The 107,901-nt window shown below is 62.9% G+C and carries 131 protein-coding genes and 1 pseudogene (1 of these 132 only partly in view); 70 read left to right on the forward strand and 62 right to left on the reverse strand.

The window, feature by feature from the left end; genetic code table 11:
* The 3 genes from Q0844_RS18445 to Q0844_RS18455 all read right to left on the reverse strand — a co-directional run.
* A partial coding sequence (locus tag Q0844_RS18445; RefSeq protein WP_299047986.1) for a GTP-binding protein occupies window positions 1–686 on the reverse strand: 686 nt, incomplete at its 3' end.
* 93 nt (window positions 687–779) lie between these two features.
* Window positions 780–1,313: a hypothetical protein gene (locus Q0844_RS18450; protein WP_299047989.1), complete on the reverse strand. Its 534-nt coding sequence runs from the start codon at window positions 1,311–1,313 to the stop codon at window positions 780–782.
* A 31-nt stretch (window positions 1,314–1,344) separates the two neighbouring features.
* Window positions 1,345–1,974, reverse strand: coding sequence for a hypothetical protein (locus tag Q0844_RS18455; RefSeq protein WP_299047990.1), 630 nt, complete (start codon window positions 1,972–1,974; stop codon window positions 1,345–1,347).
* 112 nt (window positions 1,975–2,086) lie between these two features.
* On the opposite strand from Q0844_RS18455, the gene Q0844_RS18460 reads away from it, so the two are divergent.
* The gene (locus Q0844_RS18460) at window positions 2,087–3,451 is read left to right on the forward strand and encodes a cytochrome P450 (protein ID WP_299047991.1); all 1,365 of its coding nucleotides are present in this window, start codon (window positions 2,087–2,089) and stop codon (window positions 3,449–3,451) included.
* On the opposite strand, the gene Q0844_RS18465 is transcribed toward Q0844_RS18460, so the two are convergent.
* The 3 genes from Q0844_RS18465 to Q0844_RS18475 form a co-directional block, all read right to left on the reverse strand.
* Window positions 3,448–4,581 (reverse strand): M48 family metallopeptidase, encoded by a 1,134-nt coding sequence (locus tag Q0844_RS18465; RefSeq protein WP_299047993.1) that lies wholly within the window; start codon window positions 4,579–4,581, stop codon window positions 3,448–3,450. The two genes, Q0844_RS18460 and Q0844_RS18465, sit on opposite strands and share 4 nt — an antisense overlap.
* Complete coding sequence (locus tag Q0844_RS18470; protein WP_299047995.1) at window positions 4,578–5,777, reverse strand: DUF898 family protein; 1,200 nt, start codon at window positions 5,775–5,777, stop codon at window positions 4,578–4,580. Before Q0844_RS18470 ends, Q0844_RS18465 begins: the two co-directional genes overlap by 4 nt.
* Window positions 5,778–5,843: 66 nt before the next feature.
* Complete coding sequence (locus Q0844_RS18475) at window positions 5,844–8,138, reverse strand: DNA topoisomerase IV subunit A (protein ID WP_299047997.1); 2,295 nt, start codon at window positions 8,136–8,138, stop codon at window positions 5,844–5,846.
* A gap of 230 nt (window positions 8,139–8,368) precedes the next feature.
* On the opposite strand from Q0844_RS18475, the gene Q0844_RS18480 reads away from it, so the two are divergent.
* The 4 genes from Q0844_RS18480 to Q0844_RS18495 all read left to right on the forward strand — a co-directional run bounded on the left by Q0844_RS18480 (window position 8,369) and on the right by Q0844_RS18495 (window position 10,726).
* The gene (locus Q0844_RS18480; RefSeq protein ID WP_299048000.1) at window positions 8,369–8,983 is read left to right on the forward strand and encodes an SH3 domain-containing protein; all 615 of its coding nucleotides are present in this window, start codon (window positions 8,369–8,371) and stop codon (window positions 8,981–8,983) included.
* A gap of 55 nt (window positions 8,984–9,038) precedes the next feature.
* On the forward strand, window positions 9,039–9,869 hold the full coding sequence (locus Q0844_RS18485) for an SDR family NAD(P)-dependent oxidoreductase (RefSeq protein WP_299048003.1): 831 nt from the start codon (window positions 9,039–9,041) through the stop codon (window positions 9,867–9,869).
* A gap of 72 nt (window positions 9,870–9,941) precedes the next feature.
* A complete protein-coding gene (locus Q0844_RS18490) occupies window positions 9,942–10,148 on the forward strand; it encodes a twin transmembrane helix small protein (protein ID WP_299048051.1) in 207 nt (68 codons plus the stop codon).
* 2 nt (window positions 10,149–10,150) lie between these two features.
* Window positions 10,151–10,726, forward strand: a complete 576-nt coding sequence (locus tag Q0844_RS18495; protein ID WP_299048054.1) for a cob(I)yrinic acid a,c-diamide adenosyltransferase — start codon at window positions 10,151–10,153, stop codon at window positions 10,724–10,726.
* A 55-nt stretch (window positions 10,727–10,781) separates the two neighbouring features.
* Here the strand turns inward: Q0844_RS18495 and Q0844_RS18500 are convergent, their stop codons facing one another.
* Window positions 10,782–11,159, reverse strand: coding sequence for a VOC family protein (locus tag Q0844_RS18500; protein ID WP_299048056.1), 378 nt, complete (start codon window positions 11,157–11,159; stop codon window positions 10,782–10,784).
* Between the two features lie 187 nt (window positions 11,160–11,346).
* Here Q0844_RS18500 and Q0844_RS18505 point away from each other — a divergent pair, with 187 nt between their 5' ends.
* Together Q0844_RS18505 and Q0844_RS18510 are read left to right on the forward strand one after the other, a co-directional pair.
* A complete protein-coding gene (locus tag Q0844_RS18505) occupies window positions 11,347–12,105 on the forward strand; it encodes an electron transfer flavoprotein subunit beta/FixA family protein (RefSeq protein ID WP_299048059.1) in 759 nt (252 codons plus the stop codon).
* Complete coding sequence (locus tag Q0844_RS18510) at window positions 12,105–13,031, forward strand: electron transfer flavoprotein subunit alpha/FixB family protein (RefSeq protein ID WP_299048061.1); 927 nt, start codon at window positions 12,105–12,107, stop codon at window positions 13,029–13,031. Before Q0844_RS18505 ends, Q0844_RS18510 begins: the two co-directional genes overlap by 1 nt.
* A 56-nt stretch (window positions 13,032–13,087) precedes the next feature.
* On the opposite strand, the gene Q0844_RS18515 is transcribed toward Q0844_RS18510, so the two are convergent.
* A complete protein-coding gene (locus Q0844_RS18515) occupies window positions 13,088–13,900 on the reverse strand; it encodes a DUF6473 family protein (protein ID WP_299048064.1) in 813 nt (270 codons plus the stop codon).
* Window positions 13,901–14,049: 149 nt separating this feature from the next.
* Here Q0844_RS18515 and Q0844_RS18520 point away from each other — a divergent pair, with 149 nt between their 5' ends.
* Window positions 14,050–14,925 carry a 3-hydroxybutyryl-CoA dehydrogenase gene (locus Q0844_RS18520; protein ID WP_299048066.1) on the forward strand — a complete coding sequence of 292 codons (876 nt, stop codon included), beginning with the start codon at window positions 14,050–14,052 and terminating at the stop codon, window positions 14,923–14,925.
* A 52-nt stretch (window positions 14,926–14,977) separates the two neighbouring features.
* Here Q0844_RS18520 and Q0844_RS18525 read toward each other — a convergent pair whose 3' ends face one another.
* The 7 genes from Q0844_RS18525 to Q0844_RS18555 all read right to left on the reverse strand — a co-directional run bounded on the left by Q0844_RS18525 (window position 14,978) and on the right by Q0844_RS18555 (window position 20,345).
* Window positions 14,978–15,844, reverse strand: a complete 867-nt coding sequence (locus Q0844_RS18525) for a lysophospholipid acyltransferase family protein (protein ID WP_299048068.1) — start codon at window positions 15,842–15,844, stop codon at window positions 14,978–14,980.
* A gap of 66 nt (window positions 15,845–15,910) precedes the next feature.
* Window positions 15,911–16,180 (reverse strand): HPr family phosphocarrier protein, encoded by a 270-nt coding sequence (locus tag Q0844_RS18530; RefSeq protein WP_299048069.1) that lies wholly within the window; start codon window positions 16,178–16,180, stop codon window positions 15,911–15,913.
* 2 nt (window positions 16,181–16,182) lie between these two features.
* The gene (locus tag Q0844_RS18535) at window positions 16,183–16,578 is read right to left on the reverse strand and encodes a PTS fructose transporter subunit IIA (RefSeq protein WP_299048071.1); all 396 of its coding nucleotides are present in this window, start codon (window positions 16,576–16,578) and stop codon (window positions 16,183–16,185) included.
* On the reverse strand, window positions 16,575–17,471 hold the full coding sequence (gene rapZ, locus Q0844_RS18540; protein WP_299048072.1) for an RNase adapter RapZ: 897 nt from the start codon (window positions 17,469–17,471) through the stop codon (window positions 16,575–16,577). The genes Q0844_RS18535 and rapZ overlap by 4 nt, the downstream gene beginning before the upstream one ends.
* Window positions 17,468–17,893, reverse strand: a complete 426-nt coding sequence (locus Q0844_RS18545; RefSeq protein WP_299048074.1) for a serine kinase — start codon at window positions 17,891–17,893, stop codon at window positions 17,468–17,470. The genes rapZ and Q0844_RS18545 overlap by 4 nt, the downstream gene beginning before the upstream one ends.
* Window positions 17,894–17,898: 5 nt before the next feature.
* Complete coding sequence (locus Q0844_RS18550) at window positions 17,899–19,599, reverse strand: sensor histidine kinase (RefSeq protein WP_299048075.1); 1,701 nt, start codon at window positions 19,597–19,599, stop codon at window positions 17,899–17,901.
* A 44-nt stretch (window positions 19,600–19,643) separates the two neighbouring features.
* Window positions 19,644–20,345: a response regulator transcription factor gene (locus Q0844_RS18555; RefSeq protein WP_299048078.1), complete on the reverse strand. Its 702-nt coding sequence runs from the start codon at window positions 20,343–20,345 to the stop codon at window positions 19,644–19,646.
* Between the two features lie 347 nt (window positions 20,346–20,692).
* On the opposite strand from Q0844_RS18555, the gene Q0844_RS18560 reads away from it, so the two are divergent.
* Window positions 20,693–22,291: a phosphoenolpyruvate carboxykinase gene (locus Q0844_RS18560; RefSeq protein WP_299048080.1), complete on the forward strand. Its 1,599-nt coding sequence runs from the start codon at window positions 20,693–20,695 to the stop codon at window positions 22,289–22,291.
* Window positions 22,292–22,301: 10 nt separating this feature from the next.
* Here the strand turns inward: Q0844_RS18560 and Q0844_RS18565 are convergent, their stop codons facing one another.
* Both Q0844_RS18565 and Q0844_RS18570 read right to left on the reverse strand, forming a co-directional pair.
* Window positions 22,302–23,039 (reverse strand): hypothetical protein, encoded by a 738-nt coding sequence (locus tag Q0844_RS18565; RefSeq protein ID WP_299048082.1) that lies wholly within the window; start codon window positions 23,037–23,039, stop codon window positions 22,302–22,304.
* A gap of 67 nt (window positions 23,040–23,106) precedes the next feature.
* Window positions 23,107–24,024, reverse strand: coding sequence for a LysR family transcriptional regulator (locus Q0844_RS18570; RefSeq protein WP_299048085.1), 918 nt, complete (start codon window positions 24,022–24,024; stop codon window positions 23,107–23,109).
* Between the two features lie 127 nt (window positions 24,025–24,151).
* Between Q0844_RS18570 and Q0844_RS18575 the strand changes: the two genes are divergently transcribed.
* The 5 genes from Q0844_RS18575 to Q0844_RS18595 all read left to right on the forward strand — a co-directional run bounded on the left by Q0844_RS18575 (window position 24,152) and on the right by Q0844_RS18595 (window position 28,397).
* A complete protein-coding gene (locus tag Q0844_RS18575) occupies window positions 24,152–24,511 on the forward strand; it encodes a helix-turn-helix transcriptional regulator (RefSeq protein ID WP_299048087.1) in 360 nt (119 codons plus the stop codon).
* A gap of 258 nt (window positions 24,512–24,769) precedes the next feature.
* Entirely contained in the window at window positions 24,770–26,458 is a 1,689-nt protein-coding gene (locus tag Q0844_RS18580) for an acyl-CoA dehydrogenase family protein (RefSeq protein WP_299048090.1), read from the forward strand.
* A 315-nt stretch (window positions 26,459–26,773) separates the two neighbouring features.
* On the forward strand, window positions 26,774–27,364 hold the full coding sequence (locus Q0844_RS18585; RefSeq protein WP_299048092.1) for a LysE family transporter: 591 nt from the start codon (window positions 26,774–26,776) through the stop codon (window positions 27,362–27,364).
* A gap of 119 nt (window positions 27,365–27,483) precedes the next feature.
* Window positions 27,484–28,008, forward strand: coding sequence for a TetR family transcriptional regulator (locus Q0844_RS18590; RefSeq protein WP_299048095.1), 525 nt, complete (start codon window positions 27,484–27,486; stop codon window positions 28,006–28,008).
* Entirely contained in the window at window positions 28,005–28,397 is a 393-nt protein-coding gene (locus Q0844_RS18595; protein ID WP_299048097.1) for an META domain-containing protein, read from the forward strand. The genes Q0844_RS18590 and Q0844_RS18595 overlap by 4 nt, the downstream gene beginning before the upstream one ends.
* Here Q0844_RS18595 and recO read toward each other — a convergent pair.
* From recO to folK, 14 genes are all read right to left on the reverse strand, one after another.
* Entirely contained in the window at window positions 28,381–29,106 is a 726-nt protein-coding gene (recO, locus tag Q0844_RS18600; RefSeq protein WP_299048100.1) for a DNA repair protein RecO, read from the reverse strand. The two genes, Q0844_RS18595 and recO, sit on opposite strands and share 17 nt — an antisense overlap.
* Before the next feature lies 1 nt (window position 29,107).
* The gene (locus Q0844_RS18605) at window positions 29,108–29,440 is read right to left on the reverse strand and encodes a DUF1491 family protein (RefSeq protein WP_299048102.1); all 333 of its coding nucleotides are present in this window, start codon (window positions 29,438–29,440) and stop codon (window positions 29,108–29,110) included.
* Window positions 29,441–29,530: 90 nt separating this feature from the next.
* A complete protein-coding gene (gene era / locus Q0844_RS18610; protein WP_299048104.1) occupies window positions 29,531–30,439 on the reverse strand; it encodes a GTPase Era in 909 nt (302 codons plus the stop codon).
* Entirely contained in the window at window positions 30,436–31,122 is a 687-nt protein-coding gene (gene rnc / locus Q0844_RS18615; RefSeq protein ID WP_299048107.1) for a ribonuclease III, read from the reverse strand. The genes era and rnc overlap by 4 nt, the downstream gene beginning before the upstream one ends.
* A complete protein-coding gene (gene lepB, locus Q0844_RS18620) occupies window positions 31,119–31,943 on the reverse strand; it encodes a signal peptidase I (RefSeq protein ID WP_299048109.1) in 825 nt (274 codons plus the stop codon). The genes rnc and lepB overlap by 4 nt, the downstream gene beginning before the upstream one ends.
* A 57-nt stretch (window positions 31,944–32,000) precedes the next feature.
* Entirely contained in the window at window positions 32,001–32,417 is a 417-nt protein-coding gene (acpS, locus tag Q0844_RS18625) for a holo-ACP synthase (RefSeq protein ID WP_299048111.1), read from the reverse strand.
* An 8-nt stretch (window positions 32,418–32,425) separates the two neighbouring features.
* Window positions 32,426–33,856, reverse strand: coding sequence for an alpha/beta hydrolase (locus Q0844_RS18630; RefSeq protein WP_299048113.1), 1,431 nt, complete (start codon window positions 33,854–33,856; stop codon window positions 32,426–32,428).
* A gap of 22 nt (window positions 33,857–33,878) precedes the next feature.
* A complete protein-coding gene (locus Q0844_RS18635; RefSeq protein WP_299048116.1) occupies window positions 33,879–34,190 on the reverse strand; it encodes a Dabb family protein in 312 nt (103 codons plus the stop codon).
* A gap of 30 nt (window positions 34,191–34,220) precedes the next feature.
* Entirely contained in the window at window positions 34,221–34,667 is a 447-nt protein-coding gene (locus tag Q0844_RS18640; RefSeq protein ID WP_299048118.1) for a hypothetical protein, read from the reverse strand.
* A complete protein-coding gene (locus tag Q0844_RS18645; RefSeq protein WP_299048121.1) occupies window positions 34,664–35,416 on the reverse strand; it encodes a pyridoxine 5'-phosphate synthase in 753 nt (250 codons plus the stop codon). The genes Q0844_RS18640 and Q0844_RS18645 overlap by 4 nt, the downstream gene beginning before the upstream one ends.
* 97 nt (window positions 35,417–35,513) lie before the next feature.
* Window positions 35,514–36,170, reverse strand: coding sequence for a DUF2062 domain-containing protein (locus Q0844_RS18650; protein WP_299048124.1), 657 nt, complete (start codon window positions 36,168–36,170; stop codon window positions 35,514–35,516).
* 23 nt (window positions 36,171–36,193) lie between these two features.
* Window positions 36,194–38,335, reverse strand: a complete 2,142-nt coding sequence (locus tag Q0844_RS18655; protein WP_299048127.1) for a bifunctional (p)ppGpp synthetase/guanosine-3',5'-bis(diphosphate) 3'-pyrophosphohydrolase — start codon at window positions 38,333–38,335, stop codon at window positions 36,194–36,196.
* Window positions 38,336–38,357: 22 nt separating this feature from the next.
* Window positions 38,358–38,711: a DNA-directed RNA polymerase subunit omega gene (gene rpoZ, locus Q0844_RS18660; protein ID WP_039682236.1), complete on the reverse strand. Its 354-nt coding sequence runs from the start codon at window positions 38,709–38,711 to the stop codon at window positions 38,358–38,360.
* A gap of 73 nt (window positions 38,712–38,784) precedes the next feature.
* Window positions 38,785–39,396, reverse strand: a complete 612-nt coding sequence (gene folK, locus Q0844_RS18665) for a 2-amino-4-hydroxy-6-hydroxymethyldihydropteridine diphosphokinase (RefSeq protein ID WP_299048137.1) — start codon at window positions 39,394–39,396, stop codon at window positions 38,785–38,787.
* 99 nt (window positions 39,397–39,495) lie between these two features.
* On the opposite strand from folK, the gene Q0844_RS18670 reads away from it, so the two are divergent.
* Both Q0844_RS18670 and ispH read left to right on the forward strand, forming a co-directional pair.
* A complete protein-coding gene (locus Q0844_RS18670; protein ID WP_299048139.1) occupies window positions 39,496–40,068 on the forward strand; it encodes an NYN domain-containing protein in 573 nt (190 codons plus the stop codon).
* 75 nt (window positions 40,069–40,143) lie between these two features.
* Window positions 40,144–41,094: a 4-hydroxy-3-methylbut-2-enyl diphosphate reductase gene (ispH, locus tag Q0844_RS18675; RefSeq protein ID WP_299048141.1), complete on the forward strand. Its 951-nt coding sequence runs from the start codon at window positions 40,144–40,146 to the stop codon at window positions 41,092–41,094.
* A gap of 210 nt (window positions 41,095–41,304) precedes the next feature.
* Here ispH and Q0844_RS18680 read toward each other — a convergent pair whose 3' ends face one another.
* The gene (locus Q0844_RS18680) at window positions 41,305–42,138 is read right to left on the reverse strand and encodes a methyltransferase domain-containing protein (protein ID WP_299048145.1); all 834 of its coding nucleotides are present in this window, start codon (window positions 42,136–42,138) and stop codon (window positions 41,305–41,307) included.
* Between the two features lie 188 nt (window positions 42,139–42,326).
* Complete coding sequence (locus tag Q0844_RS18685; RefSeq protein WP_299048149.1) at window positions 42,327–44,369, reverse strand: ABC transporter substrate-binding protein; 2,043 nt, start codon at window positions 44,367–44,369, stop codon at window positions 42,327–42,329.
* A 431-nt stretch (window positions 44,370–44,800) separates the two neighbouring features.
* Between Q0844_RS18685 and Q0844_RS18690 the strand changes: the two genes are divergently transcribed.
* The 16 genes from Q0844_RS18690 to Q0844_RS18765 all read left to right on the forward strand — a co-directional run bounded on the left by Q0844_RS18690 (window position 44,801) and on the right by Q0844_RS18765 (window position 57,851).
* Window positions 44,801–45,814 carry an ABC transporter permease gene (locus Q0844_RS18690; RefSeq protein WP_299048151.1) on the forward strand — a complete coding sequence of 338 codons (1,014 nt, stop codon included), beginning with the start codon at window positions 44,801–44,803 and terminating at the stop codon, window positions 45,812–45,814.
* Window positions 45,811–46,932 carry an ABC transporter permease gene (locus Q0844_RS18695; RefSeq protein WP_299048154.1) on the forward strand — a complete coding sequence of 374 codons (1,122 nt, stop codon included), beginning with the start codon at window positions 45,811–45,813 and terminating at the stop codon, window positions 46,930–46,932. The genes Q0844_RS18690 and Q0844_RS18695 overlap by 4 nt, the downstream gene beginning before the upstream one ends.
* Complete coding sequence (locus tag Q0844_RS18700; protein WP_299048157.1) at window positions 46,929–47,915, forward strand: ABC transporter ATP-binding protein; 987 nt, start codon at window positions 46,929–46,931, stop codon at window positions 47,913–47,915. Before Q0844_RS18695 ends, Q0844_RS18700 begins: the two co-directional genes overlap by 4 nt.
* Window positions 47,912–48,766, forward strand: a complete 855-nt coding sequence (locus Q0844_RS18705) for an ATP-binding cassette domain-containing protein (RefSeq protein ID WP_299048160.1) — start codon at window positions 47,912–47,914, stop codon at window positions 48,764–48,766. Before Q0844_RS18700 ends, Q0844_RS18705 begins: the two co-directional genes overlap by 4 nt.
* A complete protein-coding gene (locus tag Q0844_RS18710; protein WP_299048162.1) occupies window positions 48,767–49,387 on the forward strand; it encodes a class I SAM-dependent methyltransferase in 621 nt (206 codons plus the stop codon).
* Window positions 49,381–49,827: a GNAT family N-acetyltransferase gene (locus Q0844_RS18715; protein ID WP_299048165.1), complete on the forward strand. Its 447-nt coding sequence runs from the start codon at window positions 49,381–49,383 to the stop codon at window positions 49,825–49,827. The genes Q0844_RS18710 and Q0844_RS18715 overlap by 7 nt, the downstream gene beginning before the upstream one ends.
* Window positions 49,828–49,835: 8 nt before the next feature.
* Window positions 49,836–50,762, forward strand: a complete 927-nt coding sequence (locus Q0844_RS18720; protein ID WP_299048167.1) for a CehA/McbA family metallohydrolase — start codon at window positions 49,836–49,838, stop codon at window positions 50,760–50,762.
* A gap of 400 nt (window positions 50,763–51,162) precedes the next feature.
* The gene (locus Q0844_RS18725) at window positions 51,163–52,932 is read left to right on the forward strand and encodes an AAA family ATPase (RefSeq protein ID WP_299048170.1); all 1,770 of its coding nucleotides are present in this window, start codon (window positions 51,163–51,165) and stop codon (window positions 52,930–52,932) included.
* A gap of 459 nt (window positions 52,933–53,391) precedes the next feature.
* Window positions 53,392–54,006, forward strand: a complete 615-nt coding sequence (locus Q0844_RS18730; protein ID WP_299048594.1) for a LysE family translocator — start codon at window positions 53,392–53,394, stop codon at window positions 54,004–54,006.
* Window positions 54,003–54,455, forward strand: a complete 453-nt coding sequence (locus tag Q0844_RS18735; protein ID WP_299048172.1) for a YdeI/OmpD-associated family protein — start codon at window positions 54,003–54,005, stop codon at window positions 54,453–54,455. The genes Q0844_RS18730 and Q0844_RS18735 overlap by 4 nt, the downstream gene beginning before the upstream one ends.
* Window positions 54,452–54,904 (forward strand): DUF3429 domain-containing protein, encoded by a 453-nt coding sequence (locus Q0844_RS18740; protein ID WP_299048174.1) that lies wholly within the window; start codon window positions 54,452–54,454, stop codon window positions 54,902–54,904. Before Q0844_RS18735 ends, Q0844_RS18740 begins: the two co-directional genes overlap by 4 nt.
* Complete coding sequence (locus Q0844_RS18745) at window positions 54,901–55,494, forward strand: class I SAM-dependent methyltransferase (RefSeq protein WP_299048177.1); 594 nt, start codon at window positions 54,901–54,903, stop codon at window positions 55,492–55,494. Before Q0844_RS18740 ends, Q0844_RS18745 begins: the two co-directional genes overlap by 4 nt.
* On the forward strand, window positions 55,487–55,942 hold the full coding sequence (gene rnhA, locus Q0844_RS18750) for a ribonuclease HI (RefSeq protein ID WP_299048180.1): 456 nt from the start codon (window positions 55,487–55,489) through the stop codon (window positions 55,940–55,942). Before Q0844_RS18745 ends, rnhA begins: the two co-directional genes overlap by 8 nt.
* A gap of 258 nt (window positions 55,943–56,200) precedes the next feature.
* Entirely contained in the window at window positions 56,201–56,458 is a 258-nt protein-coding gene (locus Q0844_RS18755; protein WP_299048182.1) for a hypothetical protein, read from the forward strand.
* 499 nt (window positions 56,459–56,957) lie between these two features.
* Window positions 56,958–57,233: a hypothetical protein gene (locus Q0844_RS18760; protein WP_299048185.1), complete on the forward strand. Its 276-nt coding sequence runs from the start codon at window positions 56,958–56,960 to the stop codon at window positions 57,231–57,233.
* A gap of 279 nt (window positions 57,234–57,512) precedes the next feature.
* Window positions 57,513–57,851, forward strand: coding sequence for a hypothetical protein (locus Q0844_RS18765; protein ID WP_299048188.1), 339 nt, complete (start codon window positions 57,513–57,515; stop codon window positions 57,849–57,851).
* A 5-nt stretch (window positions 57,852–57,856) separates the two neighbouring features.
* On the opposite strand, the gene Q0844_RS18770 is transcribed toward Q0844_RS18765, so the two are convergent.
* The 5 genes and pseudogenes from Q0844_RS18770 to def (Q0844_RS18790) form a co-directional block, all read right to left on the reverse strand.
* Window positions 57,857–58,093 (reverse strand): hypothetical protein, encoded by a 237-nt coding sequence (locus Q0844_RS18770; protein WP_299048191.1) that lies wholly within the window; start codon window positions 58,091–58,093, stop codon window positions 57,857–57,859.
* 10 nt (window positions 58,094–58,103) lie between these two features.
* Window positions 58,104–59,009, reverse strand: coding sequence for a methionyl-tRNA formyltransferase (gene fmt / locus Q0844_RS18775; protein WP_299048193.1), 906 nt, complete (start codon window positions 59,007–59,009; stop codon window positions 58,104–58,106).
* Window position 59,010: 1 nt separating this feature from the next.
* Window positions 59,011–59,509, reverse strand: a pseudogene (def, locus tag Q0844_RS18780) (peptide deformylase).
* Window positions 59,506–60,006 (reverse strand): peptide deformylase, encoded by a 501-nt coding sequence (gene def, locus Q0844_RS18785; RefSeq protein WP_299048199.1) that lies wholly within the window; start codon window positions 60,004–60,006, stop codon window positions 59,506–59,508. Before def (Q0844_RS18785) ends, def (Q0844_RS18780) begins: the two are co-directional and overlap by 4 nt.
* Window positions 60,003–60,521 carry a peptide deformylase gene (gene def / locus Q0844_RS18790; RefSeq protein ID WP_299048202.1) on the reverse strand — a complete coding sequence of 173 codons (519 nt, stop codon included), beginning with the start codon at window positions 60,519–60,521 and terminating at the stop codon, window positions 60,003–60,005. Before def (Q0844_RS18790) ends, def (Q0844_RS18785) begins: the two co-directional genes overlap by 4 nt.
* A 97-nt stretch (window positions 60,522–60,618) precedes the next feature.
* On the opposite strand from def (Q0844_RS18790), the gene Q0844_RS18795 reads away from it, so the two are divergent.
* Complete coding sequence (locus tag Q0844_RS18795) at window positions 60,619–61,788, forward strand: MalY/PatB family protein (RefSeq protein ID WP_299048204.1); 1,170 nt, start codon at window positions 60,619–60,621, stop codon at window positions 61,786–61,788.
* A gap of 18 nt (window positions 61,789–61,806) precedes the next feature.
* On the opposite strand, the gene Q0844_RS18800 is transcribed toward Q0844_RS18795, so the two are convergent.
* Window positions 61,807–62,796: a methyltransferase domain-containing protein gene (locus tag Q0844_RS18800; protein ID WP_299048206.1), complete on the reverse strand. Its 990-nt coding sequence runs from the start codon at window positions 62,794–62,796 to the stop codon at window positions 61,807–61,809.
* A gap of 41 nt (window positions 62,797–62,837) precedes the next feature.
* Window positions 62,838–63,200: a hypothetical protein gene (locus Q0844_RS18805; protein WP_299048208.1), complete on the reverse strand. Its 363-nt coding sequence runs from the start codon at window positions 63,198–63,200 to the stop codon at window positions 62,838–62,840.
* Window positions 63,201–63,418: 218 nt separating this feature from the next.
* On the opposite strand from Q0844_RS18805, the gene Q0844_RS18810 reads away from it, so the two are divergent.
* Entirely contained in the window at window positions 63,419–64,396 is a 978-nt protein-coding gene (locus Q0844_RS18810; protein ID WP_299048210.1) for a glutathione S-transferase family protein, read from the forward strand.
* Here the strand turns inward: Q0844_RS18810 and Q0844_RS18815 are convergent.
* The gene (locus tag Q0844_RS18815; protein ID WP_299048212.1) at window positions 64,393–64,752 is read right to left on the reverse strand and encodes a hypothetical protein; all 360 of its coding nucleotides are present in this window, start codon (window positions 64,750–64,752) and stop codon (window positions 64,393–64,395) included. The genes Q0844_RS18810 and Q0844_RS18815 overlap by 4 nt on opposite strands.
* A gap of 144 nt (window positions 64,753–64,896) precedes the next feature.
* Between Q0844_RS18815 and Q0844_RS18820 the strand changes: the two genes are divergently transcribed.
* Genes Q0844_RS18820 through Q0844_RS18830 form a run of 3 tightly spaced genes read left to right on the forward strand, consistent with a single transcriptional unit; the run spans window position 64,897 to window position 67,954 of the window.
* Complete coding sequence (locus tag Q0844_RS18820; RefSeq protein WP_299048214.1) at window positions 64,897–65,877, forward strand: threonine-phosphate decarboxylase; 981 nt, start codon at window positions 64,897–64,899, stop codon at window positions 65,875–65,877.
* Complete coding sequence (gene cbiB, locus Q0844_RS18825) at window positions 65,874–66,794, forward strand: adenosylcobinamide-phosphate synthase CbiB (RefSeq protein ID WP_299048216.1); 921 nt, start codon at window positions 65,874–65,876, stop codon at window positions 66,792–66,794. The genes Q0844_RS18820 and cbiB overlap by 4 nt, the downstream gene beginning before the upstream one ends.
* Window positions 66,791–67,954: a lytic murein transglycosylase gene (locus Q0844_RS18830; protein WP_299048596.1), complete on the forward strand. Its 1,164-nt coding sequence runs from the start codon at window positions 66,791–66,793 to the stop codon at window positions 67,952–67,954. Before cbiB ends, Q0844_RS18830 begins: the two co-directional genes overlap by 4 nt.
* Window positions 67,955–68,254: 300 nt before the next feature.
* On the opposite strand, the gene Q0844_RS18835 is transcribed toward Q0844_RS18830, so the two are convergent.
* The 3 genes from Q0844_RS18835 to Q0844_RS18845 all read right to left on the reverse strand — a co-directional run bounded on the left by Q0844_RS18835 (window position 68,255) and on the right by Q0844_RS18845 (window position 72,649).
* The gene (locus tag Q0844_RS18835) at window positions 68,255–68,605 is read right to left on the reverse strand and encodes a hypothetical protein (RefSeq protein WP_299048218.1); all 351 of its coding nucleotides are present in this window, start codon (window positions 68,603–68,605) and stop codon (window positions 68,255–68,257) included.
* A gap of 55 nt (window positions 68,606–68,660) precedes the next feature.
* A complete protein-coding gene (gene smc, locus Q0844_RS18840) occupies window positions 68,661–72,116 on the reverse strand; it encodes a chromosome segregation protein SMC (RefSeq protein WP_299048220.1) in 3,456 nt (1,151 codons plus the stop codon).
* 128 nt (window positions 72,117–72,244) lie between these two features.
* Entirely contained in the window at window positions 72,245–72,649 is a 405-nt protein-coding gene (locus Q0844_RS18845) for a hypothetical protein (RefSeq protein WP_299048222.1), read from the reverse strand.
* A 252-nt stretch (window positions 72,650–72,901) separates the two neighbouring features.
* Here Q0844_RS18845 and Q0844_RS18850 point away from each other — a divergent pair, with 252 nt between their 5' ends.
* On the forward strand, window positions 72,902–73,669 hold the full coding sequence (locus Q0844_RS18850) for an FCD domain-containing protein (protein WP_299048223.1): 768 nt from the start codon (window positions 72,902–72,904) through the stop codon (window positions 73,667–73,669).
* A 123-nt stretch (window positions 73,670–73,792) separates the two neighbouring features.
* Here Q0844_RS18850 and Q0844_RS18855 read toward each other — a convergent pair whose 3' ends face one another.
* From Q0844_RS18855 to Q0844_RS18880, 6 genes are all read right to left on the reverse strand, one after another.
* Window positions 73,793–74,368, reverse strand: coding sequence for a F0F1 ATP synthase subunit B (locus tag Q0844_RS18855; RefSeq protein WP_299048225.1), 576 nt, complete (start codon window positions 74,366–74,368; stop codon window positions 73,793–73,795).
* Window positions 74,369–74,371: 3 nt separating this feature from the next.
* On the reverse strand, window positions 74,372–74,908 hold the full coding sequence (locus tag Q0844_RS18860; protein WP_299048227.1) for a F0F1 ATP synthase subunit B': 537 nt from the start codon (window positions 74,906–74,908) through the stop codon (window positions 74,372–74,374).
* A gap of 112 nt (window positions 74,909–75,020) precedes the next feature.
* Window positions 75,021–75,245, reverse strand: coding sequence for a F0F1 ATP synthase subunit C (locus Q0844_RS18865; protein ID WP_299048228.1), 225 nt, complete (start codon window positions 75,243–75,245; stop codon window positions 75,021–75,023).
* A 59-nt stretch (window positions 75,246–75,304) separates the two neighbouring features.
* Window positions 75,305–76,054, reverse strand: coding sequence for a F0F1 ATP synthase subunit A (locus Q0844_RS18870; protein WP_299048230.1), 750 nt, complete (start codon window positions 76,052–76,054; stop codon window positions 75,305–75,307).
* 15 nt (window positions 76,055–76,069) lie between these two features.
* Window positions 76,070–76,405 carry an AtpZ/AtpI family protein gene (locus Q0844_RS18875; RefSeq protein WP_299048232.1) on the reverse strand — a complete coding sequence of 112 codons (336 nt, stop codon included), beginning with the start codon at window positions 76,403–76,405 and terminating at the stop codon, window positions 76,070–76,072.
* Window positions 76,406–76,610: 205 nt separating this feature from the next.
* Window positions 76,611–77,492: a LysR family transcriptional regulator gene (locus tag Q0844_RS18880; protein ID WP_299048234.1), complete on the reverse strand. Its 882-nt coding sequence runs from the start codon at window positions 77,490–77,492 to the stop codon at window positions 76,611–76,613.
* Between the two features lie 106 nt (window positions 77,493–77,598).
* On the opposite strand from Q0844_RS18880, the gene Q0844_RS18885 reads away from it, so the two are divergent.
* Together Q0844_RS18885 and Q0844_RS18890 are read left to right on the forward strand one after the other, a co-directional pair.
* Entirely contained in the window at window positions 77,599–77,808 is a 210-nt protein-coding gene (locus Q0844_RS18885; RefSeq protein ID WP_299048236.1) for a hypothetical protein, read from the forward strand.
* A 38-nt stretch (window positions 77,809–77,846) separates the two neighbouring features.
* A complete protein-coding gene (locus Q0844_RS18890) occupies window positions 77,847–78,179 on the forward strand; it encodes a metalloregulator ArsR/SmtB family transcription factor (protein WP_299048237.1) in 333 nt (110 codons plus the stop codon).
* Here the strand turns inward: Q0844_RS18890 and Q0844_RS18895 are convergent.
* The 3 genes from Q0844_RS18895 to Q0844_RS18905 are packed head-to-tail and all read right to left on the reverse strand — an operon-like array spanning window position 78,170 to window position 80,809.
* Entirely contained in the window at window positions 78,170–79,009 is an 840-nt protein-coding gene (locus Q0844_RS18895; RefSeq protein WP_299048239.1) for a transglutaminase domain-containing protein, read from the reverse strand. The genes Q0844_RS18890 and Q0844_RS18895 overlap by 10 nt on opposite strands.
* Before the next feature lie 31 nt (window positions 79,010–79,040).
* Window positions 79,041–79,931 (reverse strand): DMT family transporter, encoded by an 891-nt coding sequence (locus tag Q0844_RS18900; protein WP_299048241.1) that lies wholly within the window; start codon window positions 79,929–79,931, stop codon window positions 79,041–79,043.
* Window positions 79,928–80,809: a LysR family transcriptional regulator gene (locus tag Q0844_RS18905; RefSeq protein ID WP_299048598.1), complete on the reverse strand. Its 882-nt coding sequence runs from the start codon at window positions 80,807–80,809 to the stop codon at window positions 79,928–79,930. Before Q0844_RS18905 ends, Q0844_RS18900 begins: the two co-directional genes overlap by 4 nt.
* A gap of 125 nt (window positions 80,810–80,934) precedes the next feature.
* Here Q0844_RS18905 and Q0844_RS18910 point away from each other — a divergent pair, with 125 nt between their 5' ends.
* Entirely contained in the window at window positions 80,935–81,507 is a 573-nt protein-coding gene (locus Q0844_RS18910) for an NAD(P)H-dependent oxidoreductase (protein ID WP_299048243.1), read from the forward strand.
* Between the two features lie 357 nt (window positions 81,508–81,864).
* The gene (locus tag Q0844_RS18915; protein ID WP_299048246.1) at window positions 81,865–82,329 is read left to right on the forward strand and encodes a hypothetical protein; all 465 of its coding nucleotides are present in this window, start codon (window positions 81,865–81,867) and stop codon (window positions 82,327–82,329) included.
* Here the strand turns inward: Q0844_RS18915 and Q0844_RS18920 are convergent.
* Window positions 82,326–82,886, reverse strand: coding sequence for a DinB family protein (locus Q0844_RS18920; RefSeq protein WP_299048247.1), 561 nt, complete (start codon window positions 82,884–82,886; stop codon window positions 82,326–82,328). The genes Q0844_RS18915 and Q0844_RS18920 overlap by 4 nt on opposite strands.
* A 115-nt stretch (window positions 82,887–83,001) precedes the next feature.
* Between Q0844_RS18920 and Q0844_RS18925 the strand changes: the two genes are divergently transcribed.
* The 12 genes from Q0844_RS18925 (at window position 83,002) to bluB (ending at window position 90,425) form a co-directional block, all read left to right on the forward strand.
* Complete coding sequence (locus Q0844_RS18925; protein ID WP_299048249.1) at window positions 83,002–83,400, forward strand: cytochrome c; 399 nt, start codon at window positions 83,002–83,004, stop codon at window positions 83,398–83,400.
* A gap of 164 nt (window positions 83,401–83,564) precedes the next feature.
* A complete protein-coding gene (locus Q0844_RS18930) occupies window positions 83,565–84,158 on the forward strand; it encodes a hypothetical protein (protein WP_299048252.1) in 594 nt (197 codons plus the stop codon).
* 359 nt (window positions 84,159–84,517) lie between these two features.
* A complete protein-coding gene (gene ffh, locus Q0844_RS18935) occupies window positions 84,518–86,017 on the forward strand; it encodes a signal recognition particle protein (protein WP_299048255.1) in 1,500 nt (499 codons plus the stop codon).
* On the forward strand, window positions 86,014–86,346 hold the full coding sequence (locus Q0844_RS18940) for an NIPSNAP family protein (RefSeq protein WP_299048258.1): 333 nt from the start codon (window positions 86,014–86,016) through the stop codon (window positions 86,344–86,346). The genes ffh and Q0844_RS18940 overlap by 4 nt, the downstream gene beginning before the upstream one ends.
* Window positions 86,343–86,855: a GNAT family N-acetyltransferase gene (locus tag Q0844_RS18945; protein WP_299048261.1), complete on the forward strand. Its 513-nt coding sequence runs from the start codon at window positions 86,343–86,345 to the stop codon at window positions 86,853–86,855. The genes Q0844_RS18940 and Q0844_RS18945 overlap by 4 nt, the downstream gene beginning before the upstream one ends.
* Complete coding sequence (locus Q0844_RS18950) at window positions 86,852–87,364, forward strand: GNAT family N-acetyltransferase (protein WP_299048264.1); 513 nt, start codon at window positions 86,852–86,854, stop codon at window positions 87,362–87,364. Before Q0844_RS18945 ends, Q0844_RS18950 begins: the two co-directional genes overlap by 4 nt.
* Window positions 87,361–87,879: a GNAT family N-acetyltransferase gene (locus Q0844_RS18955; RefSeq protein WP_299048266.1), complete on the forward strand. Its 519-nt coding sequence runs from the start codon at window positions 87,361–87,363 to the stop codon at window positions 87,877–87,879. Before Q0844_RS18950 ends, Q0844_RS18955 begins: the two co-directional genes overlap by 4 nt.
* Window positions 87,876–88,439, forward strand: coding sequence for a GNAT family N-acetyltransferase (locus tag Q0844_RS18960; protein WP_299048268.1), 564 nt, complete (start codon window positions 87,876–87,878; stop codon window positions 88,437–88,439). Before Q0844_RS18955 ends, Q0844_RS18960 begins: the two co-directional genes overlap by 4 nt.
* Window positions 88,439–89,041 (forward strand): GNAT family N-acetyltransferase, encoded by a 603-nt coding sequence (locus Q0844_RS18965; RefSeq protein WP_299048269.1) that lies wholly within the window; start codon window positions 88,439–88,441, stop codon window positions 89,039–89,041. The genes Q0844_RS18960 and Q0844_RS18965 overlap by 1 nt, the downstream gene beginning before the upstream one ends.
* A complete protein-coding gene (locus tag Q0844_RS18970; protein WP_299048272.1) occupies window positions 89,034–89,330 on the forward strand; it encodes a chorismate mutase in 297 nt (98 codons plus the stop codon). The genes Q0844_RS18965 and Q0844_RS18970 overlap by 8 nt, the downstream gene beginning before the upstream one ends.
* Window positions 89,331–89,378: 48 nt before the next feature.
* Window positions 89,379–89,783: a 30S ribosomal protein S16 gene (gene rpsP / locus Q0844_RS18975; protein ID WP_299048276.1), complete on the forward strand. Its 405-nt coding sequence runs from the start codon at window positions 89,379–89,381 to the stop codon at window positions 89,781–89,783.
* 15 nt (window positions 89,784–89,798) lie between these two features.
* Window positions 89,799–90,425, forward strand: coding sequence for a 5,6-dimethylbenzimidazole synthase (bluB, locus tag Q0844_RS18980; protein WP_299048279.1), 627 nt, complete (start codon window positions 89,799–89,801; stop codon window positions 90,423–90,425).
* Here the strand turns inward: bluB and Q0844_RS18985 are convergent.
* Entirely contained in the window at window positions 90,422–90,739 is a 318-nt protein-coding gene (locus tag Q0844_RS18985; RefSeq protein WP_299048282.1) for a multidrug efflux SMR transporter, read from the reverse strand. The genes bluB and Q0844_RS18985 overlap by 4 nt on opposite strands.
* 111 nt (window positions 90,740–90,850) lie before the next feature.
* A complete protein-coding gene (locus Q0844_RS18990) occupies window positions 90,851–91,318 on the reverse strand; it encodes a GNAT family N-acetyltransferase (RefSeq protein WP_299048284.1) in 468 nt (155 codons plus the stop codon).
* Window positions 91,319–91,603: 285 nt separating this feature from the next.
* Between Q0844_RS18990 and Q0844_RS18995 the strand changes: the two genes are divergently transcribed.
* From Q0844_RS18995 to Q0844_RS19025, 7 genes are all read left to right on the forward strand, one after another.
* A complete protein-coding gene (locus tag Q0844_RS18995; RefSeq protein ID WP_299048287.1) occupies window positions 91,604–91,741 on the forward strand; it encodes a hypothetical protein in 138 nt (45 codons plus the stop codon).
* The gene (gene rimM, locus Q0844_RS19000; RefSeq protein ID WP_299048290.1) at window positions 91,734–92,240 is read left to right on the forward strand and encodes a ribosome maturation factor RimM; all 507 of its coding nucleotides are present in this window, start codon (window positions 91,734–91,736) and stop codon (window positions 92,238–92,240) included. The genes Q0844_RS18995 and rimM overlap by 8 nt, the downstream gene beginning before the upstream one ends.
* Before the next feature lie 44 nt (window positions 92,241–92,284).
* Complete coding sequence (gene trmD, locus Q0844_RS19005; protein ID WP_299048292.1) at window positions 92,285–93,079, forward strand: tRNA (guanosine(37)-N1)-methyltransferase TrmD; 795 nt, start codon at window positions 92,285–92,287, stop codon at window positions 93,077–93,079.
* Complete coding sequence (locus Q0844_RS19010; RefSeq protein ID WP_299048295.1) at window positions 93,076–93,693, forward strand: LysE family translocator; 618 nt, start codon at window positions 93,076–93,078, stop codon at window positions 93,691–93,693. The genes trmD and Q0844_RS19010 overlap by 4 nt, the downstream gene beginning before the upstream one ends.
* 262 nt (window positions 93,694–93,955) lie before the next feature.
* Window positions 93,956–94,345 carry a 50S ribosomal protein L19 gene (rplS, locus tag Q0844_RS19015; protein WP_299048297.1) on the forward strand — a complete coding sequence of 130 codons (390 nt, stop codon included), beginning with the start codon at window positions 93,956–93,958 and terminating at the stop codon, window positions 94,343–94,345.
* Window positions 94,342–94,563 carry a 50S ribosomal protein L31 gene (gene rpmE, locus Q0844_RS19020; RefSeq protein ID WP_189368161.1) on the forward strand — a complete coding sequence of 74 codons (222 nt, stop codon included), beginning with the start codon at window positions 94,342–94,344 and terminating at the stop codon, window positions 94,561–94,563. The genes rplS and rpmE overlap by 4 nt, the downstream gene beginning before the upstream one ends.
* Window positions 94,564–94,687: 124 nt before the next feature.
* Window positions 94,688–95,074, forward strand: a complete 387-nt coding sequence (locus tag Q0844_RS19025; protein ID WP_299048306.1) for a hypothetical protein — start codon at window positions 94,688–94,690, stop codon at window positions 95,072–95,074.
* Here the strand turns inward: Q0844_RS19025 and Q0844_RS19030 are convergent.
* The 4 genes from Q0844_RS19030 to edd form a co-directional block, all read right to left on the reverse strand.
* Window positions 95,071–96,363, reverse strand: a complete 1,293-nt coding sequence (locus Q0844_RS19030) for a PQQ-dependent sugar dehydrogenase (RefSeq protein WP_299048309.1) — start codon at window positions 96,361–96,363, stop codon at window positions 95,071–95,073. The genes Q0844_RS19025 and Q0844_RS19030 overlap by 4 nt on opposite strands.
* A gap of 163 nt (window positions 96,364–96,526) precedes the next feature.
* A complete protein-coding gene (locus tag Q0844_RS19035; RefSeq protein ID WP_299048312.1) occupies window positions 96,527–96,901 on the reverse strand; it encodes a c-type cytochrome in 375 nt (124 codons plus the stop codon).
* Between the two features lie 83 nt (window positions 96,902–96,984).
* Window positions 96,985–97,629 (reverse strand): bifunctional 4-hydroxy-2-oxoglutarate aldolase/2-dehydro-3-deoxy-phosphogluconate aldolase, encoded by a 645-nt coding sequence (gene eda / locus Q0844_RS19040; RefSeq protein ID WP_299048315.1) that lies wholly within the window; start codon window positions 97,627–97,629, stop codon window positions 96,985–96,987.
* Window positions 97,630–99,444: a phosphogluconate dehydratase gene (gene edd, locus Q0844_RS19045; RefSeq protein WP_299048318.1), complete on the reverse strand. Its 1,815-nt coding sequence runs from the start codon at window positions 99,442–99,444 to the stop codon at window positions 97,630–97,632.
* Window positions 99,445–99,636: 192 nt separating this feature from the next.
* Between edd and Q0844_RS19050 the strand changes: the two genes are divergently transcribed.
* Window positions 99,637–100,446 carry a division plane positioning ATPase MipZ gene (locus Q0844_RS19050; protein WP_299048321.1) on the forward strand — a complete coding sequence of 270 codons (810 nt, stop codon included), beginning with the start codon at window positions 99,637–99,639 and terminating at the stop codon, window positions 100,444–100,446.
* Window positions 100,447–100,489: 43 nt separating this feature from the next.
* Window positions 100,490–100,771: an antibiotic biosynthesis monooxygenase gene (locus Q0844_RS19055; protein WP_299048323.1), complete on the forward strand. Its 282-nt coding sequence runs from the start codon at window positions 100,490–100,492 to the stop codon at window positions 100,769–100,771.
* 29 nt (window positions 100,772–100,800) lie between these two features.
* On the opposite strand, the gene Q0844_RS19060 is transcribed toward Q0844_RS19055, so the two are convergent.
* Window positions 100,801–101,238: a MarR family winged helix-turn-helix transcriptional regulator gene (locus tag Q0844_RS19060; protein ID WP_299048325.1), complete on the reverse strand. Its 438-nt coding sequence runs from the start codon at window positions 101,236–101,238 to the stop codon at window positions 100,801–100,803.
* Window positions 101,239–101,376: 138 nt separating this feature from the next.
* Between Q0844_RS19060 and Q0844_RS19065 the strand changes: the two genes are divergently transcribed.
* The 3 genes from Q0844_RS19065 to Q0844_RS19075 all read left to right on the forward strand — a co-directional run bounded on the left by Q0844_RS19065 (window position 101,377) and on the right by Q0844_RS19075 (window position 103,439).
* The gene (locus tag Q0844_RS19065) at window positions 101,377–101,553 is read left to right on the forward strand and encodes a hypothetical protein (protein WP_299048327.1); all 177 of its coding nucleotides are present in this window, start codon (window positions 101,377–101,379) and stop codon (window positions 101,551–101,553) included.
* A 346-nt stretch (window positions 101,554–101,899) separates the two neighbouring features.
* Complete coding sequence (fahA, locus tag Q0844_RS19070; protein WP_299048330.1) at window positions 101,900–103,156, forward strand: fumarylacetoacetase; 1,257 nt, start codon at window positions 101,900–101,902, stop codon at window positions 103,154–103,156.
* Window positions 103,157–103,229: 73 nt separating this feature from the next.
* Complete coding sequence (locus tag Q0844_RS19075; RefSeq protein ID WP_299048332.1) at window positions 103,230–103,439, forward strand: hypothetical protein; 210 nt, start codon at window positions 103,230–103,232, stop codon at window positions 103,437–103,439.
* On the opposite strand, the gene Q0844_RS19080 is transcribed toward Q0844_RS19075, so the two are convergent.
* A complete protein-coding gene (locus tag Q0844_RS19080; RefSeq protein WP_299048335.1) occupies window positions 103,436–103,825 on the reverse strand; it encodes a RidA family protein in 390 nt (129 codons plus the stop codon). The genes Q0844_RS19075 and Q0844_RS19080 overlap by 4 nt on opposite strands.
* Window positions 103,826–103,935: 110 nt before the next feature.
* On the opposite strand from Q0844_RS19080, the gene Q0844_RS19085 reads away from it, so the two are divergent.
* The 4 genes in view from Q0844_RS19085 to Q0844_RS19100 are tightly spaced (each overlapping or abutting the next) and all read left to right on the forward strand, a layout consistent with a single transcriptional unit that may run on beyond the window.
* Window positions 103,936–104,640 carry a glutamine amidotransferase gene (locus tag Q0844_RS19085; RefSeq protein ID WP_299048338.1) on the forward strand — a complete coding sequence of 235 codons (705 nt, stop codon included), beginning with the start codon at window positions 103,936–103,938 and terminating at the stop codon, window positions 104,638–104,640.
* Complete coding sequence (locus Q0844_RS19090) at window positions 104,640–105,815, forward strand: amidohydrolase family protein (RefSeq protein WP_299048340.1); 1,176 nt, start codon at window positions 104,640–104,642, stop codon at window positions 105,813–105,815. Before Q0844_RS19085 ends, Q0844_RS19090 begins: the two co-directional genes overlap by 1 nt.
* On the forward strand, window positions 105,812–107,215 hold the full coding sequence (locus Q0844_RS19095; RefSeq protein WP_299048342.1) for an FAD-binding oxidoreductase: 1,404 nt from the start codon (window positions 105,812–105,814) through the stop codon (window positions 107,213–107,215). The genes Q0844_RS19090 and Q0844_RS19095 overlap by 4 nt, the downstream gene beginning before the upstream one ends.
* Window positions 107,212–107,901, forward strand: partial view of a TauD/TfdA family dioxygenase gene (locus tag Q0844_RS19100; RefSeq protein WP_299048344.1) — the 5' portion only. It continues 186 nt past the right edge of the window; only the first 690 of its 876 coding nucleotides appear in the window; the start codon lies at window positions 107,212–107,214; its stop codon lies off the right edge, out of view. The genes Q0844_RS19095 and Q0844_RS19100 overlap by 4 nt, the downstream gene beginning before the upstream one ends.

Here is a 107,901-nt window from a genome sequence, read left to right on the forward strand (position 1 = left end):
ATCCGGCCGGTCACAACGGTGCCGCGGCCCGAGATCGAGAACACGTCTTCCACAGGCATCAGGAAGGGCTGATCCACCGCGCGCTCGGGCGTCGGGATGTACTCGTCCACGGCCGCCATCAGTTCACGGATCTTGTCTTCGCCGATGTTGGCGTCACGGCCTTCCATCGCCGCCAGGGCAGAGCCTGCGATGATGGGCGTGTCGTCGCCGGGGTATTCATAGGTGTCCAGCAGTTCGCGGACTTCCATTTCCACCAGTTCCAGCAGTTCCTCGTCGTCGACCTGGTCGACCTTGTTCATGAACACGACGATCTTGGGGATGCCCACCTGGCGGCCCAGCAGGATGTGCTCGCGCGTTTGCGGCATGGGGCCGTCCGCGGCGTTCACAACCAGGATCGCGCCGTCCATCTGGGCGGCACCGGTGATCATGTTCTTGACGTAGTCGGCGTGGCCGGGGCAGTCGACGTGGGCGTAGTGACGTGCGTCCGTCTCGTATTCCACGTGCGCGGTCGAGATCGTGATCCCGCGGGCTTTTTCCTCGGGCGCGCCGTCAATCTGGTCATATGCCTGGAAATCACCGAAATACTTCGTGATCGCCGCCGTCAGCGTCGTCTTGCCGTGGTCAACGTGGCCAATCGTGCCAATGTTAACGTGCGGCTTCGTACGTTCAAACTTTTCCTTTGCCATCTTGTCAGACGCCCTTTGTTCAATTGTGGGGACGTGCCCCGTGGTTCACTCCGCGCGGCATGTATTGCGATTGAACAGGAAAATCAAGCGGCCTCAGACCTCGGGGGCGGGTCTGCGGATGGCAAGGGTCACGGCGGCGGCAAAGCCCTGTACCGTCTGGTCGTAATCGCGTTCGGGCGAGGGGCTGGTTGCCACGCCGATGACGCCGGGCAGACGCAGGAATTCAGATGTGCCGCGCACCTGTTCGGGTCCGAACAGGACCGCGCCGGTGCTGGCGTCCGTCACGACCACTTCGGCTTCGATCGCGCTGGGGCCACCAAAGGCGAAGGCCGAGGCCGGAGAGGTCAACCGGACCGTGCCGAGGCGCACATCGATATTGGCGTTGGACGGCCCGCCGCTGCCCATTCGGCGTCCCAGGGCGCGCCCGATGTCACTGGCGATCTGAGCGGCCGAGATGTCGAGGTTCCGCCCTTCGATCCCGGTGAAGGCGGACGTGTCCACACGAACGACATTGGCCACGATGTCGGCGGGGCTGACGCGCGACTGGCTTTGCGGGGTGCCGTCCATGCAGGCGGCAAGCGCCGCGCAGCAGATCAGCCAGAGCGCGATGCGAAGGGTCTGTGTCATTGCTGCGCTCCTCCCAGTGCCACCTGACCTGTTACCCTTGTGTCGGGCTGTCCGTATTCTCGATTTGTGCGCTTTGCCCGGGCACGGGCGCGGTGTCGGGGTCCGCCGGGGCCGCCGTGCTGTCGGGGGTGAACCAGCCCTGTTCGGATTGCTGCCGCACAAGGTAGCGTTCGACCGCCTTGGCCGCGTTCTGGCTGAGTTCCTTGAGCTGCTCTTCGGCTGTCATGGTGTAGCCGGTGCCGATGATCGGCGCGGTGCCAAAGGTTTCGAGCACGGTGATCTGTTCGGGTTCGTCATTGAGCTTGCCGCCCGCCGCATCATCCCAGACGGTGACATTCAGGATCAGCGCCGATTTGGGCGCCAGCACCAGGGGAATACCCGGCTGCGCCAGGACATAGCCTTCGACCGAGATGCCGAAATGGTAGCGGCTGTCGCCCGTGTAGCGCCCGAACCGTTCTGCCATGGCCGCCTTGACGGCATTGGACAGCTGTTCCTCGCTTGCGGGACGGCTGAGCGGTCCGCGCTGCGCCTTGTCGGCGATCACGATGTTATGTTCGAGCCGAAAGTCGCCCAGGGGCACAGGTGCCTCATCCAGGTCCCGGCTGGCGGCACAGGCCGACAGCCCAACCAGCATCAAAAGGCCAAACACCCAACGCATCATGCCCGCAGTCTCCCCGTTTATTGTGGGCTATCCGATAGCGCAGGTGCGACGATGGCGCAATTGCCCGCGACCACTGCCGCCATATAACGTTACGGTGTGATGGAGGGGAGACATGCCTGACACCGCACGACCTGCGCCCACACCTGTCCGCGTTCCGCTTGTGACCGAGACCATCGGCATGTGGCAGAGCCTGCGCACCATGCGGCGCAATGTGCTGGCCGTGATCCCGGAGGCGGCGACGCGCCTGCCCATCGTGTCCGGCAAGACGGGCAAGCGCTGGCACATGGTGATGGACCCCGGCGCCCTGCGGCAGATGCTGCTGGATCGGTTGGACGACTATCCCAAGTCGGTTGTGACCAAGGCGCTGTTGCGCCCTGCCGTGGGCGAGTCGATCTTTATTGCCGAAGGGGCGGACTGGCGCTGGCAGCGCCGCACCGCAGCCCCGGTGTTCACCCATCGCAACATGATGAACCTGTCCCCGATCATGACCCGGGCGGCGGAACGGTGCGCGGATCGGATCGGGGCGGCGGGGCCGCGGGCCGTGAACCTGCTGGACGAGATGGTGACCACCACATTCGACGTGATCACAGATGTCACCTTTTCCAGCGGCGATGCCTTTGACCGCAGCGCCGTGCACCGCGCCATTGACGACTATATCGCGGAAGCGGGCAAGATATCGCTGTTCGACATTCTTGGCGCCCCGGATTGGGTGCCGCGCCCCGGCCGGATGGTGTCGGGCAAGGCCATGCGCGACACCAAGGCGCTGGCCGACCGCGCGATCGAGGCCCGCGCCGCGCAGCCGCAGACAGACATGCCCGACCTGCTGGACCTTTTGATGGCGGGCGCAGACCCCGAATCCGGGCGCAAGATGACCACCGCCGAGCTGCGCGACAACCTGTTGACCTTTATCGTGGCGGGCCATGAAACCACCGCCCTTACCCTTGCCTGGTCCATGTATCTGGTGGCCTTTGATGCGGATGTGCAGGACCGCGCCCGGGCCGAGGCGCAATCCGTGCTGCAAGGGCGGGCCGCGACGGGTGATGACGTGGAACATCTGCCCTTTATCCGCCAGATCATTGACGAGGCCCTGCGCCTGTACCCCCCGGCGGGCATCGTGTCGCGCACGGCGATGGCCCACGACACGCTCTGCGGCACTGCCATCAGACCGGGCGACACCTGCATGATCCCGATCTATGCGCTGCACCGGTCCAAGCTGTTGTGGGACGATCCGGACAGCTTTGTTCCGGATCGGTTTGCGGACCGCAAATCCATTGACCGCTATGCCTATCTGCCCTTTGGCGACGGGCCGCGCATCTGCATCGGCGCGTCCTTTGCCCTGCAAGAGGCCGTCATCATCCTTGCCACTGTGCTGAGCCGCTTCCGGTTCGCGCCGGTGCCCGGGAAGGTGCCCGATCCGGTGATGATCCTGACCTTGCGGCCCGAAGGGGGCGTATGGCTGAACGCGACGCCCGCCTAGCCTGCGCAGATGGCCCGCAGATCGGCCCATTGATCCGCTGACAGGCTGGGCGTCGTCGGGCCCTGGCCCCTGGCAAAGTCGCGCGCCGCGTCCGCGCGCGCCTCGGTCTCGGGGTGACTGGACAGGTACACGGGCAGGTCGGGCATCCGGCGCTCGATCTCTTCGAGACTGTCAAAGAAGGTGCCCAACGCCCCGGCATCCACGCCCGCGCGGTCCAGCATCCGAAGCGCATACTGGTCGGCCTCGCCCTCGGCCTCGCGCGTGTAGGCGGCGTTCAGCGTGTATTCGGCCATGACGACCACCGCAGCCCCGCCTGCGAAATCCCCCAGCACAAGGGACAACAGACCGGCAGAGCCCGCGGCCCGCAGCGCGCCCCGCGTGGGATCGCGCGATTCGACATGCCCGATTTCATGGGCCAGCACGGCGGCCACCTCGTCCGGCGACTGCGCCTGGTCGATCAACCCGCGCATCAGCACGATCTGGCCGCCCATCGTGGCAAAGGCATTGACCATCTTGTGGTTGAAGACCGTCACCGTCAGATCGTATTCGACAGCCGTATGTGCCGTAAGTTGTGCCGTCATGGCGTCAAGCGCCGCCTGCCCTGCGGGTGCGTCACAGACCAGATCGCCGGACGCGTCGGCCCCCAGGAACCGTTCAATCTGGGCCACCATCCGCTCGCCCGCCGCGATTTCGCGGTCGATGGGGATCAATGCCGCCATGACATTGGCCAGCGCCGGCAGGATGACAAACACCATGAGGCCCACGGCAGCGACCGCGCCGCCCACCCACGTCATCACCTTGCGCCCGGTGCCCGCGGCCATGTCCCTGCGCCCGAGGTTCGGGCAGGCCACGCGCAGCGCGGCCACCATGTCCGGATCGTTGATGACAAGGCGTGCCGTCCGGATCAGGCGCCCGTCCAGCGACGCCTCTGCCGCCAGGCCCAGCGACATTTGCCCCCGGCGCGCGTGATCGTCCTGTGCCCGGATCGCGTCCAGCGGCCAATACTGGGCCCCCATCGGCAGGTCGGGATGCGTCAGGCGCAGCGTTTGCGCGGCCTTGTCCAATGACAGATCCACATACAGCCGCTGGCCCGTCTCTCCGTCAAAGAAGCGGCCGCGCGGTCCTGTCACAGCGCACCACCCACGTCGAGCGCATCGGCAAAGCCTTCGGCATCTGCCCCGGTATCTGCGGCGCGTTGACGGATGGCATCCAGGTGTTCGGCTTCGAAGACCGTGACATTCTCGACCGCGTGTTCAATGACGGGCTGGGTGATCAGGATCATGCTCAGCGCCCCGGCGACCAGGAATGCGCCGCCATACAGCAGCGCAATCGCGACAAACAGAAGCGGGCTGGCCGTGCCGGTCATAATCGCTTCGCCCGAGGCCGCAAAGAGGCCACCAATCACGCCAAAGACGGCCCCCATCACCAGACCGATGACGACGGACCCGATCAGAAAGATGCCGACGAGCGTCGGTGTGCGCAGCTGTGCGCGGAACCTGATCTGCCCATCCAGCACCTTCTGACCCGTCAGGTAGTTGAAGGCGAACACCCGGTAGGACAGCAAACCCACAAGGAACCAGATGTACCCCACGACGGCGAGGATGCCGCCCAGCACGGCAAAACCCGCCTGGTCCGTTGACGCCCCGAATACGAAGGCACCGATGGCAACGACAAAAAGTCCAAGCGATATGAAGACATGTTTCATCCCGGCATAGAGCGCCTGCCAGCGGCCATGCTGTTCGAACGGCGCGTCACCGAACCATGTGCGATCCGCCATGTACTTTTCGAGCCGGTATGTCCCGAGCGGCGCAAGCATGCCCACCGTGATGATGGTCAGCAGGTAGTAGCCCATGGCCCGGAACGCATAGCCCCAGGCCCCTTTATCCATCCCGAACCGGATGCCCCGCCAGCGGGTGCGCGCCAGCTTGTAACGCCGCGCGCGATACTGCGCGAACAGCATCAGGGGCACGATGGACAGCACGGACAGGTTGATGGCCACGCTTTGTGCCGCGAATGCAGCGGGCGAGTCGCTGTCCGGAACGATGCTGAGCCCCACGAAGGTCAGCAGGATCTGAACCAGGCCCAGATAGAGGGCAAGGATGACGATGGCGACAAGGAAGCCCAGGAACTTCTCCAGCCCGGTGCCGGTGTATTCAAAGCTGTCGTCATCCGCGCTGGCCGCCGACCACACATAGGTGCGCAACCGGGTCTTGGCCCAGAACCGGTAAATGCCCAGCGTCACCAATGTCAGAAGGGCCGTGACCATGTAGAGGCGGAAAAGCGGCCCGCCGGTGCCAAAATACTTGCCCTGGATCTGCTTACTCATTGCCGCACCGCCATGTCTTGTTCAGGCAGGATCACGCTGCCCACAGGTTGAAACCAATTCATACCGTCAGGTGAAGGTGTTGTCCCGCGGGAAACCGCGCGGTGCCATCCGCCCTGTCCCGGCCCGTTTGCCGCGCCATTCGTCCAGATCGGTCTCGGTCCGCGTGCGGCCCGCCGGGTCAAGCCAGCTGAGCCCTTCGGCCAGAGTGAAGGTGGTCGCATCGCTCAGGCCCCCGTCCTTGTACTTTTGCAGACGCACGCCCTTGCCCCGCGCCATCTCGGGCAGGTCGTCCAGCCCGAAGACCAGCACCTTGCGGTTCTCGCCCACGACGGCGACGCTGTCGCCGGTGGCCGGCTTGCAGACCGCAATCCTTACATCGCCGCGCACGTTCAGCACCTGTTTGCCGGTGCGGGTCTGGGCGATGACTTCGTCCTCGGGCACGATGAACCCGTCCCCTGCGCTGGAGGCGACCAGCAGCTTGCGCCCCGGTTTGTGGGTCATGAGGCTGTGTATCTGCACCTCGTTCGGCAGATCGATCATCAGGCGCAACGGTTCGCCCATGCCCCGCCCGCCAGGCAGGTTCGATGCGGAGACGGTGTAGAAGCGCCCGTTCGATCCCACCACGATCAACCGGTCGGTCGTTTCCGCATGGAAGATAAAGCGCGGCCCGTCGCCATCCTTGAACTTCAGCTCGCGGGTAAGGTCGATATGGCCGGTCATCGCCCTGATCCAGCCCATCTGGCTGCACACCACGGTGATCGGTTCGCGGTCGATCATCGCCTCAAGCGGCACCTCTTCGACCGCGCCCGCCACGGCAAAGGTGGTGCGCCGTGCGCCGCCGTCATAGTCCTTGCCGAACTTCTTTTTCGCCTCGCGCATCTGGTCGGCGATGGCCTGCCATTGCAGGTCTTCGCTTTCCAGCAGGTCTTCGAGGGACGCGCGTTCTTCCATCAGTTCGGATTGCTCGCGCAGCAGTTCCATCTCTTCCAGGCGGCGCAAGCTGCGCAGGCGCATGTTCAGGATGGCTTCGACCTGCACTTCGCTCAGTTCGCCCTCGCCCGGTGGGGGCGAGACATAATCCGCCTCGGTCATGGCGCGCGGATGATCCTTGCCCCAATCCTCGCGCATCAGCGCTGCCTTGGGGTCATCATCATAGCGGATAATGTCGATCACGCGGTCCAGGTTGAGGAAGGCGACAATCAGCCCCTCAAGCACCTCGAGCCGGTGGTCGATCTTTTCCATCCGGTGCTGGCTGCGTCGGATCAGCACCTCGCGCCGGAAATCAAGGAAGGCGCGCAGCACTTCCTTCATCGAACAGACCTTGGGCGTGACCCCGTCGATCAGCACGTTCATGTTCAGGCTGAACCGCACCTCAAGGTCCGAGTTGCGATAGAGCATGCCCATCAGCACGTCCGGGTCCACATTCTTGGAGCGCGGCTCAAGGATCAGGCGGATGTCGTCGGCGGATTCGTCCCGGACATCGCCAAGGATCGGCACCTTCTTGGTCTGGATGACCTCGGCCAGCTTTTCGATCAGCTTGGATTTCTGGACCTGATAGGGGATCTCGGTGACAACGATCTGCCACTGGCCCCGGCCCAGATCCTCGACCTCGTAACGGCAGCGCAGGCGGAAGCCGCCCTTGCCGGTGCGGTAGGCTGTCGCGATGGCCTCGGGCGGCTCGACAATAATGCCACCCGTGGGGAAATCGGGGCCGGGCACGTAATTCAGCAGCGTGTCATCGCGCGCATCGGGCGTTTTGATCAGATGCAGGCAGGCGTCGCACAGTTCCGATATGTTGTGCGGCGGGATGTTGGTGGCCATGCCCACCGCGATGCCGGAGGACCCGTTGGCCAGCAGGTTCGGGAACTGCGCGGGCAGCACAACCGGTTCGGTCAGCGTGCCGTCGTAGTTTTCGCGGAAATCGACGGCGTTTTCGTTCAGCCCCTCAAGCAGCGCCTCGGCCACGGCAGTCATCCGTGCCTCTGTATAGCGGCTTGCCGCCGGGTTATCGCCGTCGATATTGCCAAAGTTCCCCTGTCCGTCGACCAGCGGGTAGCGGACGTTGAAATCCTGCGCGAGACGGGCCATCGCATCGTAGATCGCAGCGTCGCCATGGGGGTGATAGTTGCCCATCACGTCGCCCGAAATCTTGGCCGACTTGCGGAATCCGCCCGTCGAGGACAGGCGCAATTCCCGCATTGCGAACAGAATCCGGCGGTGCACCGGCTTCAGACCGTCACGCGCATCCGGCAGCGCCCGGTGCATGATCGTGGACAGTGCATAGGTCAGATACCGTTCGCCCAAGGCACGGCGCAGCGGTTCGGACAGGTCCATATTGGGGGTGTCGGTCTGATCTGACATAGATGATGTGTAGCCGCCCCCATTGCCGGGAACAAGCGGTCAGGTGCCCGTTCTTCCGTTCGGGAACCCACAGCCCGGTCACCGCGTTGCTGTCACACCACAATCGAACGCCGTGGGGAAAACTGACCGGTTTTTACCAGTGCCGGGAATCGCTCGGTTTGTTAAGGATTGTGGTGTGTCATCAAGCTGCTGTTGTGACACGGGAATGTATGTTGGGGGGAACGCACGGTATGGCGCGGTTCATTATCGTCACTTTTGGTTTTTTGGCATTCGCATTTTACGAGATGAGCGGAGGCGCTGATTTCGATGCGGAAGCGACACGCCTGTCGCGCATAGATGCGCCTGCCGTGGTCGAGGAAGACACACTTGCGCCGGTGGCCGTGGCCGAGGTGGCGCCTGCGCTGCCCGAAAATGTCACCCGCGTGTCCCTGAACCTGAACAGTGTCAACGACGTGCTGCGTCCGCAGCGCAACGTACCGACGACAGCCGCCCGGTCCCGCCCGACACCCCCCGAGGCCACCGAGACGGCGCTGGCCGAAGAAGAGCCAACCGTGATCCTGCCCAGCCTGATTCTGGACGCGGCCGTGATCACACCGGTTGATTTCAACGCACCAGACACGCAAGACGCCGTGGCTGGCGAAACCGGGCGCGATGTGCGTGCCGTGTCTGCGCGCAGCGTGAACGTGCGGGGCGGTCCCGGCACAGACTATTCCGTGGTGAACCGCCTGACCCGTGGCGCCGAGGTCGAGGTGCTGCAAGACCCCGGCAACGGCTGGGTGAAGCTGCGGCCGCTGGACGGTGGCAGCATTGGCTGGATGGCCGATTACCTGCTGAGCGAAGGCTGATTGCGCGCACGCCTGAACCGGCTATTGTCCTGCGCACACACGGGCAGGACACGAAATGGCGCAAAAATCCGTACTGATTACAGGCTGTTCTTCGGGCATCGGCTATGCGGCGGCGCATGGATTGCGTGATGTGGGCTGGCGCGTCTTTGCGTCATGCCGCAGGGCCGACGATTGCGCGCGCCTGCGGGCCGAGGGGTTTGAAAGCCCACGCATCGACTATGCCGACAGCGCGACCATCAATGCCGGATTGACCGAGGTGCTTGACGCGACAGGCGGCACGTTGGACGCGCTTTTCAACAACGGGGCGTTCGGCACGCCCGGCGCGGTCGAAGACCTGCCGACTGACGCGTTGCGGGCCATTTTCGAAACCAACTTCTTTGGCTGGCACGAGCTGACACGCGCCGTCATCCCCGTGATGCGGGCCCAAGGGCATGGCCGGATCGTGCAGTGTTCGTCTGTCCTGGGTTTTGTCACCATGCCGTGGCGCGGCGCGTATAATTCGACCAAATACGCGCTTGAGGGGCTGACGCAGACCCTGCGGGTCGAGATGCGGGACACGCCCATCGACGTCATCCTGATCCAGCCCGGACCGATCACCAGCAAGATCCGCCAAAACTCGATCCCGCATTTCGAAAAGTGGATCGATTGGGAAGGGTCGGTTCGCGTCGAACAGTATCGCAGGAAACTGCGCAAACGGCTGTACGAGGATCGCGGACCGGACGCGTTTGAATTGCCGGCGGATGCGGTTGTGAAGAAACTGCGCCATGCGTTGGAAGCGCGCAAACCGCGCCTCACCTACATGGTGACGACCCCCACCTTCCTGATGGCGACCTTCCGTCGTCTGCTGCCCGTGCGCGCGCTGGACTGGGTATTGTCGCGCGGGTGACCGAAAGACGCGTTCGCTTTTCCCGGCAACCCCCCTACATCGTCGGAACGGAAGAAAAAGGGACGCAGAACCATGGGCTTTGACCCGCTATTCATCTTGATCGCGTTGGCCTGCCTGGCGGTCGTCGTCGTGCTGATGCTGGGCCTTGGCGGATTTGCCAAAGGGTCCGGTTGGGCCAAAAGCAATTCCAACCGCCTGATGCGGTACCGAATCGCCGCGCAATTCGTGGCTGTCCTTTTGATCCTTGCCTATGTGGCGCTGCGTGGAACGGGGAACTGAGCATGGTTGTTCTGAACAAGATTTACACAAAGACGGGTGACGCGGGTGAAACCGCCCTTGGCAACGGCGCACGCGTCGCCAAGCACGCGATGCGGGTGACAGCCTATGGCACCGCCGATGAATTGAATGCCTTTTTGGGCGTGGCCCGGCTGGAAGCAACGGGTGAGGTCGATGTGGCCCTGAGCCGTATTCAGAACGACCTGTTCGATCTGGGCGCCGACCTGTGCCGCCCCGACATGGAGCAGGACGCAGAGGCCGAATACCCGCCCCTGCGCATGGCCGATGCGCAGGTGTCGCGGCTTGAGGCGGAAATCGACGCGATGAATGCCGATCTTGAACCGCTGCGCAGCTTTATTCTGCCGGGTGGATCCACGTTGTCCGCCCACCTGCATGTGTGCCGCACCGTGGCGCGACGGGCCGAGCGTCTGGCGGTTGAGTTGGCAACCATGGAGGCGGTGAACCCGGCGGCGGTGAAATACCTGAACCGTCTGAGCGATTGGTTCTTTGTGGCGGCGCGCATTGCCAACAACGGCGGCAAGGATGATGTGCTGTGGGTTCCGGGGGCGAACCGCGACTAGCGGCAAGCGCTCCGGCGGAGCGATTGGCCCCCGGAAGGGCGGAGCCCTTGGGGTGTCATTCCTGGGGCTGGGGCGCGGCAGGCTCCCACAGCTCGATCGGGGTGCCTTCGGGATCGGTCAGATGCGCAAAACGCCCGATCCCGGGCATGTCCCCCACCATCTTGACCGCGACGCCCGCGTCTTCAAGCTGGGCCGCCATCGCATCCAGATTGGACACGCGAAAGTTCAGCATGAACGCCTTGTCCTGCGCGAAATAGTCGGTGTCGGCCGCAAAGGGCGCAAAGACCGTTGCACCACCTTCGGCCATCCACGGCACCTGGTCCACCGCCGTCGGCACCAGGTTGATGCCCAGCATGTCCCGGTACCACGCGGCAAGACCTTCGGGATCGCTGGATCGAAAGAAAAATCCGCCAAAGCCTTGGACGCGTTCCATGGGCAAATCTCCTTTCCCACAGTGTACCAAAGTTTCCGTTGCGCCGCATCACCTTGAAAACGCGGCGTTCAAACGATGTGACGTGACGATTTTGTCCTGTTTCCGTAACGGGGACTTGGGTAAACCAACCGGGACCTACTATCTCAGTTGCCAAAGCTGAGTCGTTATTTTGAGGAGAGGAACGCTCATGAAGGTGCTTGTGCCTGTCAAACGCGTGATCGACTACAACGTGAAGGTGCGCGTGAAAGCGGACGGATCGGGTGTGGATCTCGCCAATGTGAAAATGTCGATGAACCCGTTTGACGAGATTGCCGTCGAACAGGCCATCCGCCTGAAAGAAGCGGGCCAAGCCGAGGAAGTCATCGCTGTCTCCATCGGCGTCAAGCAAGCCCAGGAAACCCTGCGCACGGCGCTTGCCATGGGTGCGGATCGCGCGATCCTGGTGATTGCCGCGGATGACGTGCACACCGATATCGAACCGCTGACCGTGGCCAAGATCCTGGCCAAGGTGGTCGAGGAAGAACAGCCTGGTCTGGTTCTGTGCGGCAAGCAAGCCATCGACAATGACATGAACGCCACCGGCCAGATGCTGTCCGCCCTGATGGGGTGGAGCCAGGCCACGTTCGCCTCCGATGTCGAGATTGCGGGCGACAAGGCCAAGGTCACGCGCGAAGTGGACGGTGGTCTGCAAACCATCGAGGTGACCATGCCGACCGTGATCTCGGTCGACCTGCGCCTGAACGAGCCGCGCTATGCGTCGCTGCCCAACATCATGAAAGCCAAGAAAAAGCCGCTGGATGAAAAGACAGCTGCCGATTACGGCATCGATGCGGCACCACGTCTTGAGATCGTGAAGACGGCAGAGCCGGAAGCCCGTGCGGCTGGCATCAAGGTCGGCTCGGTCGATGAGCTTGTGACGAAACTCAAAGAAGCGGGGGCTGTGTAATGGCTGTTCTTCTTCTCGCAGAGATCAATGACGGTGAACTGGCGATGGACGCCACGGCCAAGGCCGTGACAGCCGCGCAGGCACTGGGTGAGGTGACTGTACTGGCGACCGGTGCAACCTGCGCCGATGCGGCCGCGACCGCCGCCACCATCGACGGTGTGGCACGCGTGCTGTGCGCCGAGGATGCGCTGTATGGCAAGCGTCTGGCTGAACCGGTCGCCGACCTGATCGTGTCGCTGGCCGGTGATTACGAACATATCGTGGCGCCCGCCACCACCGACGCCAAGAACATCATGCCCCGGGTCGCGGCCCTGCTGGATGCCATGGTGATCTCGGACGCGACGGCTGTGGTCGATGCCAACACGTTCGAACGCCCCATCTATGCGGGCAACGCGATCCAGACGGTCAAATCCGGCGACGGCAAGAAGGTCATCACCTTCCGCACGTCCACCTTTGACGCGGCTGGCACGGGCGGTTCTGCATCCGTCGAAAACATCGGTGCGGCGGCTGATCCTGCCCTGTCGTCCTGGGTCGAGGACAAGGTGGCCGCATCCGACCGCCCCGAACTGACATCCGCAGGTGTGGTTGTGTCCGGCGGTCGTGGCGTGGGGTCGGAAGACGACTTTGCCCTGATCGAAAAACTGGCTGACAAGCTGGGCGCCGCTGTTGGCGCATCCCGTGCTGCGGTCGATTCGGGCTATGCGCCAAACGACTGGCAGGTGGGCCAGACCGGCAAGGTGGTTGCGCCCGACCTTTACGTCGCGGTGGGCATCTCTGGCGCGATCCAGCACCTTGCGGGCATGAAGGACTCAAAGGTCATCGTCGCCATCAACAAGGACGAAGAGGCACCGATCTTCCAGGTTGCGGATTACGGTCTGGTGGCAGACCTGTTCGACGCCGTACCCGAGATGATCGAAAAGCTCTGAGCGCGATCAAATGCCAACGACAAGGCCCGCCGTGTGCAACGGCGGGCTTTTTCATGTCAGGTCAGAACAGGCACCAGCGCCTCCGCGATTTCGCGATGCGCAAAGGGCCCCAGCATGGTGCGCGCGGCGGGGGCGTCCATGTCGTTGAACACCATCCCTTCGGTTCCGGCCTGGACCGCATCGGGCGAAATGACCGCTTCGACATATTGCGTGGCCAGCTCGGACACCTTGTTGATCATGTCGCGTGACACGAGGCCCAGGTCGGCCTCCAGATCCTGCGCCGAGTCCTCGGGCGTCTCTCGTCCCGCCCACAACAAGACCGTGCGGCCCCTGATCTGGCTGAGGACAAGGCGCATCCGGGCGACCCAGGCGGTTTGCAATTCCTCAACCACAGTTTCGAACCGTTCCGGTGACACCAGTTGCAGGCGGCTGAGCATGTGGTTGGTAAAGTTGAACTCGGCAAAGTCGACTTCGCGGTAGATCGCGCGCAGCAGCGAGGACGCTTCGACAAACCGGTCGTTGCGGCGCGGATGCACGCGGTAGAACCGGTTGGACATGTTGCGCGGACTGGTGATCTGGATCACCGTGGTCTGTGCCATCCCCGACACGTCGCGCAGATAGGGATCGGTGGCGAACACGTCGACGCCGCCATTCAACGATCCGAAATTTACACATGTCGTGCCTATGGCCTGCTCAACCAGATCGGGAAACGGCGTTTGCACGAATTTCCCATATGTGATCGTGCCGCCGAAAAACGCGACAAACGGGCCGTCCAGGGACCGGCGCGGCCCGCGAAACAGCACTTTGGAATTGCCGTATCTGCACGGCAAATAGTCGAGTCCCCCCGGACCCAGTGATTCAATACTCATGAGACCCACTCTCATTGCTTACCCGTGCACACAGTCGCAGGTGCAGGTTGACGATCCCCTAACAAAGATGGGCGTTAATGTGGCATTTCACGCCCTTGCCCCCGGCAGGTGGCAGACCCTATGGTGCAGCGACGGGTAAGAGGGCGAAGATGGACATCAAAACGGTCGGGATTGTCGGTGCAGGCCAGATGGGCAACGGCATCGCGCATGTCATGTCACTTGCGGGCTACGACGTGATGCTCAACGACATCTCGGGCGACGTGCTGTCCGCCGCTGTGTCCACCATTGACCGCAACCTTGAACGGCAGGTCAGTCGCGACAAGATCAGCGCCGAGGACAAGGCCGCGGCCCTGGCCCGGATCAAGACAACACAGACCCTGACAGACCTGGGACAGACCGACCTGGTCATCGAGGCGGCCACCGAACGCGAGACCGTCAAACAGGCCATTTTCGAAGACCTTGTGCCGCATCTGCAGCCGCATACGATCCTGACGTCGAACACATCCTCCATCTCGATCACCCGGCTGGCCAGCCGCACGGACCGCCCGGAAAAGTTCATGGGCTTCCACTTCATGAACCCGGTGCCCGTCATGCAACTGGTCGAACTGATCCGGGGGATCGCAACAGACGCAGAGACGTTCGACGCCTGCAAGACGGTTGTCGACAATCTGGGCAAGACGGCCGCAACGGCCGAGGATTTTCCGGCCTTTATCGTCAACCGCATCCTGATGCCGATGATCAACGAGGCCGTCTATACCCTCTACGAAGGCGTGGGATCGGTGCAGTCGATCGATTCTTCGATGAAACTTGGGGCCAATCACCCGATGGGGCCGCTGGAGCTTGCCGACTTTATCGGGTTGGACACCTGCCTGGCCATCATGAACGTGCTGCATGACGGTCTGGCGGATACCAAGTATCGGCCCTGCCCTTTGCTGACCAAATATGTCGAGGCCGGTTGGCTGGGCCGCAAGTCAGAACGCGGGTTCTATGACTATCGTGGCGACACGCCCGTTCCCACGCGTTAAGGTTTTCCTTCAAAGGAAAACCCGGCCGAATTTTTAACAAATTCGCGCCCGCTCAGTCCTTGAGCGCCATGGTCCGCTCGCGCAGCCATGTCATGAAGCCACGGGGGTCATCCTTGAAACCCGCCACAACCTCCGGATCCAGGGGGTGCCCCACGATCGGGCCTTGCGGCTTGTTGCAGGACCGCACGATCTCGTGCAGTAGCAAGCCCTGGCGCAGCATGGGCGAAACCTTGTCCGCGATATGATAGGCGCGGCTGTTGGACCCCGGGAAGCGCATCGGCACAACGGTTGCACCGGACCGGCGGATCAACTGGGCGGTAAAGACGTTCCACTCCGCCTCTACGGCGGGCCCCCACCATGTTTCAGAGGTGGCAACGACGCCCGAGGGAAACAGGGCCACGACGCCCCCCTCTTTCAGATGGGCCAGGGCCTTGGCCCGCATCTCGACCCCTTTGCGCTGCGCATCCGGGTCATGCGGAAACGGCACCGGGATCATGAAACTGCCGGCCACCTCGTCGATGGCAGTCAGCAGCGACCGGGTCAGAATGCGGTAATCCGGGCGCACCCGGCCGATCAGGTCGGCAAAGATCATGCCATCCACCATCCCGTGCGGGTGGTTGGCCACGACGATCACCGGACCGTCCCTGGGGATGCGGTTCAGCTGTTCTTGCGGCGTGGTCAGGTCAATGCCCATCACATCCAGACAGGCCCGCCAGAACGCCTGGCCCGACGGCGCGCCCTGCTTTTCGAACTTGCGGATCAGGCGCAGGATGGTCAGCTTGCCGGTGAACGCCTCCATCACGCGGATAAAGGTCGCCTTCCACGGGTCATCGAATGTCGATGCGTAGGACAGGCTGCGGCGGTCATATGTGTTGAAGTTGACCTGTTCCGGCTCTGCCGGTTTTGCAACCTTCGTCATGTTATGCGTGCTATCGACCAAAGATCGTCACCTATCATTGACGTGGACCGTGGCAGTCCGGTTGGCTCAGGCCTCTTCCCCAAACTTGTCTGCCACCAAGGCGCTGAGCGCGTCCGCCAGCGGCTCGGCGTCCGGGCCCGAAGTTTCAACGTCAATAAAACTTCCATTTGACGCTGCCAACATCAAAAGACCCATAATGCTGTCGCCTGATGCAGACATGCCATCCTGACTGACGATGGCGCGGGCGTCAAATGCCTCGACCACCTCGACCAGTTTGGCGGATGCACGGGCATGCAATCCCTTGATATTCACAATTTCCAGTCTGCGGTGGGTCATCTTCAGGTATCTGCGCCTATATTCTGGCTATCGATATACTTCTTACCTGCACTCAGCGCGGCTTGCACGGCGTCCGTTACGTCCAGTGACCTGCTTTTGGCCAGCTTGATCAGCATCGGCAGGTTGGCGCCATACAGGATACGGCGGTTCTGGGGCTTGCAGGCCAACAGGCTCAGGTTCGAGGGTGATCCACCAAAAAGGTCCGTCACAACCACCACCCCGTCGCCGGCATCCACCTCGTCTGCGGCCACGCAGATCTCGGTTTCCTTTGCGGTGCGGTCATGGTCGGCCTCGATCGCGATGGCGCGCACACCCGACTGTTGCCCGACGACATGTTCGATTGCCCGCAGATACTCAGCAGCGAGCCCGCCATGTGCGACAATCACGATCCCGATCAAGCTGATGCCTCTTCGCGTTTGCGGCGATCCAGTTCCCGATGCCGAATAGACACCTGCCAGCCAGCCTCTGCAAGGGCTGCGGCCACGGTTTCCGCAATGGCAACCGACCGGTGTTGCCCGCCTGTGCATCCAAATGCAACCGAGAGGTGAGATTTCCCCTCGTCCAGCACCGCTGGCAACTGCCAGAGCAGCAAATCGCGCAAGCGGGTTTCAAAGGCCGCCGCACGCGGATCCGACCAGATATGCGCCTTGACGGCCGGGTCCATCCCCGTCCGGGTGCGCAGGTTCGGATCCCAATACGGGTTTTTCAGAAACCGGCAGTCAAACACCATGTCCACGGACCGGGGCAGCCCACGTTTATAGCTGAAGCTTTGCACCGAAACGGACAACTGGCTTTGTTCGCCGGGCGAGAACCAGTGTTCGACCTCGGCCCGCAATTGATGGACATTCAGGTCGGTCGTATCAATCAATATGTCGGCCCGTGCACGCACGGGGACCAACAGGTCCTTTTCACGCAGGATACCCGCCTCGACCCGGTCGGCTTCGGCCAGCGGGTGCCGCCGGCGGGTTTCGGAAAAGCGGTTGAGCAGGACGTCGGTGCTGCAATCCAGGTACAGAAGCTCGGGCATCACACCGGGCACAGCCGCGATCTGGCCCAAGGCATCCGTGATCGCCGTCACGGTGAAATCCCGGTTGCGCGGGTCGATGCCCAAGGCCACGGGCGCATCGGCCGCAGGATCATCCAAAAGGGCACGGATCAGGCGCACCGGCATGTTGTCTATGGCCTCATAGCCCAGATCCTCAAGCACGCGGATCGCGCTGGAGCGCCCGGCACCAGACGGTCCGGTCACAAGTACAAGGCGGCGAGCAGCGGCTGGCATGGCGACGGTCATTCCGGATCTTTGCGTCCGCCTTTCAGATATAGCAAGATTGCGGCGGGCCAAGCCGCATTATCCACTTTGTGAAGGCAGGGAAAGTGCCGGTCCAGCAAGGTCATTGAATGCGCCAGAGGCAGCCGCTGTGTCTCGGCCCGGTCCAGATCAATGACCAGCGCAAGCGGCGCCTGGTCAACGGGCACGCGCAGCAGGCCAACGCCTCGCGCCTCGATCAGCCCGGCGATGGTCTCGGGTGCGCTCAGGTGCACCGCACCGGATCGCACTGTCAGAACCGTCTGATCATCCGCGACAAGGGCTGCGCCCAGGGCGATCAGTTGCAAGGCAAGGCTGGATTTGCCGCTGCCCGACGCACCAAGGATCAAGACCCCCTGCCCGTCCACGGCAACTGCGCTGGCATGCAGGCGCAGGGGCCCGGGCATTCAGGTCAGACCGGCAGGCCGACGACGAAACGCGCACCCAAGGGTTCGGAGGTGATGTCGGCATCGGTGGGGCGGATGTTCTCGGCCCAGATCACGCCGCCATGCGCTTCGACAATCTGCTTTGAAATCGCAAGGCCCAGGCCGGAATTGTTGCCAAAGTGCTCTTCGGGACGCTGCGAATAGAAGCGTTTGAAAATCTTGGTCAGGGCCTGATCCGGAATGCCGGGTCCCGTATCCTCGACCACGACAAGCACGCGATTTTCGCGCTTGCGGGCCCAGACGCGGATCGCGTCGCCATCTTCGCAGAAGGAAATCGCATTGGTGATCAGGTTGACAAACACCTGGGCCAGGCGTGCCTCCAGACCCTGCACCTCGATCGGATGTGCGGGCAGATCGGTGATGAACTCGATGCCCTTGCCGCGTGCATCCTCACCCAGATACTGTCCCAGGTTTCCGATCATTTTCAGCAGGTCAAAGGGTTCTTCCTCTTCCTTGACCAGTTCACTGTCCAGACGCGAGGCATTGGAAATGTCGCTGACCAGACGGTCCAGGCGGCGCACGTCATGGTCGATGACATCCAGCAGCTTTTCGCGCTGATCATCGCGCTTGATCATCCGAAGCGTGCCGACCGCAGACCGCAGCGACGCCAGCGGATTCTTGATCTCGTGCGCCACGTCCGCGGCGAATTGTTCGTTGCCATCGATCCGGTTGTACAGCGCCGCAATCATGCCGCGCAACGCGCCGGACAGGCGCCCGATCTCGTCCGGGCGCGCGGTCAGGTCCGGGATGCGGATGCGGCCCGGATTGACCTTGCGCGCATTCTTGTCCCGGCCCAGTTCGGCGGCTGCGGCCAGATCGGCCAGCGGGTTCGCGATGGTCGAGGCTAGAACGAGGCTGAGGCCAATCGACACCAGGGTCGCAATGACGAACATCTGCAACACGCGTTCGCGTTCGCCCCGCACCAGCGCATCGATTTCGCCGGACTTGCTGGTCAGCGCGATCACGCCAACGGCCGATCCGTCATGCTCGATGGGTGTCACGACGCTGAACATCGCGCCGCCCGCAATCGTCAGGTTCTCGCTGATCTGCGTATCACCGGCGAGGCTGCGCGCCACCAATGGGCGCAACTGATCCTCGATCGCCGCGGGGGGGGTAGCGTCACCGCCGGAAAAGGGGCGTGAAATCTGGTGCCACACCCAGCTGAGCCCATCGGTCAGCACGGCCACGTTTTCGGTTTCCGTTGTCTGATTGGCCAGCGGGGCCAGGGTGCCTTCGCTTTGTGCGATCAGCACTTCGGCCGCGTCAAACACATAGACCTGGTGCCCGACCCGCAGATCCAGCGACTGAAGGGTGTCGGGCACGTTCGCCCCGTCGCCGGTGGCCAGGCTGACAGGCGCACCCACGGGCAGTTGCGCCTCAAGCACATCCGCCACCAGTTCGGCTTGCGCCACCAGCGCGGACAGGCGCTGGACAGCCAGGCTTTCCCGCGTCGAATTGAGATAGAGGATGCCCGCCACCAGGACATTCAACGCAATCAGGTTGAACGTGATGATCTTGCGGGCCAGCGGTGAGGCCCGCAGCGACATCAGGCCGCGCCGCGCACGCCCGTCCCGCAACTCGGTCGCCGCGGATGTCTCCGGTGCAACCCAGTCTTCCCCAAGGACGACATCGCCGTCACGGGGCTGAGGTGTGCTTGTGTCTCGCACTGCTGTCCTCTCGGGCGGCGCCCGTTCTGGGCGCGCCATGGTTCTTATTCTTCGTTGTAACGATACCCGATGCCGTACAGCGTCTCAATCGCCGAGAATTCATCGTCCGCCGTGCGCATCTTCTTGCGCAGGCGCTTGATGTGGCTGTCGATCGTCCGGTCGTCGACATAGACCTGATCGTCATATGCGACATCCATCAGCTGATCGCGCGATTTCACGAAACCGGGGCGTTGGGCCAGCGCCTGAAGCAGCAGGAATTCGGTCACGGTCAGCGACACGTCCTTGCCTTTCCAGCTGACCGCGTGGCGCAGCGGGTCCATCCGCAGCTCGCCCCGTTCCATCACCTTGGTCTCTTCGGTGTCGCCCACAACGTCGCCGGCCACGGCGTCCTGACGGCGCAGCAGGGCGCGGATACGCTCGACCAGAAGGCGCTGGGAAAACGGCTTCTTGACGTAGTCATCGGCCCCCATGCGCAGGCCGAGCACCTCGTCGATCTCGTCATCCTTCGAGGTCAGGAAGATCACCGGCATCGTGGTTTTCTGGCGCAGGCGTTGCAACAGATCCATGCCATCCATGCGCGGCATCTTGATGTCGAGCACAGCCATATCCGGAAGACGCTTGTTAAAGGCGTCCAGCGCCGCCTGACCATCATTATACGTTTCTACCTCGAACCCTTCGGCTTCGAGCGTCATTGAGACGGACGTCAGGATATTCCTGTCGTCGTCCACCAATGCAATCTTGGACATTGCCTGTTTCCTTATACTGCGCGTACTTATTATTTTTTCGGGCATACTCTCGGTTTTGGCCTTTCGAATCAATCCATAAGTGCGAATCAGGTGGCGAATTCAGACCCACAGTGGTCAGAAAGTGGTTAGCAATGGCTAAATTGCCGCACATTCCCGCCCGGCGTGCACATCCTTGAAAGACTGTTTGCGCAACCGGTCGCCATGGTGGCGCTAACCTTGGCTGCAAGCCTATTCACCTCGTGAATCCGCATGTTAAGACGCCAAAACAGGGTGGCATGACGCCGCCTCGCGGCCACTTGGCCACCCTCTGACCACCAAAGCCGCATGTCGGCATCAGGAGAGTTCACATGACATTTGGACGGGTAAACCCGCAGTTCCGCCTCGAAGATCAAGGGATCACAGGGCTGGGCAATGTCTATTACAACCTCATCGAACCGGCCCTGATCGAATATGCGCTTGCCCGCAACGAAGGCACGCTGGGCAAGGGGGGCACCTTTCTGGTCACGACCGGCAAGTTCACGGGCCGCTCGCCCAAGGACAAGCACGTGGTCAAGACCGACAGCGTCGCCGACAGCATCTGGTGGGACAACAACGCCGCCATGTCGACCGACGGCTTCGACGCGCTCTATGACGACATGCTTGAGCACATGAAAGGGCGCGAATACTTCGTGCAGGACCTGACGGGCGGGGCCGATCCCAGCTACTCGATCAACGTGCGCATGGTGACGGAACTGGCCTGGCATGGCCTGTTCATCCGCCACATGCTGCGGCGCCCCGATGCCGAGGACCTGAACGACTTCATCGCCGATTTCACCGTCATCAACTGCCCGACCTTCCAGGCCAACCCGGAACGGCACAACTGCCGGTCCGAAACGGTCATCGCGATGAATTTCGACCGCAAGCTGATCCTGATCGGCGGCACCGAATATGCTGGCGAGAACAAGAAATCGGTGTTCACCCTGCTCAACTATCTGCTGCCTGAAAAGGGCGTGATGCCGATGCACTGCTCGGCCAACCACGCGCAAGGCAATCCGGTCGACACGGCCATCTTCTTCGGCCTTTCGGGCACGGGCAAGACGACGTTGTCGGCGGACCCGCAGCGCGTCCTGATCGGGGACGACGAACATGGCTGGTCCGATCGCGGCACCTTCAACTTCGAAGGGGGCTGCTATGCCAAGACGATCAACCTGAGCGAAGAAGCCGAGCCCGAAATCTACGCCACGACCGAGAAATTCGGCACGGTGATCGAGAACATGGTGTTCGATCCGGACACCAAGGATCTGGATTTCGAGGATGACAGCCTGACGGCGAACATGCGCTGCGCCTACCCGCTGCATTACATCTCGAACGCGTCGGCGTCGGCGCTGGGTGGGCATCCCAAGAACATCATCATGCTGACCTGCGATGCGTTCGGCGTCCTGCCCCCCATCGCGCGGTTGACCCCGGCACAGGCGATGTACCACTTCCTGTCGGGCTTCACGTCCAAGGTGGCGGGCACCGAACGGGGTGTGACGGAACCCGAGCCGACATTCTCGACCTGCTTCGGCGCGCCCTTCATGCCACGGCGGCCCGAAACCTACGGCAAGCTGCTGCAGGAAAAGATCGCCAAGCACGGGGCGGCCTGCTGGCTGGTAAATACAGGGTGGACCGGTGGCGCCTATGGCACCGGCAGCCGGATGCCGATCCGCGCAACCCGCGCATTGCTGACCGCGGCGCTGGACGGCACGCTGGCGCGCGGCGAATTCCGCAAGGACCCGAACTTTGGCTTTGATGTGCCGGTGTCCGTGCCGGGAGTGGCCGACATCCTTCTGGACCCGCGCCGCACATGGGATGACGGCGCGGCCTATGACACGCAGGCGACCAAGCTGGTCGACATGTTCTCGACCAACTTCGAACAGTACCTGCCCTACATTGATGACGACGTAAAAGCCGCCGCCATCAGCTAGGCCAACGCGATCAAGCGGCCCGCGCGGTCTTGCGTGCGGGCGCAAGGTCGGGAATCTGAAGCGGCAGACGCATCAGGTACTCGACATCTTCGCTGTGCAGATAGGCCATGACGGTTTCGATCGGGGGCCGCCCATCCTGTGGATACCATTGCAGCGCGGCGGGATCCGTATGCATCCAACCCGTTCTGGCCGCCAACCCCTTGTGGTGCACATGGTTGAGGATGAAGGCAAAGATGTGGTCGGGGTCCCAGTGCTGGGTCGCCATCCAGAAGCCATAGCGCGCAAGCATCGTCGACAGGCCACTGCCCCGAAACTGGCCCTCTTGCCCGCCGATCCAGAATTCGCCGTGATACGCGACGCGGCCGCACATCCGCCGGGCCCCGGGACCGGCCTGGTAATTCGAGCGTTCCAGGTCCAGCGGCATCGACGGCGGCGGGAAATCCGTGAAGTTGCCCGTCAGGTGGTTGGCCAGATTGTCCTCGCCCAATTCAAGAAGGCGGAGTGCCTGCGAGTGCACGGTTGTTCCGTCGGGTTCGGTCGCGATGATCCAGAAACCGGGTGTTACATCGAAATCATGTAGATCAGGATCAAACGGCACGCCAATCGTGTGGTCGGGCCGCGCTGTGGCCATCAGTCTTTGATACTGGTGAAAGTCATAGCCGACACGCAGCGTCAATTCATGTTGCGCCAGGATTCTCAGGCAGGACGCTACGAAACGCTCCCCACTGTGCATACTGTAAAATGTCACCCGATTCACTCCTTCTCGCATAGGGTGTGGCGAGTTTAGCGGATCAGGACCGGACTCCAAAGTACGGTTAATTATCTGAAAAATTTACCCGTGCATCCTCCGGCATGGTTTCCAGGACGGACGCGTCGACACTGGCCATGCGGATCGCGTCTGGCCGGTCCACCAGAACCAGCAAGGCAAAGCTGTCGTCCGGCATGTGACAACCCAGCAAAAGTCGTTCAAAAACAAGGCTTTCCATAGGCCCATCCGGGCTGCGGCGGTTGCGTGTCACGACCTGGTCCAACCGCATGCCACGGGTCTTTTCAACCTCGCGCAGGGGGACGTCCATGACCCGTGCCAAATCGGGTCCAAAAGGGAACGTATCCAGCGACCGGCCAACGCTGCTGCGGGCGGCGGCCCACCCATACCATGTCGAATAAAACGACGACTCACCCACTTCGGTGCAGATCCAACCGGCGATTGTGTCGCGGTAAACCAGGGCATGGGCGCGGATATTCTGCATCTCTTCGCATTCAAGCGCACCTTGCGCCAACGACCATTGGCGGATCGCTGTCCGAAACAGGGCCGAGGACGACTTCCACGCCACGCTGATGGGCTGTTGCTGCTGATGATAATGCCACCCGGCCCCATCATCATAGGACATGCCCATCAGGCCTTCGACATCCGCAATCTGGCCCTGCAACCACAACTGGCCCTGTCCCAGCAGGTTCTGGGCCGTCGGCAAGGCGGCCTCGCCCTCGGGCGTCAGTTCATAGCGCCGGTTCACCACCGTGAACAATGGCGCACCGCGCATGTCTTCCAATTGCGAGATATGGCGGCGCACCGTCTGCCGGGTGCTGTTCAGTTCGACCACCGCGTGCGACAGGTTCAGCGTTTTGGCAAGCGTCGTAAACGACCGCATCATTTCAAACAGAAGCGGCTGGTTCATCTCGGCAAGACTTTTGACTGGTGCGTTCACACGCGTACTCACTGTATGATCAAACATACTATAAGGGTACACAAATCATCCATCAATGCAACATTTACGTGTAGAATTGGTGCACATGTAGGCAATTGAACCCTAGCGTGTGCTGCGCGATCACTTTTGGAGGAAAAACCGGAGGTAATCAGTCATGTCGCATCCTGTCGACGTTCATGTTGGTAAGCGCCTGAAACAAATCCGCACCCTGCGTCGGATGTCACAAACAGATGTGGCAAAACGTCTGGACCTGTCGTTCCAGCAAATTCAGAAATACGAAATCGGGTCGAATCGCATCGCAGCCAGCCGGCTGTTTGAACTGTCCCGCATCCTTGATGTGCCAACGTCCTACTTTTTCGAAGGTCTGGCCGATGCGGAACCCGCACATCGCAGCGATCGCGGCCTTGATATCGTGAACGCGCTTGCGGCCATCGAAGACGAAAAGATCAAGTCGCGAATCGTGACCTTTATCGAAGATGTGTCCGGCCTGACCGTGGCTCGCCGCGCCTCCTGATGCCTTGATGGATCATACGGAACAAGGGCGCGCGCCACGCCGTCTTCGGCCCACCTGATCCACCACGCCGCTTTATGGTACGAGTATGACCGCGCCCGTCTTGGGCGCGGTTTTGTTTTGTGCGATACTCGGCAACGCTGCACTGCAAAATAGTGCCACGCAAGAAATGAACAAATAGCCGCAGTGAAATGAATATTTGTTGCGCTGCACCTGCGAACTAGATAAGCCGTGACGGAGCTGAAAATGAGGAGCCAAGCCATGGCACATGACGGTCAGGATATGGGTGCGGTTGCACCCGTTTTGTTGGATGATCTGCTGGCATTGACCCGCGCTGCCATTGCCCCGGTCGAGGCGATTACCGAGCTTGCGCGCGCGCGCCTGCGCGCGGCGCTCAGCGTCGATGGCCGCGTTTCCGGCGCCTTGGTCGAACAGAATCAGACCGCCGCCCACGGCCTCGCCTGGTTGGCGACCTACACGGAATCACTCCGGCAGATGCAGAAATGGGCCGAAGCACTGGATGGCGATTCGAAATTCGGAGAGGTCGAGGCGCTGATTCACCAGATCGCGTTCGGCGAATACCTCTGGCAGATCTACGGCGGCATCCAGATGAACCAGGTCGAAGTGCTGCGTTTGCAGGACCTTGGCCTGTCCCAGGACGACATGCGCGGCATGATGGACCCCGCCGTCATGACGCTGACCCAATCCGGCAACACCCAGGCCGCCCGCGTGCGCCTTGTCGAATTGATGCAGGAACGCAGCGCCGAGATCACGGTAGGTGCCTCCGGCCTTGATGAAGAACTGGAAATGATCCGCGAACAGTTCCGCCGCTACGCCGTGGAAAAGGTAGAACCCTTTGCCCATGACTGGCACCTGAACGACGAACTGATCCCGATGGACGTGATCGAGGAACTGGCCGAAATGGGCGTCTTCGGCCTGACCATCCCCGAGGAATACGGCGGCTTTGGCCTGTCCAAGGCGTCGATGTGCGTGGTGTCCGAAGAACTCAGCCGCGGCTATATCGGCGTCGGTTCCCTCGGGACCCGCTCGGAAATCGCCGCCGAACTGATCATCGCAGGCGGGACCGAGGACCAGAAGAAGAAATGGCTGCCGCAACTGGCCAGCGCCGAAACCCTGCCGACAGCCGTGTTTACAGAACCCAATACCGGTTCGGACCTGGGCAGCCTGCGCACCCGCGCGGTCAAGGACGAAAACGGCGATTACAGGATCACGGGTAACAAGACCTGGATCACCCACGCCGCCCGCACCCACGTGATGACACTGCTGGCCCGCACCGATCCCGACACGACCGATTACAAGGGCCTGTCGATGTTCCTGGCCGAAAAGACACCCGGAACGGACGAAAACCCGTTCCCGACAGACGGCATGACCGGCGGCGAGATCGAGGTCCTGGGCTACCGCGGCATGAAGGAATACGAACTGGGTTTCGACAACTTCCACGTCAAAGGCGAGAACCTTCTGGGCGGGGAAGAGGGCAAAGGCTTCAAACAGCTGATGGAGACCTTCGAATCCGCCCGTATCCAGACGGCGGCCCGCGCCATCGGCGTCGCGCAATCGGCGCTCGATATCTCCATGCAATACGCGCAGGATCGCAAGCAGTTCGGCAAGGCGCTCATCAACTTCCCCCGCGTCGCCAACAAGCTGGCGATGATGGCGGTCGAAATCATGGTGGCGCGCCAACTCACCTACTTTTCGGCCTTCGAAAAGGACGAAGGCCGCCGCTGCGATGTAGAGGCCGGGATGGCCAAGCTGCTGGGGGCCCGCGTGGCCTGGGCGGCAGCCGACAACGGGCTTCAGATTCACGGCGGCAACGGCTTTGCGCTGGAATACAAGATTTCCCGCGTCCTCTGCGACGCGCGCATCCTGAACATCTTCGAAGGGGCTGCCGAAATCCAGGCACAGGTCATCGCCCGCCGCCTGCTCGGTTGACACGACCCAACACCTGTCCCCGCACCCACCGACGCAAGCAGGCCGGGCTTCCGCCCGGCCCCCCTGCCCTATTCACCAACCATTGACATTTCGCACCGCACGCATCGTTAACCTGTCGATCTTGCCCCTCCGGTGCACATATCGGTGTACGGGTTGTGCACAGGTCGTGTACGGGTTGTGCATCCCGCATTTCCCAACAAAATAAAGGGTTAACGCGCCTCTGGCGACAGTGCGTCCCGCGGCACGCGTTCACTGTTGCGCGCACGGTGCCCGGTCCCGCATTGACGCGGCCGCGCGCTTCGCCATTCTGCCCCCATGCTGACATTCGCCGCCGCCGTCTTTTTCCTGATCATAACCCCCGGCCCCGGCGTCCTTTCGGCGGCGGGGGTGGGCGCGGCCTTCGGGATGCGCTCCGGTCTGCGCTACGTGCTGGGCCTTTTCATCGGCAACAACCTTGTCATCCTCGCCGTGATCAGCGGCCTCGCGGCCCTCATCCTCGCCAGCCCGGTGGTCCGTACGATTCTCTTCGCACTCTCAACGGCTTACCTGCTCTACCTGGCCGCCCGCATTGCCTTCGCCGGATCAAAACTCGCCTTCGCGCCCGCCCAAACCGAACCCGGCGTGATCAATGGCATCCTGCTGCAACCGATCAACCCCAAGGCCTATGCGGTCAACACCGCGCTTTTCTCCGGGTTCGCCATACTGCCCGATGCGCTGGTGGCCGAGGCGATATGGAAACTGCTGATCGTCAACGCGATCTGGGTGCCGATCCATATCATCTGGGTCTGGTTCGGCGTCCGGCTCAAGCAGCTTGACCTCGCCCCGCACCTGCAACGACGGATCAACCACGCCATGGCCGCGTCCATGCTGCTGGTCGTCGGACTGGCTGTCGCGGCCGAACTCTAGGCCCATATCTGCCCGACAGATAAGCAGAATTTCACGCACCATGTGCGGCAAAACGCTCATACCGGAAGTTGTGGTCGCTTTCCCTTGCACCCCTGCATACCCCGGCGTATCGCAAGGTCATGGCCAAAGCACCTCTTTCCCCCGCAGCCTGGATTGACGCCGGGCTGGATCAACTCACAGCCCAGGGCCCGCTGGCCCTTCGCGCCGAACCCCTCTCGCGTCACCTGAAGACGTCCAAGGGATCATTTTACTGGCATTTCAAGGACGTACCGGCATTCCAAAAGGCATTGCTGGCCGAATGGAAGGCCCGGGCCCTCGCCACCCTGGCCGAAGACAGCGCCGCAGACGGCACCGCCACGGACAAGATGATCCGCTTCGGCCAAAGCGTACAGGAAGACACCGCTGGCCCCGCATTGCGCGCCTGGGCCCAGCAGGACAAGGCCGTCGCCAAGGCCTTGGCTGAGGTGGACGCGGCCCGCCTGGCGCGGGTCACGGACCTGATGACCAGCATCGGCGTCACCAATGATGAATTCGCCAAGGCGGCGTATGGCGCGCTGGTAGGGCTGAAGCAGATGCACACTGATGACGGGGATGCGCTGGTGGCCTTTGCCGCATTGGTCGATCTGGTGATGGCCCTGAAATGATCCGGGCTGCCGTGCTGACGCTGATGGCGTCGATCCCGGCCTGCCAGGCGGACGAAACGGTTGCGCGCTACGGCGCCGCGGATCGCCTGTGGACGCTGCAAACCCTGAACGGCACCGCATTCACGGCCACGGCGACACTGGAATTCGAAGCCGGCGGGCCGGTCTCGGGCCAGGCCCCGTGCAACAGGTTCAGCACCACCAACACGGTCCCGTATCCCTGGTTTGAACTTACACCGATCCTGTCGACCCGGGCGGCATGTCCCGACCTTGATGCCGAAACCGCCTATTTCGCGGCGCTCGGCAAAATGACGCAGTCCGAAGTGCGGCAAGGCACCCTGTTCCTGCGCAACGATGACGGCGACGAAATGGTGTTCACAACGTCCGACTGAATGCATCCACAAAGCGGGCGCGCGCCTCGGGCAGCGGTCTTGACCCCAGGTCAGGCGCCAGATGATGGGTCAGAAAATACCCGGTCGTCTCCAACCCTTGCGCAATCTCCGCGTCCGACGCATCGCCCTCGCGCCGCAGCACCGGCGGCAACGGCAACAGCCTGTCGGCCCAATCACCTGCCCCGGCCCGCGATACGGCCCGGCCCGTCTTGGGCGACACATAGCACAAGCCCTCGGTCGCGCCGGTCACGGCACAGGCGGTCAGGTCCAGGCCAAAGCCCATCTCCTCCAGCAGCGCCAATTCCCATTGCAGGTAGGCCAAGGGCCAAAGATCGTCCTGTCCCAGCAGGTCCAGAAGCGCCTCGGTCCGCCGGTACAGCGGACCATGCGCCTCGCGCTCGGGCAGGCAAAAGACCAAAAGGCCGGTGACCGCGTTCAACCCCGCCAGCGCGAGCCGGTTGCCCATCACCACTGCCGCACGGCTGCGCACTGGTTCCACGGCAAAGGTCCCGATGTGATCCTCAAGCCGGGCACGCCACGCCACGTCCAACTGCGCCCCGGGCTGCAGAATGGGTGCGATCTTGCGACTGGTCCCACCGCGCACCACGCCCGCATGCCGCCCCATGTTTTCGGTAAAGACATCGATGATGGCGCTGCTTTCCCCGTGGCGGCGCACGCTCAGCAATATGCCCGTGCCGCGCCATTCCATCTCAGGTCAGCCCCTCCTGATCAAGCATGTGACGACCCGCCCGATCCTCGACTTCAATCACCCAAAGGTCCGGATCAAAGCCGCGCTGCCGGGCGACTGCCGCATCCACATCCGCCTCTGGCCCAGACGCCAACTCCGCCCAAACCCGGGTATCCGACATCAGGTCAAAAGACCGCTGATACAGCGCCGCCTGCCCATCCAGCGTGTTCAGCTTCACCAGAACCGCACCACCCGTGTCATCCCCGTGTGCCACCACAAATCCCGGAATATCCGCAAACCGCAAACGCGCCAGATACGCATCCACCCAGAACCGGGATGTCAAACGAGGCGACACACACGCTCCTTCACTTTGCCGGATAAACTCCGCCCCATTGCCCGGTAGGCGGCTCTGCCGCGGTAAGAGGAGGGCCGGTCAGCCAAAAGCTCACACATTGCCATCTTTGAAGTTCAGGCCCATCTGATCATAGCGCTCCGCTTCATCCAGCCATTTCTCGCGCACCTTCACCTGCAAGAACAGATGCACCTTGCGTCCCAGAAACTCGGTCAACTCCTCACGTGCGGCGCGGCTCACCGCCTTGATGGTCTCACCCTTGTGTCCCAGCACGATCCCCTTGTGCCCATCGCGGCTGACATAGATGATCTGATCCACCTTGGCCGACCCGTCCTTGCGCTCTTCCCAATTCTCGGTCTCGACAGTCAACTGGTAGGGCAATTCCTGGTGCAGACGCAGCGTAAGCTTCTCGCGCGTCATCTCGGCCGCAATCATGCGCATGGGCAGATCCGCAATCTGGTCCTCGGGGTACAGCCACGGCCCTTCCGGTACCTGTTCGGCAAGCCAGGCGCGCAGCGTGTCCACGCCATGCCCCTTCTCGGCAGAAATCATGAATGTCTCGGCAAACGCGAACCGTTCGTTCAGATCCCTGGTCAGGCCCAGCAGAACAGGTGCCTCCACCCGGTCGATCTTGTTGATCGCCAGGGCCACAGTGCGGCCCTGCCCGATCTCGGCCATGCCCTCCAGAATGCGCTCCACGCCGGCGGTTACACCGCGATGCGCCTCGACCATCAATACAACAACATCGGCATCCGCCGCCCCGCCCCAGGCGGCGGCCACCATGGCACGGTCCAACCGGCGACGCGGCTGGAACAGGCCCGGCGTGTCGACAAAAACGATCTGGCTTTCACCCTGCATCGCCACGCCGCGAATCCGGGCGCGGGTGGTCTGCACCTTGTGGGTCACGATGCTGACCTTGGCCCCGACCATGGTGTTCAGCAACGTGGACTTGCCCGCGTTGGGCTCTCCGATCAGGGCGACAAAACCCGCACGCGTGGTCATCTTTGCGCCTCCAATTCCTGTAACAGCGCTTGCGCCGCGGCCTGCTGCGCTTCGCGTTTCGATCCGGCGGTGGCCGTGGCCTCAGCCCCTGTCGACAGGCGGGCCGCAATGGTGAAGACCGGTTGGTGATCCGGCCCGGACCGGTCCGTCTCGACATATTGCGGCGGGGTCAGCCCCCGCGCCTGCGCCCATTCCTGCAGGGCGGTCTTGGCATCGCGCGCATCGGCATCCACGCGGGCGATCCGGTCCCCCCACAGGCGCAGGATCATCGCCTTGGCCGCGTCAAACCCGGCATCCAGATACACGGCGGCAATCACCGCCTCGACCGCATCGCCCAGCAGCGCCTGCTTGCGTCGCCCGCCCGACAACATCTCTGACCGGCCCAACCGCAACACGTCACCCAGACCGATATCCCGCGCCACATCGGCACAGGCCTCCTTGCGCACCAGGGCGTTAAAGCGCGGGGCCAACGTCCCCTCGGCGGCACCGGGGTCCGCTTCCAGCAGCGCCTGCGCCATCACCAGCCCCAACACGCGGTCGCCCAGGAACTCCAGCCGCTGGTTGTCCGACCGCGTGGGCGACGACATCGACGCATGGGTGACCGCTTCGACCAGCAATTCAGGCGCGGCAAAACGGTGCCCGATCCGGCCCTCGAGGGCCGCCAGATCCGCGCCCAGCTTCACTCGATCCCCTTGAAGTAGCGATCGCTGCGCCACGTCCAGAAAAACAGCATCGACCGCCCCGCGGACGAGAACATGATGCGGTCCGCACGCCCAATCAGGTTCTCGTAGGGCACATATCCGACGCCCCCCGCCACCTGCGCCATGCGGCTGTCCGAGGAGTTGTCGCGGTTGTCACCCATGAAGAAGTAATGCCCCTCCGGCACCCGGTAGATGGGCGTGTTGTCGGATTGTTGCACCGCGACGTTCAGCACCGTGTGGGTTTCACCATTGGGAAAAGTCTCGGTAAAGCGGGATTTGGTGCAATCGGCACCCTGCCCGACGGCCCCGCTTTCACAACGCGGCAACAGACCCTGCGGCCCCTGACGGTCAAACACCTCTGTAAAGGTGCCCGCAGGCTCCTGCGGCACCGGCGTGCCGTTCAGGATGATCTGGCCGTTGGTCACCTGAACGGTGTCACCGGGCAGGCCAATCACGCGCTTGATGAAATCCGCCCCCGACACCGGATGACGGAACACCACAACATCGCCACGCTCGGGTTCGCCCCCCCAGATGCGGGTGTTGTCGCCGTCAATGAAACCACACAGCGCCTGCGCATCCAGACCCACGGCCGGGATGGACGGGCAGGACGCATAGGAATAGCCATAGGCCATCTTGTTCACGAACAGGAAGTCCCCGATCAACAGCGTCTCTTTCATCGACCCGGACGGAATCCAGAACGGCTGGAAGAACAGGGTCCGGAACACACCCGCAATCAGCAGCGCATAGACGACGGTCTTGATCGTTTCGATCACGCCGTTCTGGGACTTTTCCTTGGCGGCCATTGCGCGCTCCTTGCGGGGGTCAGGTTCAGGGCTACATGCGGGCGACGTGGCAGGGTGTCAAGCCACCGGAGCCGATTGAATCGGGCGCGCCTCGATCACGACAAAGGCCTGCGCCCAGGGGTGATCGTCGGTCAGGGTGACATGGATTATGGCCTCGTGCCCCGTGGGCGTCATCTGGGCCAACCGCTCCGCCGCCCAGCCTGTGACTTTCATCACGGGCTGGCCTGTCGACAGGTTCGACACCGCCATGTCCTTCCACGAAATTCCCATGCGCAGGCCGGTGCCCAACGCCTTGGAACACGCCTCTTTCGCGGCCCAGCGCTTGGCATAGGTGCCCGCGGTGTCGGCGCGCCGTTCGGCCTTGGTCTGTTCGATGTCAGTGAACACGCGGTTGCGGAACCGGTCGCCAAAGCGGTCCAGCGTGCCCTGGATACGCTTGATATTCGCCAGATCGGTGCCAACACCCAGGATCATCTACAGCCTCACGCGGAAAAGAGCGGAAAGGATACGCCCAAGGCCCAGGCAAGAACAAGGCCCAGCGCCAGGCCGGACGTCGTTGGCCCCGTGCGCTTGGCAAAGGCGCGGCCCATGACGCCGAAGGTCAGGAAAAACAACACGATGACGGGGGCAATCATGATCAGGAAAAACAGCCCCTCGAAATCCAGGGCGACGGCAAGGCCCAGCGACACCAGCACCGCAAGCCGCAAGGTGATGCGCTGCCATACCGGTGCACCAAATGCCGCGCGCGCGTCCGCCAGCATGAAGGGCAACGCCCCAATCAGCAGCGCCGCGATGATCGGCAACCGGCCGGTGGATGGAAAGAAATTGGCCCCATAGCGGTCCAATGCCACGCCAAACGCACCCAGGGCCCACAGGGCCAGCAGCGCTGCGGCCACCAGCGACGGGCGCTGCAGGCGGCGCCCCATCCAATACAGCAGCGCCAGTTGCACGGCACCATAGATGGCCAGATGCAACGCAAGGTAATCCGCCACCAGAACCGGCAGGACCCGCGTGTCCACCGGGGCCGCCAACAGCGGCGCCAGCACGGCTGGCACCCCGGCCACCAGCACGCATTGGCGCGGCGTCAGCGGTCCATTGGTGTGCGGCGCGCGCGGCACAGCATGTGCCAAGGGCCGCGCCAGCACCGTGATCGCAAAAAGCAGTGCAACCAGTGCCCAACCGGTCTGCGGGACAGCCGCAGCGGCACCGCGCCCATAGACAGCGTTCAGCCATGCCAGCGCCTCGGCCCGGCCAAGCCGGGATTGCAGGATCGCCACATGTTCCACAAACGGGGCCAAAACGGCCCGGCGCGTCACATCGCCATTACGCACGGTCACCGCGTCTTGGGCGGCCGGGTCGACCATCTGCGCCGCGTCCAGCGCGAAATCGGTCAGCCCCGGTTCCCACACACCGGTGATCAACAACAGGTCTTGCGGATGATCGGCATCAATGGCCCGCGAAAAGGCAGACAGCAGAACAAGCGGTCCAATGCGGCTGTCGTCCTGCGCCACACGTACCAGAATGTCCGTCGCCATCGAATGGCCCAGCAAGGCAACGGGCATGTCCCCGGCGACCTGATCCACAACTCCGCGCGTCTGGTCCACCAACCGCCGCGTGGTACCGTCCAGCGCATTCACATCGCCACCCATGGGCGTCGGGTGCATCCCGTGCCCTTCGAAATCAAAGGCATGAACGGTGTATCCCGCCTGCGCCAGCACAAGGGCGTATCCCTGCATCATCTGCCGCGACCCGGCAAAGCCATGGGCCACAACCACATCCGGGCCGCCCGATCCATCGGTGTAGACGGTGACAGGGGTGTCGCCATAGCGGCGGTCCTCGATGCTCAGCCCGGCGCGCGCGCCTTCCAGCACGATCAACGCCCAGACCGCCAGGCCCAGGGCAAGGCCGGTCAATATCCACAGCCGCAATCGCGGCTCAGACCGCATCGATATCAAAGACCAGGATACCCTCGGCCCCACCTTCACACAGCGCGGCAAGGCGCGCGCCCAGCGCCTGATGCTCGGTGTCCACGGCATAGGCCGCCAGGGCCTCGGCGTTGTCGGCATCGAGTGTAAAGCCATAAGTGTAATCCGGCGTCTTGCCCTCGTAATCCCGGTTGGGACCCGCGCGGAAATCTGAACAGCCGTCAAGGCGGTGTACCACATCTTCAAGGCCCAGCATGACCTTGTCCAACACAGCGGCATCCGCCTTGGGCGCAAGACGCAAAAAGACACAATGACGGATCACGGGCACGGTCCTTTCGTTGCGGCAGTAGGCTCAGTTCAAACGCTGCGCCACACGGGTGGCAAGGTCAATCCGCCATCGCACCTGCAGCGTGGGGCAGCAGCGCGGCTCGTTCGGGCCAAGCATCAAGGTTGTCACGTCCATATGCGTTGGTGCAAACGCCGGATCGCTTGGCGTGTTGCCGAACAATCCCTCAACCGGACCCACGAACTGCCAACCTTCTGCAATCCGTTGATACAGACCCACGGCGATGCTGACAGAGCCTGCCGACCCCGGGATATGTTCATAGACAACGCCCAACGCGCGGGTGGCGGCTGCCGGATCATTCTGGTCCGGCAGCCAGAAGGACGCCTCGGCCCGGCCCGAGGCAGTCAGGGTGGAAAACAGAAGCTGATCCAGGTTGGGCCACCCCGCCTGCTGCGCGGAGGCGGGTAGCGCCCACAAGGCCAACGCCACACACAGGGCCGCCCGGCGCCTCACGCCCGCGCCTCATCCATTAGGCGGCGCATTTCGCGGATGGCCGGGTCCAGGCCCAGGAAAATCGCCTCGCCAATCAGGAAATGCCCGATGTTCAGCTCCATCACCTCGGGGAAGGCGGCGACGGGCGACACGGTTTCATAGGTCAGCCCGTGGCCCACATGCACCTCCAACCCCAACGCATGAGCAAAGGCGGACATCTCGCGCAATGCCTCCAACTCGCGGTCGCGGTCGTCCAGGCGACCCTCGTGATGGGCGTCGCAATAGGCCCCGGAATGCAGTTCGATCACCTGCGCGCCGATGCGGTGCGCGGCCTCGATCTGGCGCTTGTCGGCGGCAATGAAGATGGACACGCGGCACCCCGCGTCCCGCAAGGGCGCAATGAAATGCGCCAGCCGGTTCTCTTCGCGGGCCACTTCCAGACCGCCCTCGGTCGTGCGCTCCTCGCGTTTTTCGGGCACGATGCACACGGCATGCGGCTTGTGGCGCAAGGCGATGGCCTGCATCTCGTCCGTGGCCGCCATCTCGAAGTTCAGGGGCACCGACAGCACATCCATCAGCCCCTCGATATCGGCATCCGAGATGTGGCGGCGGTCCTCGCGCAAATGCGCGGTGATGCCGTCGGCCCCCGCCGCCTCGGCCAGCTTGGCGGCGCGCAACGGATCGGGCGTGTCGCCGCCACGCGCATTGCGCACGGTCGCCACGTGATCGATATTCACACCCAGGCGGAGTTGTCCCAACACATCTGTCATACGCGTCACCCTTCTTGTCGATGTCCCTGGCGCGACCCTAAAGGGCAAGCAAATGCCTGGAAATCCAGACAAAGGGGTAAAATTGTACCAACCGGCGTCACTCGGCTTTCTGCTTGGCCGCTGCCTTGGCGGCGGCCTTGGCCTTCAGCGCCTCGAACTTGGCCTTGATCGCGCCCTTGCGGCGCTTCTGATAGGCGCGGATGACCGGCACGGACAGGTAGTAACAGATGGTGGCCGCCACGATGCCGGGAATGATGCCGCCGATCAGGTAGGGATAGAAGATCTCGTCATAAAACCGGCTCAGGTTTGTCCAGTCGCGCGGCTCTCCCAGCAAGAGATGCTTGAGGTTCAGCCACAGATCGGCCCCCGCATCCAGGAACTTGCCGCCAAAGGACCGTTCGGTGCCCTCCTTCATCTCGGACCCCAGCAGCCAGTGCCCGGTCTGCAACGACACCAGGCCAATGGGCACATAGGTCAGCGGATTGCCAAAGAAGGTCGCCATCAGCGAGGCAAGGATGTTGCCGCGCATCGCAGTGGCAATGACCCCGGCCACCAGAAAATGCATTCCGTAAAACGGGGTGAAGGTGGTGAACACACCAGCCCAGATGCCGCGGGCAATGCGCTCGGGCCGGTCCGGCAGACGGCGCACCCGGTGCTTGACGTATTGAAACGCACGGCTCCACCCGCCACGCGGCCATACGAATTCGAACGCGGCGCGCAGAAAGGGTCTGGTATCGCGGCGCTTGAACACCAAAGTCGTTTCGCCCTTCGTTTGCCCTATCCGGCAATCACCGCCTGCCCGGCAGACGGGGCGGGGCGGCGAAAGCGGACGATGGCGGCCACATCGCTCTCTGCTTCCAGTGCCCCCATCAGCGTATGCAGATGCTGGGCGTCTCGAAGCTCTACGTAGATCAACAACCTGAAAAAGTCAGGCTTGCGATCCATGAATTCGAGGTTTGAGATATTGGCCTTGCTCTCGCCGATCAATGTGCAAATGCGCCCAAGGACACCGGCATCGTTGCCAATGGTCAGATCAAGGGTCACGCCATACACGGCCGGGTGGCTGCCATCGTGCCAATGCAGGTCCAGCCAGCGGTCGGGCTGGTTCTCGTATTCGACCAGCCGGGCACAATCGATGGCATGCACAACCACGCCCTCTCCGCGAAAGGTGATGCCGACAATACGCTCGCCCGGCAGGGGCTCGCAGCAGGTCGCGCGCTGAAAGGACTGGCCGGGCAGCAGGCCAATCACGGCGCGGCGGGCATCGACCTGTTTGCCGGGCTTCGGCGTCAGATCGGGATAGATGGCCTGCACAACGTCCCGGCCCGTCAATTCGGCAGACCCCAGCCGGGCCAACACCTCGTCCGCGTCCTTCAGGCGCAGATGCTTGGCGGCGGCGTCCAGCGCCTTGTCCGTCGCCTTCTTGCGCACATGGGCAAAGGCCGACCGGGCCAGTTCCCGCCCCAAGGTGATAAACCGATCCCGGTCCGCCTCGCGCAGGGACCGGCGAATGGCGGTCTTGGCCTTACCGGTGGTGGCAATCTCCAGCCAGGTCGCCTGCGGGGTCTGACCTTCGGCTGTGATGATCTCGACGGATTGGCCGTTCTTGACGCGGGTCCACAACGGAACGCGCATGCCGTCGACCTTGGCACCGACACAGGCATTCCCGATGCGGGTATGGATGGCATAGGCAAAATCGATAGGGGTTGCCCCGCGGGGCAATTTCACCACCTCGCCCTTCGGCGTGAAACAGAACACCTGGTCCGAATACATCTCCAGCTTGACGGCTTCCAGGAAATCCTCGTGATCGTCCTCGCCGTCGAACTGTTCGGTCAGCTGGCTGATCCACTTGGCGGGGTCCACGGCAAACGGGTTTTGCGACCGCACACCATCGCGGTAGGACCAGTGGGCGGCCACACCGGTTTCGGCCACGTCATGCATTTGGCGGGTGCGAATCTGCACCTCGACACGCTTGCCGTCGCGGCCCGACACGGTGGTGTGGATGGACCGGTATCCGTTGGTCTTGGGCTGGCTGATATAGTCCTTGAACCGTCCCGGCACCGCGCGCCAGCGCTGGTGAATGGCGCCCAGCGCGCGATAGCAGTCTTCCTCGCTGTCGGTGATGACGCGAAACCCGTAGATATCCGACAAGCGGCTAAAGGACTGGTCCTTTTCCTGCATCTTGCGCCAGATGGAATAGGGTTTCTTGGCGCGGCCAAACACCTCAGCCTCGATCGTGACCTTTTCCAACTCGTGGCGCATGTCGCCGGTGATGCGCTGGATCACGTCACCCGTTTCGCGCTGCATGGTGATGAACCGGCGAATGATGGAGGACCGGCCTTCAGGGTTCAGGGTCTTGAAGGCCAGATCCTCCAATTCCTCGCGCATCCACTGCATCCCCATGCGCCCTGCAAGCGGGGCAAAGATGTCCATTGTCTCGCGCGCCTTCTGGACCTGCTTTTCCGCTCGCATGGATTTGATGGTGCGCATGTTGTGCAAACGGTCGCTCAACTTGACCAGGATTACGCGCATGTCTTTTGACATAGCCATAAACAGCTTGCGAAAGTTCTCGGCTTGCTTGGTCTCGACGCTCGACAGTTGCAGATTGGTCAGCTTGGTCACGCCGTCGACCAGCTTGGCAACCTCATCGCCAAACTGCTCGGCCACCATGGCATAGCTGGCCTTGGTGTCTTCGATGGTGTCGTGCAGCAGGGCGGTGACGATGGTGGCGTCATCCAGCTGTTGTTCCGTCAGGATGGCGGCAACGGCAACGGGATGCGTGAAATAGGGCTCGCCCGAATGGCGGAACTGGCCCTCGTGCATCTGGCCGCCGAACACATAGGCACGGCGGATCAGGTCATCATTTGTTTTGGGATTGTAGTTGCGGACCAGCGCGATCAGGTCGTCGGCAGATATCATGCGGTCCGCACCCCGGGTGGTGTCAGCCCTGGCCTTGGGCGGCCATCAGCTGACGCAGAAGCATCTCTTCGGACATGCTGTCTTCTTCGGGCTTGTCCTGTTCGGCCCCCATCAGAAGCGCCATGGCGTCCTCTTCGGCCTCGTCCACTTCGATCTGGCTCTGGTTCGATTCGATCAGGCGCTCGCGCAGCTCTTCCGAACTTTGCGTCTCTTCGGCGATCTCGCGCAGGGACACGACGGGGTTCTTGTCGTTGTCGCGGTCCACGGTGATGGGCGCACCGCTGGAAATCTCGCGCGCACGGTGTGCGGCAAGCATCACCAGTTCGAAACGGTTCGGAACCTTGTCAACGCAGTCTTCGACGGTCACGCGGGCCATGGGTGTGCTCCAGATCAGACAGGAATAAGTAGAAGGCCGTTATCTAGGCCCGATTGTGGCGAATGACAAGCGGCTATTCCATAGGTGTGATCGCCGCCACCTCCTCGGGTGACAGGGCCGCACACATCTCGTCCACCGAACGGCGGGTGATGGGGTGCACCCAGTCGGGGGCGACATCGGCCAATGGCACCAGGACAAAGGCGCGCTCGTGCATCCGGGGGTGAGGCAGCAGAAGCTGGCCGGGCGCGGCCTCTTGCTGCTGGTCCTGCGGCAGGTCCATCCAGGTGCGCACCGTGGCCACGTTGGGGCGGATCGTGTCGCCATGGGCCAGCAGATCCAGATCGATGACACGCTGCTCCCACCGGGCGGTGCGGCGGCGGCCCAGACCGGCCTCGACCTCGTGCAGACGGCTGATGGTTTCGGGTGCCGACCACGGCGCACCGATCGCAATGGCGGCGTTCACGAAATCGGGACCACTGCCCGCAGGCACCGCAGGCGTGCGAAAAAACCGGCTCCGGGCGCGAATCACCGCCCCCGCATTTTCCAGCTCTGAAATGGCCTTTTGAAGGATTTCCGAGGGTGACCCTACGTCAGATGACATGTTTGACCCGAGGGCAACCAGCATGTTTGACCGGTTTTGAGGCAGAGTTCCGCCTGCTTTGACCCCATCCGTGACTTGCGACATAATTTAAATCACCTATTTTCGACCAATCGTCGCCGCGCGTTTTAACGCATTCACTCACGGAAATCACAGGCGGCATCCGAATTATCGGAAGGACATTTTATGTTTTACAAGGACGAACGGCTGGCGCTGTTCATCGATGGATCGAACCTTTACGCCGCAGCCAAAGCGCTTGGGTTCGACATCGACTATAAACTTTTGCGGCAGGAATTCATGCGCCGTGGCAAGTTGCTCCGCGCCTTTTACTACACAGCCCTGCTGGAAAATGACGAATACTCGCCCATCCGTCCTCTCGTGGACTGGCTGAACTACAACGGCTTCACCATGGTGACCAAACCGGCCAAGGAATACACCGACTCGATGGGCCGGCGGAAGGTCAAGGGCAACATGGACATCGAACTGGCCGTGGATGCGATGGAACTGGCCCCCCGGGTCGATCACATCGTGCTGTTTTCCGGCGACGGCGACTTCCGGCCACTGGTCGAAAGCCTGCAACGCCAGGGCGTGCGCGTGTCGGTGGTCTCGACTATCCGCAGCCAACCGCCCATGATCTCGGACGACCTGCGCCGCCAGGCCGACAACTTCATCGAACTGGATGAGTTGAAAGACGTGATCGGCCGCCCCCCGCGCGAACCCATGCCCGAACGCGAAGAACGGTTGCAAGCGCAGGGCTGAGACACCCCGCGCACTGGACCCGGTCCGCGATAACGCTTACCTCTGGGGCACAAGATGCCCCGGAGCCGCTGTCCCATGACCAAACCGCCCCTCACCCTCTATCTCGCCGCCCCGCGCGGCTTTTGCGCGGGCGTGGACCGCGCGATCAAGATCGTGGAAATGGCGCTCGACAAATGGGGGGCACCCGTCTTTGTCCGACACGAGATCGTGCACAACAAATTCGTGGTGGACGGCCTGCGTGACAAAGGCGCCGTCTTTGTCGAGGAACTCGAGGACTGCCCCGACGACAGGCCCGTCATCTTCTCGGCCCACGGCGTGCCCAAATCCGTGCCCAACGCGGCCCAGGCCCGGCAGATGATCTATGTGGACGCCACCTGCCCGCTGGTCTCCAAGGTGCATATCGAGGCACAGCGCCACGCCGACAACGGCTTGCAAATGATCATGATCGGGCATGAAGGGCACCCCGAAACCGTGGGTACCATGGGGCAACTGCCCGAGGGCGAAGTGCTGCTGGTCGAAACCGTCGAAGACGTGGCGACCGTGCAGGTCCGCGACCCGGACAAACTGGCCTTCGTCACGCAAACCACGCTGTCGGTGGACGACACGGCGGATATCGTGGCCGCCCTGAACGCCCGCTTCCCCAGGATCGTCGGCCCCCACAAGGAAGACATCTGCTACGCCACCACCAACCGGCAGGAAGCGGTCAAGGCGATGGCGCCCAAATGCGACGCGATGCTGGTGGTGGGCGCACCCAACTCCTCCAATTCCAGACGGCTGGTCGAGGTGGGCGCCCGTGCCGGCTGCACCTATGCCCAACTGGTGCAGCGGGCGACGGATATCGACTGGCGCGCGCTTGACGGGATCACCTCCATGGGGATCACCGCCGGGGCCTCCGCCCCCGAAGTGCTGATCAACGAGGTGATCGACGCCTTCCGCGCCCGTTATGACGTGACGGTCGAGATGGTGGAGACGGCGGTCGAGAACGTGGAATTCAAGGTGCCACGGGTGCTGCGCGAACCGGCGTAGCGCGCGCGTTGGACGGGCCGCTTTTTCGGCGGCGCGGCCTTGTGGTCAATCTTGCAAAGGCAAACCACCGCTGGACGCATGGCAGTCGGCAGCCCGAAGCGGGCGTTGGGGCGGCGGTGCGCGTGGTTCCTTTGCGGGACACACCTGCCGCTCGTTGCAAGACAGTTCACGTCTGCTTTGAACACATTTTGCGACGTTAATCAGCGGTGCCTAAACCGCTTCCGCTACGGTTACCACAGCAGGTATCGGCACATCCCATTTGGGTCCCGAACCATGTCTTTCCAATACTTGGGATACAACCGCTTTCCTAATCGCCGCCGCGTTTTCCGGGGGTTGAGGGCGTAATAATGCACCGCCCCGCGCCGTGCCCTCCAAAAAGAAATCATATGGTGCCCCGGGGTCGTCAACCACCCACTCTGAAGCAACGATAGATTGCTGAAACTTGGCGAACCCCACTTTCAAAAGCACTGGAAAGGCGTGTTCAGGATCAGCATAGTCATTCGCCCCGGGACCTGGCGGCAACACAATGTCAGAGGCACCGTATTTGCCGATTGCACCAAAGACATATCCAAGCGCCGTATCCACTTCTGGACCACACCAAACCGAAAACGCGAGGCGTCCGCCCGGACGAAGCACGCGACGGGCTTCGGCAAATACCCTTGGCGGATCAGGGATGTGCGGTATCCCAAACCCAATTGTCACGGCGTCGAACGTGCCATCGTCGAAGTCCAACGCCATCGCGTCTCCTTCAACGAACGTGGCCTCGGGAACGGCCGACCGCGCCATCTCCAGCATACTGGGTGAGAAATCCAGTCCCGTCACACGCGCACCAGATTTGATGAGACCGGCAGCGACATTCCCGTGACCACAGCACAGGTCAAGCGCTTCGGTACCAGAACCAGCTTCAACCGCCTTTACCAAGGTTGGCACCACCATATCTGCAGCTTTTGCAAATACGTGCGCATAGGACTTCGCCACATTTGCTTTGGCCCACTCACGCTTTTCCAATGCAGCGAAGGTGTCGGGTTGTTCAGATTCTCGCATTCCACGCCTCTGCAAGTCTTGGGCGTAGTGAACACCCCGGCTCAACTGATCGTCAACGATTTATCCTTGAAGGCGGCATTCCCCTCGATGCAGCATCTGCCGCTATGGGCTGATTGCGGACCTTCACCGCAATCGAAAACGCCCCCCGGAAACCGGGAGGCGTCGTGATCTGTGGCCTCGCGTCAGGCTCAGTTGTCTTCCGCCAGGAACCACTGCGTCGCCCGGTAGGGGTAGGTGCGGTAGTATTCATAGCTGGAGGTCTGGAACTCCGGCACGTTCTTCAGCCCGGTGCGCACAACAATGGGCGACGGCGCGATCACGGTGCCGATAAACAGCATGTTGTCCGTAAACGCCTTGGCGATGGCCTCGCCCGCGGCAGAAGCCTCGGCAGACCCCGGTGCGGCGGATTGCAAGGTGGCCACATCCTCGACCAGCGCATCGACCCAAGCCGGAGGTGCCACGCCCGCAGAGCCGTTCGAGTCGATGTATTCGGCCCATTTCATGCCGGTGCGATGACCGAAATACGATCCGAACGGCGGCACCAGACCTTCGTTCGTGCCCAGGGCGATGGCCAGTGGCTCGCCCTTCCACCACGCCAGAACGTCAAGCTCATTTGCCGACTGAGCCGCGCGGTATTCGTCTGGCGTGACTTCCTTGACGGTGGTTTCAACACCCACGTCCGTCCAGTGCTGCGCGATCAACTCCAGCAGATCGCCCGACATGCCCTGGGTCGCGAATTGGATGTTGAGCACGATGTCGTCACCGTTGGGCAGCTCGCGCGCGCCATCGCCGTCGGCATCCACCATGCCAAGCGCATCAAGTGCGGCTTTCGCGCCGTCCGCGTCAAACTCCGTGCCGACCTTGCCGTAGGTGGCCGCGAAATCCGGCAGCGGAGAGAAGCCGGTATAGGCCATCGGTTCCCCCTGACCGAAGAAGACGACTTCGTTCAGCTCTTCGCGGTTGATCGCGGCGGACATGGCCTTGCGGAACTCGGGGTTGGCGAACAGCTCCCGCTTGGCGTCGTCGTCGGATGTGACGTTGAAAGACAGCGTCGGGATCGCAACCGTTGGCTTCAGCTGAACGGAGTAGCCACCGCCTTCCTGGTTTTCCAGCAGGAGCGGCGCATTTGGCAACTGCAGGGACTGGGCCTTGTAGTCCACTTCGCCGTTGATCAGCGAAAGGATCCGCACTTCGGCATCGTTCTTGTAAAGCTCGTCCTGGCGGCTGATGTACGGCAGCTGCTGACCTGTCGTGTCCACCTGGTGGAAATACGGGTTGGCCACCAGCTTGCGCCCCTCGGTGGTGTCGGCCACATAGATGTGGCTCTCCAGCGTGGGCTGGGTGGCATAGGGCAGCGTGGCCGCGCGTGCCGGGTCGCGCAGCATGGGCGAGGGCGTGTCGGTCCAGTCCGAGGCCCCGAAATAGTAGTTGATCGCCTCGTACCCGCTCTCGAAACCGAACTCCGCCGCCTTGGCGTCGGCGTCGTCATTCAGGGCCGGGTGGAACTGGCCCAGGAAATGCGCGGGCTGGAAGGGTTGGGCATACGAGGTGGCGAAATGCACCAGCAGGCCCGGCTTGGGTGCGGCGAGGACGAATTTGAACTCCGTCGGGCTGATCACTTCGATCTGGATCGGCTCACCGCCCGCCAGCACGTAATCGGCGGCCTTTTCGCGGATATTTGTGTCCAGGCTCAGGTTTTCGAGCCAGAAGCGCACGTCCTCGGAGGTGAAGGGCGCCCCGTCCGACCATTTATGCCCGTCGCGCAGGGTCATGGTCAGTTCCGTGAAATCGTCGTTCCATGCCCAGGATTTGGCGACATTGGGCACGATGGTCGTCAGGTCGTCCGCGTAGCGCACAAGGTTCACATGGCGGATCGACAGGAAGTCCGACGTGCCCGCTTCGGTGTTGTTGGACAGCGCATCGAAGGTGCCGCCATAGGTCCCGATCATGTCATAGGGTGCCACGACCAGCGGCTCGGCAGGCAAGCGCTCGGCCAAAGGCGGCAGATCCGGGTTGCCCTGAATCTCGGCGTTCAGGGCTTCGATGTCCGGGTTGGTGCTGAATTCCATGGTGCAGCCAGCCGCGGCTTCAAACTCGACCAGTTCATACTGCTGCGGGAAGGCGCCGGTGGCGACGCCCATCGGATCTGCGACTGTCACGGCCGGACAGGCTGCGAACGCACTGTTTCCAAGCACGGCCAATGCCGTGCCACACAACAAACGATATTTCATGATGCCCCCTAGGCGTTTTAAGTTCGTTGGCAACCGAACATCAAATATGAAAAAAATTTGTGACAATTGGACACGAACGGGTCCTGTGCTGTCTCACCACCCGGTGTCCGCGCCCGCGCCGAACGCACCATTTGTCTTCAAATCAACTGGCTGCGCGCAAAGACGTCCCTTTCGGGCGGCACAGTCCCATGGCGCCCAATCCTGACCGCTTCTCCACAGGGTGGTCCGGTCAAAGCTGTCGAAAGGCGGAACACCGTGGAGTTCGGAAGAAATTATCTGACCAGCAGCCAAGTCGCGCACGACAGACGTTCCGCGTCAACGTCTGCCCCGCAAACAGGCGATCACCGTCTTCGCACGCCCACACCCCATCCCCTTTCACAAAACTGTTGCATCCTTGACGGTAACTGCCCCCACGGCTGGGGGATGTGGCGATGGGCGACTTTGCGAGGTTCGTGGCGACACGGGCGGCGTTGGCGGTGGTCACGCTGTTGATCGTGTCCTTCATCGTCTTTTCCCTGATGGAGTTTGTGCCCGGCGACTGCGCCGAGCGCTACCTGGCCTACAAGAACACCCAAGGTCAGAACCTCACGCTCGAAGACATCGATGCAGAGCGGGCGCGGCTGGGGCTGGATCAGCCCTTCCTCTTTCGCTGGGCGACATGGGTCACGGGCGCCTTTGTCGGCGACTTCGGATCAAGCTGCATCCTGCGGGTCGAGATCAGCCAGCTTCTGGGGTCGAAATTCCTGATCTCGGCCGGGATCTGTTTCGCGGCCCTGTTTGTCGCCTACCTCATCGCGATCCCCGTCGGCATCTATGCGGCCAATTCCCACAATCCGGTGGTCAACAACATCCTGCGCTTTGTCAGCTATCTTGGCCTTGCGCTGCCGAATTTCCTGCTGGCGCTGATCATCATGCTGATCTCGACCGTCTATTTCGGGGACAGTCTGTCGGGGCTTTTCTCAAAGGAATTTCGCGACGCACCGTGGTCGATGGCCAAGTTCTGGGACTTCATGAGCCGGGCCTGGCTGCCGATTTTCATCCTGGGCTGGTCGGCCACGGCCTTTGCCCTGCAAACGGTGCGGGCGCTGATGCTGGACGAGCAGAGCAAGCTTTATGTCACGGCTGCGCGCGCACGGGGCCTCTATGGGCGGCGGCTGCTCTGGCGTTACCCGGCGCGCCATGCGTTGGGGCCGATTGTGAATTCACTGGGCTTCGATCTGAACCGGATCTTCAACGAACTGCCCATCGTGGCGATCATCCTGACGCTGACCGAAGCCGGCGCACTTCTGCTCGAAGCCCTCGCGCGGTCCAACGACCAGCAACTTGCCGGTGCCATCATCTTCCTTCTGACCGCCACGATTGTGGGGCTGAACTTCATCACCGATGTGGCATTGGCCGCCCTTGATCCGCGGATGCGCAATTCCGTCATGGGAAGCCGGTCATGACCGAGGTCAGCCAAAGCGCGAAAGAGGCCTATTTCACCGCCTCGCAAGGCCAATTGATCTGGGCGCGTTTCAAGAAACAGCGCGCGGCGATGGTGGCGGCCTGGGTGCTGGGTCTCATGATCCTGCTGGGGCTCTTTGCGGATTTTGTCGGTCCCTACAATCCCACGATTGCGGGCGCGAACAAGGAATACACCAACGGCGCGCCACAGATCCCGCGCTTTTGCGACGACACAGGATGCTCCGCCCGGCCCTTCATCTATGGCGTCAAACGCGAGCGGTCGATCGAGACGAACTTTCGCTGGGTCAGCACCATCGACACCGATGACCGCCGCTATGTGCAATGGTTCGTAAAGGGGGACGAATACCGCTGGTTCGGCGTGACGCTGGACCGGCACCTCTTCGGCGTGGACGACGGTACGATCCACCTGTTCGGCACCGATGACACGGGCAAGGACATCTTCAGCCGCACGCTGCACGCGATCAAGACCTCGCTCGCCGTGGGCACTCTTGGCGTGCTGATCTCGTTCGTGCTGGCCTTGGCGATTGGCGGGATCGCGGGGTATTACGGCGGGGTCGTGGACGGCGTCCTTCAGATGATCACCGATGCGATCCGCACGATCCCGGCCATTCCGCTGTTCATGGCGCTTGCCGCCTTCGTGCCCGACACTTGGAGCGCGGAGACGCGGTTCTTTTTCATCTCCATCATCCTCGGGCTGATCGGCTGGCCGACGCTTGCGCGGCGCGTGCGCACCCATTTGCTGGTCGAGCGGAACCAGGATTACGTGCTGGCCGCGCAACTGTCCGGCGCAGGCTCGGGGCACATCATCCGCCGCCACCTGCTGCCCTCGTTCACCAGCTACATCATTGTCGATCTGGTGATTTCCTTTCCCTACATGGTCCTGTCGGAAACCGCGCTGTCCTTTATCGGGCTGGGGCTCAAGGATCCGGTGACGTCGCTTGGCGTGCTGCTGCAGAACACGACCAACGCGGACGTGCTGCTGAACTACCAATGGTACTTCATCCCCGTCCTGTTCTTCGTGGCGCTTGTCATGGCCTTTGTCTTTGTGGGTGACGGGCTGCGCGACGCGGCGGACCCGTACAGCGAGGCCAAGAAATGAGCCTGCTGACCGTCCAGGACCTGACCATACGCTTCAGGACCGACGAGGGGCTGATCACGGCTGTCGAAAACGTCTCCTTCGATATTCAACACGGCGAAGTTCTGGGCCTCGTGGGCGAAAGCGGGTCCGGCAAATCCGTGACCGCCAAGGCGCTGATGCAACTCAATGGGCGCAACACGGTCTATGATCCAGCGTCGAAAATCACCCTGCATGGGGACCCTGACATCGACGTGCTCAGCCTGAGGCGCGAGCGCGACATGCTGCCCATCCGGGGTGGTCAGATCTCGATGATCTTTCAGGAACCGATGGCCAGCTTTGCCCCGGCGCTAACCGTCGGCAAGCAGATGGTCGAACAGCTGCAAATCCACACCGACATGTCCAAACCGCAGGCCAAAGAGCTATCTATCGAAATGCTCGACCGCGTCGGCATCACCGAACCTGCGCGGCGGTTCGATCAATATGTGTTCGAATATTCGGGCGGCATGCGTCAGCGCGCGATGATCGCGATGGCGCTGACCACCAAGCCCCGCCTTTTGATCGCGGATGAGCCGACAACCGCGCTTGACGTCACGATCCAGCGGCAGGTCATCGACCTGATGAAAGAGTTGATAAGCGATTTCGGCATGTCGATCCTGTTCATCACCCATGACCTTGGCGTCATTGCCCAGACCGCTGACCGCGTGGCGGTGATGTATCTGGGGCGGATCCTGGAAAAAGGGGCCGTGCGTGACGTGCTGCGCACCCCCGCGCATGCCTATACGCGCGGCCTGTTGAACGCCCTGCCCGACCTCGACAATCTCGATGCGCCGCTGACGCCGATCCCCGGCGACATCCCATCGCCACTGGAACGCCCCTCGGGCTGCGTGTTTCACACCCGCAACGCGGAACTGGCCCCCGGCTCGCGTTATGAGACCGAGGTGCCGCCCATGACCGAAATACGCCCCGGCCATTTCGCCGCCCTCTTCCCGGAGGATGTGCGATGACCCCGCTTGTCCAGATCGACACCCTCACGGTGTCCTTCCCCATCGGGCGGCGCCTCATTGGCCCGCCCCCGATGATCAAGGCCGTGAAAGGCGTGAGCCTGACGATCCCCAAGGGCAGTTTCGTGGGGCTGGTGGGCGAAAGCGGGTCCGGCAAGACGACGCTGGGGCGCGCGATCCTCAAGGCCGCGCCGATCAGCGCAGGGACCATCACATATGACGACGGCACCCGGCGCTTTGACATTGGCACCATGTCCAAAACGGAAGAGCGTGACTTTCGCACCCAGGCCCAGCTGATTTTCCAGGACCCCTACGCGGCGCTCAGCCCGCGCATGACCGTGCGCGACATCATCGCCGAACCGTTGGAACTGCTGGGCCTCACCAAAACCCGCGAAGACACCGACGCCCGCGTGCGCGAGATTGCAGGCAAATGCCGGATCAACCTCGAACACCTGCGCCGCTACCCCCATGCCTTTTCCGGCGGGCAGAGGCAGCGCATTTCCATCGCGCGGACCTTGGCAGCAGGGCCGAAATTCGTCGTGGCGGATGAATGTGTCGCCGCGCTCGATGTCTCCATTCAGGCCGACATCCTCAACCTGCTCAAGCAGTTGCAGCGCGATCTGGACCTGACCTATCTGTTCATTTCCCACGACCTCAGCGTCGTCGCCCATGTCTGCGATTACGTTGCGGTGATGTATCTGGGCGAGATCGTCGAGGAAGGCCCCACGCGCGAGATTTTCGCGAACCCGCAGCATGATTACACCAAAAGCCTGCTGGCCGCGATCCCGTCGCTCGACCCAGATCAGCGCAGCCGGGTTGTCCAATTTGAACGCGGCAGCGTAGAGGTGAGCTGAATGCCCGATTACGATCTTGATAACGCCTATACCATCGACGGCCCCGACAGCGCCAAAGACCTCTATGGAAAATGGGCCGCCACCTATGACAGCAGTTTCGGTCAGGGATGGGGCTATATCGCCCCGCGCGAGATTGCGGCGGTGTTCAAGGACCTGAATGACGGCAATGAACCGATCCTCGACATTGGCGCGGGAACGGGCCTTGTGGCCGAACATCTGGGCGGGCTTGCGGTGGACGGCATCGACATCACCCAACAGATGTTGGATGTGGCGGGCGAAAAGGGTCTCTATCGGAACCGGATTGTGGGCGATCTGCTTGAACCGCTCGACATAGCGGATGGCGCCTATGGCGGTGTGATCTCCTCGGGCACGTTCACCCATGGCCATGTGGGCCCCGCATGCCTGCCCGAACTGCTCCGCGTATGCCGCCCCGGCGCGCTGTTCGTGTGTGGCTGCATCCCGCCGGTCTTTGACGGCATGGGCTTTGGATCGACCCTTGCCATCCTGAATGCGCAAGGCGTGATCGGCCCGCTCAGTTTCCGCGACATCCCGATCTACGACGGCGCGGACCACCCCCACGCCAAGGATCGCGGCCTTGTCATGGTGTTCCGCAAATGCTGACGCAGGCCAAGCCCGAGGATGAAGCCGCACTTGAGCGGCTGATCGAGACCGCCTTTGTCGCGTATGTCCGCGCACTTGGCCGCGATTGGCCGGGACCATACCCGTGGTTGCCCGAGGCCATAGCACAGGGCCGCGTGCTTTGGATCGATGGGGCCAAGGGCTGCGCCGTCATCGACCGCGACGGCGATGCGCTTAAACTCGACCAGATCGCCATCGATCCCGCGTACCAAGGCCGCGGAACGGGACGTCGCGCGATGGAAGCGCTCGAAGGTCTGGGGCGCAGGGCAGGCTTTGCCCAGATCACGCTTTATACCGCGCAGGTGCACACGGACCTTGTCGCCTTCTATTCCTCGCTTGGCTACCGCGTCACCGATCTGCGGCCCCCGGCAAGTGGCAAGGACGACATCCCCCGCATCCACATGACCAAACCCTTGAACTGAGGCTCCCCATGCAAGATCCCGCCTTCACCGCCCCCGGCCGCTTTTGGCGCGGCAACCTGCACACCCATTCGAACCGGTCCGATGGCGTGCTGACGCCGGAAGAGGTCTGCCGCCGCTACCGCGACGAAGGCTATGACTTCATCGCCCTGACGGATCATTTCATTGGCGTTTACGACTATCCCATCGTGGATACGGTGCCGTTTCGAACAGAGAACTTCACAACCATCCTGGGCGCCGAGGTGCATTCCGGCGCGATGGAAAACGGGGAACTCTGGCATATCCTTGCCGTGGGCCTTCCGCCGGATTTCGCCCCGCCAAACGCGCCCCACTTTTCGCCCGTGGACGGCATGGAAACCGGGCCTGACCTGGCCAGGCGCTGTCGGGACGCGGCCGCATTTGTGGCCATTGCGCACCCCGAATGGGGCGGTTTGTCCCTCGCGGATGCGCGCAGCCTTGACGCGGCGCATGCGGTCGAAATCTACAACCACGGCTGTCAGGTTGGCGCGGACCGGGCCGAAGGGTTCTGGCATCTGGACCGGCTGCTCGAAGAGGGTCGCACGCTGACGCTCTGCGCCACGGACGACGCGCATTTCTCCGAACCGGACCATTTCGGCGGCTGGACGATGGTCAAGGCCGAGGCCAACACGCCCGAGGCGCTGCTGGCCGCGCTCAAGGCGGGGCACATGTATGCCTCCACCGGGCCGCTGATCCATGATGTCGTGTGGGGCGCGCGCTCGGTCACGGTGCGGTGTTCGCCCGCGGCAAGCGTCATCGTTCAAGGGCGCGGTTCTGCGACATCGGCGGTTCATGGCCACGCGATGGCACAGGTCGAGCTGCCCCTTGGCCGGGTGTCGGAGAGCGATTGGATGCGACTGACCGTCATGGATGCGGCCGGCAAACGCGCCTGGACGAACCCGGTTTGGAAAGACACCTGAGGTCAGTGCGGACCGGTTGAGAAAGCGCCCCGGGGGCACACACGGAAACGACGCACGGCGGGCCACAGGAGACAAGGCTCCAGAGACGCCAATGCTTTCTGCGGTCCGGTGTGCGATGCGCTGACCAGACCGGACTCAAGCCGAAGGCGCCGGTCCAACACGAGCAGGGAAAGTTTCTCCACATTGCGTGCGCTGGCAGTCCGAAGCGGACGTTGCAGAGGCGCTGGAAGCGACACATACAAGGGCTCATGCAATTTCGCGAACTTGCTAAGGTAGAAGACTCGCAACACGCAGTTTTTTAGCATATATTGTGCTCAACTTAAGGATTTGAGGCATATTTATGCGAATTTCAGAATTTCGGATCACGAATTATCGTAATGTACTCGACTCTGGCTGGATCATGACAACCGATGTGACCGCCATCGTTGGGCAAAACGAAGCGGGTAAAAGCAACCTCTTTGAGGCGCTGTATTGTCTGCATTCCTACGTTGAAACCCGGTACAACCCAGATGAGGATTGGCCAGTTGACGACTGGAAGGGCAGAAAAAATGCGAAGGGTCAGACAGTTGCACAAGCGTATTTTGAGTTTGACGAAGGCGAGGCCGAAGCGCTGTTTGAATTCGCGACAGAAGTGCCGACGGACGATGACGGCTATGAGCTTGAGGTAGCGGCCGCTGCGCCACCAGCTGGGCTTCGCCTTTTCGCCTATCGCAACTATGGTTACCTCACTGGCTTTGGCCTGCACGATCGGGATGGCAACGCGGTCACACCTGGAGACTTTGGTCTGTCCGAAGACAAGGTATCAGAATGGGCCGGTGAGCATGTACCACGCTTTGTGCTGATTCAGGATTACGAGTTCTCCGGAGCAAAGGTTGAACTTAACGAGTTGAAACAACGTCTCGAAGCTGAAGGCGGAGAACGTCACAAGCTATCCGTTGAAGATCAAACAATCCTGATTGTCCTCGATCTTGCGGACCTCGATCTCGACGAGATCGTCAAAAAGGGCGGAGATAGTGAAGGTCGGACACTTCGCCAGTTCGACACAGTCGCAGCATCCGCATATTTGACAGCTCAATTTCAGAGGCTCTGGAAGCAGAAACGCGTAGACTTCGATATTCGCATTGACGGTGAAACGCTCAACATCTTCGCAAAAGATCAAGCAATCGGCTTTCCTGTTCGCTTGAACCGCCGTTCAACTGGGTTCCGCTGGTATGTTTCGTTTGCTTGGAAGTTCACCCATGCGTCTGAGGGTGAATTCGAAAACTGTACACTTCTTTTGGAAGAACCGGGAATCCATTTGCATTACAGCGGTCAGCGCGACCTTCTGGGCGTCTTTGACGATCTTTCTGCGACGAACACAATAATTTACACTACTCACCTGTCGTCAATGGTCGATCAAACTAACCCTGAAAGGGTGCGTATCGTCGAAACCGATAACAAGCACCATCTGAAAGTAACGCATGGCGTCGTCAGTAGCCAAGCCGCGCCAATGGCCGTCATTGAAAGTTCGTTGGGGCTGACGGGCGATCTCTCGGGGATGCTAGGCAATCGAAAAGTTCTAATCGTCGAAGGCGGCACCGATGCACTTATTCTAAGCAAGCTCTCTAGTCTGTTGACTAAGGGCGGCAAAGAGGGGCTTTCGGACGAGATTTACATGTGGCCTGCCGAGACTTCTTCAAAGTCTCCAATGTATGCAGCTTTCGCAATAGGTCAGCGTTGGGATGCGGGCGTTCTACTTGATACAGACGAAGCAGGAAACAAGGCACATGAAAAGATCAAGGCGATGGACCTAAAGGAGTACGCAGATGAAACAGGTCATAATTTTCGTGTCCTTATGATTGGAAAGGCGTCTGGCGTGTCGAAGACCGATGTCGCAATCGAGGACTTGTTCCCAGATGAATGGTATCTTGGCTGCGTCAACAGGACCTACAAAATCGCTATGACACCCGGAGATTTGACACAAGACGGAACCACACTGATCTCTAAGCGGGTTGAAGAAACTCTCAAATCACAGCACAACCGCGAACTGAAAAAGAAGGATGTCCTCAAGGAGATGCTCCGCGAATTCGACAGTTGGAAAAACGTTGGCGATCTACCTGCTGGCACGGAGACCAATGCCGTGAAGCTGTTCAATAAGATCAATGAAGCGTTCGATGTGAAGGCATACTAGGGTGCGGGAAGCAACCTTTGGTGAATGAGCTATGGCTTATGCACTAGTGGCCAAACCCTCGCAAAATCAGATTATGGAAGTGGCGCACAACTCAGGTGCATTTCCTGGCCCACCGTGAACCTTGTCGCCAGACTTTGCAAAACCCGCCTCCTGCGCATTGCTGGCGTCGCTCCACCCGGGCCACGTATCCAAATGCGATCACCCAACACCCGCAGCCTTCAAACCCAACCGGGTTTCTCCCGCTTTCCCGAACTCCGCCCGCCTTCGGCAAGCAGCATCGCTTGCCCGTGGTTAAAGTTTGGTATCCGCACAGAACGGCAACCAACCCTCTGTATCCACGCATAAATCACAAAGCGCTGAACATCCCGTAACCCCACCGAACAGGCTGTCCCCGCGGGGACAGATTGCCAAACCGGCCCCGTGACCCTAGCCTTCGGCTGTTCAAACCCGAAGGTTGCCATGCTCTCTGTCCAGTTTTTCCTGACCGCCCTCGTCGTTGTCATCGCCCCCGGTACGGGCGTCATCTACACCCTCGCGCTGGGCCTTGGCCAAGGCCGCCGCGCAGCACTTTGGGCAGCCCTCGGATGTACCTTCGGGATTGTTCCGCACCTCGCGGCCGCGACCCTCGGGCTGGCGGCGATCCTTCATACCTCGGCCCTGCTTTTCAACATCGTGAAATTCGCGGGCGTCGCCTATCTCCTGTGGCTCGCGTGGGGCAGCCTGCGGTCTGGCGGGGCGCTCAACATCTCGTCCGAGCGCAGTACTGATGCGGGCTGGCGCATCGCGCGGCGGGGTGCGCTGATCAACATTCTGAACCCGAAACTGTCGATCTTTTTCCTGGCCCTCCTGCCCCCGTTCCTGTCGGGCAATGCCGCGACCGCCACGCTTGAGATGGCAACCCTTGGTCTTGTCTTCATGGCGATGACCTTTGCGGTCTTTGTTCTCTACGGCATTTTCGCCGCTGCCGCGCGGCACTGGATCCTTGGGTCAGAGATCGTGATGCGCTGGGTGTCGCGCAGCTTTGCTGCCATCTTCGCCGCCCTTGCCGGGCGCCTCGCGCTCGAGCGCGCATGAGCGACGACTGGCTCTGGTTCGAGGGTGTGATCGAACCGATGGAATGGGGCAAGGCCACCTACACGATCCTGCGCGTCCCCGAACATGTCGTGTCCGCCCTGCCCCCCAACACCGAGCGGATCGAGGGCGAGTTCGGGGACTTTCCCGTCAACCTGGCCCTCACCAAAGCGCCCGTCATCACAGGCACGTTTGTCTACACGGGCAAGACTTTTCTGCGCGACAGCGGGCTTGGGGTGGGCCTGCCGTTCGAGGCGCGTGTCCGGGCCGTCGATCCCGATCTGGTCGAGGTGCCCGACGATGTGACCGCCGCCATCCGCGCCGCGGGATGCAACGACATATGGGCGGCCTTGTCCCTGGGGGGACAACGTTCCAGATTGCATCTTGTCAACACAGCCAAAAGGGTCGACACCCGCGCCAAACGCATCGCAAGACTGATCGCCGAGCTATGAACACACTCCCCCGCGCGCCGCTGCTTCTGGGCCTTGCAGGTCTGCTCCCCTTCGTCTGGGGTGCGGCCACCGTGCTCAGTCCGGAGCTGGCCGCGATCGGCCAGCGCTATCTCGGGCCAAGGTTCATCGGGCCTTATGTACAATTGTTTTATGGGTCAGTCATTCTGTCCTTTATGTCCGGCGTCCTTTGGGGCTTTGCCACCAGGGCCGACGGCGCGCGGGCGGCCACGGGCTATGCCCTGTCGGTGATCCCGGCGCTGTGGGCGTTCTTCATGACGGGGGGCGGCCCCACCAGTGCCGCGATGAACCTGATTGTGGGCTTTGCGGGCCTGCTGATGCTCGACTTTGCCTTTTCGCGCTGGGGCCTGACACCGCAATGGTGGATGCAGCTGCGCATCTTGCTGACGGCCATCGTGGTCGCATGTCTGGGGGTCACTGCCTTTCTATGACCGACCGTGAAACTTTGGATGTCTATGCCGCCAAGGCCGGTGAATATGCCGATCTGGTCAAGGACGCGGGCGACGACCCGATGGTGCAACGCTTTGTCGCCCATGTGCCCGCGGGCGCACCGGTGCTGGATATCGGCTGCGGGCCGGGCTTTGCCGCCGCCGCGATGGCGCAGGCCGGGCTGGAGGCACATGCGTGGGACCCGGTGCCGGAGATGCTGGATCTGGTGCGCGCGCATCCTGGTGTCACGGCCCGGCAGGCGGGCTATGATGACCTGACGGGCAAGGCCATCTATGCGGGCGTCTGGTCCAACTTCTCGATGCTGCATACGCCGCTTGCCAAATGGCCGGATTACTTTGCGGCCATCCACACGGCCCTGATACCCCGGGGAATTCTGCATTTCGGCGTCAAACTGGGATCGGGCGAACATCGCGACAGCATTGGGCGTCTCTATTCCTACATGACGGAGGATGACCTGACCGATCTGCTGACCCGGACGGGTTTTATCATCGACGTCAGCCGCACGGGCGAAGAGGCGGGCCTGTCGGGGGAGGTGGCCCCCTTTATCGTGTTGCAGGCCACCCGTGCCTAGACTGTTTGCCTATACCGACGGCGCCTGTTCGGGCAATCCCGGCCCCGGTGGCTGGGGCGCGCTGCTGCGTGCCATGGACGGCGATACGGTGATCAAGGAACGCACACTGCAAGGCGGAGAGGCGCAAACCACCAACAACAAGATGGAGCTGATGGCGGCCATTTCGGCGCTGGAGGCGCTGGAACGGGCAAGCACCATCACGGTTGTGACCGACAGCAACTACGTCAAGAACGGGATCACCAGCTGGATTCACGGCTGGAAACGCAACGGGTGGAAGAACGCATCGAAAAAGCCGGTCGCGAATGCCGACCTGTGGCAACGGCTGGATGCGGCGCAGGCGCGGCATGACGTGACCTGGGAATGGGTGAAGGGCCACGCCGGGCACCCGGAAAATGAACGCGCGGATGAACTGGCCCGTGCGGGCATGGCCCCGTTCAAGTCCAAGTGACGCAGGGGCATTTCGCGAAAACACAGGCAATTGCCGCTGTTTTCGCCCCCCCTGTCACGACAAGTGTTACAGAATTGGCATCCCCTATCCTTTTGTTTTCAAGGCGTTTTCAGGGTCCACACGTCGCGCATCCTCACATCGCGCTGCCATTTCCATGACAGTTTGTGACTGTTCGGTCCCTTATTGTTACAGAGCTTTTCCGCTATCTCTTTCCCAAGACGAACGGCCCTACCGGCCCACACGCTAAGGAGAAGAGACATGAAACTGACAGCTACAAAGACACCGCTTCTGATCGCCGCCATCGCAACCGCCGTGACCCTGACCAGCCTGAGCCCCGCCGCCGCTGGCACCGTCTGGCAAGGCGCCGCGACAGCGGATGTGGAACAGGCCCAGGTGATCGACGCGAATTTCAAAGCCAAGTTCAAGAAGCACAAGTTTCACGGCGTGAAGAAAAAGAAATTCGTGTCGCCGAAGAAAAAGTTCATCACCAAGAAGAAATTCAAGAAGTTCTTCTAAGGTACGGGATCCGTCACACCTCCCTCCCCCCCCCCCCAAGACCCCGAGACCTTGAAGCGGCCCGCCTGTCCCCCAAGCGGGTCGTTTTCGTCTGGGTGGCGTTGTGCGGGGTAGGTTGGGATCGGTCGATGGTCCGGGCGTGGGCCGCGCGCCGACGCTGTTTTCCGGCCCATCCGCACCACGGCCGGTCGCGCCGGTGGATCACGCGGGCGGTCCAAATCTGTTGCACAGGTCAGGTGTGACGTAGGGGCACAACAGCCAAAACCGCCGAAACAGCCCGGAATTCCGGCCCGCCCCACATCGTTTGTTACAAGGAATTTATCAAACAAGATACTGTTTTACATGAATTTTATCCCCGGAAACGCCTGCCCGCATGACGCGACGCTGTCATTTCCATGACAGTTTGTGACCGGTTGGTCCCTTATTGTTACAGGCCTTTTCCGCTATCTTTATTCCAAGACGAACGGCCACCCCGGCCCACACGACAAGGAGAAGAGACATGAAACTGCAAGCCACCAAAACCCCGCTTTTGATCGCCGCCATCGCCACGGCCATCACCGTGACCAGCATCGCCCCTGCCAGCGCCAAGGCGTTCTGGGCCAGCGCGCCCGCCGCCGATGCGGAACAGGCACAGGTGATCGACGCCAACTTCAAGCTGAAGCTGAAAAAGCACAGCTTTCACCACGGGTATAAATTCCATGGTGTGGCCAAGAAGAAATACGTGTCGCCGAAGAAAAAGTTCATCACCAAGAAGAAGTTCAAGAAGTTCTTCTAAATCCGGGCTTCAGTCACCACTCACGCCCCTCCCCCGAACGGCCCGCCTTTCCCTCAGGCGGGTCGTTTGCGTTTGGGCACAGGGCAGGCGTGAGGGCGCGTGACCATGCAATATACTGAGCCTGCAGTGATTTTTCGGCACGCGCGGGGCGTTGCCCGCGAGAGACACACAGCCCTGTGCAGGGTTGTGTCCATGTTGCCCCTTATCGCACCAAACCTGTCGCCCTACCTGGGATGCACGACAAGAGATCACCTCCCGTACACAAGACAGGAGACGGATATGTCTTTGAAAATGACGAAAGCCCCCTTTGCAATTGCAGCCATCGCGGCCGCGATCACCCTGACATCCGCGAGCCTCGCAAAAGCGGAGGCGTTGGTGATCCAGGCACCTTTGCACGGTGCCGAGGTCGCGCAGGTCGAGCAGGTGGGGTTCAAGATCAAGAAGCACGGTGTGCGCCATCATCACGGGTTCAAGCACCGCAGTTTTCGCCATCATGGCGTGAAGCGGCACCACCGCTTTCATCACCGCAGTTTCCGCCATCATCGAGGCTTCAAGCATCGCGGATTTGTGCACCACCCCAAGTCGCGGTCGCGCATCATCATCAAGAAGAAGTTCTGACAGGCTTACTTGCGCCAATGTGTCGGGATGATGATCAGCGCCCCGATGGACGATACGATGGCGTTCAGCCCGGGGCTGGAGAATCCGAACCCGAACATCAGCCGCACGAAGTAGAACAGGAATGCCCCGCCGATGCAGATGATGATCGATTGCAGGATGCCGTTATGGGTAAAGCGCGTCTTTTCCGACAGGTAGCCGACGATGCCTGCGATGACGACAGTGCCGATGAGGGTGGGAAACATGGTCGTGCTCCTACAGTTTTGTGCCTTTGGGCAGGGGGAGCCCCCGCAGGAACACATCGGCATCCTGCGCGCCTTTGCCTGCCCGTTGCAAGCGGGTGAGCCGGACCGCGCCCGCCCCGCAGGCAATGGTCAGCGCGTCGTCCAGCGTGGTGCCGGCGGTGCCGCTGCCCGGCGCGAGGTTCGAGCCCAGCACCTTGATCCGGGTGCCCGCGTGATCGAACCATGCGCCCGGAAAGGGCGACAGGCCACGGATTTGCCGGTCGATCGTGGTGGCGTCCTGCGTCCAGTCGATGGCGGCCTCGGCCTTGTCGATCTTGTGGGCGTAGGTGACCCCGTTGTCCGGTTGCGGCGTGGCCGTGAGCGTCGGCAGCCTGTCGAGGGTCTGCGTGATCAGGCGGGCCCCCATGGCGGCGAGCCTGTCATGCAGGTCGGCCGTGGTTTCGGTGTCCCCGATCGGCGCCCGGTCGCGCAGCAGGACGGGGCCGGTATCCAGCCCCGCCTCCATCTGCATGATGCAGACGCCCGTTTCGCTGTCCCCTGCCATGATCGCGCGGTGGATGGGCGCGGCGCCGCGCCAGCGGGGCAACAGGCTGGCGTGGATGTTGAGGCAGCCATGGGTGGGCGCATCGAGGATGGGCTGCGGCAGGATGAGGCCATAGGCCACGACGACGGCGATATCGGCGTTCAGCGCCGCAAAGTCGGATTGTGCGTCGGCGGTGCGCAGGGATGTGGGGTGGCGGACCGGCAGGCCCAGCGCCTCGGCGCGGGTGTGGACGGGGCCGGGCCGGTCCTTCTTGCCGCGCCCGGCGGGCCGTGGCGGTTGGGTGTAGACGGCCGCGATGTCGTGGCCCGCGCTGTGCAGCGCATCGAGCGCGGGGACGGAAAAGTCGGGTGTTCCCATGAAGATCAGGCGCATGTCACTTGCCCTTTTTCGCGCGGCGCAGCAGCATGTCGCGCTTTACCCGGCCCAGGTTGTCGAAATACATGCGTCCCGCCAGGTGGTCGATCTGGTGCTGGACGCTGCGCGCCTCGAGCCCCGAAGTCGCGCCGGTCCCACACGCCCTGATCGTTGAGGAAGCGGATTGTGACGGATTTGGGTCGCGGGACCTCGGCGGAGACGCCGGGCAGGTTGGGGCTGGCCTCGGTGCCTTTTACGACCTCGGGGTCCGAGGACAGGATTTCGGGGTTGGCCAACAGCACGCGGCGGCTGCGGTCGGGGGCGGCATCCACCACCGCGAGACGCAGCATGACGCCGATCTGGGGTGCGGCAAGGCCCACGCCGTGGCCGGGCATGGCGATCATCGTGTCCACCATGTCGGCCCAGATGGCGCGGATGTCGTCCGTGATCCCGGCCACGTCCGCAGCGGCGGTGCGCAGGCGCTTGTCGGGCCAGGACACGAATGGGCGGATGGTCATGGTTGTCCCTCGTAGGCGGCGAGAATGGCGGCGCGCTGTGCATCGTCCACGCGGTCCAGTGTCACGATACCGTCAAGGTGATCCAGTTCGTGCTGGACGCAGAGGGCGGCAAAACCCGTCAGCCATGCGTCATGGACAAGACCGTCAAGGTCGGTCCAGACCATGCGGACGGAGCTGGGCCGGACGACCGTTGCGGTGACACCGGGGATCGACAAACACCCCTCGTCCGCGCTGCCGCGTTCCTCGGAGCGATCAAGGATGTCGGGGTTGATGCAGACAACCGGGCTGCGGTCCCCGTCTTTCCACGTGGTGTCCATGACGAACATCCGCAGCAATTCACCGATCTGCGGCGCGGCAAGCCCCCGGCCAGGCGCGGCATACATCGTGTCCAGCATGTCGGCGGCGAGCGTGCGAATGTCGTCTGTCACCGCCTCGACCGGAGTGCACACGGCCTCGAGCCGCGGGTGCGGCCACACCAGGATCTCGCGCACACTCATGCGCGGGCGCGTTCCCGTTTCAGCTTTTGCATCTTGCGGGTGATCAACTGGCGCTTGAGCGGTTTGAGATAGTCGATGAACAGCTTGCCGTCGAGGTGGTCAATCTCGTGCTGGACGCAAGTGGCCCAGAGGCCATCCATGCCTTCGCGCTGTTCATTGCCGTCGCGGTCGATCCAGCGCACGTCGACCTCGGCCGGGCGGGTCACGTCTGCGAACTGGTCGGGAATGGACAGGCATCCTTCCTCGTAGGTGTTCAGCGTGTCGGAAGCGGCCACGATTTCCGGGTTGAACATGATCAGCGGGCGGGGCGGTTCGTCATCCGCCTTCACGCAATCCAGCACGATAAGGCGTGTCAGCACGCCCACCTGCGGCGCCGCAAGGCCAATGCCCGGCGCGTCATACATGGTGGACAGCATTTCATCTGCAAGATCGCGCAAGTCGTCCGACAGGTCGGTCACGGGGTCGGACGTCTTTTTCAGACGCGGATCGGGGTGCAGGATGATCGGGCGTTTCATGGCGTCCATGTAAGACAACCGCCCCGCCATCGCAATGTCCCCTTGCACCCCGCGCAAGGGGCGCTAGCCTGCCGCACATAGGAACGGAGACACCCCCATGAGTTTTGACGACATCATCGACCGCCGCGGCAGCCATTGCGTGAAATGGGACATGATGGAGGCCATCTATGGCGTCGATGGGGACAAGGGGCTGGCCATGTGGGTGGCCGACATGGATTTCCGCCCGCCACAGCAGGTTCTTGACGCCGTGCGCGACCAGCTGGATCACGGGATCATCGGCTATTTCGGGGACGACACCACGTACCGTGAAGCGATCCAGTGGTGGATGAAGGAACGGCACAACTGGACGGTGCAGGCCGACCACATCTTTACCACCCATGGCCTCGTGAACGGCACGGCGATGTGCGTGGACACCTTTACCGAACCGGGCGACGGGGTCGTCTTGTTCACGCCTGTCTACCACGCCTTTGCCAAGGTCATCAAAGCCAACAACCGGCGGGTGGTCGAATGCGAAATGTCCATGACCGACGGCCGTTACGAGATGGATTTCGACAGTTGGGATGCGCAGATGGACGGGTCGGAAACCATGCTGATCCTGTGTTCGCCCCACAATCCCGGCGGACGGGTCTGGACGCGGGACGAACTCTTGGGCGTTGCGGCCTTCGCCAAGCGGCACAAGCTGATCCTCGTGTCGGACGAGATCCACCATGACCTGGTGATGCCCGGCCACAAACACATTCCCATGTCCCACATTCCGGGGGTCGAAGACCGGCTGGTGATGATGACGGCCACGACCAAGACGTTCAACATCGCCGGGTCGCATTCCGGCAACGTGATCATCGCCGATCCGGACCTGCGCGCGAAATTCGCGCAGCGCATGATGGGCCTTGGCCTGTCGCCCAACAGCTTCGGCCTGTTCATGGCGACGGCCGCCTATTCGCCCGAGGGCGCCGCATGGACCGACGACCTGGTGGCCTATCTGGACGGCAACCGGAAACTGTTTGACGAGGGGGTCAACGCCATTCCGGGTCTGTTTTCGATGCCGCTGGAGGCCACGTACCTGTCATGGGTGGATTTCGACGGCACGGGCATGAGCCGCGAGGAGTTCACCAAACGGGTCGAACAGGATGCCTGCATTGCGGTCAACCATGGCCCCACATTCGGCAAGGGCGGCGACAGTTGGTTGCGGTTCAACATCGCCACGCCCCGCGCCCGGGTGCAAGAGGCGGTCGAGCGGTTGGCAGCGGCGTTCAACGACCTGCAGTAGCCGGGGCGCGTGCCCGCCCTAGGCCCGCTTGATTGCGCAGAACCGGTGTGACGCACCGATGCCGGTGTAATTGTCCTGCATCACCTCGAGCAGGTCGAACCCCGCATCGCGCAATGTGCCGAAGACCTTGTGCATGGGCACGGCGTGCATCTCCATCCCCATGAGGTCCTGTTCTAGGTAGCGTTCCGCCACGAACGTGTAGTCCGGCAGATAGGTCGGGATCTGGAAATACGCCAGCCCGCCCGGATTGACCTTTGCAAGCAGTGTCCTGAGCATATGCACCTGGATCGGCGGCGGATTGTGCTGGAGCACGATCAGTGAAAACAGCACATCGCATTGCGGGACCGTGTCCAGCGCCGCAATGGTGTCCAGCAGGATCGTGTTTATGTTCTTCTTGCCGCTTGTCCTGGCGTATTCGGCGCAGAGGCCCAGATTGCCGGGCGACACGTCGACGCCGTGCACCTGCGCAAACAGATCCGCCAGCGGCAATGTGATCCGGCCCACGCCACAGCCGAAGTCGACACAGCTTTGGTACGCGTCGATGTCGATCCCGTTGCGCGATGCGGTTCTGCGCAGATCGGTCACCTGCAACTTGCCGGTGTCAAAGAAGTCGTCAGCGTGGTCCTGGAACACATCTGCGCGGAATTCATTGGCCGTCAGGACGGACCAATGCGGTTCGCTTTCGCCCAGGCGCGTCCATTCGTCCTGCACGCGGGCGAACAGCCGGTCGCGCACAGCGTCCGACACATCCACGTCGATGGACAGTTTTTCCTGTCTGAGGTTGTCGTCCAGAATGGAGCGATCGACCTGGTATTCCTTGTATTCGGGGCTGTGGATGAAGGAGTCGATGATCTGCCGGGCCGTCAGCGCCTGACGGGCCCGCTGGCGCAGGACGTCATCGCTTTCTGCGGCGCGTCCAAGCAGGGTCTGGTAGCATGCTTCCACCAGCTCGCGCGACGAAAACCACCGCCCCATACCGATGTTGATCGAGAATTTTCCGATGTTCATTTACAGGTAGATACCATTCTTGCGCCGGACCTGTCGCGTCTTCATGTCACGCTGGTGTCCGCCGGCAGCAATGCGACCGGCGCATCCTCTGCCCGGACGAAGTCGAGCGCGGGTGTTTCGGCCACCGCGGTCAGGCGTTTGAATTCATAGCGCAGTTCGCCTGCCTCTTCATCCGAGGCGACGATCAGGCATTGAAAGAGGTGGATGGCCCCGTCGTAGAGGTCCACATATCCGCGCAATTGCGGCGCGGCCTCGGCCTGCATGGAAAATCCGGTCTTCCACATGCGCAGCACGGGGTAGGTCACGCCGTCGACCGACAGACGCAGGCGGGACGCTTTCTTCAGCGATTGCAAGCGCGCGCTGTCGAGCCCGGCCTGCACCTCTTTTGGTACGAATGTGGACATGGCAGTGTTTCCTTTCCGTCCCCGCGCCAGAAGATGGGCCGCAGCATGAGTCGTTCCAGTTAAATTCTGATGTCGGCTTGCGAGTCTTTCGGGTTGTGGCTTTCCTGTGACTCTCGTTGCATGCATGTGCGCAGGCGCAGGGCCAGTGCGCGAGCGCCTTGCTTGGTCCGGGGGGCCCGCCCAACTACATCGGCCCCAAGGCAGACAGGAGACGCGACATGGGCCTTTTGGTAGACGGTGTTTGGCACGACCAGTGGTACGATACGAAATCGAGCGGCGGGGCATTCCAGCGCAGCCAGGCCAAGTTTCGCAACTGGATCACGGCGGACGGTGGTGCGGGCCCGTCGGGAGAGGGCGGGTTTGCTGCGCAAAGCGGGCGCTATCACCTTTATGTCTCCTATGCGTGCCCGTGGGCGCACCGGGCGCTGGTCTTTCGCAAGCTGAAGGGGCTGGAAAGTCACATCGGCCTGTCTGCCGTGCACCCCGACATGTTGTCGAACGGGTGGACCTTTGACACCGATGACAGGGGGGCCACGGGCGACACGCTGTACGGCCTGCCCTTTGCCCGCGACATCTATACCAAGGCCGATCCGCAGTTTTCGGGCCGCGTGACCGTGCCGATCCTGTGGGACACAGAGCGCGAGACGATCGTGAGCAACGAAAGCTCGGAAATCATCCGCATGTTCAATTCCGCCTTTGACGGGATCACCGGGAACACGGACGATTACTGGCCCGCGGACCTGCGCGCGGCGATGGAGCCTGTGAACGACCGCATCTACGACACCTTCAACAACGGTGTCTACAAGTCGGGCTTTGCCACCACGCAAGAGGCCTATGACAAGGCGGTTGGGCCGCTATTCGACACGATGGACTGGCTGGAAGACCGGCTTGCCGGCGCGCGGTACCTGATGGGGGATCGGCTGACCGAGGCGGATTGGCGGCTGTGGACAACGCTGGTGCGGTTTGATGCGGTGTATCACCTGCACTTCAAGTGCAACCGCAAGCGGCTGATGGATTACCCGAACCTGTGGGCCTACGCCCGCGACCTGTACCAGGTGCCGGGCGTGGCCGAGACGGTGAACATGGACCACATCGTGCGCCACTATCACTACAGCCACGAAAGCATCAATCCGCACCGGATCGTGCCCATCAATCCCGTCATCGACTTCGAGGCGCCGCACGGGCGCGCGGCCTAGCTGACGCCGTAATGTTCCACCATCGCCGCCAGGTCCTCTGGCGGCGTGCCCGCGGGCACGAAGGCGCAGGCATTGCTGGAATGATTGAAGATCGAACCGTCCGAAAAGAAGGTCGTGTCGGTGACAAAGATCACACGCGCCTCCGGGTGGCGATAGCTGGCGAAATCGGCCACCGCCAACGCGCTCCCTTCATCGAGGACCAGATCCATCACGATGATATCGGCGCTGTGCACGGCAAGGTGGTCGACTGCCTCGTCCTGGCCATTCACCAGCGAGACCGTCGCACCCTGACGTTCGAGGTGCCGTTGCCACAGCACGCCCAGCTCTCGCCGGCTTTCTACGATCAATACATTCATGGTCACTCCGAGACACCCCAACACGGCCCCGTCATTTTCGTTCTGGACAAGATTGTCTTAACAATCCGTTAACGTTTCACAAAATCTGTTAACGCATGTCCGCGCACTTGAAAACTGCGCAACATTCCGCTTTGAGCGGGCCAGATGTCGCCCAAACGGGCGGAAAACGCGCAGGAGCCTTGCATTTTGGTGCAAAAACGGGATCACGGTGGCGGTCTGGATAACGCGATATTGACCCATGGTGGGCGGCGGTCCGATTGGATCGACCTGTCCACGGGCATCAACCCGCAGCCCTTTCCGGTTCCCCCGATGACGCAGGATGCGTGGACCGCGCTGCCGGATCAGCAGGCGCGCGACCGCCTGATCCGCGCCGCACGGCAGATATGGTCCGTCCCCGATGATGCCGCAGTGCTGGCAACGCCGGGTGCGTCGGCCATCATCGCCCAGATCCCGCGACTGGCCAAAGCGCGCACGGCGCGCATTCCGACACCAACCTACAACGAACACGCCGCCAGCTTTGCCCTGCACGGGTGGGAGGTTGTCGACACGGGCACGGCAGAGGCATGCGTGCTGGTGCACCCGAACAATCCCGATGGGCGCCTTTGGTCCTGTGCCGATGCAGATGCCCCCCTGACTGTCATCGACGAGAGTTTTTGCGATGTCACGCCCAAGGCCAGCCTGATCAAACATGCGGCGGAACCGGGCACCCTGATCCTGAAAAGCTTTGGCAAATTCTGGGGGCTGGCGGGCGTGCGCCTTGGCTTCGTGATCGGGGATCCCGGCATGATTGCGCGGCTGGCCGAGATGCTGGGGCCCTGGCCCGTGTCCGGTATCGCGCTGGAAGTGGGGGCCACGGCACTGGAAGACCTGCACTGGGCCGACGCAACCCGCGACAGACTGGCCCGCGATGCTGACCGGCTGGATGCCCTGATGACCGCCAGGGGGGGGCAGGTCGTGGGCGGCACGCCCCTGTTTCGGCTGTATGACGTGGGCGATGCCGCCGCGTGGCAGGACCGGCTGGCGCAGGCGCGCATCTGGAGCCGCATCTTTCCCTATAGCGGCCGCTGGCTGCGGCTGGGCCTGCCTGCACGGGGCGATTGGGCACGGATCGAGGCGGCACTGTGAGCACGGCCGCCCTGCTGGTCCTTGCGATGATGCTGGACGCGCTGGCGGGCGAGCCGCGTTGGCTGTGGTCCCGTCTGCCCCACCCCGCTGTTGTGATGGGGCGGGCCGTCCATCTGCTGGACACCCGTCTGAACAGCGCGCCTGCTGCGCGCGCCAAGGGTGTTTTGGCCCTTGCCCTTCTTGTGGTTGGGGCGGGCCTGCTGGGCTGGGTGCTGGCCCATCTGGGTTGGGTGGTGCAGGTGATCGTCGCCGCCATCCTGTTGGCACACCGATCCCTTGTGTCCCATGTGGCGGATGTCGCCCGTGGATTGCGCCAGTCGACCGCCGAAGGTCGCCGCGCCGTGCGGTTGATTGTTGGCCGCGACGTGACCACCGCATCGGATGCGCAGGTGGCGCGGGCCGGGATCGAAAGCCTGGCCGAGAATTTCAGCGATGGTGTCATCGCCCCGGCCTTCTGGTTTCTGGTGGCCGGTTTGCCGGGCATCCTGATCTACAAGGTTGTCAATACGGCCGACAGCATGGTGGGGTATCTGACGCCCCGCCATGCGCAGTTCGGCTGGGCCGCCGCAAGGTTTGACGATGTCCTGAACTGGGTGCCTGCGCGCCTGACCGGTGCGCTGTTGGCCGTGGTTGGTGGTGTGACCGGACACCGGGCGCAGATCAGCGCCGATGCGGGCCTGCACCGGTCACCCAATGCCGGATGGCCCGAGGCCGCGATGGCCCGCGCCCTGGGCATCGCGTTGGCCGGTCCGCGCAGCTATCACGGCACGGTCGAGGACCTTGCCTGGGTCAACGGGGCGGGGCGGCGTGACATTGGCCCGCCGGACATTGACGCCGCCCTGTCGATGGTGTGGAAAACATGGGGGCTTGCCTTGTGTCTTGTTGTCTTGGCCGGAGTTTTGATGTGCGTGTTCTGAAGATCCTGTCCGTTGCCGTTGCGCTTTTGACATTGCCCGGTCTGGCCCTTGCCCAGTGCGGTGGCGGGTTTTCCGCCTTCAAGGCCGGACTGAAGGCCGAAGCGATGACACGTGGCATTGCTGCGGCCACGGCGGATGCGTTTCTGGCCCCGGTCCGGCAGGATCCCGCCGTGTTGCGTGCCGACCGCGCCCAGGGCGTGTTCCAACGCCCCTTTGTCGACTTTTCCCGCCGCCTGATTTCGCAGAACCGGATCGATACGGGCCGCGCCAAGGCCCGCCAGTGGGACGGCGTGTTCGACCGGGTCGAACGTGCCTATGGCGTGGACCGCACCGTGTTGCTGGCCTTTTGGGCGTTCGAGACGGACTACGGGTCGTTTCAGGGGGATTTCAACACCGCCAACGCGCTGGTGACCCTGGCCCATGATTGCCGTCGTCCCGGCCTGTTCCGCCCGCAGGTCTTTGCGGCGATGGAACTGTTTGCATCCGGTGATTTCGATCCGCGCCGCATGACGGGCGCCTGGGCAGGCGAGATCGGCATGGTTCAGATGCTGCCTGCCGACATCATCGAGAACGGTGTGGACGGCGATGGCGATGGTGCGGTGCGTCTCAAGACCTCGGCCCCGGATGCGCTGTTGTCGGGCGGCAAGATGTTGCAGCATTTCGGGTGGCGCGCGGGCGAGCCGTGGCTGCAGGAGGTTGTTGTGCCTGCGACCATGGATTGGAGCCTGAGCGGTGTGGGCAAGCCCCGCCCCGTCGCCGACTGGCAGGCCATGGGTGTGCGAGCGCGCAGCGGTGCCTTGGCGAACCTGCCTGCGTCCCTGATCCTGCCGCAGGGACACAAGGGGCCTGCCTTTCTCGCCTATCCGAATTTCGATGTGTATTTCGAGTGGAACCAGTCGTTTACCTATGTGCTGACTGCAGCCTATTTCGCGACCCGTCTGGGGGGTGCACAGGTCTATGATGCAGGGGCCCCGGAGGCGGGGTTGGGACCCGACCAGATGAAGCGGTTGCAGACGAAGTTGCAGGCGCGGGGCCATGACGTGGGCAAGATCGATGGCATTCTGGGCGCAGGCACACGGGCAGCGGTTCAGGCCGAACAGGCGCGTCTGGGCCTGCCCGCAGATGCATGGCCGACCCCGGCGTTGCTGAACCAACTTTGACAGCGCACGTTTGAGTTTTGGTAACGATTGGACTATATTCCAAGTATCGGAAGTTTTGTTCAGTTCAATCACCGAACAAAAGACCCGGCAGAGTTGCGCCTCTGCCGGGTCACTCTTTTTCAGGTCAGAGCCCGATCAAGAGCCGGATGACCGCGATTGCCAGCGTCGCCAGTGCGACCGCGACCATCCATCTTCGGAAGTTTCTCTCCGTCAGTTCAATCACCCCCTTTCGCGGCCCAGGTTGGGCTGCGACGCCAGGATGGTGAGAAAGTCGAGAAGATTTGGTTAAATTGCGCTGGGTCAGGGGCGGATCGGGAACCGCTCACCCTTCTCGGTCAGCATGACCACCCGGCCACCGTTTTCGACATACCGATCGCAGCGCCCGAACCCGTTGCGGAAGGCGATGCAAACCGTGCCATCGGCGCCCACCTCATACCGGCCAAACGCCGTCCCGCCTCCGTTGGCATACGTGTAGGAATACGCACCGCCAACCGAAAACCTGGACTGCCCGTCGTCAAAAAATGTCAGCGTCCTGCCCTCGATCAATGCGGTGACAGCCCCCCGATCCAGCGGCGCATCGCCGCGTCGCACGGCCCAATCGTTGGCAAAAGTCGGCGTGGCCAGCAGGCCCAGAAGCAAAATCAAACGCATGACGCGACGCTAGCACGTCAGGCGCACACAGACCCGTCACGACACGGTGACTGGTTCAGGCGACCAGCGTCTCGGCCTTCTTGAGGTCGACCGACACCAGTTGGCTGACGCCCTGTTCGGCCATGGTCACGCCGAACAGACGATCCATGCGCGCCATGGTGACGGCGTGGTGCGTGATGATCAGGAAACGCGTGTCCGTGCGGCGGCACATCTCGTCCAGCAGGTCGCAGAACCGGGTGACGTTCGCATCGTCAAGCGGGGCGTCCACCTCGTCCAGCACGCAAATGGGCGCCGGGTTGGCAAGGAACACGGCAAAGATCAGCGCCATGGCCGTCAGCGTCTGTTCGCCCCCCGACAGCAGGCTGAGCGTCGACAGTTTCTTGCCCGGCGGTTGGCACATGATCTCAAGTCCCGCCTCCAGCGGGTCCTCGCTTTCGACCATCACGAGGTTCGCCTCGCCCCCGCCGAAAAGGTGGGTGAAGAGCAGCGAAAAGTTGGAATTCACCTGCTCGAAGGCCGTCAGCAGACGTTCGCGGCCTTCACGGTTCAGGCTGGCGATCCCGCTGCGCAGGGTCTTGATGGCTTCTTCAAGGTCCGCCTTTTCACTGACCAGGGTGTCGTGTTCTTCCTGCACCTCCTTGGCGTCTTCCTCGGCCCGCAGGTTCACGGCCCCCAACGCATCGCGCTGGCGCTTCAGGCGTCCCACTTCGGTTTCCAACGCCTCTGCCCCCGGCATCTGGTCGGGGGTGACATCCAGCGCGGTCAACAACTGGTTGGGCGTCATCTGCTGGTCTTCGGCAATGCGTTCAGCGGCATAGGCGACAGTTTCACGCGCCGCTTCCGCGCGGGCCTCGGACCGGGCGCGGGCCTCGCGGGCCTCTGACGCCAGGCGCTCGCTTTCGCGTTCGGCCAGGGCGGCATCCCGCAACGTGCCTTCGGCTTCGGACAGGGTGTTGGCCGCTTCGGCCTTGCGCGCCTCTGCGCGGGCGATCTCGTCGCTCAGGGCCGCGCGTTTGGCGGCCAGTTCGGCCGGGGCCGCCTGGGCGGTTTCAAGCTCGGCCTCGGATGTCGCCTTGCGGTCGATCAGTTCCGCGGTGCGGCGCTCCGCCGTCTCGAGCCGGTGCTTCCAGCCGCTGATTTCCTTGGTGATCTCTTGCGCGCGCTTGAGGCGCGCCTCGCCCGTGCGGCGCAGATCGTCATGCGCCGACCGGCGCGACATCATGGTGATGCGCGCGGCCTCGACCGTCATGCGCAGGTCTTCGACCTCGGCCCGGGCCGCGTCCAGATCGGGCAATTCCGCCAGTGCCGCCTCGGCCTCCGCCACCCGCGCCCGCGCGGCCATGGCATCCTCTTCATGCCGCGTCACGGCCAGCCCAAGGGACTCGAGCCGCCCCTCGGCCAGGTTGCGATCCGCCTCCGCGCGGCTCAACGCCCGCGCGGCGTCAGCCACCATCCGGTCCGCCTCGCGCCGGGCGGCGCGGGCCTGTTTGTCGGCCTCTGACAACGCGGCCATGCGGGCGGTCAGCGCCTCATGGGCCTGCCGGGCACCATCCGCGCGAGACGTGGCGCGTTCCAGCGATTGCTTCAACTCTTCCAGACGGTTGAGCTGTTGCAGGCGCAGGGCCGCAGCACTTGGCGCATCTTCGGCCCAGGCGCGGAACCCGTCCCAGCGCCATACGTCCCCTTCCTGCGACACCAGCCGCTGGCCGGGTTTCAACAAAGGTTGCAGGCGGGCCGCATCATCCGCATCGACAAGGCCGATCTGCGACATGCGGCGAACCAGAACATCCGGCACCGACACGTGCTGCGTCAGCGCGGTGACGCCATCGGGCAACGCCTGATCCGTGTCGTAGGGCGGCAGGACCGCCCAGCCCGAGGGACCATCCGCGTCAACCTCGGGCGCGCGCAGATCGTCGGCCAATGCAGCCCCCAGCGCCTTTTCAAAGCCCTGCTGAACCTGCAACCGGTCGAGGATCTGACCGCCTTCTGCCGTGTCCCGTTCCACGAGCTTGGCCAGCGCGCCCGCCTCGGCCCGCAGTGCGTTCATCTCGCCCTCGGCCTCGGACCGTTCGGCGCGCGCGTCGGCCTCGCGCGATTGGGTTTCGGCGCGCGCCTCTTCGGCGGCGGTCAGGGCCGCGTCGGCGCGTTTCGCGGTTGCCTCGGCGTCTGTCACCGACGTCTGGGCCGCGTCGAAATCTGCGCCCGCCTTGTCCAGCGCCGCGCGACTGGTTGCCACGGCATCGCGGGCCTTGGCCGCTTCGGCCTCGGACTTGGCCTCGACCTTGCGGCTGTCTTCGAGCAGGCGTTGGGCCGACCCGTGGCGGGCGGCCAGACGAGCGACATCCTCGGTCTTGTCGGACTGGTCGCCTTCGCGTGCCTGCAGGACCTGGCCCGCCTCGCGGGCGGCTTCGGCGGCATCGGCCAGCAGGCCATCGTGGCCTTCGCTGGCTTTCGCGATTTCGGACGCTTCCCATTCCAGCCGTTCGATCGTCTCGCCCGCGTCCTTGTTCAGCCCGCCCTCGCGTTCGATGTCGCGGGCCAGTTGGGCGATGCGGTTGGTCAGCGTTTCGATGGCCTGTTCGGCCTGCTGTTCCTGATCGGACAGCGTATCGCGCTGCACGGCGAGCCGTTGCAACACGGCGGCGGCAATCGCGTCTTCCTCGCGCAGGGGCGGCAGGTCGTCTTCCGCCGCCTGGCGGGCCTTGGCCGACAGGCGCACGGCCCCTTCGGCCTGGGCCGCGGCGGTGGTGCGGCCGCGCAATTCGTCATCCGCTGCCGCGCGCGCCTCGTCCGCTTCGCGCCAGCGGCGGTACAGCAACTGCCCTTCGGCCTTGCGCAGGCTGTCGCCGATCTCGCGGTAGCGGGCGGCCTGGCGGGCCTGGCGGGCCAGTTGCGCAAGCTGGGCGGCCAATTGTTCGATCACGTCATCGACGCGCGCAAGGTTCTGTTCCGCGCCCTTGAGCTTCAGTTCGGCCTCGTGCCGCCGTTGGTAGAGACCGGAGATGCCTGCCGCCTCTTCCAGGATGCGGCGGCGGTTCTTGGGCTTGGCGTTGATCAGTTCGGCGATCTGGCCCTGACGGACCAGCGCGGGGCTGTGCGCGCCGGTCGAGGCGTCGGCAAACAGCATCTGCACGTCGCGCGCCCGCACGTCTTTGCCATTGGTCTTGTAGGCGCTGCCCACGTCGCGCGTGATCCGGCGGATGATTTCAAGCGCGTCCTGATCGTTGAAGCCCGCGGGCGCCAGCCGTTCGGAATTGTCGATATGCAGGCTGACCTCGGCAAAGTTGCGGGCGGGCCGGGTGGCGGCACCCGCAAAGATCACATCCTCCATCCCGCCACCGCGCATCGCCGTGGGGCGGTTTTCGCCCATCACCCAGCGCAGCGCCTCGAGCAGGTTGGACTTGCCGCAGCCGTTGGGGCCCACAACACCGGTCAGCCCGTCCGCGATGATCAGGTCGGTCGGGTCCACGAAGGACTTGAAGCCGGTCAGTCTGAGTTTCGAAAAGCGCAAGTGTGGCCCTGTCGCGTGAGTCTGGTTGGGCTGGCATGGTGGACGGAGGCTTGCGGCCCTGTCAACGGCAGCACCCCACAAACTGCGGAATGGGCGGGGTTATCCACAAGATATTGCGGTATCGCGCCTCAAATCACGGTGCAATCCAGGTCCAGCACCCGTTCGCCCGTGGCCGGGCTGACATAGCTGTCGAGGGTGTAACAGCTGTATTCGTCCTGCGGCGTCAACCGGTCGATCCGGGGACCGCCCTTGCCGCAATCAAGGATGCCGGTGGCCAGTGCCTGATCGCCCCGCACCTCCTTGACCCTGCACCCGCTGACCATTTCCATCGCCGCCGCCGCGCGCTGTTTGATGGGACCGAAACGGGGGGCGTATTGCATGTTCGTGCGCAGGGCTTCGGCCAGACGGCCATTGACGCGCACGTCAAAGGTGGAGCCGTCCACGGTCACCGTGGTGGCGGGCAGGCCGCGAAAGTGCGGGCCTGCGGTGTTGCAGGCCGTCAAAGCAAAACACATGAAAAGAAGTACACGCATGGCCGCACCAAACCGGATACATAGTTAATTCCGCGTTAAGATTTGCGCGCGCGCGGTACGTTAACCCGGCGCAGCCGGTGCTTCATCGGTGTACGGGTTGTGCACGGGTTGTGCACATATCGTGCATCGCGATTTTTGACCTTCATCTCTATGAAAAGAAGGTGAATCCGCCCCGCGACTCGGCCTCCGCTTCAGCGATTGCACGCCCGGCGTACTGGTCATATGATTTTACCAATTTGCGCCGGAGATCTCATGCCCTTTCGCCCCGTCCAACCCGATAAACTCTCAGCCGCCGTGATCCGGCAGATCGAGCAGCTTATCCTGCGCGGTATTCTGCGCCCCGGCGAACGGTTGCCGCCCGAGCGGGAGCTGTCAGAGCGCATGGGCGTGTCCCGCCCGTCCTTGCGGGACGCGATCGGCGCGTTGCAAGCCACCGGATTGCTGACGGCCAAGCCGGGCGCGGGGGTCTATGTGGCGGATGTGCTGGGATCGGCCTTTGCGCCCGCGTTGACCGAGCTTTTTGCGCGCCACGACGAGGCCGTGTTCGATTACCTGAGCTTTCGGCGCGACATGGAGGGCCTTGCCGCCGAGCGGGCCGCGCGATTGGGGTCCGATACCGACCTGGCGGTGGTGCAGACGGTGTTCGAGAAGATGGAGGCCGCCCATCCCAAGCGGAACGGAGAGGAAGAGGCACAGCTGGACGCGCAGTTCCACATGGCGATCATCGAGGCCAGCCACAATGTCATCATGCTGCACATGATGCGGTCGATGTATCAACTGCTGCGCGACGGGGTGTTTTACAACCGGCAGGTCATGTTCAAGCAGCGCACCACGCGGCAGGCGCTGCTGGACCAGCACCGCCAGATCAATGAGGCGTTGCAGGCCCGGGACCCGGACGCTGCGCGGGCGGCGGTGCAGGCGCATCTGGATTATGTCGAACGCGCCTTGCGGGATCAGCAGAAGGCCGAGCATAACGAACAGATTGCGCGCCAGCGGCTGGATCACGAGACCGGCGCCTGAGGCTTATGTTCCGGGGGGCTCCGCCCCCGGCCTGCGGCCTCCCCCGTCGTATTTTTGGTCGGAAGAAACAAAAAAACCCCGGCGCAGACGGCCGGGGTTCCTGCATCTCTGTTTCTGCGTGGCCTAGTGCAGGCGCGCGTCGACCTCGGCGATGGCGTCGTCGATCAGCTTGTTGCCGTCGGTGGCCGTCATCTGCTTGGCGATCACGTCGCGCGCGGCCTGCACGGCCACGACGGCGGCGGTGTCGCGCACCTCTTTGACCGCGCCGGCTTCGGCCGAGGCAATCTGGTCCGTCGCGGCGGCCATGCGGCGTTCGATGGACGCCTTGAGGTCAGCACGCGCCTGATCTGCGGCGGCTTCGGCGTCCTTCTTGGCCTGTTCGACGATCTTGTCGGCCTGTGCCTGGACCTCTTTCTGCTTGCGCTCGTAAGAGGCAAGCAGCGTCTGGGCTTCTTCACGCAGGGCGCGCGCCTCGTTGATCTCGGACTGGATGCCGGTTGCCCGATCGTCCAGCATCTTCGAGATCATGCCGGGGACCTTGAAGTAGAACAGGACCGCGATGAACAGGATAAAGGCGACAAGGACGATGAAGTCCGTGTTGCTCAGTTTCCAGAATTCGGACGAGAACGGGTTTTTCGAGGCGGCCAGGGCCGGTCCTGCGGCCAACGTGGCGAGGGATGTGAGGGTCAGGAAACGCATGATCTATCCCTTCATCCGGGCGTTGACGGCGGCAGTGATCGCGCGCGCGTCGGCCTTGCCACCCATCACGGCGACGATGTCCTTGGCGGCGTCCTTGGCCACCTCCTTGATCGCGTCCTGGGCACCGGCGCGAATGTCGGCAATGGCCTTTTCGCTTTCGGCCGCCCTGGCAGCGATTTCGGCGTCCGCCTTTTCGATGGCGACGTCGAGGTCGGCCTGAATGGCGGCCTTCGTCTCACCCGCGATGCGCTGCGCCTCGGCACGCGCGTCGGCCAGCGCCTTGTCATAGGCGGCTTCGGCCGCTTCTGCCTTGGCCTTCAGGTCCTCGGCCGCGGCGATGTCATTCGTAATCGTCCCCTGCCGTTCGGCAAGGATGGCTGCGATCCGCGGCAGGGCCACGCGTGACAGCACGAAATAGATAATGACGAGGGTGATCAGCAACCAGAAAATCTGGTTGTCAAACGTTCCCACGTTCAGCTGCGGCATGCCGGCCTGTGTGCCACCGGCCACGTCGGCTGCCGCATTGGTGTTGTCTGCCATAACAGTCGTTCCCCTGAGGTGACCCCGTGATCAGGGCCGAATTGCGAGCCGTACATCGGGCAGCGTGAACAGTATCACGCCGCCCGACCGTAAGGAATGCGTCTCAGAAGTCTTAGACGGCGAACATCAGCAGCAGAGCGACGAGGAACGAGAAGATCCCCAGGGCTTCTGCGAAGGCGATGCCGATGAACAGGGTCGCTGTCTGGCTGGCGGCTGCCGACGGGTTGCGCAGGGCGCCAGCGAGGAAGTTGCCAGCCACGTGGCCCACCCCGATTGCGGCGGCGCCGGAACCGATTGCTGCCAGGCCTGCGCCGATGTGTGCGAGTTCACCTTCCATGTCTAATCTCCTTACGATTGGAAGTTGGATGTATTGCGGGGCGCCTGCCCCGCGATGCATTAGTGATGCGGGTGCAGCGCGTCCTTGAGGTACACGCATGTGAGGATCGTGAAGACGTAGGCCTGGATGGCCGACACCAGCACTTCGAGCCCGTAGATCGCCATGACGCCGATGATGGCGACAGGGGCGATGGCGGCGACCTGGGCAAAGCCTGCGAACACTTTCAGAACCGCGTGGCCCGCCATCATGTTGCCTGCCAGACGGATGGAGTGGCTGACGGGGCGCACGAAGTAGGAAATGATTTCGATGATCGCGAGGATCGGGCGCAGCGGCAGTGGCGCGCTGGAGACCCAGAAGAGGCTCAGGAACGAGGCACCGTTCTTGACGAAGCCCAGGATCGTCACGGCAAAGAACACGCCGAAGCCCAGGATCGCGGTGACGGCGATGTGCGATGTGGTTGTGAACGACATCGGGATCAGCCCGAGGAAGTTGGCGCAGAGGATGAACATGAACAGCGTCATGATGTAGGGGAAATACTTGATCCCGTCCTTGCCGGTCACATCCTCGACCATCTTGTAGACAAAGCCGTACATCAGTTCGGCAATCGACTGGCCCCGGCCCGGCACGGTGGCGCGCTTGGACGTGGTCAGAACCATGAGGGCGAAGACCGCAAGGACCGCAAGCGCCAGCCACAGCGTCACGTTGGTGATCGTGTACCAGTGCACGTCATAGCCGCCGAACAGCGGTTTGACCTCGAACTGATCCATGGGCTTGAAGGACAGCCCACCACCTTTTGCTTCGTCTGCCATCCGGCTCTCTCCGTCCTAGCCCCGCGGGGCGTCGTCATCTGCGGCCTCTTCGGCCTCTTTCATGCTCTGGACCTCTTTCGCGCTGCGCATCATCGTCTGGATGCCGGCCGCGAAGCCCAGAAGCACAAATATGATCATGAGCCACGGTGTGGTGCCGAACAGCGCGTCCAGCCCGTATCCCATGCCAAAGCCGATCCCGATACCAGCCACCAGTTCGATCACCATGCGCCAGGCCAGCTGTGCCTGGGAGTGCGGATCCGGTGCGCGGGGTTTGGGGGCGTGTTCATCCTTGACGGCGTCGATCCTGGCGCTCAGGGCCTTCAGTCGATCTGCGTCTTCGGGGTCGGTCACGCGCCTTTGTCCCGTCATTTGGGTTGGGGGTTGGATATGTCGGGCCGGGATGCGAGTCAACGCGCTCTTGCCTTTGCGAGAGTGGCGCCTAACCCACTGTTTTATTGCATATTTATCTGAACAATGAAGGTAAGGGCCAATGCGCCGCACCCGCCCGGTCGGCCAATCATGCGCATATCCGCATGTTCAACCATTTGGTTGATTTTCATCCGCTGCGCAAAGCCGTGGTGTGATCCAACAGCCATGACCGCACCGATCGCACCGCCTTGCGCCGCCCCGATTGGCCACTGGTCAGCAGGTGGAATGACCCCTGTCGAAAGCCCACATCCGACACCCGCACCAGACGCCCTGCCGTTTCGTCCAGATGGGTGCCGTCCGACGCGCCAAGATAGATGCCCGCCCCATGCACTGCCGCTTCGAGCGCGAGATTGGCGCGCATGCGCCAGGGCGGATCCGGCACCTCCACCCTGAAACCCGCGTGCTTTGCCCAGTCGATCCAGATGTTCGGCCCGCGATCGCGCAACAGGGGCCGTTCCGACAAATGCGCGGGGCGCAGGGTGTCATCCGACAGATAGCCGGGTGCGGCAAAAGGATAGATCGGTGCGTTGCTGAGCAGGTCCGAGGGTTGGTCCAGCGATCCGGTCTTGGCATAGCGGATGGCGAGGTCGGCCTCGTAGCGGTCCAGGTCGGCCAGGTCGTTGGACCCTACCAGGCGCAGGTCGATATCCGGGAAATCGGTCTGGAATTGCGACAAGAGCGGGATCACGATCTTGATGGCAAAGACCGGCTCGCTGTTGACCACCACACGGCCTGCAGGCGTGTCGGCCAGTCCTTCGGTCGCTTCGCCGATCACGTCGAAGGCGGGTGTTATCCGGTTGAGATAGTGATCCCCTTCGGCTGTCAGCGCCACGCCGCGGGATGCATCGCGGAACAGCTGCACGCCCAGCCGCGCCTCGAGCCCGCGCACATGGCGGCTGATGGCGGAATGGCTCACCCCCAGTTCCTCCGCCGCGCGCGAGAAACTCTCGTGGCGCGCCGCCGCCTCGAAGGCGCGCAGGGCATTGAGCGGGGGCAAGGTGCGGGACATGGGGATACTTGTGCCTAAAACGCACAGGTTATGTCAAACAACTCTGTTTGTGGTCGCGGTGAAACAGGCGCAATATCACCGCACCCCTCAATAAACGAGGCTTATCATGCTTCTGACCCGTCAAAACGCGCTTCTGCGCGCCCTGTCTACTTGTGCCAAAATCTGGCGGCATGTTCGCAAACCCAAAGCGATCAAAGGCACCGCCTTGCCCCCGTTGAGCGATCACATCGCGCGCGATATCGGCCTGACCCCGCACGAACGCGAGCTGATGTCGCACCACTGGCCCTCGCGCGACAGCCGCCACCCGTTTCTTTGATCGCTTCCCCTTGGGCCAAGGCCCCGGTACAACGGGCCATGGCCGATCCGCTCGACACCGTCTTTTCCGCCCTTGCCGATCCGACGCGGCGGGCCATCCTGACCATGCTTCTGGAAGATGACATGGCCGTCACGGATGTGGCCGAACCGTTCGAGATGTCGTTGGCCGCCATTTCCAAACACCTGACGATCCTGACCCGCGCGGGCCTGATCAGCCAAGAGAAACGCGGGCGCGTGAAATGGTGCAAGCTGGACCCCGACGCTATGCGGGGCGCGTCCGTCTGGATGCAGGGCTTTGGTCAATTCGAACCTGTGAACCTGGAGGCGTTCGAGCGGTTCCTGGCGCAGGAGCTGCCCGACCGTCAGGCGTGAACGGGCTGGTTCTGCGCCGAATTCAGGGTGTCATATCCCGACAGGTCGAACCGGCAATCCGCGCGCGCCCACCCGGCGGCGTCAAACCATATCGGTTCGGCCAGCAGCTTGAAATCCTCGAACGGCACACCGGGCAGCGTCCAGCCCATCGAATGCGACATCGCCACCCGCACGCCCGGCTTGGGGTTGATCCCGTCCCGAATATCGCGCAGGCCCAGCTTCAGATGGTGGGCGATATCCCAATGGCGCACGCGGCCCTTCTCGCGCGTGGCGACCCAGCAATGCATGTCGGTGGTGTGGTCGCGCCGCTCAACCGGGATGAAGTAGCCCGCGACATAGCCCGCCTCGACCCCGGCGGCGCGCAGGCTGGCCACCAGATAGGCGTTGATGTCCACGCAGGACCCGGTGGTGATGTCACATAGCTGCGGCATTGCATCCGTGTCGTCATAGAAACGATCATTGGTGTGACCATAATCAAAACACGACGTGACATGGGCGACCATGGCCTCGATCCCGCCCTGCGCGACGATGTGCCGGGCCTCGTCGGTCAAAGCGGGTGCGGCGCGCGTGAACCTGCTGTCATGCGCTGCGAACATGGCATCGGGGGCTTGCGATGGCGCTGCGTCAAAGGCGTAGCGCAGTGTGATCTGATCCGCGCGCGGCGTCAGGATCAATGCGTCCTGGTCCAGGGCCGCACAGGACACCCTGCGTATGTCCGCACCGTTCACCTCAAGGCCCAGACAGGTCGCCGCCGGCGTGCTGAGCCCGACAGGGGCCAGGATGCTGCCATCGCGGTCAACCGTGACCGTCACATTCATTTCGATAATCATGAAACTATTTGCACCACGTTTGGTAACAGGATCATGTCGCCCGCTCGTCATCCCGCAGCAGCATCGACAGCGCCACCATGGTCAGCCCGACCCCGACCCAGACGATGCCCGGCGGCAGACCATTGCCCAGCGCCACCTCCCACAGGATCACCCAGCTGGGCGTCAGGTAGGTATAGGCCATGACCTTGGCCGACGGCAGGCGCAACGTGGCGAACTGCAACAGCACAAAAGTGGCCGACGAGGCAAAGATCGCCACATACAGGATGGTCACCCAGACGATCCCGGGCAGGTCCGCCCACGGCGTTGCCATCAGGTCGCGCCACCCCCACAGGGTCAACAGGACGGCCCCCGCAACCAGCATCCCGAAGGTAAAGACCACCGCAGGCTCGCCCCGGTTCAGCTTGCGCACCATCGGGGTATAGATGGCGTGGCTGACGCATCCAAAGAAATAGATGACCTCGCCCCGCCCGACCTCGAACGCCAGAAAGGCCGCCAGGTCCGCGCGAAAAATCACCCACAGGGCACCCGTTGCCCCAACCGCGAGGGCCAGCGCCATCCGGGGTGTCGTGATCTGGCGCAGCAGGATGTAGCCGAAGACGCCAGACATGACCGGCGTCAGGGTGAAGACGGCCGCCGCACTGACCGGAGCGGCGGTTTTCAACCCCTCGAACATCAGGACAAAGTAGATGGCAAAGGTCGCGCCCAGAACGGCATAGCGCCAGGGCGCGTTGAGCGCGGCACGCGGTATGCCGCCCCGCGCCGCAACCGCCACGCCGATGACCAGCGCCGCGATCCAGAACCGTACGGCGTTCAGGGCGGCGGGGGCGATGTCGTTCGCCGCCAGCGCGCCCAGTGAAAAGGACCCGGCCACCAGCGCCGAAAACAGAAGCATCGCGGCATGGCCGCGCAAGGCAGGGGTCACAGGACGTGCCAGTCCTTGGACCGTTCCTTGAGAAACGTGAGAAAGGCCTGCACCTTGTTGGTGCGGTGCAGATCGACATGGGTGACCAGCCACAGGGGCGACGACCAATCCTCGCGCGGGGTCGTGATTTCGACCAGGTCGGGGTTGGCGCGCGCCTCCATCACCGGCAAAAATCCGATGCCAGCCCCCGCCAGAACCGCCTGTTCAAGGGCCCGCACATCTGTCGACCGGAAGGTGATGTCGTCCTCGGCCACCTGACTGCGCAGCCATTTGTGAAACGGCGCGCGGTTGTCGGCGACATCATGGCTGACAAAGCGGTGCCCCTTGGCGGCGCCGATGTCGTCGGGGCGCCCATGTTCGGCCACGTATCCCTTGGTCGCATACAGCCCCATGGACTGCCGCACGAAAGGCTGGACCACGTTGTCGGGCTGGTCCGGCGCGTTGCCCGCGCGGATGGCCACATGTGCCTCTCCATATTCCAGGCGGAACAGACGCTCACCCGTCAGATACCGCACGATGACATCCGGGTGTTTTTGCTGGAACTCGGTCAGCACGGGCGCCATGCGCGGCGCCATCGTGACCAGAGAGGTCACGACAAGTTCGCCCGACACTTCGGTGCCGCGTCCCTTGATGCGGCCCACCAACTGGCTGAACTGATCATCCGTGGCCTGCGCCACGCGAAACAGGTCGTCGCCCGCCTCGGTCGGGGTGTAGCCGCGCGCGTGGCGCTGAAACAGCTTGACGCCCAGCCGCCCTTCCAGCGCGTCGATATGGCGGATGACCGTGGCATGGTGCACGCCCAGCACATCCGCCGCACCGCTCACGGTGCCCATGCGCGCCACCTGATACGCGGTCTTGATTTCGTCCCAATTGTCCATGGTCAACGTATTCTCTGTGCAAATTCTAACAGATGCTGTTGATTTTCAGTAATTGCGTTCGAATTTGCAATATCCAATTCTATCAGCACACCACGACATTCTTATCCCATACCGAGGACCCGACAATGACCATTCTGCATATCGACAGTTCTGCCCGCACCCAAGGGTCGGTGACACGTGACCTGAGCGCCCGCATCGTCGCCAAGCTGGGGGGCGATGTGATCCGCCGCGACCTGACCGAAGCACTGCCTCAGATCACCGAGACATGGGTAAACGCCAACTTCACCCCCGTGGACGACCGTGATGCCGCACAGCGGGACACGCTGGCCCTGTCCGACAGCCTGGTGGAGGAACTGAACGCCGCCGACACCATTGTCATCGGCGCGCCCGTCTACAACTTTGGCGTGCCGGCCGCCCTGAAGGCCTGGATCGACCTGGTTGCCCGCGCCGGTGTGACCTTCAAATACAGTGAAACCGGCCCCGTCGGCCTGTTGCAGGGCAAGCGCGCGATTATCGCCATCGCCACCGGCGGCACAGCCGTCGGATCCGAGATCGACTTTGCCACCGGGTACCTCAAGCACATCATGGGCTTTATCGGCATCCACGACGTCGAGGTGATCGCCGCTGACCGCGTCATGGCCCATGGCGAAGAGGCCGTGGCCGACGCCAAGGCCGAGATCGAGAAGCTGGCCGCCTGATCCGCGCCACCCCTCACCGCAATAAAGCCCCCGTCCGTGCGGCGGGGGCCAATCGTTTCAATGGCAGTGGTACGGCTGCGATCCGGCATGGCAGCACTGTCCGGGGGGCGACGATTTCCGACAGCCTCCGCCGTGATAAACGGCTTGCGCGGATGACGCGGACAAAACGGACGCCGCAAAACCGGGCGTAGCCATGGGTCCGGCCAGGGAAAAGGATGCGAGGGTTACAAATACAAGTTTCAATCGAACTCCTGTGCGCAGTGCGCGGCAATTAAAGGTTAACGGAAGGTTAACGCGCGCAACGCCGGCAGGTTCCGGGACTTGTGAACAAGCGGTTCCGATCTGTAGCGTGCCCCCATGACCGTGGTCCGCAACCTGCCCAGCCAATTGATCCTCGCCCACGCCCCGTGGTTTCTGGGCGGCGGCCTGATCGTGTGCATCATCGGGTGCGCGGCGGCGGGTCTTGCGCTGCTTGCGGCAGGCGAAACCGCGGGCCTGCTGACGGTCGCAGCGGGCGCAGGTGTGCCCCTTGGCATCTTCGCGATGGCGATCAAGCGGGACCAGGTGATCTTTGACGCGCGCGCAGGCACCGTCACCGTCCAGCGCCGCACCTTGCTGAAATATGCCAGCGCGGTGCACCCGCTGGACGGCGTGCGCCGGGCCGAGGTCGAGGCGTTTTCGGACACGGCCCGCCCGGTTCTGACCTTTCACGGCAGCACGGCGCCCTATCCGCTGGTCGAAGCGTTCCAGTCCGGCAATGGCCCGCGCCATTCAGCCCAGGCCATAAACGATTGGTTGCGGACCTACCGGCGGGCAGCCTAGCGCCCGGACCAGATGTCGGCCTCGGTCAGGCCCATTTCGGCCAGGTCCGGTGCCCGCCGTCTGGCATCCGCGTCCCACGACATGTAAAATTCATCAAGCTGCGGCGGCTGAACCGGGGTCAGGCTGAGCAGGCCATGCACTTGCCCGCGGTGATGGATCTGGTGCTGGATCAGATGCAGAAAGGTGCGGTCGAACCGGTCCTCCTGCACCCCGCTGTCGCGCGGCATCAGCACCGTGCGGCCAGGGTCGGACAGGGTCGCATCCTCGGTCACCGCGATCAGGCGCCGGTCGACATCCCGTTGCGCGGCCCTGAGAGCGTCAAGGTCACGATGCGGCACGTCGTCCACAAAGGCGGACGGTCCCATACACGCCCCTTCCAAAGCAGACACATAGAACCAATCTACGATCAGGATGTGGTTCAGCGTCGCGATGATCGAGCCGAAGAACGATGCGCGCGGCGCGTCCAATTCGGCCGGCGTCAATCCGGCGCACGCCCGATGCAGACGATGGTTGGCCCATGCGTTGTTGTAGGCCTGAGGAACAAACAGCTGGGTCATGCGGGCCTGTCCTTTCCTTGGGCGGTGCCCAAAAAATTGTGCCGAATTGATCAGGATCAGGGCGCGCGCGCCCCCGGTCCCTATCCTGGAACCGGTACCAGACAGGAGACGGACCATGAAACACTTCATCGCCACCTTCGCCCTGATTTGCAGCGCACCGCTCAGCGCAGGCGCGCAGGACACCAGCAATGGCGCGACCCTCTATCAACGGCATTGCGCCACCTGCCACGGGGTCGAAGCGCGCGGGGACGGTCCGATGCGCCCGGCCTTGCTGCTGCAACCGCCCGGCCTGCGCGATCTTGCGGCGCGGAACGACGGGGTCTTTCCCATCGCCCGCGTGGTGTCCCGCATCGACGGGCGCGACCCGCTGGTCAGCCACGGATCACCCATGCCGGTCTATGGCTGGTATTTCGAGGGTGAGGACACCGCGCTGAAAGCCGAAACCGGGCAGCCCATTCTGACCAGCAAGCCCATCGTGGACCTGATGGCCTATCTGGAGAGCATTCAGGAATAGCGCACGACATCCAGCCACGACTTCAACGTACATCGTGCGCCCCCGCGCGCGCGACACGCCAACACGTGCAAACAAAATCCCCCCATCGGTCGAATAAACCGCACCGACCTCGTGTTTCCTCATCACAACGACATTGATGAGTGCGACACAGAGGGAATTGAACAATGCAAAAGATTGATGGGGTCAACTATCCGGACGACGTGCAAGGGGTGCTGGACGATGACAAGCTCGGCCCGATGTTTCGGGCGTATCTTAAGAAAAAGGGCACAGAAGCGAGCTATTTGTTTCTGGATGCCGCCAACAAAAAACAGGATCCGAAAGCACATTTCAAACAGTTCTTTGCCGACGGTGCCAAATGTGAAGTCAACGTAGAGTCCAAGCTGCTGCTGGCTGCCAAGAGATTGGGCAAGGCGCAGGACTGGAAGTCCAAGGAGTGGAAAGGCATCTACGAAGCCGCGGTCGCCAAAACCCGCTCGGTAATCGACCTGCAGTACCTTGATTCATTCTTCACATCCGACGCGTTCAAAGAACACCACTTCTATACGATTGAAAAAGACATGCTGCGCAAGAACTATCCAGCGCTGCTTAAGGATTTGAATACTGCTGACAAAAAGGCGGTCGCGAATGTCGCCGCATTGTTGAAAGCCGACAAGAAAAAAGCCCCGCGCGCTGTCAAAGCCTTGGTCAAGAAAAACAAAATCGCGGAAAAGCCCCCCGGTGTGATTAAGAAGATCAAGAAGGCATTCAAAATCAAGTAATTTAAGCAGGGCGCAGGCTTGGTTTATTCTTCGGCCTTTCCCCGCCTGCGCCCATTGTCCCCAAACCGCAAGGGGCCGCTCCCTGCACCGCGCATGAAACACCCCGGATGTGCGGGGCTGCGTTTCATCGGCACGTCCTGGCCAGACTGCCGCCTTTCACTTGACACGCAAAGCACACTCACCTATCTGCCCACCAACACCCGGAAGCTCATCCTTCCGGTCCCTTGGGTCACACCGGGATCGCCCTCCGTCAGCGCGTTGCGCCCACGGGGGCGGTCGTCGTTTGGGTCATCCCTTGGGGTCTCCACCGCCCGGTCTTATCTCGGGCATGAACGCAACGGTCGAAAGGATGCAGGCCCATGTTTGAAAATCTCTCCGAACGCCTCTCCGGTGTCTTCGACCGTCTGACCAAGCAAGGCGCGCTGAGCGAGGACGACGTCAAGACCGCCCTGCGCGAGGTCCGCGTGGCGCTGCTCGAGGCCGACGTGTCGCTGCCCGTCGCGCGCGATTTCATCAAGCGTGTGCAGGACGAGGCGACAGGCCAGGCCGTCACCAAATCCGTCACCCCCGGCCAGCAGGTCGTCAAGATCGTGCATGACGCGCTGGTGGCGACGCTCACGGGCGAAGGTGAGCCGGGTGCGCTCAAGATCGACAGCCCCCCCGCCCCCATCCTCATGGTCGGCCTTCAGGGCGGCGGTAAAACCACGACCACCGCAAAACTCGCAAAACGCCTCACCGAACGGGATGGCAAGCGCGTGCTCATGGCGTCGCTGGACGTCAACCGCCCCGCCGCCATGGAACAGCTTGCCATCCTTGGCACCCAGATCGGCGTCGACACCCTGCCCATCGTGAAGGGCGAAGACCCCGTCGCCATCGCCAGACGCGCCAAGACGCAGGCCAGCATGGGCGGCTATGACGTTTACATGCTCGACACCGCCGGTCGCCTGTCGATCGACGAAGAGCTGATGAGCCAGGTCGAACAGGTCCGCGACGTCGCCACCCCGCGCGAGACGATCCTCGTGGTGGACGGCCTGACGGGGCAGGACGCCGTCAACACCGCCCAGAACTTTGACGACCGCATCGGCATCACCGGCGTCGTCCTCACCCGCATGGACGGCGACGGCCGCGGCGGTGCCGCCCTGTCCATGCGCGCCGTCACCGGCAAGCCCATCAAGTTCGTGGGCCTGGGCGAAAAGATGGACGCGCTCGAAACCTTCGAGCCGGACCGCATCGCGGGCCGCATTCTGGGCATGGGCGACATCGTCAGCCTTGTCGAAAAGGCGCAGGAAACGATTGAGGCCGAACAGGCCGAAAAGATGATGAAGCGCATGGCCAAGGGTCAGTTCAACATGAACGACCTGAAGATGCAGCTGGAACAGATGATCAAGATGGGCGGTATGGAAGGCATGATGGGCATGATGCCCGGCATGGGGAAATTGTCGAAACAGGTGGCGGATGCCGGGTTTGACGACAAGATCCTCAAGCAGCAGATCGCCATGATTCAATCCATGACGAAAAAGGAACGCGCCGCCCCCCAAATCCTGCAAGCCTCCCGCAAGAAACGCATCGCCGCAGGCTCGGGCATGCAGGTCAGCGACCTCAACAAGCTGCTGAAAATGCACCGCCAGATGTCGGACATGATGAAGAAGCTCGGCAAGGGCAAGGGCGGCATGATGAAACAGGCGATGAAGGCGATGATGGGCAAGGGCGGCATGCCCGACATGGGCAACATGGACCAGGCCCAGATGGAAGCGGCAGCCAAGCAGCTTGGCGGCAAGATGCCCGGCGGCCTGCCCGGTCTCGGTGGTGGCGGTATGCCCCTGCCCCCCGGCCTTTCGGGGTTCGGCAAAAAGAAATGATCACCGCGCTCATCACATATGTGATCGACCCCGCAAAGGTCGATGCGTTCGAGGTCTACGCACGCGCGTGGATACACCTCGTAACGCGCATGGGCGGCATCCATCACGGCTATTTCCTTCCCTCCGAAGGGGCCAACAACAAAGCCTGGGCCATGTTCTCGTTCCCGTCGCTCGCCGCCTACGAAGCCTACCGCACGGAAATGGCCCAGGACGGCGACTGCCAACGCGCCTACCAACACGCGCAAGACACGGGCTGCATCCTCAGCTTCGACCGCACCTTCACCCGCCCCGTGCTCGACGGTGCCACAGTCGCGGAACTTGGCCTATGATCCCGACCGTCACCACCGACCGGCTGATCCTGCGCGGCGCACGGCGCGACGATTTCGACGCGTTTGCGGATATGCTCGCGGCGGATCGCACCGCCTATATGGGTGGCCCGTTCGACCGGGCGGCGGCGTGGCGGCTCTTTGCCATGAACCTGGCAAGCTGGCCGCTTGATGGCTTCGGCGCTTGGATGATCACCGACCGCACCACGGGCGCATTCCTGGGCGATGTGGGCATCACCCACCCGATCCGCTTTCCGGAACCCGAGCTTGGCTGGACGCTGACAGGCGATGCCGAAGGTCAAGGCTACGCCACCGAAGCCGCAAGCGCGGCCCTCGACTGGTACTGGACCAACACCGACGCCGACACGGTGGTCAGCTACATCACCCCTGGCAACACCCGCTCCGAAGCGCTCGCCTCCAAACTCGGCGCAACGCTGGGCCCCGATGCCCCCCTGCCCGACGGCGAAACGCCCGCGGAAACGGCGGTCTACCGCCACGGACGGCCCGCATGACCGCCGCCACGACCCTCACGACCGACCGCCTGACCCTGCGCCAGCCGCAGGCCAGCGACCTGCGCGCCTACACGTCCTATTGCGCCAGCCCCCGCACCAAGTTCGTCGGTGGCCCCTTTGCCGCGCCCAAGGCCTTTGACAAGTTCGCGGCCATGACCGGCCATTGGACGCTGCGCGGCTTTGGCCGTTACATCATGGAGCGTGACGGCACACCCATTGGTCACGTTGGACCGATGCAGCTTGATGACACGCAACCACCGGAATTCACGTGGACCCTGTGGGACGGCACATACGAGGGCCGTGGGCTTGCCACCGAAGCGGCCTGCCGGGTCCGCGATCACCTTCTGGGTGATCTCGGCTGGCCCGAGATGATCGTCCACATCCTGCCCGGCAACACCGGCTCCGTCGCAATCGCAAAGCGCATCGGGGCTGTCCTCACGAAGGACCCCGCGCCTGAATGGTACGATGGGGCGCATGTCTACCGCCTGACCGCAGGGGTGCCCGCATGATCACCCTGACCGGCACTCCAACGCTCACGACCGACCGGCTGACCCTGCGCGCCCCACGGCCCGCAGACGCGCCCACCTTTATCGCGTTCTACAAAACCGACCGCGCCCAATACGTGGGCGGCCCCAAGGACGATAAACGCGGGTGGGAATTCTTTTGCACCGAAATCGGCCACTGGGTCATGCGCGGCTACGGCATGTTTGTCGTGACTTACACGGGCGACGACACGCCGCTTGGCATCGTCGGCCACTGGAACCCGAAAACCTGGCCGGAACAGGAAGTCGGCTGGGTGATCTTCGACCCCGCGCTCGAAGGCAAAGGCGTCGCGTACGAGGCGGCCAAGGCCGTCATCGACTACACCTGGACCACGCTGAAATGGGACACCATCGTCAGCTACATCGCCTATCCGAACACGCGCTCCATCGCGCTGGCCGAACGTCTGGGTGCCGTGCGCGACGAAACCGCCGATACCCCCGGCAAGGCCTATGTCTACCGCCACCCGAGGCCCGCGGCATGACGTTCCCCTGCGAAACACCCCGCACCGGCGCCGCATCCCTTTTTGCGGTTGCCCTGCAAGGGCATCTGCCAATCCTTGCGACGGATCGCCTGATCCTGCGCGCGCCCCGCGTGACGGATTTCGACACCTACGCCGGGATCGCCTGCACCGACCGGGGCAAGCACCTGGGTGGTCCTATGACCCGCGAAGATGCCTGGCTCGACTTCTCCCAGATGACGTCCACCTGGCTCCTGCATGGCCACGGGCTCTGGACCATCGGGCACGCGGGCGACATCGCGGGCTTCGTCGTGCTGGGGTTCGAACCCGGCGACGCAGAACCGGAACTGGGCTACCTGCTGACGACACAGTCCGAAGGCAAGGGGCTGGCCTTCGAAGCGGCCCAAGCGGCCCTGTCCCATGCGTGGGACACGCTCGGCTGGTCCACGCTGGTCAGCTATATCGACCCCGCCAACACCCGCTCGATCAAGCTGGCGCAAAAACTTGGCGCGCTGCCCGATGGCGAGATCACGGACCACACCGGCACGGCCCTGGTCTATCGCTACCGGCGGGAGGGGACGTGATGCCCCATACCGCCATCCCCGTGATCGAAACCAGACGGCTGGTCCTGCGCGGCCCGCAGCCCGAGGATTATCCGGACTTCAAGGCGACATTCGCCTCCTACCGCTCCCGCTTCATGGGCGGCCCGCTGAACCCTTACGAGGCGTGGATGCTTTACGCCGCCGAAATCGGGCACTGGGACATCCGCGGCTTCGGCATGTGGATGATCCACGACAAGGACACCGATGACACCTACGGCATGGCAGGCGGCTGGCAGCCCGCAGGCTGGCCGGAACGCGAAATCGCCTGGATCATCTGGCCCGACAAGGCAGGCAAGGGCTACGCGCTCGAAGCGACGCATGCCGTGCGCGCGCATTATTATGCCAAGGGCTGGGGCGGCGCGGTCAGCTATCTTGATCCGATGAACCTCGACAGCATCCGGCTGGCCGAACGGTTGGGCGCCACCAAGGACAAAGAGGCGCAGACCATCGACGGCTCGGACGCCGTCTACCGGCACCCCTCGCCCGCTGCCCTGGATGGCACGCAACTGGCGCATGGGATCGAAATGGAAATCGGCCACTACGCCGACCCGATGTTCAAACCGAAAGGATGGGCGCTTGACTGATGCCGTCTCCAAAGCAGCCGAAGTGCTGGCCGACCACCGCGCCAGCATCGACCGGCTGGATGCGATCCTCGTCTATACGCTGGGCGAGCGGTTCAAACACACGCAGGCCGTGGGGAAACTCAAGGCCGCACACGACCTTCCGCCCTCTGATCACGCGCGCGAAGCCGCGCAGATCACCCGGCTCGAAGATTTGGCAAACCGGGCCGATCTGGACCCCGAGTTCGCCAAGAAGTTCCTGAACTTCATCATCGCTGAAGTCATTCAGCACCACCAAAAACACCAATCGTAGGGTGGGCAATCTGCCCACCACCCAAACAGAAACAAAAGGAAATACACCATGGCTATGAAAATTCGTCTCGCCCGCGGCGGCTCGAAAAAGCGTCCCTTCTACCGCATCGTGGCAGCAGACAGCCGCATGCCCCGCGACGGCCGCTACATCGAAAAGCTGGGCACGTATAACCCGCTCCTGCCCAAGGACAGCGAAGAGCGCGTGAAGATGAACATGGAACGCGTGCAGTACTGGCTGGGCGAGGGCGCACAGCCCACCGACCGGATCGCCCGTATGCTTGAAGCCGCAGGCGTCCTGGACAAGAAAGAGCGCAACAACCCCAACAAGGGCGCGCCTGGCAAGAAGGCACAGGAACGCGCAGAAGAGAAAGCAGCCAAGGCCGCCGAAGCGGCCGAAGCCCCTGCAGAAGAGGCGCCCGCAGAGGACGCCGCCGCAGAAGAAACGGCAGAGTAATCAGGGGTTCGGCGCGTGGATGCCTTTGAGGAAGACTTCCGCAGCCAGCTTCTGACCCTGATGGCGTGGCGGCGCGACGTGCGCCGATTTCGCACCGACCCCGTGCCCGAGGCAGTGCTGATGCGCTGCCTCGACACGTTTCGGCTGGCCCCGTCGGTGGGTCTGTCCGAACCCTGGCGCATCGTCCGGGTCCAAAGCGACACGGCCCGCGCCGCTGCAATCGAAAACTACAAGACCGCCAATGCACAGGCCCTTGCCGGTTACGACGGCGATCAGGCCACCAGCTACAGCCAACTCAAGCTGTCGGGCATGGAAGATGCCCCGGAACACCTTGCCATATTCTGCGACGACAGCACCGCACAGGGCCACGGCCTTGGCGCGGCGACGATGCCCGAAATGCGCCGCTATTCCGTGGTGGGGGCTATCACCCTGATGTGGCTCGCGGCCCGGGCGGACGGGCTGGGCATGGGCTGGGTGTCCATCCTGGATCCGGATCGGCTGTGCCGCGACCTGGCCGTGCCCGCAGGCTGGTCGCTGGTCGGCTACATGTGTGTCGGCTGGCCCGAAGAACCGTCCGACACACCCGAATTGGAACGCGCCGGTTGGGAACACCGCCACGATCTGCCCATTGAAACGCGTTAGCCGGCCGAAATCTTGAGCCCGGCCACACCGGCAACGATGGCCAGCGCCGACAGCACCTTGAGCGGTGTCAGCGCCTCGCCCAGAAACGCATATCCCAGCGCCACGGTGCCCAGCGTGCCCACGGCCGTCCAGATCGGATAGGCCACGCTCACCGGCAAGTCCCGCAAGGCAAGCGTCAGAAAGCCGATGCCCGCAATGACAGCGACGACGGTCACAACCGTGGCCCGCACATTCGTAAAGCCATCCGCATATTTCATGCTCATCGCAAAGGTCACTTCAAAGACCGCCGCAAGACCAAGATAAAACCACGCCATTGCGCGTCTCCCTGTTTGGAACTGATTGGTTCCTTAACTAGTATGCCTTGCGCGGGATGCAAGGCGTAAACAGGCATGGGCGCGGAAAACGCGCCCATGCCCGACCCGCCGTCAGGCCAGTGTCTTGGTGAACGTGACCTTGTCCTCGTCCGGTCCGAAAAAGCCCGGAATGGTTGCCACGTGATCATACCCGCGGGCCGCATAGAAGCGGCGCGCGCGGTCCTGATCCGGCGTCTGCGTGGTGTCGATCACCAGCAACCGGGCCGTGCCCAACGCAGCTTCGACCGACTGGATCAGGGCCGTTCCGGCCCCTGCGCCATGCAGGTCGGGCCGCGTCGCGATGGCCCGCAGGTTCCACGTCCGGTCCGTCATCGCTTCGGGCTGCACAAAGGCAAACCCGACAGGGGTGTCACCCTGCAACACCACCCGCCAGATGTCCTCGGTGTTCCCGTTCAGACCGGGGGCCATCATGTCGGGCAGCATGTCGCCCGGAAACAATGTGGCCTCGGCAATCGGGGCAAGAAACGGGATGTCGGTGTCACGCGCAGGGCGTGTTTGATAGAGGTCTGGCATAGCCATCCTTTCGTGTTTTCAATGTGTTGAATAGCGTTGCCAATGGGCAACGTCGCAGGTCCGATGGCACAGCCCAAACGTCCCGCCAAAGCGGGCGTTCCGTCCGTTGCTTGCGTCGCTTGCACGACGCCGGGGGCATGTGCCCGCTTATACCGACATAAAATCTCCGTCTCCGCGCCGTCGCGCGCGGTGCCCCGACCCTAGCTTAGGCACGCAGGCTCGGGCAACCGCGCACTGGACAAGCCACCGCATCGTGTCGCAAATGCATCTACTGTCCGATAAAGGAAACCGATGTTTGGATTGATCCGCACTGCTGTCCTGATCCTGATCGCCTTTGTGGCGGGTCTGATGTTCGAGCGCAGCCAGGCCGCCGACGCCTGTGCGGTGCAGGGCGGCGCGATGCGCGACGGGGTGTGCTGGAATGAGTGATGATCTGATCTGTGTCGGGGCCATTGGCGGGGCCTATGGTGTGCATGGCGAAGTGCGGATCAAGTCGTTCTGCGCCCAGCCCGAAGACATCGAGACATACAGCCCGCTGACCACGGAAGACGGCAAACGGTCCTTTGCGCTGGCGATTGTGCGCCCGATGAAGAACGGCTTTGTCGTGCGCATCGCCGATGTGGCCAGCAAGGAACAGGCCGACGCGCTGAAGGGCACGCAGCTGTTTGCCCGCCGCGATCAGTTGCCGCACCTGCCGGATGACGAATTCTACTACACCGATCTTGTGGGCCTTGATGTCTACGATACCGGCGGCGGATCGCTGGGCCGGGTCAAGTCGGTGCAGAACCACGGCGCCAGCGACCTGCTCGAGGTGCACGCACCGGGGGCAACCGCCACCGTTCTGCTGCCCTTCACCAAGGCGGCGGTTCCGACCGTTGATCTGGGCGCACGCCGCATCGTTGCCGATCCGCCCGAGGGTCTGTTCTGATTGCGGGCATTCCCCTTGGGCTGCGGATCGCGTAACACGCGCGCATGTCGACGCCACCCAAATCCCACGGCCGCAAGGCCATTCGCCCGACCCTGACACCCTCGTCCCTGATGGACGAGGCCCCTGACCTGGTCGGTGTCTGGCAGGCGCGGGTCGTGACGCTTTTTCCCGAAACCTTTCCCGGCGTGCTGGGTGCATCGCTCACGGGCAAGGCGCTGCAGGATGGCAAGTGGCAGCTTCACACCCACGACCTGCGGGCGCATGGGGTGGGCAAGCATCGCAATGTCGATGACACGCCCGCGGGCGGCGGTGCGGGCATGGTCCTGCGCGCCGACGTCGTCAGCGCCGCCATTGCCGAAGCACAGGCACATGCGCGCGGACGCTGGCCGATCCTGTATCTGTCCCCGCGGGGACAGCGTTTTGATCAGGCCATGGCGCGCGACCTGGCGCGCTGCGACGGGGTCACGATGCTGTGCGGCCGGTTCGAAGGGGTGGACGAGCGCGTGCTTGAACACTGGAACATCACCGAAGTCAGCCTTGGCGACTTTGTGATGACAGGCGGAGAGATCGCGGCGCAGGCCCTGCTGGACGCCACGGTGCGCCTGCTGCCGGGCGTGCTGGGCAACGCGGAAAGCGCGGTGGACGAAAGCCACTCGAACGGGCTGCTGGAACATCCGCAATACACCCGCCCGTCCACATGGGAAGGGCGCGACATCCCCGAGGTGCTGATGTCCGGGCATCACGGCAATGTGGAAACCTGGCGCCGTGAACAGTCCGAACGCCTGACCGAACAACGCCGCCCCGACCTGTGGGCCGCGCACAAGGACCAAAAAGCATGATCGACTGGCTGCTTTTCATTCCGGCATGTTTTGCCCTCAACCTCGCCTTTGGCCCGAACAACCTTCTGGCGATGACCCACGGTGCGCGGCGCGGCATCGGCTTTGCACAGGCGCCGGGCCTTGCGCGCCTGCTGGTTTTCATACCCATGATCAGTCTCAGCGCCCTTGGCCTCGGTGTGGTTCTATCGGCCTCGGCGCTTGCATTTTCCATCGTGAAGACTGTGGGCGCTGCCTACCTCATATGGCTCGGCTTCCGGCTCTGGCGCAGCGCGCACCGTTTGCACTCAACACCCGACACCGAACAGACGCTTGACCTGCGCAGTGCCGCACGCGCCGAAGCGCTGGTGGCGATCAGCAACCCCAAGGCGATCCTGATCTTTGCCGCCTTCTTTCCGCAGTTTGTGACAACCGGCGCCTACTGGCAAAGCTATGCAGCACTCGGGGCGGCGTTTCTCGCCCTCGAAGCGCTGGCAATCCTGGCCTATGCCACAGCGGGGCGCAGCGCGGCGCGCATGGCGGCGCGGCGGCTGCCGTTGATGCAGCGGGTCTCTGGCGCCATGATGGCGATATTCGGCGTGATCCTGTTGGCGAGCCCGCAGCCCGCGCCGCGTTGATGGCAGGCCTCATTCGAGGCTTGATCACACCCGGCAGGGCCCCTATACACCGCGCATTCCGACTCGGGGCTCGTCCCGACCGGACCCTTTGGCGCGTGGCACCTTCTTCGGTGATGAACGCATGCGGCTTTGGGCAGAGACAAGAAATGATGACCTGACCTCCGGCGGGCGCGGAATGCGGACCCGATGAAGACACGAGAGCTCTCAAGGCGCGACACACCTTCGTGGGAAAACCACGAGCATGAGATAGGAGACCAGGCCCATGGACCTGATCGCACAGCTTGAGGCGGAGCAAATTGCCGCCCTGGGGAAAGACATCCCCGACTTCAAGGCCGGTGACACCATCCGCGTCGGCTACAAGGTAACCGAAGGCACGCGCACCCGTGTGCAGAACTACGAAGGCGTCTGCATCGCCCGCAACAACGGCCAGGGCATTGCCGGGTCGTTCACCGTGCGCAAGATTTCCTTTGGCGAAGGCGTGGAGCGGGTGTTCCCCCTCTACTCGACCAACATCGACAGCATCACCGTGGTCCGCCGCGGTCGCGTGCGTCGCGCCAAACTGTACTACCTCCGCACCCGCCGCGGCAAATCGGCCCGGATCGCGGAAGTCGCCAACTACAAACCCAAGAAGTCCGAAGGAGCCAAGGCATGAAGGCCGATACGCATCCCGACTACCACATCATCGACGTCAAGATGACGGACGGCACCGTGGTGCAAATGAAGTCGACCTGGGGCAAGGAAGGCGACCAGTTGTCGCTTGACATCGACCCGTCGGTGCACCCCGCGTGGACGGGCGGTTCGTCCCGCCTGATGGACACCGGCGGCCGCGTGTCGAAGTTCAAGAACAAGTACGCAGGCCTGGGCTTCTAAAGCCGCCCGCCAAGCAAAAGAGAAAGCCGCTCCGTCCTGGGGCGGCTTTTTTCTTTGGCCTCCTCAATCTTGCTGAAACGCTGAGTCGGTCCGATACTGACGAGATCCAGTCCAGGGCCAGACCATGCACACCGCGCCACTTGTCATTGCCATCGTGATTGTCACACTGCCGGTTACCGCGCTGGGGGATGTCATCGCAGCCACAAAACGCGCCAGGGCCAAAGAGTTCGACGCCGTGGCAACCGTCCAATGTGCCCAAGAGGTCGGACAAGCCCTCGCCCCCTGCGAGGCATCGGTTGCACGCGTGGCTGGATCGGCGGCGGTGGTCGTCACCTTCCCCAACGGATTTGCCCGCACGCTGACCTTTTCCGACGGAGATTTCCTGCGCGGGAACGCCACCATGTCCGGTGTCGGTACCGACACCGCGTGGCATCTGTCGGACGGAATTTATCGTCTCCGGGTGGACGACCAGCGCTTTGATATTCCCGAAACGCTGGTCACTGCAGATTAGCCGCCGGGCGTCAGCTTGTAGATGATGCCCTCGTCAATCGATGTATACAGGCTGCCATCCGGCCCCATCACAACCGACCTGAACCGGCCCGACTCCATCGGCAGGGTCATTTCGGTCACGTCCTCCACATCCGTCACATCGGCATTCAGATGGATCACATCCAGCCGCTGCCCGATGGGCGTGCCGCCAAAGCCGATGCCCATGATGCCGACCACCATGGCCCCGTCCCAGTCGCCCCAGGCGTCGCCCTCAAGGAAAGCGGCCGAGGACATACCCTGCGACCAACCGTTGTTGTTCCAGACCGGTGGCATGGCGTCAGGGTACGTGTCGAAATCGGTCATCGGCATGAAAGCCGCGCGTTCATAACGGTTCATGCCCTCTTCCTGATTGGGGCTGTACCCGCAATAATTGTCCGGGCATTCGCCGCGCCCCGCCATGTTCGGGCGCGGGTCCCAGCCGGCATTGCCGCCGTTTTCCAGAATGGTGATTTCATCCGAATGCCACGGCCCGTGCTCTGCGGTGATGGCCTGGCCGGTCTCCGGATGAAACGCAATCCCCTGCACGTTGCGGTGGCCGTAAGTGTAGGTGCGCGCGTCAAATCCTTCGGGCGGGGTATTGTCGGGATGAGCGTTGCCATCCGTGTCGATGCGGATCACCTTGGACCCCATCATGGTCGGGCTTTGCGGCACCTCGCCATTGTGGGTGTCGCCCGTCGTCAGCCACAGCGCACCGTCCGCGCTGAACCGCACGCGACCGCCATTGTGCGCGCCGGGGCCGCCAAAGGGATGGTCCGAAGCCGCCATTTTGTAGGGCACATCATCGATAATGTCCGTGCGATCCGACACGCCTGTGAAATCGTCGCTGAGCGTGAACCGCATCAGCCGGTTGGTGTGCGGGTCCGACATGTTCGACGTCGAATAGACATAGATGCGCCGGTTGTCGGCAAAATCGGGATCAAAGGCGACGCCCATCATGCCGGCCTGTCCCTCACAGAACAGATCTGCACCGTTGGACGCATACCCCGCTGTTTCACCCACACCGTAAAGCGCGTTTACGGTACCATCCGGCATCCGCACCGACAGCCCCTTGCACTTTTCGGTGAAAAGCATCGTGCCATCGTCGAGAAATGCCATGTCCCACGGATTCTCCAGGCCCTCCAGGACGACCTCATGTGTCAGAGTGGTGGTGTTCTGGCCGCTTTGCGCCAGCGCAGGCGCTGATGAGAGAGCCGTCGCCGCGAGCAGCGATGCAATCAGCGGCAGTTTGGATTGAATTGAATAGCCGGACATAGTTTCCTCCCTGAAATGATACTTGCCGTCATCCGGAAGGTGTTTTTTGTTCTTGTGATCCGGACACGCCGAGACTTTCACGGTATGGTGGTACCATACGCCGGTCAATGCTCGCTTCGGTGAAGGGCGGCTTTATGCCGGTCCACCATACGGTGACGCAGGATCAGTCGAACGCTGTCGCCACATAGACAGAGATGTTGACGATATCCTCGTCCGACAGCTTCTTTGCGTGCGAAATCATAAGAATCGAGTTTGGTCCGATCCTTTCACCTGCCCGGTAGCGTTCAATCTGGGTGGCAATATATGACGGCTCCAGATCGGCCAGTGCAGGGTAGCTTGATGCGCCCTGTGCCCTGTTGCCATGGCAGGCCTTGCAGGATTTTTGAAAGATGGCCTCCGCGGCATCTGCATCAATCTCGTGCTCGACGGTCAGTGTTTCAAAACTGCTCGCAGATGCGGTGTCGTCCTTCGCCTCTTCGGCCCAGGCGGCAACGCTCCACATTGCAACCGCTCCGATCAGCACACGGGTCTTTACCATCGTCCTGGCCTCCTCTTATACCTGACACCCGGGTGAAGCTATAGCTGCAGCCCAGCAGGTCCAATGGTTCTCGCGCGGTCGCGTCAGCGCGCCAGTGCTGCGGCCTCCCTGGCCAGGTTTTCGATCCCGGCCCAGTCCCCGGCCTGCACCTTGTCCTTGGGTGCAACCCAACTGCCACCGGCGCAGACGACATTGGGCAGGCTCAGGTAGCTTGCCGCGTTGCCCATGCTTACCCCGCCCGTGGGGCAGAACGAAATCTGCGGCAAGGGTGCGCCAATGGCCTTGAGGGCAGGCGCGCCGCCAGAGGCTTCGGCGGGAAAGAACTTGAGCATGTCATACCCGCGTTCAAAGAGCGCCATTGCTTCGGACGCGGTGGCCGCGCCCGGCAGAAGGGGCAAGTCCTCGGCCTCGCAGGCTGCGATCAACGCCTCGGTCGCGCCGGGCGATACGCCAAATTGTGCGCCGGCCTCCTTGGCGGCTTTGACATCATCGGGCGTCACAAGCGTGCCTGCCCCGACAACCCCGCCTGTCACCTTGGACATGGCCGCGATCACCTCGAGCGCGGCGGGCGTGCGCAATGTCACTTCAAGCGCGGGCAGCCCCCCGGCCACCAGCGCCTCGGCCAGAGGAACGGCATGGGCCACGTCATCTACCACCAGCACAGGCACAATCGGCGCGAGGTCACAGATTTCACGGGCGCGCACGGCGGCGGCTTTGGCGGTCAGCATTCAAAAATCTCCAAACACGGTCGCGCCGGTATTGGCGGACCCAACTGTATTGCGGAAGGCGTGGAACATGTCGCGGCCCACCCCCCAATGATTGTCCGAAAGATCGGCCGTGGCGTGCGGGCGGTCAAGCACCCCGTCGGTCAGCACCTCGAGTTGCCCCGTGACCGCGTCGACGCGGATCACGTCGCCGTCCTGCACCTGCGCGATCACGCCGCCATCCAGCGCTTCGGGGCAGACATGAATGGCCGAGGGCACCCGGCCCGACGCGCCCGACATGCGCCCGTCGGTGACCAGCGCCACCTTCTGGCCGCGTCCCTGCATGATACCCAGCATGGGCGTAAGACTGTGCAGTTCGGGCATGCCGTTGGCCTTGGGACCCTGGAACCGAACGACGATAACGAAATCGCCTTCCGCGAACGCGCCGGCCTTGAAGGCGGATTTCACCTGCTCCTGATCATGGAACACCCGCGCCGGGGCCTCGACCACGCGGTGTTCGGGCGCCACGGCCGACACCTTCATCACGCCGGTGCCAAGGTTGCCGACCAGGCGGCTCAGACCTCCGGTGTCCTGGAACGGGTCCGAGACCGGGCGCACGATCTTGTCGTTCAGGCTGGTGCCCGCACCGGGTGTCCAGGTCAGGTCCCCGTCAATCAGCTTGGGTTCCTGGGTGTAGTTCTCGAGCCCCTCGCCCGCGACCGTTTGCGTATCGTCGTGCAGCAAACCGGCCTTGAGCAATTCGCCGATCATGAAGCCAAGCCCCCCTGCCGCGTGGAAGTGGTTCACATCCGCCAGACCATTGGGGTAGACCCGCGCGATCAGCGGCGTCACTTCGGACAGGTCACAGAAATCCTCCCAATCCAGCACGATGCCGCCTGCCCGCGCCATCGCGATCAGGTGGATCAACAGGTTGGTCGAGCCGCCCGTCGCGTTCAGCCCCACGATGCCATTCACGAACGCCTTTTCATCCAGGATGTTGCAGACGGGGGTATAGTTGTTGCCCAGCGCCGACAGCGACAGGGCCCGTTTGGCCCCTTCGACCGTCAGCGCCTCGCGCAAGGGTGTGTTCGGGTTCACGAAGGACGATCCGGGCAGGTGCAGGCCCATGAACTCCATCAGCATCTGGTTGGTGTTGGCCGTCCCGTAAAAGGTGCAGGTGCCGGGGCCGTGGTAGGCCGCCATCTCCGACGCCAGAAGCTCTTCGCGTGTCGCCTCGCCCGCTGCGAACCGCTGCCGCACCTTCGCCTTGTCATCGTTGGACAGGCCCGAGGTCATCGGACCTGCGGGCAGGAATACCGCTGGCATGTGACCAAAGGATTGTGCCGCGATGATCAGGCCCGGCACGATCTTGTCGCAGACACCCAGGAAAACGGCGGCGTCAAAGACGTTGTGGGACAGTGCCACGCCGGTCGCCATCGCAATCACGTCGCGTGAAAACAGGCTGAGTTCCATGCCTGCCTCGCCCTGGGTCACACCATCGCACATCGCGGGCACGCCGCCCGCGACCTGCGCCGTGCCGCCTGCCGCGCGGATCGCATCGCGGATGAGGGTCGGGTAGGTCTCGAACGGCTGGTGCGCCGACAGCATGTCGTTATAGGCCGTCACGATCCCGAGGTTGCCATTGCTGGCCTCGGCCAACCGGTCCTGATCCGGGCCGGCGGCGGCAAAGGCATGGGCCTGCCCGCTGCACGACAGGTGCGCCCGTGCCGGGCCTTGGGATTTTGCCGCGGCCATGCGGTCCAGATAGCGGCGGCGCGACCGCGCGCTGCGTTCGATCACACGTTCGGTCACGCGTTCCAATGTCGGGTGCAGAGGCATGATGCTCTCCTATCTCCTCATCTCGGTTTGGCCGTATCATATCACATGGTGGCTGATAGCGCTAACATCATCCAACTGCAATGCCCGCGCCACGGTGCCGCAGGAAAGTTGGTTTGCCCGCTTTCAAAGGGTGCAAACACAACATATAGTGGCCCAAAATTCGCAAAGCGGATGTGCGGTAAGGGGACGGTCATGGCGCATATCATCGTTGTCGGCAACGAAAAGGGTGGGGCAGGCAAGTCTACCGTGTCGATGCATGTGGCCACGGCACTGGCCCGCGCAGGCAAGAAGGTCAGCGCGCTGGACCTGGACCTGCGGCAGCGGACCTTTGGTCGCTATGTTGAAAACCGGCGGTCCTTCCTGACCTCGGCCGAATTGGACCTGCCATCGCCGGATGTGCACGACCTGCCCGAGATCGACGCCCATGACCTGAAACCGGGCGAAAACATCTATGATCATCGGCTGAGCGCGGCAGTTGCCACGCTTGAGCCGGACAATGATTTCATCATCATCGACTGCCCCGGATCGCACACACGGCTCAGCCAGGTGGCGCATTCGCTGGCCGACACGTTGATCACGCCCCTGAATGACAGCTTTGTCGATTTCGACCTGCTGGCCCGGATCGATGCCACGGGCGAAAAGATCCTTGGCCCGTCCGTCTATTCCGAAATGGTCTGGAACGCGCGCCAGTTGCGCGCGCAGGCGGGCCTGAAACCCATCGACTGGATCGTGCTGCGCAACCGCATGGGTGCCCAACGCATGGTCAACAAGGAAAAGATGGAACGCGCAATCAAGATGCTGGCCCAGCGCATCGGCTTCCGCATTGCGCCGGGGTTTTCCGAGCGGGTGATCTTTCGCGAGCTGTTTCCGCGCGGCCTGACCCTGCTGGACCTCAAGGATATCGGGGTCAAGCAGCTCAACATCTCGAACGTGGCCGCACGCCAGGAACTGCGCGACCTGATCAAGGCGCTGAACCTGCCCGAGGTCGAAATCGACTTCTGACCCGGATGGGGTAAGGTGGTGCCACACCAGTTCAGGACACCCCATGCCCGAGATATCGCCCGACCTGTTTGTTCAAATCGTCCGGTTTCGCGTTGCCCACGGGCAAGGCGACGCGTTGATGCAGGCCATCTTTGCGCATCTGGAGGATTGGGTGCGCGACTGCGACGGCTTTGTGTCCGGCAACTTCCACATCTCGGAAGACGGCAGACACGTGATCAACTATGCGCAATGGCGCGACAAAGCCGCATTTGACGCGTTCCGACACCATCCCCGCCAGGCCCGACCTGCAAGCCGCCATTGCCGCGCAAGCGCCCGAACGGGCTGATGCCAATGCCTTCACGCTTGTGCGCAGCGTCACAGCCTGAGGGCGAGTCGTTCCAGCAGGGTGCGCAATGTGGCAAGCTGGGTGTCGGTCATCCCGTCCGTCAGCGCGGCATCATACTCCGCCGCGGTGGACTTGAGATCCTCGTACACTTTCTGTCCCGTGGGTGTCAGGGCAAGGACTTCCACCCGCCGATCCGTTTCGGACCTGGTCCGCGTGATGTAGCGCCGCTCGGCCAACCGGTGCACCGCGCGACTGATCTTGGTCTTGTGCATCTGGGCCCGTGCGCCGATGTCACTGGCCGTCATGTGTCCGTAAATGGCCAAGTGGAACAGCACCCGCCATTCGTTGCGCAACATCCCGTACTTGTCCTTGTAGACCTTCTGGAACTCCAGGCTCGACGCCTCGGCCGCCTGGTTCAGCAGATAGGGCAGGAACTGACGGACATCGAATTCTCTTGGCCGTGTCATCGGTTGCACCGCGTTTGGTTACAGAAGGGACTATGTGCCGGATCGACCCGAGCCCGCAAGGGGACGCGACAGGCACATGTTCGCCAGTTCGGGCAAAGGGGCATTTGAACACGGGTCGATCTGGCGTAGCGTGGGTCCATGATGACGTATCTCGGATACCTGATGGGCGCCTTTATCGTCTTTGTCCTGGGCTTTGTCCTGTGGGCCTGGTGGCAGAAATTCGTGCACAACCGCCCCGACCGCTATGGCAAGGGGCCGGGCCACGATCTGCGTGGCGCCGAACGCGGGCAATGGCACCGCACGGACAAGACGTGATTGATCCCGGCCTGATCGCAGTCGCAGCCTTTGCCGCGCCGGTGATCTGGCCGTGGGCGCCAAGGGCACAGCCAACGGTGCCCATGGGTCACACCCGACCCCAACCCGGCCACCGCCTTGAACGGACGGGGCATGCCTGTGGCGGGGGCCTCGATTGATATCCTTCCTGTCATCGCTGTCCTGGACGGGATGGCTGTTGATCGCCTTCACGCTCTGGCACATGCCCACCATTGTGACACTGGCATTTTTCGGGGATAAGCTGTCCCGCAACAGGATCAGCCGCGGCGGTCGAAACCACGCGGACCTCGATTCATTTGACACCTGAACACGCCCACAGGACACCGCAATGCCCCTGAACCCATCCTGGGTCACCAGCGCCAACAGCGCAGACACCGATTTCCCCCTCAACAACCTGCCCTACGGCGTGTTTTCGACCGACAGGCTGGACGCACGCTGTGGCGTTGCGATCGGCGACATGATCCTCGACATGCACCAGGCCGAAGAGCAGGGGATTGTCGATCTGACGGATGCACCGCTGTTCGAATTGCCCTTCTGGAACGAGGTGATGGAGGAAGGACCCGCCGTCTGGACCGCCCTGCGCAACCGGCTGACCGACCTGCTGGCCAAAGGGTCAAGGGACCAGGCGCTGGTCGCCCCGCTGCTGGTGCCCATGGCAGACGCCACGTTGCACATGCCGCTTGTCGTGTCCGAATTCACCGACTTCTACGCGGGCCGCCACCACGCCACAAACGTGGGCACCATGTTTCGCGGCGCCGAGAACGCGCTGCCGCCGAATTGGCTGCACATCCCGATCGGATATAACGGGCGCGCCTCGTCCGTGGTGGTGTCGGGCACGGATATCCGCCGCCCCTGGGGGCAACTCAAGTCCGCGGACCACGACACGCCCGCCTTCCTGCCGTCGCGCCGCTTCGACATGGAGCTTGAGATGGGCGCGATCGTCGGCATGGCGTCCGACGGCCCACTGACCGTGGACGAGGCGGACGCGGCGATCTTTGGCTACGTGCTGCTGAATGATTGGTCTGCGCGCGACATCCAGGCGTGGGAATACCAGCCGCTCGGTCCCTTCCAGGCCAAGGCGACGGCCACCTCGATCAGCCCCTGGATCGTGACCAAGGCAGCGCTGGAGCCGTTCCGCACAGACACCCCGCCCCGCGAGGTCGCCTTGCTGGACCACCTCAAGGACACCGGCCCGATGGTCTATGACATCGCGCTTGGTGCCGACCTGGCCCCTGCGGGCGGGACGGCGACATCGATCACGCGGACAAACCACAAGGAACTCTACTATTCCGCCGCCCAGCAACTGGCGCATCACAGCACGTCGGGCTGCCCGATGAATGTGGCCGATCTCCTGGGCTCGGGCACGATCTCGGGCGCAACCAGGGCAGAACGCGGCAGCCTGCTGGAGCTCAGCTGGGGCGGGAAAGACCCCCTGACCCTCGACACCGGCGAAACCCGTACCTTCCTGGAAGACGGCGACACGCTGACGCTGACGGGCCATGCGCAGGGGGATGGCTACAGGATCGGCTTTGGCACGTGCACAGGGACAGTGTTGCCTGCCTTGGAAAATCCCTACGCGCGCTAGGTCTTCTTCTGACCAGAAATACGACGGGGTCTGGGGCGGCGCCCCAGTCCCAACGGCATCAAGGCACACGGACATGTCCAACAGGTACGGCCCCACCCGCAACGATCTCATGTTCCGCTTCTGGTTCTCTGCGGTGGGGCTGATCATGCTGACCGCCGCCCTGCTGTTTCGCGGCATCCCGCACGGCCCCGCCGGATGGGAGGCCATCGGCCTCGCCACGCTGTTTTTCGGGGGCACATTCCTTTGGACGCTGTGGAAACTGATCCGGCGGGACCACAGCTAGGGGGCGGCGGCCCACACTTCGACCTCGACCGTGAATTCGGGGCGGGTAAAGCCCGACACGATCATCAGGGTCGAACTGGGCAGCACATCCCGGTCCGCCAGAAACGCGTCGCGCGCGGCCATGTAGTCCGCCATATGCGCCCGGTCCGTGACATAGGCGCTGACATGGCAGACATCGGCCGGCCCCATCGCGGCCTCGGCCAGGATGGCGGCAATATTGGCAAAACAGATGTCGGCCTGATCGCGTGTCCCCGCGGGGACAGACCCGTCGGCGGCCAGGCCCAACTGGCCCGACACGCGCACCATGCGCCACCCGGCGGGCACCTCGACCCCGTGGGAATAGCGGGCAAAGGGCGGGGCAATCGAGGCGGGCGCAAGAGATTTCATGCCAGACACCCTTGCGTGAAAGGGCAAATTTTGAAACCCTGAACGCACATCTCTGGCACAGATTTTCATCTCAAGGGCCGCTGACATCCACTTCCGGGAAAGGGAAGGATATGGACAAGCGTGTCTTGTGCCTGCGCCACGGCGATGGCCCCATGGACGATCGGATCACCACCTGGTGCGGTGCCAATCAGGTACGCTGCGACGCGCGCCGTGCGTGGCAGGGCCAGGACGTGGGGCAGATCACCGACGATGTGATCGGCGTCGTGGTCTATGGCGGCAACTACAATGCCTATGACAGCAAGCTGCATCCGTTTCTGAACGAGGAATACAGGATCATCGATGCCGCCCTGAAGGCCGATATCCCGCTGATGGGCATCTGCCAGGGCGCACAGATGATCGCCCATCACATGGGGGCATGGGCCGGGGCACCCGCACATGGCACGCATGAATTCGGCTGGTACGAGGTCGCACCGACACCGGATGCCGGCGATTTTCTGACCGCGCCCATGCATTTTGCGCAGGCGCATTTCCACACCTTCGACCTGCCCGCCGGCGCCACGCATCTGGCCCGCAGCCCGTTGTTTGAGAACCAGGCGTATCGTGTCGGCGACAGGGTCGTCGGCGTGCAGTTTCACCCCGAACAGACCATCACCGGCTTCATGCGCTGGCAGGACCGTGCAGAGGGTTGGGGCCGCTGGTCGGAACCGGGCGTGCAGGACCGTGCCACGCAAACGCGCCTGATGCTGGATCACGATGCCGCCCAAGGGGCGTGGATGCGCGATTTCCTGGACCGGTTCCTGGGGCCCGCCACCTGATGGATGTGCTTGCGCCCCTGTCGCTGGTGGCTGCACCGGCCCGGTTCGGCGGCACGGTGCAGGGCGACTGCCTGCGCGGCCAACCCGTCATTCGGAACGGTGCGCTGGTCGCGCTGGACCCACCGACGGGCGGTGACGCACAGGTGATCCTGCCCCGGTTGATCGAGCCGCATTGCCATCTGGACAAGTGCCACACCATCACCCGGCTGGGCCAGGTGGGCGGCGATCTGCACCACGCCATTGCCAGCCAGTACGCCGACAAGGTGCATTGGGACGCGCAAGACATCGAAACCCGCGCCCGCCAGGGGTTGGCCGAGGCGCAAGTCAATGGCTGCGCCCATATCCGCAGCCATGTGGATTGGGGCGATACTGCCGCCCCGCCGCTGGCGTGGTCCGTCCTGACCGAACTGGCGCAGGACCATCCGGGGCTGCAACTGGCCGCGCTGATCGGGATCGAACAATGGGCCGACCCCGGCTTTGCCGATGCGGTGGGCGCCACGTTGGCCCGGACCGGCGGGGTCGCGGGTGCCTTTGTGCATGGTCACGACGGCGCGCCGGATGGGGTGCGCGCAATGTTTGATACCGCAAACCGCCATGGCCTCATGCTGGATTTCCACGTTGACGAGGGGCTGGGCGATCTGTCCGGGTTGGAGATGATTGCCGACATCGCGCTGGCGACCGGCTGTGACCGGCCCATCCTGTGCGGGCATTGCGTCAGCCTGATGGATCGCGGCCCCGACGCCGTAGAGCGCATCGCGGACAAGCTGGTTCAGGCCCGCATTGCGGTCTGCGCCTTGCCCGTCACGAACCTGTACCTGCAAGGGCGCGGCACCGGCACACCTGACCGGCGCGGTATCACCCGGATGCGTGAATTGCGCGCGGCAGGCGTGCCCGTGATTGTCGGGTCCGACAACGTCGCAGATGCGTTTTGCCCCATCGGCGCGCATGATCCGCGCGCGGCCCTCGGATTGGCCTGCCTGACGGCACATCTGGATCCGCCCCTCGGGGACTGGTTGCCCGCCATCACAACAGACGCGGCGCGGGCGATTGGCGTGGCCCCCACCCCTCTGGACGGGGCCGCCATCAAGGACGTGATGATCTGCGACGCCGCGCACACGGCTGACCTGATATCCGGGCGCGCGCCGCTGCGCCCCGCGACGGAGACACTGACATGACATCGATTTCCGGCAAGACCGACATCGACTGGGCCGCCTTTGCCGCAGCACTTGCCCCGGTCGAGACCATCGCCGAACCCGTTCTGGTCAAGAAACGCAGCCGCGACTTCTTCTGGTATTCGCCCATACTGAACGCGGAACTGAAAACATGCTTTGGGGATCTGGTGGCACGCCCCAGGACACCCGACGACATGGCCCATGTGCTGGCCACGGCCCATGCCCATGATGCGCCCATCGTCTTGCGCGGCGGCGGGACCGGCAATTACGGCCAGGCCGTGCCCATGGCGGGTGGGTTGATCATCGACACCACCGCGATGAACCAGGTGCTTGAGATCGGCGACGGGTTTGTCCGGGCCGAGGCCGGCACCCTGATGGCCGACATCAACGCGGCGCTGGCCGACAGCGGACAGGAAATGGCGATGTTCCCCTCGACGCAGGACATCGCGACAGTTGGCGGCTTTGTCGCTGGCGGCAGCGCGGGCATCGGGTCCATCGCCAATGGCGCGCTGCGTGACCCGGGCAACCTGATCGCGCTGACCGCCATGACGGTCGAGGCAGCGCCACAGGCACGTGTGTTCGAAGGCACGGACACGCTGCACATCCACCACGCCTGGGGTTTGAACGGGGTGATCACCGACGTCACGCTGCGCACCGTTCCCAAACGCGATTGGGTCGGCTGCATGGCGACCTTCGACAGCTATGAACGCGCCTATGGCACCGGCCATGCCATCGCACAGGCAGACACCATCGCCGCCAAGCTGGTCACCACGGTGGACGCCCGTATCTGCGCCTATTTCCCCAGGCTTGACGGGCATATCCGCAAGGACAAGCACCTTCTGGTGTCGATGATCCCGGCCGAGGATCAGGCGGCGTTCCAATCCCTGATCGCAGGCCACGACGGCCATGTGGACCTGATGCTGACCGAGGCCAAACGGCAAGAGATGGGCCTGCCGCACGTGTTCGACTTCAGCTATAACCACACCACGTTGCAGGTGCTGAAGGCAGACCGTTCGGCCACGTATCAACAGGTGGGGTGCCCCATACCGCCCGACCCGCAGGCCATCGCCGCGCTGCGCCCCAAGCTGGGCGATGATGTGTGGATGCACCACGAATTCGCACGTGTGGGCGGCGACATCGTGACCTTCGATTTGCCGATCATCTGGTTTTCGACGCCCGAGCGGCTGGCCCAGATCAACGCGACCTACGAGGCGAACGGCTTTCCCGTCTACGATGCCCATACCTGGAATGTCGAAGGCGGCGGGCTCAGGGCCGACTATACCCACCTGGCGTGGAAAAAGCGCATGGACCCCAAGGGATTGCTCAACAGTCCGAAGTCGCGGTTCTGGAACGACGTAAAGGACCTGACCCCGGACCAGATCGAAGCGATGGGAGACGCATGATGCACACCACACCGCTCACCAACCGTTTCGGCGTCGACGTGCATGATATCGATCTCAGCGTGATTGATGCGGCGGGCTATGCCGCACTCCGCGCGCTGTTCGAGGACCACTCCGCCCTCCTTTTCCGCAAACAGACACTCGACGACGCGGCCCATATCCGGCTTGCCCGGTTCTTTGGCCCGATCGAAGACCGCCTCGCGGACGAGCGCGCGGAGGACGAGGATTTCACCGTGCCGCAAGTCAGCAATGTGCGCGCGGATGGAACCACCACCGGCGACATGGACCTGCATACGCTCAACCTCAAATCCAACATGCTCTGGCATGCAGACAGCACCTTCCTGCCGGTGCCTGCGCTTACCAACATCCTGATGGCGCGGGTCGTCACCCAAACCGGCGGCCACACGGAACTGGCGTCGTCGCGGGCGGGCTGGGCCGACATGCCCGAGACTTTGAAGGCCCAGGTGCGCGACACCGGGTTCTGGCACCGCTATGCGCATTCGCGCGCCCGGATCAGCCCGGATCTGGCAAAGCTGCCGATGTTTCACAAATGGCCCGACCAACTGTGGCGCGCGGTCTGGCGCAACCCGGTGAACGGGGCCGAGGCGCTTTATATTGCAAGCCATGCCTATGCGGTGGCCGGGATGGACCCCGAAAAAGGGGCGGCCCTGATCGACGAACTGACCGCA

The sequence above is a fragment of the uncultured Tateyamaria sp. genome, assembly GCF_947503465.1.
Classification (GTDB): domain Bacteria; phylum Pseudomonadota; class Alphaproteobacteria; order Rhodobacterales; family Rhodobacteraceae; genus Tateyamaria.

What these genes read in the sequence shown, in the direction of transcription:
- def (WP_299048199.1), bottom strand. Translation starts at nt 60,006, where the DNA reads ATGAGTGTGCGCGAGATCCTGGTGTGGCCGCACCCGCGGCTCGAGGCC.
- Q0844_RS18755 (WP_299048182.1), top strand. Translation starts at nt 56,201, where the DNA reads ATGAAACTGACAGCTACAAAGACACCGCTTCTGATCGCCGCCATCGCA.
- ffh (WP_299048255.1), top strand. Translation starts at nt 84,518, where the DNA reads ATGTTTGAAAATCTCTCCGAACGCCTCTCCGGTGTCTTCGACCGTCTG.
- rapZ (WP_299048072.1), bottom strand. Translation starts at nt 17,471, where the DNA reads ATGACCGTCGCCATGCCAGCCGCTGCTCGCCGCCTTGTACTTGTGACC.
- Q0844_RS18450 (WP_299047989.1), bottom strand. Translation starts at nt 1,313, where the DNA reads ATGACACAGACCCTTCGCATCGCGCTCTGGCTGATCTGCTGCGCGGCG.
- Q0844_RS19085 (WP_299048338.1), top strand. Translation starts at nt 103,936, where the DNA reads ATGGACAAGCGTGTCTTGTGCCTGCGCCACGGCGATGGCCCCATGGAC.
- Q0844_RS18950 (WP_299048264.1), top strand. Translation starts at nt 86,852, where the DNA reads ATGACCGCCGCCACGACCCTCACGACCGACCGCCTGACCCTGCGCCAG.
- Q0844_RS18680 (WP_299048145.1), bottom strand. Translation starts at nt 42,138, where the DNA reads ATGCGAGAATCTGAACAACCCGACACCTTCGCTGCATTGGAAAAGCGT.
- lepB (WP_299048109.1), bottom strand. Translation starts at nt 31,943, where the DNA reads ATGGCCGCCAAGGAAAAGTCCCAGAACGGCGTGATCGAAACGATCAAG.
- Q0844_RS18725 (WP_299048170.1), top strand. Translation starts at nt 51,163, where the DNA reads ATGACAACCGATGTGACCGCCATCGTTGGGCAAAACGAAGCGGGTAAA.
- eda (WP_299048315.1), bottom strand. Translation starts at nt 97,629, where the DNA reads ATGCTGACCGCCAAAGCCGCCGCCGTGCGCGCCCGTGAAATCTGTGAC.
- Q0844_RS18670 (WP_299048139.1), top strand. Translation starts at nt 39,496, where the DNA reads ATGTTTTACAAGGACGAACGGCTGGCGCTGTTCATCGATGGATCGAAC.
- Q0844_RS18965 (WP_299048269.1), top strand. Translation starts at nt 88,439, where the DNA reads ATGCCCCATACCGCCATCCCCGTGATCGAAACCAGACGGCTGGTCCTG.
- ispH (WP_299048141.1), top strand. Translation starts at nt 40,144, where the DNA reads ATGACCAAACCGCCCCTCACCCTCTATCTCGCCGCCCCGCGCGGCTTT.
- Q0844_RS19065 (WP_299048327.1), top strand. Translation starts at nt 101,377, where the DNA reads ATGATGACGTATCTCGGATACCTGATGGGCGCCTTTATCGTCTTTGTC.
- Q0844_RS18930 (WP_299048252.1), top strand. Translation starts at nt 83,565, where the DNA reads ATGCAAAAGATTGATGGGGTCAACTATCCGGACGACGTGCAAGGGGTG.
- Q0844_RS18860 (WP_299048227.1), bottom strand. Translation starts at nt 74,908, where the DNA reads ATGGCAGACAACACCAATGCGGCAGCCGACGTGGCCGGTGGCACACAG.
- Q0844_RS18525 (WP_299048068.1), bottom strand. Translation starts at nt 15,844, where the DNA reads ATGACGAAGGTTGCAAAACCGGCAGAGCCGGAACAGGTCAACTTCAAC.
- Q0844_RS18545 (WP_299048074.1), bottom strand. Translation starts at nt 17,893, where the DNA reads ATGCCCGGGCCCCTGCGCCTGCATGCCAGCGCAGTTGCCGTGGACGGG.
- Q0844_RS18835 (WP_299048218.1), bottom strand. Translation starts at nt 68,605, where the DNA reads ATGCGTTTGATTTTGCTTCTGGGCCTGCTGGCCACGCCGACTTTTGCC.
- era (WP_299048104.1), bottom strand. Translation starts at nt 30,439, where the DNA reads ATGACCACGCGTGCGGGTTTTGTCGCCCTGATCGGAGAGCCCAACGCG.
- Q0844_RS18795 (WP_299048204.1), top strand. Translation starts at nt 60,619, where the DNA reads ATGAGTTTTGACGACATCATCGACCGCCGCGGCAGCCATTGCGTGAAA.
- Q0844_RS18655 (WP_299048127.1), bottom strand. Translation starts at nt 38,335, where the DNA reads ATGATATCTGCCGACGACCTGATCGCGCTGGTCCGCAACTACAATCCC.
- Q0844_RS18580 (WP_299048090.1), top strand. Translation starts at nt 24,770, where the DNA reads ATGGCACATGACGGTCAGGATATGGGTGCGGTTGCACCCGTTTTGTTG.
- Q0844_RS18985 (WP_299048282.1), bottom strand. Translation starts at nt 90,739, where the DNA reads ATGGCGTGGTTTTATCTTGGTCTTGCGGCGGTCTTTGAAGTGACCTTT.
- Q0844_RS18760 (WP_299048185.1), top strand. Translation starts at nt 56,958, where the DNA reads ATGAAACTGCAAGCCACCAAAACCCCGCTTTTGATCGCCGCCATCGCC.
- Q0844_RS18480 (WP_299048000.1), top strand. Translation starts at nt 8,369, where the DNA reads ATGGCGCGGTTCATTATCGTCACTTTTGGTTTTTTGGCATTCGCATTT.
- Q0844_RS18475 (WP_299047997.1), bottom strand. Translation starts at nt 8,138, where the DNA reads ATGTCAGATCAGACCGACACCCCCAATATGGACCTGTCCGAACCGCTG.
- Q0844_RS18490 (WP_299048051.1), top strand. Translation starts at nt 9,942, where the DNA reads ATGGGCTTTGACCCGCTATTCATCTTGATCGCGTTGGCCTGCCTGGCG.
- Q0844_RS18470 (WP_299047995.1), bottom strand. Translation starts at nt 5,777, where the DNA reads ATGAGTAAGCAGATCCAGGGCAAGTATTTTGGCACCGGCGGGCCGCTT.
- Q0844_RS18905 (WP_299048598.1), bottom strand. Translation starts at nt 80,809, where the DNA reads ATGGACAATTGGGACGAAATCAAGACCGCGTATCAGGTGGCGCGCATG.
- trmD (WP_299048292.1), top strand. Translation starts at nt 92,285, where the DNA reads ATGTCGACGCCACCCAAATCCCACGGCCGCAAGGCCATTCGCCCGACC.
- Q0844_RS19080 (WP_299048335.1), bottom strand. Translation starts at nt 103,825, where the DNA reads ATGAAATCTCTTGCGCCCGCCTCGATTGCCCCGCCCTTTGCCCGCTAT.
- Q0844_RS18645 (WP_299048121.1), bottom strand. Translation starts at nt 35,416, where the DNA reads ATGACAGATGTGTTGGGACAACTCCGCCTGGGTGTGAATATCGATCAC.
- Q0844_RS19090 (WP_299048340.1), top strand. Translation starts at nt 104,640, where the DNA reads ATGGATGTGCTTGCGCCCCTGTCGCTGGTGGCTGCACCGGCCCGGTTC.
- Q0844_RS18515 (WP_299048064.1), bottom strand. Translation starts at nt 13,900, where the DNA reads ATGAGTATTGAATCACTGGGTCCGGGGGGACTCGACTATTTGCCGTGC.
- Q0844_RS18940 (WP_299048258.1), top strand. Translation starts at nt 86,014, where the DNA reads ATGATCACCGCGCTCATCACATATGTGATCGACCCCGCAAAGGTCGAT.
- Q0844_RS18485 (WP_299048003.1), top strand. Translation starts at nt 9,039, where the DNA reads ATGGCGCAAAAATCCGTACTGATTACAGGCTGTTCTTCGGGCATCGGC.
- Q0844_RS18870 (WP_299048230.1), bottom strand. Translation starts at nt 76,054, where the DNA reads ATGGCAGACGAAGCAAAAGGTGGTGGGCTGTCCTTCAAGCCCATGGAT.
- Q0844_RS18570 (WP_299048085.1), bottom strand. Translation starts at nt 24,024, where the DNA reads ATGTTTGATCATACAGTGAGTACGCGTGTGAACGCACCAGTCAAAAGT.
- rimM (WP_299048290.1), top strand. Translation starts at nt 91,734, where the DNA reads ATGAGTGATGATCTGATCTGTGTCGGGGCCATTGGCGGGGCCTATGGT.
- Q0844_RS18700 (WP_299048157.1), top strand. Translation starts at nt 46,929, where the DNA reads ATGAGCCTGCTGACCGTCCAGGACCTGACCATACGCTTCAGGACCGAC.
- Q0844_RS18765 (WP_299048188.1), top strand. Translation starts at nt 57,513, where the DNA reads ATGTCTTTGAAAATGACGAAAGCCCCCTTTGCAATTGCAGCCATCGCG.
- Q0844_RS18845 (WP_299048222.1), bottom strand. Translation starts at nt 72,649, where the DNA reads ATGCGTGTACTTCTTTTCATGTGTTTTGCTTTGACGGCCTGCAACACC.
- Q0844_RS18955 (WP_299048266.1), top strand. Translation starts at nt 87,361, where the DNA reads ATGATCACCCTGACCGGCACTCCAACGCTCACGACCGACCGGCTGACC.
- Q0844_RS18855 (WP_299048225.1), bottom strand. Translation starts at nt 74,368, where the DNA reads ATGCGTTTCCTGACCCTCACATCCCTCGCCACGTTGGCCGCAGGACCG.
- Q0844_RS18590 (WP_299048095.1), top strand. Translation starts at nt 27,484, where the DNA reads ATGGCCAAAGCACCTCTTTCCCCCGCAGCCTGGATTGACGCCGGGCTG.
- Q0844_RS18505 (WP_299048059.1), top strand. Translation starts at nt 11,347, where the DNA reads ATGAAGGTGCTTGTGCCTGTCAAACGCGTGATCGACTACAACGTGAAG.
- Q0844_RS18925 (WP_299048249.1), top strand. Translation starts at nt 83,002, where the DNA reads ATGAAACACTTCATCGCCACCTTCGCCCTGATTTGCAGCGCACCGCTC.
- rplS (WP_299048297.1), top strand. Translation starts at nt 93,956, where the DNA reads ATGGACCTGATCGCACAGCTTGAGGCGGAGCAAATTGCCGCCCTGGGG.
- Q0844_RS19075 (WP_299048332.1), top strand. Translation starts at nt 103,230, where the DNA reads ATGTCCAACAGGTACGGCCCCACCCGCAACGATCTCATGTTCCGCTTC.
- Q0844_RS18575 (WP_299048087.1), top strand. Translation starts at nt 24,152, where the DNA reads ATGTCGCATCCTGTCGACGTTCATGTTGGTAAGCGCCTGAAACAAATC.
- Q0844_RS18890 (WP_299048237.1), top strand. Translation starts at nt 77,847, where the DNA reads ATGGCCGATCCGCTCGACACCGTCTTTTCCGCCCTTGCCGATCCGACG.
- Q0844_RS18495 (WP_299048054.1), top strand. Translation starts at nt 10,151, where the DNA reads ATGGTTGTTCTGAACAAGATTTACACAAAGACGGGTGACGCGGGTGAA.
- Q0844_RS18990 (WP_299048284.1), bottom strand. Translation starts at nt 91,318, where the DNA reads ATGGCTATGCCAGACCTCTATCAAACACGCCCTGCGCGTGACACCGAC.
- rpoZ (WP_039682236.1), bottom strand. Translation starts at nt 38,711, where the DNA reads ATGGCCCGCGTGACCGTCGAAGACTGCGTTGACAAGGTTCCGAACCGT.
- Q0844_RS18585 (WP_299048092.1), top strand. Translation starts at nt 26,774, where the DNA reads ATGCTGACATTCGCCGCCGCCGTCTTTTTCCTGATCATAACCCCCGGC.
- Q0844_RS18710 (WP_299048162.1), top strand. Translation starts at nt 48,767, where the DNA reads ATGCCCGATTACGATCTTGATAACGCCTATACCATCGACGGCCCCGAC.
- Q0844_RS18715 (WP_299048165.1), top strand. Translation starts at nt 49,381, where the DNA reads ATGCTGACGCAGGCCAAGCCCGAGGATGAAGCCGCACTTGAGCGGCTG.
- Q0844_RS18740 (WP_299048174.1), top strand. Translation starts at nt 54,452, where the DNA reads ATGAACACACTCCCCCGCGCGCCGCTGCTTCTGGGCCTTGCAGGTCTG.
- Q0844_RS18885 (WP_299048236.1), top strand. Translation starts at nt 77,599, where the DNA reads ATGCTTCTGACCCGTCAAAACGCGCTTCTGCGCGCCCTGTCTACTTGT.
- Q0844_RS19050 (WP_299048321.1), top strand. Translation starts at nt 99,637, where the DNA reads ATGGCGCATATCATCGTTGTCGGCAACGAAAAGGGTGGGGCAGGCAAG.
- recO (WP_299048100.1), bottom strand. Translation starts at nt 29,106, where the DNA reads ATGGAATGGCGCGGCACGGGCATATTGCTGAGCGTGCGCCGCCACGGG.
- rpsP (WP_299048276.1), top strand. Translation starts at nt 89,379, where the DNA reads ATGGCTATGAAAATTCGTCTCGCCCGCGGCGGCTCGAAAAAGCGTCCC.
- Q0844_RS18995 (WP_299048287.1), top strand. Translation starts at nt 91,604, where the DNA reads ATGTTTGGATTGATCCGCACTGCTGTCCTGATCCTGATCGCCTTTGTG.
- edd (WP_299048318.1), bottom strand. Translation starts at nt 99,444, where the DNA reads ATGCCTCTGCACCCGACATTGGAACGCGTGACCGAACGTGTGATCGAA.
- fmt (WP_299048193.1), bottom strand. Translation starts at nt 59,009, where the DNA reads ATGCGCCTGATCTTCATGGGAACACCCGACTTTTCCGTCCCCGCGCTC.
- Q0844_RS19010 (WP_299048295.1), top strand. Translation starts at nt 93,076, where the DNA reads ATGATCGACTGGCTGCTTTTCATTCCGGCATGTTTTGCCCTCAACCTC.
- Q0844_RS18820 (WP_299048214.1), top strand. Translation starts at nt 64,897, where the DNA reads ATGTCGCCCAAACGGGCGGAAAACGCGCAGGAGCCTTGCATTTTGGTG.
- Q0844_RS18920 (WP_299048247.1), bottom strand. Translation starts at nt 82,886, where the DNA reads ATGACCCAGCTGTTTGTTCCTCAGGCCTACAACAACGCATGGGCCAAC.
- folK (WP_299048137.1), bottom strand. Translation starts at nt 39,396, where the DNA reads ATGTCGCAAGTCACGGATGGGGTCAAAGCAGGCGGAACTCTGCCTCAA.
- Q0844_RS18555 (WP_299048078.1), bottom strand. Translation starts at nt 20,345, where the DNA reads ATGTCCAAGATTGCATTGGTGGACGACGACAGGAATATCCTGACGTCC.
- Q0844_RS18960 (WP_299048268.1), top strand. Translation starts at nt 87,876, where the DNA reads ATGACGTTCCCCTGCGAAACACCCCGCACCGGCGCCGCATCCCTTTTT.
- Q0844_RS18730 (WP_299048594.1), top strand. Translation starts at nt 53,392, where the DNA reads ATGCTCTCTGTCCAGTTTTTCCTGACCGCCCTCGTCGTTGTCATCGCC.
- Q0844_RS18915 (WP_299048246.1), top strand. Translation starts at nt 81,865, where the DNA reads ATGACCGTGGTCCGCAACCTGCCCAGCCAATTGATCCTCGCCCACGCC.
- def (WP_299048202.1), bottom strand. Translation starts at nt 60,521, where the DNA reads ATGAAACGCCCGATCATCCTGCACCCCGATCCGCGTCTGAAAAAGACG.
- Q0844_RS18745 (WP_299048177.1), top strand. Translation starts at nt 54,901, where the DNA reads ATGACCGACCGTGAAACTTTGGATGTCTATGCCGCCAAGGCCGGTGAA.
- Q0844_RS18705 (WP_299048160.1), top strand. Translation starts at nt 47,912, where the DNA reads ATGACCCCGCTTGTCCAGATCGACACCCTCACGGTGTCCTTCCCCATC.
- Q0844_RS18460 (WP_299047991.1), top strand. Translation starts at nt 2,087, where the DNA reads ATGCCTGACACCGCACGACCTGCGCCCACACCTGTCCGCGTTCCGCTT.
- Q0844_RS18800 (WP_299048206.1), bottom strand. Translation starts at nt 62,796, where the DNA reads ATGAACATCGGAAAATTCTCGATCAACATCGGTATGGGGCGGTGGTTT.
- Q0844_RS18685 (WP_299048149.1), bottom strand. Translation starts at nt 44,369, where the DNA reads ATGAAATATCGTTTGTTGTGTGGCACGGCATTGGCCGTGCTTGGAAAC.
- Q0844_RS19030 (WP_299048309.1), bottom strand. Translation starts at nt 96,363, where the DNA reads ATGTCCGGCTATTCAATTCAATCCAAACTGCCGCTGATTGCATCGCTG.
- Q0844_RS19035 (WP_299048312.1), bottom strand. Translation starts at nt 96,901, where the DNA reads ATGGTAAAGACCCGTGTGCTGATCGGAGCGGTTGCAATGTGGAGCGTT.
- Q0844_RS19025 (WP_299048306.1), top strand. Translation starts at nt 94,688, where the DNA reads ATGCACACCGCGCCACTTGTCATTGCCATCGTGATTGTCACACTGCCG.
- Q0844_RS18865 (WP_299048228.1), bottom strand. Translation starts at nt 75,245, where the DNA reads ATGGAAGGTGAACTCGCACACATCGGCGCAGGCCTGGCAGCAATCGGT.
- Q0844_RS18695 (WP_299048154.1), top strand. Translation starts at nt 45,811, where the DNA reads ATGACCGAGGTCAGCCAAAGCGCGAAAGAGGCCTATTTCACCGCCTCG.
- Q0844_RS18945 (WP_299048261.1), top strand. Translation starts at nt 86,343, where the DNA reads ATGATCCCGACCGTCACCACCGACCGGCTGATCCTGCGCGGCGCACGG.
- fahA (WP_299048330.1), top strand. Translation starts at nt 101,900, where the DNA reads ATGCCCCTGAACCCATCCTGGGTCACCAGCGCCAACAGCGCAGACACC.
- Q0844_RS18815 (WP_299048212.1), bottom strand. Translation starts at nt 64,752, where the DNA reads ATGAATGTATTGATCGTAGAAAGCCGGCGAGAGCTGGGCGTGCTGTGG.
- Q0844_RS18520 (WP_299048066.1), top strand. Translation starts at nt 14,050, where the DNA reads ATGGACATCAAAACGGTCGGGATTGTCGGTGCAGGCCAGATGGGCAAC.
- Q0844_RS18880 (WP_299048234.1), bottom strand. Translation starts at nt 77,492, where the DNA reads ATGTCCCGCACCTTGCCCCCGCTCAATGCCCTGCGCGCCTTCGAGGCG.
- Q0844_RS18510 (WP_299048061.1), top strand. Translation starts at nt 12,105, where the DNA reads ATGGCTGTTCTTCTTCTCGCAGAGATCAATGACGGTGAACTGGCGATG.
- Q0844_RS18595 (WP_299048097.1), top strand. Translation starts at nt 28,005, where the DNA reads ATGATCCGGGCTGCCGTGCTGACGCTGATGGCGTCGATCCCGGCCTGC.
- Q0844_RS18690 (WP_299048151.1), top strand. Translation starts at nt 44,801, where the DNA reads ATGGGCGACTTTGCGAGGTTCGTGGCGACACGGGCGGCGTTGGCGGTG.
- Q0844_RS18500 (WP_299048056.1), bottom strand. Translation starts at nt 11,159, where the DNA reads ATGGAACGCGTCCAAGGCTTTGGCGGATTTTTCTTTCGATCCAGCGAT.
- rpmE (WP_189368161.1), top strand. Translation starts at nt 94,342, where the DNA reads ATGAAGGCCGATACGCATCCCGACTACCACATCATCGACGTCAAGATG.
- Q0844_RS18735 (WP_299048172.1), top strand. Translation starts at nt 54,003, where the DNA reads ATGAGCGACGACTGGCTCTGGTTCGAGGGTGTGATCGAACCGATGGAA.
- acpS (WP_299048111.1), bottom strand. Translation starts at nt 32,417, where the DNA reads ATGATCCTGGGTGTTGGCACCGATCTGGCGAATATCAAGCGTATCCAG.
- Q0844_RS18810 (WP_299048210.1), top strand. Translation starts at nt 63,419, where the DNA reads ATGGGCCTTTTGGTAGACGGTGTTTGGCACGACCAGTGGTACGATACG.
- Q0844_RS18560 (WP_299048080.1), top strand. Translation starts at nt 20,693, where the DNA reads ATGACATTTGGACGGGTAAACCCGCAGTTCCGCCTCGAAGATCAAGGG.
- Q0844_RS18850 (WP_299048223.1), top strand. Translation starts at nt 72,902, where the DNA reads ATGCCCTTTCGCCCCGTCCAACCCGATAAACTCTCAGCCGCCGTGATC.
- Q0844_RS19055 (WP_299048323.1), top strand. Translation starts at nt 100,490, where the DNA reads ATGCCCGAGATATCGCCCGACCTGTTTGTTCAAATCGTCCGGTTTCGC.
- Q0844_RS18530 (WP_299048069.1), bottom strand. Translation starts at nt 16,180, where the DNA reads ATGACCCACCGCAGACTGGAAATTGTGAATATCAAGGGATTGCATGCC.
- Q0844_RS19060 (WP_299048325.1), bottom strand. Translation starts at nt 101,238, where the DNA reads ATGACACGGCCAAGAGAATTCGATGTCCGTCAGTTCCTGCCCTATCTG.
- Q0844_RS19095 (WP_299048342.1), top strand. Translation starts at nt 105,812, where the DNA reads ATGACATCGATTTCCGGCAAGACCGACATCGACTGGGCCGCCTTTGCC.
- Q0844_RS18895 (WP_299048239.1), bottom strand. Translation starts at nt 79,009, where the DNA reads ATGATTATCGAAATGAATGTGACGGTCACGGTTGACCGCGATGGCAGC.
- Q0844_RS18455 (WP_299047990.1), bottom strand. Translation starts at nt 1,974, where the DNA reads ATGATGCGTTGGGTGTTTGGCCTTTTGATGCTGGTTGGGCTGTCGGCC.
- Q0844_RS18720 (WP_299048167.1), top strand. Translation starts at nt 49,836, where the DNA reads ATGCAAGATCCCGCCTTCACCGCCCCCGGCCGCTTTTGGCGCGGCAAC.
- Q0844_RS18910 (WP_299048243.1), top strand. Translation starts at nt 80,935, where the DNA reads ATGACCATTCTGCATATCGACAGTTCTGCCCGCACCCAAGGGTCGGTG.
- Q0844_RS18770 (WP_299048191.1), bottom strand. Translation starts at nt 58,093, where the DNA reads ATGTTTCCCACCCTCATCGGCACTGTCGTCATCGCAGGCATCGTCGGC.
- Q0844_RS18805 (WP_299048208.1), bottom strand. Translation starts at nt 63,200, where the DNA reads ATGTCCACATTCGTACCAAAAGAGGTGCAGGCCGGGCTCGACAGCGCG.